Source organism: Endoryza foliicola (assembly GCF_050589245.1).
GTDB lineage: Bacteria > Bacteroidota > Bacteroidia > Chitinophagales > Chitinophagaceae > Endoryza > Endoryza foliicola.
The window spans coordinates 230,686-346,028 of the sequence record NZ_JBOBEW010000003.1 but is presented as its reverse complement, the minus strand read 5'-3'; the positions used below and the strand labels follow the sequence as shown (position 1 = coordinate 346,028).

The window sequence follows — 115,343 nt, the reverse complement described above, 5'->3', positions numbered from 1 at the left end:
TTGATATTCAATACACCTATGTAAAGCGTACCCCAGGTCTTTTTAGGCCTATGAAACTTGAAAACAAAATTTTGATTTAAACCCTTTATTGAATATGAAAATATTCTGTGTTGGCCGTAATTATGTGGCTCACGCTTTAGAACTAGGAAATGAAGTGCCGGACGAACCGGTAATCTTTATGAAACCGAAAAGTGCTTTACTTCAGGCTCATACTCCTTTCTATTATCCCGAATTTACGAATGAACTTCACTACGAAGCTGAATTGGTATTGCGTATTTCTAAGAATGGAAAATACATTCAAGAGCGATTTGCGTCTAAATACTACGATGCAGTAAGCGTAGGTATCGACTTTACAGCTCGCGATGTACAAAATGACCTAAAGGCAAAAGGGTTGCCTTGGGAAAAAGCAAAAGCATGGGACAATTCGGCCGTTGTAGGCAAGTGGATCCCTTTGCAAAACATTAAAAACAAAAAAGACATCAATTTCAGTTTGAAGAAAAACGGGGAATTGGTGCAAGAAGGAAATTCAGGATTGATGATCAATAATTTTGATAAGGTTGTTGCTCATATTTCTAACTATTTTTCCGTTAATATTGGAGACTTGATTTTTACCGGTACACCGGCAGGTGTAGGTGAATGTGTGGTGGGTGATGAGTTGGAAGGGTTCATCGATCAAGAATCTATGTTTCAAATCGAGATCAAATAACAGTTATAGATCACTACAAGGGAAAGCCATTTACCATTTGTTTGGTAGATGGCTTTATTTTTTTCGCAAAGGAAACGAAGCAAGCGAAGGTTCACAAAGGATAATCCCACCATTATATTCCAAAGTACCTAACCCCTAAAACCTAAAGCCTAAGGCCTAACGCCTAACACCTAAAGCCTAACGCCTAACACCTAATTAATTCCCCCAACCTAACACTTATTAGTTATTTTTGCGTTATTGTAGTTGAACTTGCTTGTTATATTATGGTTACCAACGAATTATTGATACGCGCCTATCGGAACATGTGTTATGCTCAAGTGATGGCGCATACTTACGAACAAAACCGATCGGTTTGTAAATATGTACACTCCACGTCCCGAGGTCATGAGGCAATTCAATTGGCCGCTGCTTTTCAATTGTTGCCTTGCGATTATGTGAGTCCTTACTATAGAGACGAAAGCATGTTGTTGGGTATGGGATTCACACCCTACCAATTGCAACTTCAATTGTTGGCTAAGGGAGCCGATATTTTCTCCGGAGGGCGGTCTTACTATTCTCATCCCAGTTACAAAGGACCCGATCATCCGCAAATCATCCATCAAAGCAGTGCTACCGGAATGCAATTAATTCCAACTACCGGTATTGCACAAGGAATTCGATACCTAGAACGCCATTTACAAGAGCGACTGGTAAAAGGTCCTAATGGGGAACTACCCATTGTGCTCTGTTCGCTCGGAGATGCCAGCATTACGGAAGGGGAAGTGAGTGAAGCATTGCAATTTTCAGTTTTGAAACATTTGCCTATTATTTATTTGGTTCAAGACAATGAATGGGGCATCAGTGTTAGTGCATCCGAGGCCCGCGCGATGGATGCTTATGAGTATGCGAGTGGCTTTAAAGGCATGGGGCGTTTTAGAATTGACGGCAGCAATTTTATTGAGGCTTATGAAGCGATGAAAGCCGTGGTTGATTATGTGCGCGAAAACAGAACACCTTTTTTAGTACAAGCAAAAGTGCCGTTATTGGGGCATCATACCAGTGGGGTTCGCAAAGAGTTTTATAGACCGGAAGATGATTTGGAAGAGGACCGCAAAGACGATCCGTTTCCAAAACTTCGCAATTATATGAGAGCAGCGGGCATCTCCGATGAAGTGGTGCACGGCATTGAAGAAGAGGCGGTGAGACGGGTGGAATCTGATTTTGCGGCAGCAATGGCGGCTCCTGATCCTGAACCGGATTCGGTTACAAAGTATGTGTTTAAGGAGGAAGCGAGGAAAATGGGAAACGAGGAGACGAGGAAGCGAGGAGACGAGGAGCGAGGAGGGAAGAACGAGGAAGAGAGGAAAATAGGAAACGAGGAAGCGAAGAAGCCGATTGTAATGGTAGATGCAGCTTTGTATGCCATTCGAGAAATTATGGAAGATTTTCCGGAAGCCGTTTTATATGGACAGGACGTGGGATATCGGTTAGGCGGTGTGTTTAGAGAAGCTGCAACATTGGCTGATCAATTTGGGAAACATCGGGTATTCAACACTGCTATACAGGAAGCATATATTATTGGCTCAACGGTGGGAATGAGTGCGGTTGGATTGAAGCCGATTGTTGAAGTGCAATTCGCCGATTATATCTATCCCGGTTTCAATCAATTGGTGACCGAGATCTCAAAGAGTTGTTATTTGAGTAACGGAAAGTATCCCGTTCAAACCTTGATACGAGTGCCTATTGGAGCTTATGGTGGTGGCGGCCCCTATCATAGCGGATCGGTTGAGAGTACCTTGCTTTCGGTGAAAGGAATTAAAGTAGTGTATCCGTCGAATGCAGCTGATATGAAGGGTTTAATGAAAGCTGCTTTTTTGGATCCGAATCCGGTGGTAATGCTCGAGCACAAGGGATTATATTGGAGCAAGGTTCCCGGTACGGAAGGAGCCAAACGAATAGAACCAGATAAAGACTATATTGTTCCGCTGGGCAAAGCTGCTGTTGTGTTGCAAGCCGACGAACACGCTGTTACCAATGGAAATTCATGTTGCATTATTACTTATGGAATGGGCGTGTATTGGGCATTGGGCGCTGCGGAATCTTTTCCGGGGCAAATTGAAATTGTGGATCTGCGAACTTTGTATCCACTTGACGAGGCTTGTGTATACGAAACAGTGCAAAAGCATGGAAGATGTTTGTTGCTAACAGAAGAACAACAGTCGCATTCCTTTATGGAGAGTTTAGCGGGTCGTATTTCGCATGCCTGTTTCCGTTATTTGGATGCGCCGGTAGAGGTGTTGGGAGCGCTTGATTTACCTGCCGTTCCTTTGAATGTAGGATTGGAGAAAGAAATGCTTCCGAATAAGGAGAGGGTGGAAGCGGCGGTGAGGAAGCTAATTATTAATTAATAATTAAGAATTAATAATTAAACAGCCGGCAGTCAGGTTGATTGAATATTAAAAGCTATTCTGGTTAAACTGTTCTAATCTGTGCCGTCGGTGGTCAAGAAAAGACTAACACCTAAAGCCTAAGGCCCAATGCCTAATATCCTTAACTCAAAACTTACAATTTTCCTTATCACGCCAGAATTAATTGTTGCTCATTAATTATTAATTATTCCGTATATTCATTTCGGATTCTCTCGTATTGGAAACCAAATGAATTTTCTATGGGAGCGGCCTCACTGATTGTCTTGCTGATAGCAGCCATTGCTTTTTCTGTAATAGCAATGCTGGTATCGAAAATATTAACCAAAGCTACGCGCAACCCACAAAAGGGCGAGCCGTATGAGTGCGGTATTCCCAGTACCGGCAGGGCTTGGACACAAATGCAAGTGGGTTATTATCTTTTCGCTTTATTGTTTTTACTTTTTGATGTTGAACTGGTATTTCTATATCCTTGGGCCGTTGTGGTGAAGTCTGCAGGCTGGTTAGGAATGATTGAAATGCTCGTCTTCTTTTTCATATTATTTATTGGATTTCTTTACGCCCATAGAAAAGGCGCATTGAAATGGGTGTAACCAAAAATTATTGAATAGGTGGCAGGAACGAATTTACAAGATAGTTTTCCGGGCTCTGTGCATCCAACAGCAGATGGTGGCATCATGCTGAGTAAATTGGATGATATCATTAATTGGGCTCGCTCCAATTCATTGTGGCCGCTTACGTTTGCCACGTCTTGCTGTGGCATTGAAATGATGGCCACAGCGTCTGCGAAATATGATTTCTCCAGATTTGGATTTGAAGTGGCCAGGGCTACTCCTCGTCAGGCCGATGTAATAATCATCGCCGGAACCATCGTCAATAAAATGGCTCCTGTACTCAAACGTCTTTACGACCAAATGGCCGATCCAAAATATGTTATTGCGATGGGCGCCTGTGCCATTAGTGGAGGCCCTTTCTTCTACAATACCTATTCTGTAGTGAAAGGAGCCGATCATATCATTCCGGTGGATGTGTATGTAGCGGGTTGTCCACCACGACCAGAAGCCTTGCTCCATGCACTGTTGAGCTTGCAGGAGAAAATTAAGAGAGGGGAGACGAGGGAGCAGGGTTAATTAATAATTAAGAATTAATAATTAAAAATGGAACAGCCGGGAGTAGTTAATAATTAATAGGTAATAATTAATAATGGAACAGCCGGGAGTAATTAATAATTAAGAATTAATAATTAATAATGAAACAGCCGGAGAACAGGAACGAGGATGAGAGGAGACGAAGAGCGAGGAAATACAGCGTAGAAGATATTTATGAATAGAAGGGATGATTGTAGCTGAGGTCCGCCGTCGATTTATCGCGTTGAATGATGAGAGGAGAAAACACAAAAACGACGAGGAAGAAGAACAGGAGGAAACAGGAGCGAAATTGGGAAGAAAGGGGAAATACCGAGAGCCTGCCAGCGCTGCGAAAACGCTGCGATCTCTGCGCCACCGCGGTTAAGGAAAAGAAAAAACAGGGGGAGTTAATTAATAATTAATAAGTAATAATTAATAATGAAACAGCCGGAGAACAGGAACGAGGACTAGAGGAAACGAGGAGCGAGGAAATACAGAGAGAGAACAGGGGGAGTAACAAGTATATAACCTATTAGATACTAAATGACAGAGGAAGTAATTGCATACTTGAAAGAGCAGTTGAAAGAAGCAACTTGGGAGGAAGGGACAGCCTGGCCTACGGTGGCGCTGCAACCACTGCTTTTCAAAGAGCAGATGCAATTGCTTCGTTCTGATGAAAACTTGCAGTTTGATTATCTATTCAATGAAACCTGTATCGATTGGAAAACACACCTAACGATGGTGTATCATCTTCGTTCGATGCAGTACAAACATCAATTGGTAATTAAATTGGTCGTTGATAGAAATCAACCTGAAGTGCCTACATTGAGTGATGTTTGGCAATCGGCTAATTTCTTGGAAAGAGAAGTGTATGAAATGTTTGGCGTGAATTTTATCGGTCACCCCGATTTGCGACTCTTGATTCTTCCCGATGGTTGGGAAGGAAAGAACCCACTTCGAAAAGATTTTGAAGACCCTATTAATATGATTCGCTTGTAAGATGCAAGAAACGATTGGACATAGCACTACCGGTGATCTCGTGATCAATGTAGGACCTCAACATCCTGCTACCCATGGGGTATTGCATTTGGTGATTCATTTACAAGGCGAAACCATCACGAAAGTAGAACCACACTTAGGTTATATCCATCGTTCCATTGAAAAGATGTGCGAGAGTTTGACTTATCGCCAATTCATTTATGTAACGAGTAGGATGGATTATCTTTCTGCTCATATTAATAATCTAGCTTGCGCACTTTGTGTAGAGAAGGGGTTAGGTGTTGAAATACCGGAAAGAGCTCAAGTGATTCGAGTGTTGATGAGTGAACTTACGCGCATCGCTTCTCATGAGTTGTGGTGGGGAGCAATGGCAATGGACTTAGGAGCATTCACTCCTTTCTTTCATGCTTTCAGAGAGCGTGAAAGTATCAACGATATTATGGAAGAAACCTGTGGCGCCCGTTTGACCATGAACTATATGGTGCCCGGTGGTGTGATGATGGACCTTCATCCTAATTTTCAAAAAAGAGTAAAAGATTTTTTGCAACTGTATAAATCTAAAATAGATGAATACGATGAAATGGTGACAGGCAATATCATCTTTCAAAATCGTATGAAGGGCGTGGGGTATTTATCAAAAGAAGATGCCATCAGTTTTGGTTGCAGCGGTCCTACCGCTCGTGCCAGTGGGGTGAGTTGTGATGTGCGAAAATGGTATCCTTATGAAATCTATTCAAAATTAGATTTTGAGGAAGTGATTGAAACAGGAGGCGATTCCTTGGCCCGTTACATGGTACGTATTCGGGAAATGAAGGAATCAATAAGAATTGTAGAACAATTGATTGATGCCATTCCGGAAGGGCCGTTTCAAGCGAAGACAAAAGCAGTTTTGAAACTTCCGAAGGGAGAGTTTTATCAACAAGTAGAAACAGCACGTGGCGAATTGGGTGTATATATTGTTAGTGAAGGAGGCACCACACCTTATCGAATTAAATTTAGGTCACCGGGTTTTTCAAATCTCTCTGCTTTGGAAACCATGGTAAAAGGCTCGAAGATTGGCGATTTGGTAGCTGCTATGGGAACATTGGATTTGGTAATACCGGATATAGATCGTTAGATTATTATGAGTTTATCATCACTTGCACAACAAATTCATCTATGGTTGCTCGGACATATGTCGGAGCAATGGACATTGGTGCTAGAGATGATAATTGCAGGCATTTTGGTGATCAGCTTTTTTGCAGTGCTCGGATTGGTGCTAGTATATATGGAACGTAAAGTATCTGCTTGGATGCAAATTCGATTGGGGCCTAACCGAGTTGGACCAAAGGGATTGTTGCAATCCTTCGCAGATACACTGAAGCTATTGATCAAAGAAGGACTCACGCCGGATGGTGCCGACAAGTTTTTGTTCAATATTGCACCCATTGGAGCCATTATGGTTTCAATGTTGTTGATGGCCCCCATTCCTTTTGCAAAGGACTTTCAATTGTGGGACATTAATATAGGAGTACTGTATGTATCTGCTGTTTCCTCTCTATCTGTGATCAGTATTTTAGTGGCAGGTTGGAGTAGTAATAACAAGTATTCTTTGTTGGGTGCCATGCGCAGCGGCGCACAAATAGTGAGTTATGAATTAAGTGCGGGTATGGCAATTATGACAATTGTAATTCTATCAGGGAGTTTGAGCTTAACAGAAATCATTCAATCGCAACAGAATGGCTGGTGGTTGTTTAAAGGGCATGTTCCCGTAATCATTGCATTTGTAATATATATCATTGCTGTTACGGCAGAAACCAATAGAGCACCTTTTGATATGGCCGAAGCAGAGTCGGAATTAACCGCAGGATTTCACACCGAATATTCAGGGATGAAATTTGCCTTATTCTTTTTGGCGGAATACGTGAATGTGTTTATTGTGTGTGCAATTGGTGCGATTTTGTTTTTAGGCGGTTGGATGCCCTTGCATATTGGTGAGTGGACGGCCTTCAATCATATTATGGATTATATTCCATCCAGTATTTGGTTTATGGGAAAGACTTTTGGATTGATTTTTTTGATCATGTGGTTTCGGTGGACGTTTCCAAGATTGCGTGTGGATCAACTGTTGAAATTGGAGTGGAATTATTTATTACCCATTAGTATGGTAAATGTGGTGTTGGTAACAGCACTCGCTATTTTAGGATGGTATTTTAAGTAAGATGTTTTTGATCAACTATATAAAAGAAGTAGCTGCGGCCATCGGATCTCTCTTAAAAGGGATGCGGAGAACGGGTTATTATTTTACGCATCACAAAGAGATCATTACGCAACAATATCCCGATAACCGAGATCACTTGAATTTACCGGAGCGGTTCAAAGGAGAAGTGGTAATGCCGCATAATGAAGCCAATGAACATCGTTGCACAGGGTGTACGGCTTGCGAATTGGCCTGTCCGAATGGAACGATCAAAGTGATCACGAAATTCGATATTACACCCGAAGGAAAGAAGAAAAAGGCCATCGATAAATTAGTGTATCATTTGGAACTCTGTACGCTTTGCAATTTGTGCATTGAAGCTTGTCCCAGTGATGCCATTAAAATGGCTCAAACTTTTGAACACAGCGTTTTTGATCGTTCGCAGTTGACAAAAATTTTAAACAATCCGGATTCTAAAATAATGGACGGCGTAGAATAATGGGGATTGAATTCAGCGATATTATTTTTTACTTGTTGGCCTTTATGATGATAGGCTTTGCAGTGTTGAGTGTTACAACCAGACAGTTGTTTCGTGCAGCCATCTACTTATTGTTTTCGCTGGTATCGGTGGCTGGAATCTATTTTTGGATGGAAGCCAATTTTGTGGCGGCTGTTCAAATTATTGTGTATGTTGGGGGTATTGTAGTGTTGATCATCTTCTCTATTTTATTAACTCAGCAAGCAGGAGCCGAGATGCCCAAACCTTCTCTCTCAAAAAAGTTATGGTCTTTTTTGGCTGCAGGGTCGGGACTGGGAATCCTTCTTCTTCAAATCCTAAAATTACAATTAGGAACGGTGAATGCCAAGGGGGCTTTGTTTGATGTAAAAGCGATTGGCAGGGAATTGATCGATATTGATACCCATGGTTGGGCCTTGCCTTTTGAAGTGGTAAGTATGTTGTTATTGGCGTCAATGATCGGATGTATTGTTATTGCATTGAAGCCCGGAGCTATTATTAAACACGAAATGAAAGAATCCTGATGCAAATAGGATTGACACATATTTTGGTGCTAAGTGCAACCCTCTTCTTTATAGGGGTCTATGGCTTTTTGACCAGAAAGAATTTGATCTCGATGCTCATGAGCATTGAGTTGATGTTGAACAGTGCCAATTTGAATTTCATCGCCTTCAATAAATATGTGTGGCCAAACAAATTAGAGGGTTTGTTTTTTACTTTATTCATCATCGCTATTGCAGCAGCAGAAGCAGCTGTTGCTATGGCCATTATTATACAGGTGTATCGACAATTTAAATCGGTAGATGTAGATGAACCTACCATCATGAAAGAATAATGAACATACCGGTTGCCATATTGATCCTTTGTTTGCCGCTCCTAAGTTTTGTGCTAGGAGGATTAGGAGGTGCATTCTTCAAAAGAATGCAACCTTGGGTAGGCAGCTTACTGGTATTGGCGGCGGCAGTGATGAGTTATCAAACTGCTTATTATTATTTCTTTGAACACAGTTCCCCGTATGAAAATGAAGTGATATGGTCGTATAGCTGGCTCGATTTAGGAAAGCTCGGTATTATTACGATCGGTTTTGAATTGACTCCGCTTTCAACCATGATGTTGGTAGTGGTTACTACCGTTTCAAGTTTGGTGCATTGCTACAGTATCGGCTATATGAAAGGAGATGAGCGTGTTCACAAGTATTACGCCTTTTTGGGATTGTTTACTTTTTCAATGTTGGGATTAGTGGTGGCCGATTCTATTTTCCAAGTCTATATTTTTTGGGAATTAGTGGGTGTGTCTTCTTTTTTACTCATCGGTTATTTCACGCAAAGAGTGCAGGCAAGGGCTGCTGCTTTAAAAGCTTTTGTAGTAACTCGCTTCGCTGATTTCTTCTTCTTGATCGGGATTTTGATTTTATCGAGCACCGCAGGCTCTTTTAATATTGATCAAATTGTTGCGAGTTTGAGTTCACGCTCTTCTTCTTCGGATTTGATGTTCCTTGGATTCAGCACGGTGAGCATTGGTTTGGCATTGGTGTTCATTGGTGGGGCAGGTAAGAGTGCTTTGTTTCCATTGCACATTTGGTTGCCCGATGCCATGGAAGGCCCTACACCTGTATCTGCATTGATTCATGCTGCTACCATGGTGGTAGCCGGAGTATTCTTGGTAGCCCGTTTCTTTCCAATTTATCAAACAAGTCCGGAACTACTGGAAGGCATCGGCTATATCGGCGCTATCACTTCTTTGATTGCAGCGCTGATTGCTTGCACACAAACGGATATTAAACGGATATTGGCGTACTCCACCATGTCGCAAATTGGTTATATGATCGCCGCATTAGGTGTGGCCGGTACTTCTCTAGAAGCCAATCATGGTTATACCGCTTCTTTGTTTCATTTGTTTACACATGCCTTTTTTAAAGCCCTGCTGTTCCTTTGTGCAGGAACGGTTATTCATGCGGTTCATAGCAATGAGGTGAAAGATATGGGGGGATTGCGTAAAGAACTACCCCTTACCCATTTGAGTTTCTTGATCGGGTGTTTAGCTATTTCAGGAGTCCCCTTCTTGTCGGGATTCTTCAGCAAGGAAATGATCTTGTCTGCTGCTTATGAACACTTGATTCCCGTGTACTATATTGAATTGGCCGTTTCAGGATTGACCGCCTTTTATATGTTCCGCCTGTATTTCTTGATTTTTTGGAATCAACCTTTCAAAGGTCATGCGCATGATGAAGGTAGTTGGGCCATGAAACTCCCCTTGGTATTACTGAGTATTGCGGCTATTGGTTCCGGCTATATAGTTTTTAGCAACTATGTAACGGCAGATGGAAAGCCTTTTGAAGAACATTTGTCGCTACTGATGAGTGTACCTCCGGTCCTTATCGGGTTAGGAGGTATTGTAATGGCTTGGTATCTCTATAAGAACGTCAATGGAGTAGCAGATTTGTTGGCTCAACGTTGGGGCTTTTTGTATCGATGGGCCTATCACAAGTTTTATATCGACGAATGTTATCGATTCTTTACGAGAGTCTTGATATTTACCGGTGCTGCTAAATTGTTGAATTGGATTGATACCAATTTTATTGACGGATTGGTACTACAAGCCGGGGAGAGTACTGAACAGACTGCAGAGCGGATCAAAAAGTTCCAGAGTGGAAGATTGCAACAGTATGCTTTCTGGTTGGTAGGAGGTGTGGTGATCTTGTTAGCAGTTTTATTTTTTCTTTAATCATTGATTGAAAGTTAAGGAATGACGATACAATTGATTTTATTGATTCCGGTGTTGGTAATGGTGTTATTGCTGTTCGTAAAGAACGGCAAGGGAGTCAATTGGGTGTCGTTCATCGGATCTTTAATTCAATTAGGCTGGATCATTCATGTTGGAGTAGAAGTGATGATAGCGCAAGCTCAGGGTAAAACAGGGTTTATATATGAAGAGCGGTATCAATTCTTACAGTCTCTTCAAAGTTCTTTTCATTTTGGAATTGATGGACTTAGTTATGTGCTATTGTTGCTTACTGCTGCTGTTGTGGTGGCGGGGGTATTGATGAGTTGGAATGAAAACAGACTCAGCAAAGAATTTCATTTTCTATTATGGCTCCTAAGTTTTGGGGCTTATGGTTTCTTCTTGTCGCAAGATAGTTTTGTGATGTTCTTGTTTTTAGAAGTTGCCGTATTGCCGAAATACTTGTTGATCAGTAATTGGGGATCTGGCAATAGAGCCAAAGCCGCCAACAAATTAGCGTTGATGTTGATGTTGGGTTCCGGGTTTATTTTGGTTGGATTGTTAGGACTCTATTTTTCGACTCCGGGTCCGCAGCGCAGTTTCGATTTGGCGATATTGGCGCAGCAAGCTTTTTCTCCTGAATTACAAGGATTGTATTTTCCTTTTCTCTTTATTGGATTTGGCATCTTTACCGCTCTGTTTCCCTTTCACACTTGGGTGCCTGATGGTCACTCGTCAGCACCTACAGCGGGATCGATGTTCTTAGCGGGTATTTCTATGAAAATGGGTGGATATGGGTGCTTTAAAGTAGCTATTTATTTGCTTCCTGAGGGTGCGAAACATTATGCACCTTGGATTGTAGGCATTTCGGCTATTGGTATCCTTTATGGTGCATTGGTCACCCTTCGACAAAAAGACCTGAAGTACATGAATGCATATTCTTCTATTAGTCATTGTGGGTTTGTATTATTGGGATTGGGCAGTTTGAATGCAACTGCTTCCACAGGAGCGGTATTGCAATTGATCTCGCATGGATTGATGACAGCTTTGTTTTTCGGTGTGATAGGAATGGTGTATTCCAGAACACATACACGTGAAATTGCCGCCATGAGTGGTCTTCAGAAAAAGATTCCGTTTATCATTACATTATTATACATCGCAGGTTTGTGTTCTTTGGGATTACCCGGACTGAGTGGCTTTGCTGCAGAGATGACCATCTTTAATGGAACTTGGGCTGCGGGATATAAATGGGCTACCATTGTAGCAGCTTCTTCAATTGTAGTAACAGCGGTGTATATTCTCAGAGCAGTAACAAAAATTGCGATGGGTCCGGCAAGTACGGATGAGCATTTTACAGATGCGAGTTGGCAAGAAAAACTGGGAGCCTTGGTATTGATCTTTTTTATTTTGGCATTGGGCATTTCTCCCAATTTATGGGTGAAGCTGGTGCAAGTAGATATTGTGAATTTATTAGGTAGAATGAATTAATATGAATGTAGCAAGTTTCTTTTCATTGATGCGATTTGAGTTGGTGATCACACTGCTCATTTTTGTGTTACTGATCGCGAAGATTGGAAAGGGATGGTCGTCGGCTACTGTATTGAATGTAGCTACTATTGGAGTGGCAGTGGCATTGGGGTGTATGGCATTGGGAACCATGAAAGGAAATTTATTTGCTTCGATGTTTCAGATGAGTGCAATGGTGATGGTTGAAAAAGTGATTTTATTGCTTGCGATGCTGGTGTTTTTAGTATTGAACAGAAGTTTTATTGGTTCGCAAGATAACGTGGTTGAATGCATTGTGTTGTTATTGTCGTCATTATTGGGAATGTTGTTTTTAGTAAGCAGCGGACATTTCTTGTTCTTTTATTTGAGTTTGGAATTAGCTACGATTCCGTTGGTGGCTTTGTCGAGTTTTCAATTGCAATCGCCCCGCAGTGCTGAAAGCGGCATCAAGTTTTCGTTGAATGCGGCATTTTCATCTGCGATCTTGCTGATGGGCATTTCCTTTTTATATGGCGCCACAGGCACTTTGGTGTTCAGTGAATTTGCATCGGTATTAACCGTTAATGCGTTTACCATTATGGGCTTTGTGGTGTTTTTCTCGGGGTTGGCATTTAAGATGAGTGCCGTTCCATTTCATTTATGGACAGCAGATGTATACGAGGGTGCACCGGTACCAGTCACTTCTTTTTTAGCGGCGCATTCCAAAGCAGCGTTTGGTTTTGTGTTGATTCCGGTATTGTTTACTTTATTTGGGGCGATGCAAGTGCAAGTGCTCTTGGTATTGAAGATCGTAACCTTGGCTACTATAATTGTAGGGAACTTGTTTGCATTGCGACAAAAAGATGTGAGTCGCTTTTTGGCTTTCTCCTCCGTTTCACAAGCGGGGTATATTCTTTTAGGGTATATGGCGGGTTCTGATCTGGGTAATACCGCGGTTGTGTATTTTCTGTTTGTATATGTGCTGGCCACTATATTAATCTTCGGAATTGTTGGACTAGTGCGTTTGCAAACCGGCTATTTGGATTTGGAAGAATACAAGGGTTTCTATCATAAGAATAAGACACTAAGTGTTGGCTTAATTGTTGGCTTGGCTGTATTGGCGGGGATCCCACCCACAGCCGGTTTTTTCGGGAAATTGTATTTGATAATGGCCGGTGCTACATCGGTGAGTGTGGGCTATATTTTAGTAGTAGTCATGAATTTGGTAATTGCACTGTATTACTATTTAAGATGGGTGCGTTTGATGTTTGTGTCGGATCATGAAACAATTGAAGTAAAGGTGCCGGGAACAGTGCGTTGGGTGATTGTTGTTTTGAGTGTGGTATTAACGGTAATGGGTTTCTTTGGAGGATTGTTTGATCATTTCTTAAAACTCTGATATGGCGATCAATAAGAATCATGAATTTGAAGAATTGAATGGAGTGAAATGCGGCATCGTGGAACGTGGCGTATCGGAACAGCGCATGCAGTACTTAAGAGACCTATTAGAATTCAATAAGTACGAAGTGATTGTTGTATCGAAAGGCGAAGGCGATGTTCCCATAACCTATACTGTAGGAGTAACCGATTATACTTTTAATCCGATGAATGCAGTATTTGGAAGGGTGTTGAAGAATAGGAGGGGTGAGGTTGTGGGGATTGAGGAATGGAGAAGTAATTAATAATTAATAAGTAATAATTAATAATGAAACAGCCGGAGCACAGGAACGAGGATAAGAGGAGACGAGGAACGAGGAAATACAAAAATAAAAGGTAAGAAGAAGGAAATACAAAGAGACTGCCAGCGCTGCGATAACGCTGCGATCGCTGCGCCGCTGCGGTGAAAAGAAAACGCTAATTAATAATTATAACGCCGGCAGTCAGGTTGATTGAATTACGGAGGCTAATCTGTGTGAATCTGTTTTAATTTGAGTTATCTGTGGTCAAAAAGGAAGTTTGCTACAGCCTCTCTTTGTGTAACTTTTCTCCCTTCTCTACCCTTTGTGAATCCCAAGCAGCGCAGCTGCGTAAAACCTGCAATTCACTACTTAAAGTAATTTCCCTTTTTCCCCGTCTTCTCTATAAATCATACTTTTACGCATGCTATCAGTATTTGGGAAGTTGCCTCAGGGCGCTGATTTAGAACGCATTCAACAATCGCCGAACTATAAAAATGGAAGTTTTCAGAACTTGAACGATACGCCGATGATGGCGCCGGACGCGAGTTATTGGAAGCTAACCAAAATGTATTTTAAGAAGCAGTTAGATCCGGTTCCTTTGGAAGCGGTACCCTCGGTGCAAACCAATTTGCGTCAATTGAGTGAAGAAGCGCAGCTGGTGTGGTTTGGACATTCTTCTTACTTATTAAAAGTACAGGGTCTTACATTCTTATTAGATCCTGTATTCAGTGGATCGGCTTCTCCTTTTTCTTTCCTGGTAAAAAATTTCAAAGGCGCCAATGTATACAGCGTTGATGAAATGCCCGATATCGATTATTTGGTGTTGAGTCACGATCACTACGATCATTTGGATTATAAAACGGTAAAGGCGCTCAAGAGCAAGGTGAAGAAAGTGATCTGTGCGTTAGGAGTGGGTGCGCATTTGAAGCATTGGGGATATGAGGCTTCGAAGATTACGGAGCTCGACTGGTGGGATGAATACCAAGATGAGAATGGAGTGAAGTTAACGGCCACGCCGGCACGCCATTTTTCGGGTCGTTTGTTCAAGCGCGGTCAAAGTTTTTGGAATTCGTATGTATTGCAATTGGGAGTTTCTCAAATTTATATTGGAGGTGATTCAGGCTACGATGAGCATTTCAAGATGATTGGAGAGCGTTTTGGATATTTTGACGTTGCGATATTGGAATGCGGTCAGTACAACAAAATGTGGCAGTACATTCACATGATGCCGGAGGAAGTGGCCCAAGCAGGGATGGATCTAAAGGCTGCTTTTGTGATTCCGGTGCATTGGGGGAAATTTAAGCTGGCCTTGCACCCTTGGCAGGAACCAATTACGAGATTAAAGGCAGCTGCGGAGCAGCATAGTGTGAGAATTGAGGAGCCGGTGATTGGGAGGCCGATTGTGATAGAAAGCAAGAGGTAATTAATAATTAATAAGTAATAATTAATAATGAAACAGCCGGAGCACAGGAACGAGGATAAGAGGAGACGAGGAACGAGGAAATACAAAGAAACTGGCAGCGCTGCGAAAACGCTGCGATCGCTGCGCCGCTGCGGTAATGAAGCACTCCAAATATTCAGTCTTTTCCCTCTACCGCAAAGAAACAAAGTACGCAACGGTTCGCAACGAAAAGCTTTGTGAAGTTTCTGCGCACTTTCGGTGAATCCGCTTTGAATACCAGAGGCTAACAATGGGAATCTTTGGTAAAAAATAGTGCTTCTCTAATTAATTAGGAGTAGTTTAACCCGCTGATCAACAATAATTTACCAGAAAATTGCAAACAATTTCATCAATTCATTAAGATGCCTTATTTTTGCCGCCCATTGGCGGGGTAGCTCAGGTGGTTAGAGCGTTGGATTCATAACCCAAAGGTCTCGGGTTCAACTCCCGATCCCGCTACCAAGAAAAGGAACTTTCGAAAGAGGGTTCCTTTTTTGATTTTAGCTCTGTATAAAGAATTGAAAACAAGAGCATTATAGGATAGTTTACAAGTGGCCACTCGAAATAGCTTGATAGATCAGGCCAAGCAGGTTTCAAAGCCTCCACTAATTTAATTTTCCAACCGAGGCTAATTCACTTCTCTAAACGCGGACTTTTTTTGGATTTGTTAAAGTGGACAAACATGTACACAATTGTTTACTTTTTATCAGAGAATCGAGCAAATACTGCAATTGACACCTAAAACAGGATCATTATTGTCTCATTTTAGAGTCAATAGCAATTGTAAAAATGACAATTATATACAGACATTATGAATAGGTTTATTGAATAATGTTATTCAATGAGCTGTAATATAATACAGTAAAGCGTTTTGCTGAATTGAGTGTTGTGTAATAAGCTAAGCGAAATGCCTAATTGTTTTTTAGAAAATTTAGTATGTAGGGTTAGTGGACTGATTTTGTAGGTTAAAATTTGCGCGAAAAAGGTGAAATTTTTCCTCAAATGGGGTTTACGAAATCCTTTTCGTAAATAAAGTAGTTCATCTTTAAAAAAATGTGAAAAAATAAATCCATTTTGCTTTTAATAAACTCGATTGCTATGGGTCAAGCCAACCAACCATTCACTGAAAAAGAGAAGAATCCTCTTGCGAGCTTGGATCATTGGGAAGACGACTTACTGGAACGTTATCCGGATCCCGAAGCCATTGCTACCTCAAAATCTACTGAAGAATACCGCAATTACGAAACTCCCGGCAGAGATACCGTAAAGGAATTCTACCGCCTCAATCATACTTATCAGACTTACGATTTTGTTCAAGAGAAGAGAAACGAGTTTCTCCAATTCAACCGTAAAGAAATGACGGTTTGGGATGCGTTTCAGTTCCTTAATCAGTTGGTAGATGATTCCGACCCCGATACCGACCTCGACCAATTGCAACACTTGTTGCAAACTTCAGAAGCCATTCGTAAAGATGGTCACCCCGATTGGATGGTACTCACCGGCTTGATGCACGACATGGGTAAAGTTCTCTGTTTGTTCGGCGAACCACAATGGGCCGTAGTGGGAGATACCTTCCCTGTAGGTTGTGGTTATTCCGATAAAGTAGTGTATCCTGAATTCTTCAAAAACAACCCCGATTTCAACAATCCTGAATACAATACTGAATTAGGTGTATACAAAAAAGGCTGCGGTTTACGTAATGTAGACATGAGCTGGGGCCACGACGAGTATGTGTATCAAATGATGAAAAATTACATACCCGAACCCGGATTGTATATGCTTCGCTATCACTCATTTTACGCCTGGCATAGAGAAGGTGCGTACGACTATTTATTAGACGACCACGATCGCGAGATGCTGAAATGGGTAAAACTCTTTAATCCGTATGATCTTTATTCCAAATCTCCCGAGCCACCCGATTGGAATAAGCTGAAGCCCTATTACGAAGATCTGGTTATTAAGTATTTGCCAACAACATTGAAGTTTTAAAAAGATTTTCCTAACACAAAGGATCAATAGGCAAACTCTGCTGAAAAGCGGGGCTAGGGATCTTTTGTGCCATAAAAGAGCGTAAACGATCATTTATTAACAACCTAAATTTTAAAACGACTGCTATGCAAGAGATGTATCTTCTCGTGAAAAAAAGGGTAGTCAACGCTATTTTCCTCCTTTTACTATTTCCTGGAATGCTGATGGCGCAGGAATTAAAGACTGTAACCGGGAAAGTTACAGACGGTAGTGGCAATCCGATTCAAGCGGCTTCCGTGAAAGTGAAAGGTGCGAAGGGCGGCACTACCACCAACGCATCCGGTGTCTTTACCATTAAAGCCAAGGATGGTGATGTAATTGAAATTTCTGCTGTTTCATTCGGAACCAAAGAAATTACAGTTGGATCACAAACAAATTACAATGTAAGCCTGGAAGCTTCCAGTACTAACCTGAACGATGTGGTGGTAGTAGGTTACGGTAAAGGTTCTAAGAAAACCTTGTCGAGCTCTATCACCAGCGTAAAAGCAGAGGAACTGAACCGCGGTGCCATTTCAGACGTAGGTCAGTTGCTGCAAGGTAAAGTGCCGGGTTTGAACATCACTGCCAGTGGTGACCCTAACAAAACAGCGGCTGTTATTCTACGTGGTGCTTCTACATTGAATGCTGGTGCCGGTGTTTTCTATGTAATTGATGGAGTTCCAGGTGCAGACATTGCAACGGTAGCACCGGATGACATCGCTACCATCGATGTACTGAAAGATGCGGCGGCTTCTGCGATCTACGGTAACCGTGCGTCTAACGGTGTTATCATTATCACTACCAAAAAAGGTAAAAAAGGACAAGCTACTGTTTCTTATAGCGGTTATGTTGGTATGGAAACTGTTTCAAATAGACTCGATGTAATGAATGCTACCGAGCTTCGCAACTTCGTAAGCAAAAACGGTTTGGCTTTTACACCGGCTGATGATAAAGGTGCAAATACCGATTGGCAGAAAGAAATTCAACGCAGCGGCGCCCTTTCTCACAACCACAATATTGCTGTGAGTGGTGGCGGTGAACACAGTACGTATTTTGCTAGTTTGAACTATTTCAAAAAAGAAGGTATCATTCAAAAAACTCAACTAGAGCGCGTAATTGCGAAATTGGGAATTGAACAGTCTGCCTTGAACGATAAACTGAAGTTTGGTTTCAATGTTACCAACTCTATCAGTACAAACGATGATGTTCCTTATTTGAATACCATCATTCTCCAGTCTGCCTTGTATTTACCGGTAAACCCTGTGAAGAATGCTGATGGCAGCTATTTCGAGAATTTTGTGAAATCGAATTATTACAATCCGGTTTCTATGTTGAATCATGCTACCATGCAAACCAAGTCGAACTTGTTGATTGGAAGCGCTACCGCACAAGTGAAATTACCTTTCGGTATCACGTATGATTTGATTGTTTCTTATCAAAAAACAAGTCGCCTGTTTGGTTCTTATTTGGATAAATATTTTACAACCAATTACAATGCAATGTACGACAACCCTGATCCCGGCTATGGAGGTCATGGTTTGCAAACATTCGGTAAGAACGGACAAGCAACTAGAAGTTCTTATGAAGACACCAGAAAGGTGTTGGAAACCTTCTTCACTTGGGACAAGCGTTTCGGCGACCATTCTGTGAATGCCGTAGTTGGTTATTCTTGGCAGGACAATATTCTTGGTAATGGCTTCTCTGCTACTACCAGCAATTTCCCTGTAGACAATATTTTGTACAATAACCTTGCTTTGAGTAATCCTACAACCTACGGTTCAGGTTTATTTTTCAGTGGCGATGGTGTTTACCAACGCACTCGCTTGATCTCAGATTTCGCTCGTGTGAAGTATAATTACAAAGAGAAATACTTGCTACAAGCTTCTCTTCGTCACGATGGTGGTTCCATGTTCGGATCTGCGAACAGATGGGGTTATTTCCCTTCAGTAGGTGCTGCATGGAGAATTGGTGAAGAGAATTTCTTAGCCAAACAAAATGCGATCACTGATTTGAAATTAAGAGTGAGTTATGGGGTAACAGGTAATGCTGCCGGTTTCAACCCATACACTGCGCAGTTCTTATTGGCCGGTAGAGGAAACTACTACTATAATGGTTCTACTGTTAGCGCCATTGGTGCTGCTCAAACAGCGAACCCTTACTTGAAATGGGAAAAAACAGCGATGAGCAATATTGGAGTTGACTTCTCGATCTTCAAAAAGAAAATCAATGTTGCAATTGATTTGTATGAGAAGAAAACAACAGATATGATCATTGGTTATGCTGCAGACCCAATGTTGTTACCAAACGGTGGTATCACCGCTAACGGTGGTGCAATGACCAATAGAGGTATTGAATTGAACATCAGCGGTACAATTGTAGATAAGAAAGACTTCTCTTGGACTACCAATCTTGGTTTGGCCAGTAACAAGAACACGATTGATAAGTTAACCAACCCGATCTTCATTGGTGGTGACTCTGTAAGAGTTGGTTTCCCTGAAGGTGGTGGCCAGTCAGGTCGTTCTATTCAGTTGTTGAAAGAAGGCTATCCTTTAGGTCAGTTCTTTACTTTCAAGTATGCTGGTAAGAATGCTCAAGGCATTTCTCAGTGGTATAAGAGAGATGGAACACTCACAACTTCTCCTCAGAACGGAACAGATTATTTCTACTTGGGAAATGCACAACCTAAGCTAATTGTGGGTTTTGCTAACACCCTTAGATATAAGAAGTTTGATTTGAATGTAATGATTCGTGGTGTGTTTGGTAACAAGATTATGAATGCAACAAAAGCAGACTTGTTCCGTCCATCAACTGCCATGAGTACGAATATCTTAAGCTCTGCTGCAAATGAAACTGCTACAGATGTGATTGCGTATACTTATTCAGATCGTTTCATTGAAAGTGGTAACTATGTTCGTTTTGATAACGCAACATTGGCTTACAATTTTGGTAAAATGGGCAACTATATTAAATCATTACGTGTATACTTAACCGGAAACAACTTGTTTGTTATCACTAAGTTCACAGGTGTGGATCCAGAAGTTAACCAAGGAGGAATTGCTCCAGGTATCGATTATAACAACTTCTATCCAAAAACTAGAACTGTGATGTTAGGTGTAAACGTTAGTTTTTAATCTAGAATAAAATAACTTATAATGAAAAAGATATTTAATAGACTAGCAGTACTTTTTATTACAGCAAATGTGTTCATTGGCTGTCATAAATTGGATGTGCCCATCACAACGCAGGTGACTCCATCTGTATTCCCATCCGATTCTTTGGGATTCATCCAAACGGAGTTAACGCCTTATGTTGCGTTGAATGGATACATGGTTCAAGAATATGCGTTTCAACAACGCTTTAGTACCGATGAGGGCATCATGACCGCTCACGGTGGTAACTGGTTCGATGGTGCGCAGAACATGCAAATGCACTATCATACATGGACCAAAGACAATGGTTATGTAAACGGTAACTGGGGATGGATGTCGGTAATTGTGAGCTCTGCTAACCAAGCGATCTCCATCTTACAAACTACCATGCCTGAAGGTGCCAACAAAAGAATGAAAATTGCTGAATTGAAATTGGTTCGCGACTATTCCTTCTTTATGTTGATGGACAACTATGGAAATGTTCCTTTGGATACTGTATATGGTGATTTCAGAACGCGCCCGAATGTTCCAAGAGCTCAGATCTTTGCTTTCATTGAGCGTGATGTGAAGAGTGTATTACCTGACTTAAGTACGGACGTAAATACGGCTACTTACGGAAGATTTACTCAATGGGGTGCCTATGCATTATTAGCTAAAATGTACTTGAATGCGGAAGTGTATACCGGTACAGCCAGAACCAATGATTGTATTGCTGCTTGTGATGCGATCATCAATTCAGGTAAATTCAAAGTAGCCAATCGCTCAGAATACTTGCAAGCGTTCTATCCTACCAATGGACCTACAGCAGTAGGAAGTAAAGATGAATTTATTTTTGCTGTTCCCTATGATGCAACAGGAGTGGGTTGGTATGGTCGTTCAGCCTCTTATCCGGCTCGCTACGATGTGCCACGTTCAATGGGTAGAGTGGCTACCGGCGCAGGTTTCAACTTCTTTAATCTTCCGTATACACCAGGTGGACCTGCCAGTACCTTACCAGAATTCTATGCTATTTTTGATGATCCCAATGATATCAGAAACAAGCAATGGTTAACAGGTTTGCAATTCAGACCAGATGGCGTTACTCCCATTACCATTACTACAACCAATAAAGGATACGATCAATACTACAGTGGTCCAACACCCGGTGGTGCGTATACCTTCCAATTGGATTTGAAACCAAACATTGTTTTGAGACAAGACATTGCAAACGGTCAAGATCCTTACAACGGAGTTACCAATGGTTTCGACGTGGGTAATGATGAAATTGCATGGACTATGGGATACCGCAATATTAAGTTCTATCCCGATGCAACTTCTGCAAGTAGAAACCAAAACAATGACTATCCTATCTTCCGTTATTCTGATATCGTTCTTACAAAAGCAGAAGCTATTTTAAGAGGCGGAACTGCTACCGGTGGTGCAACAGCGTTGAGCTTGGTAAACAGTGTTCGTGCAAACCGTTCTACCAGCGCTCCTTGGGCTTCTGTTACCTTGGAAGATTTGTACAAAGAGCGTGGTCGTGAGTTGGCTTGGGAAGCATGGCGCAGAAACGACATGATCCGTTTCGGTAAATTCGAAGGTTCTTGGGGTTACAAAACCAATAAAGATACGTATCGTAGAATTTTCCCAATTCCGCAAAGTGCACTTTCTGTGAATCCTGCATTGGTGCAGAATCCTGGATATTAATTGATGAATACTTATCAGGCATAATGGATTGATTAGTTACGCAAGGCCCTCTCGTAGGGCCTTGCTCTTTAAACTTAGATTGAATGAATGGCCGTTTTTTATTGCTGTTAATGGCGCTTTTGTTTACCCAAATTCTTGGAGCGCAAACTGTTTTGTTTGGAAAGAATCAACAGGCACCTGCTGATACGGTTCCAAAGCGTATTGATAAAGCCTTGAATTTTCTTGCGTTTGGAGATTGGGGACGAAACGGCGCTGATCATCAGATACCTGTAGCTCAAACCATGAGCAAAGTAGCTGAACAACTGCGTCCTTCTTTCTATGTTGTTACAGGAGATAATTTTTACCCAAGTGGTGTTGTAAGTGAGAAAGATCCTTTATGGACATATTCACTGGAAAACATTTATAGTGATTTTGTATTTCAATGGGACTGGTATCCTGTTCTGGGTAATCATGATTACAAAAGCAATCCGGGTGCTCAAGTAGCCTATTCAAAAATTAGTAGAAGATGGAAAATGGAGAGTCGCTACTATTCTAAATTATTCCCCATCAACGACGATACCACGCAGCAAGTACTGATGGTATTTATTGATACCAATCCATTGATCGCGGAGTTTTATAAGAATAAAGAGTACGGTCCAAATGTAAGAACGCAAGACAGTACAGCGCAATTGAAATGGATCAAAAAGCAACTCAGCATTTCCAATACAAATATTAAATGGAAGATCTTGGTGGGGCATCACCCGATGTACTCGGCAGGAGGAAGAGAGAATGGATACGATACCAAATCAATTCGGGGAACGTTGAAGCCCTTGTTCGATAAGTACGGCGTTGATCTCTATATCGCAGGACATGAACACAGTTTGCAATATCTGCACGATTCACAAGCGGTAACGCATCATTTTATTAGCGGTGCCGCTTCTGAGTCTACACCAGTTCATAACACCGATATGGTTCAAATGGCAGCTTCTGCCTATGGTTTTATGTTTTTCTCTATTCAATCGGGAGTGGTTACTATTCAAACTATTTCTGATTCAGGAAAGCTGATTTCATTCAATCAAATTCTTAAAAAATAAGTGACTCAAATAATTCCAACTTCACAGCCAAGTATAAAAGCGCCGCGATTGCAATCTTTGGATGCATTGCGTGGCTTTGATATGTTTTGGATCATTAGTGGAGAAGGAATCTTTCACGGCTTTGCCGATGCCATCAAAGAAACCTATTCGCTCACTCGAAATACAGAAAATTGGCAAATTGCTATTGACGGACGCTTGAGTTTTTGGGAGCGCTTGTTGGTTCAAATTAGCAATCAGTTGCACCATTCTCCTTGGAATGGCTTTACTTTTTACGACCTTATTTTCCCCTTGTTTATATTCATTGCGGGCGTAAGCATGCCTTTTTCTTTTGGATCGAAGCTGAAGGAAGGCGGTACTTGGGATAAATCGGCTGTTTACAAGGCACTCATTAGAAGAACCCTTCTGTTGATTTTATTGGGTACCGTAGTAAATGGCGCGCTACAGTTCAATGGATATCATGCCACGCGCTTTGCCAGTGTGTTAGGCAGAATTGGACTGAGCTGTTTTTTTGCTACTTTAATTTATTTAAACTCCGGATTTCGCGCTCGTTTGATTTGGGTGCTGGGCATCTTAATTGGATATTGGCTTTTTATGATCTATGTTCCTGTGCCCGGTGCACCTAATGCGGCTCTTAGCCCGGAATGGAACTGGGTCGCTTTCTTAGATCGATTGTTTTTACCCGGTAAATTACACCGCATGGTATATGATCCGGAAGGACTGTTGTCAACTCTTCCTGCCATTGTAAGTTGCCTATTAGGGGTATTTACGGGAGAATGGCTCAGAAAGTCTGATCAAGAATACGGTGGAATGAAGAAAGCAGGCATTTTGTTAGGTGCAGGATTGCTCTTATTGGCTATCGGTGAAATATGGTCCTTTGCATTTCCGGTTAATAAAATACTCTGGAGTTCCTCTTTTGTTTGTGTGGCCGGAGGGTGGAGTGTTGTTTTATTGGCTATCTTTTACTTTGTTATTGACGTGAAGAAAATTCAAGTATGGAGTGTTCCTTTTGTTTGGATAGGAATGAACTCGATACTCATTTATATCGCGGCTCATGGATTGGTGAATTTCTATTCCAGTTCTGAATTTCTATTCGGTGGCTTGGTGAAGAAACTGCCGGAGATCTGGCAAACTGCTTTTCTATGGATCGGCGTATTGATTGTTCAACTAGGATTGCTGTATTTTCTTTGGAAGAAGAAAATATTTTTGAAACTCTAACGACTTAAACTATTTGTTGTATGAAGAAGCTTAGCTGGGAAGACTATGTTGTCTTTCTGATTTATTTTATAGCCATTACTGCCTATGGCTACTATATTTATAAGAAGAAAAAGACAAAAGGAGATTCAGCTAAAGAGTTTTTCTTAGCCGAAGGATCTTTGACATGGTGGGCGATTGGAGCTTCTTTGATTGCATCCAATATTTCGGCTGAACATTTTATTGGAATGAGTGGCTCGGGTTTTGCCATTGGTTTGGCAATCTCTACCTATGAGTGGGCGTCGGCCGCTACTCTAATTATAGTGGCTGTTTTCATCATTCCAATTTATCTTAAAAACAGGGTATATACCATGCCCCAGTTTTTGGCACAGCGGTATAGTGATAAAGTAAGCTCTGTTATGGCGGTGTTTTGGCTGTTAGTGTATGTGCTGGTGAATTTAACTTCCATTGTTTATTTAGGGGCATTGGCTATTTCTTCTATTTCAACCATCTCATTTGAAGCAGCCATTATTGGTTTGAGTTTATTCTCGGTTTTGGTGACACTGGGAGGGATGAAAGTAATAGGTTATACGGATGTGATACAAGTAATTGTTTTGATCATTGGTGGTTTGATCACAACCTATCTAGCGTTAACATTGTTAGCTGATAAATTTGGATACAACGGCGATATCTGGAAAGCTTTGGGCATTCTGAGAAAAGAAGCACCGGAGCATTTTCACATGATCTTAGACAAATCGAGTCCACATTATCCTGAGCTTCCTGGCTTGTCGGTATTAATTGGTGGAATGTTGATCAACAACCTCGCTTATTGGGGTTGCAACCAATACATTGTGCAACGTGCTTTAGGCGCGGATATGAAAACGGCTCGAAATGGGATCATGTTTGCAGCTTATTTGAAGTTACTCATACCTGTTATTGCCGTATTGCCGGGAATTACGATGTATGTATTGCATCAGAATGGCATGTTTGCCGCTGAAATGAGTGTAGACGGTACTATTAAGCCCGATCATGCCTATCCTACTTTGATGAACTTGTTACCTCCCGGTTTGAAAGGGGTAGCTTTTGCGGCTCTAACGGCGGCAATTGTAGCTTCTTTGGCAGGTAAGGCGAATAGTATTTCAACTATTTTTTCGCTTGATATCTATAAAAAGTATTTCAATAAAGATGCTAGTAATGATAAAGTAGTGAAAGTGGGAAGATGGACCGTGATCATTTCAATGTTGATCGCTGCTATAATTGCTCCTGCGTTGAAGTCATTGGATCAGGCCTATCAATTCATTCAAGAATATGTAGGGTTTTTCTCACCGGGTGTATTGGCAATATTCTTATTAGGAATGTTTTGGAAACGCACCACCGCTCAAGCAGCGTTATTAGGCGCTGTACTTACCATTCCAATTTCAACGGTATTGAAATTCTTGCCGAAATGGACAGGCGGAGCCTTCCCTGATTATCCATTTCTTGATCGAATGACCATCACGTTTTTTGCTGTGGCCTTATTGATGATTGTTTCCAGTTTAGTGAAGCCGGCTCAGAAGGGGGAGAATAATCAGATTGTAGTAGAGACCTCCTATTTTAAAGTAAATACAGCTTTTGTAATTAGTTCAATAATTATTTGCGGCATTCTGGCTGCTTTGTACACTATATTCTGGTAATGCGATGAAAAGACTATTAACCTTTACTGCTTTTTTGTTTTCTGTGAATGTATTATCGGCGCAGTCTGTTGTTGATGAATCAACCGCGTTGTTGAAAAGGGTCGTGCCTGCACATGCCGCCCAATTTATAATTGAACTATCGGCGGGTATTGATGGCGATGGATTTGAAATTGGTAGTTCAAAGGGGAAGATTCTGCTCAAAGGCAACAATGGTGTATCTATTGCATCTGCGCTTTATTATTATTTGAACGAGTACTGTCATGCACAGATAACTTGGAATGGAGTGAATTTAAAACTTCCCAAGCTATTGCCAAGGCCAACAGGGCAAGTTGTTAAAAAGTCTCCGTACAAATATCGATACGATTTCAACTATTGTACGTTCAACTACAGTATGGCTTGGTGGGATTGGAATCGTTGGGAGCAAGAAATTGACTGGATGGCCTTGCACGGCATCAATATGCCACTTGCAATTACCGGTGAAGAATACACATGGTATTTGGTTTACAAGGAGCTTGGTTTCTCAGATGAAGACTTGAAAGGGTTTTTCTGTGGTCCTTCTTATTTCTCTTGGTTTTGGATGGGGAATATTGATGCTTGGGGAGGTCCATTGCCCATGACCTGGATGAAGTCGCATTTTGAATTGCAGAAGAAAATTGTGAACCGCCAACGTGCGTTGGGTATGAAGCCTGTGTTACCTGCATTTACAGGTCACGTGCCATTGGCCTTCAAAAAGAAGTTTCCTCATGCCAATTTGAAGTCAAGTAATTGGACCAATGGTTTTGCTGATACTTATATTTTGGATGCAAACGATTCATTGTTTGCTATTATAGGGGAGAAGTTTTTAAGAAAGCAGACCGAGTTATTAGGAACCGATCATTTGTATTCGGCTGATACTTTTAATGAGAACGAGCCCGCTTCTGATGCGCCGGAGTTTTTGAGTCAGTTGAGTGCGAAAGTGTACGAGGGCATGCACAATGCAGATCCGGAGGCCGTTTGGGTGATGCAGGGATGGTTGTTTTTTACCGATCGTAAGTTTTGGAAAGATCCGCAAACCGAAGCTTTGTTGAAAGCTGTGCCTAATGATAAGATGATCATTCTTGATTTAGCGACAGAAATAGAACCGGTTTGGAAGAGATCCAATGCGTTTTATGGTAAGCCTTGGATTTGGAATATGTTGAACAATTTTGGAGGCAATACCAATTTGTTTGGAAGGATGGAAACTGTGGCAGCGGAGCCTGCAAATGCTTGGAACAGTCCAAACAAAGGTAATATGGCCGGAATTGGTTTAACAATGGAGGCTATTGAAACCAACCCTGTGATCTATGAATTGATGATGCACCATAGTTGGAATGATCAACCAATAGATTTAAAGGATTGGTTGCCCAAATACGTGCGAAATAGGTATGGAGTGGAGAATAAGGACGCTCAGAAAGCATGGCAGATCCTTAAAGAAACCATTTATACGGTACCGAAGGATAAATATATTAGAGATGGCGCAGAGTCTATACTGCAAGCAAGACCCACACTCGATTCTTTAACACGTTGGACCAAGACCAAATTGAACTACATTGAATCCGATTTATGGCCGGCTTGGGATGCGCTGATCAAAGCATCAACGGCTTGTAAGTCGAGCGATGGATTTCGATATGACTTAGTAGATGTTACCCGTCAGGTATTGGCCAATCATGCCCTTACGCTACAACAAAAATTTGCAGTTGCCTATAAGAAAGGCGATCGCTTCTCCTTTAATGAATATAGCAGAAGATTTTTGGAATTGATCGATGATATGGACAAGCTTCTGGGAACACGCAAAGAATTTTTATTGGGCTCTTGGGTGAAGAACGCGCGTGCTTGGGGATTAGATGAATCTGAAAAAGCCTTGTATGAGTTCAATGCGAAGGATTTGATCACCTTATGGGGCGATAAGAATTGTCCTTTGAATGAATATGCTTGTCGCCAGTGGAATGGATTGCTAAAAGATTTTTACAAACCTCGTTGGGAACAATACATTGCTCAGTTAAATTCGAATCTTAGTACGGGTGCTGTTTTAGACCAAGCTGCTTTTGTGGCGAAGATCAAAGATTGGGAATGGAATTGGGTGAACACAAGAAGAGATTACGTAACAGAAGTAAGTGGCGATGCAGTGCTTGTTTCAAAGATGTTGTACAATAAGTATAGGGTAGGATTGGGTAAGTAATTGTGGATAGGTTTTGTAAGATGCTTGGTTTTTTTTGATTGAATTGATTTATACAATTTCAACTCTCGTGTATTTCATACATCAAAGCTGTTAAAACACAAAAACTTATAACTCACAACTTAAAAACTCAATAACTATTTTTTACAGTTCATTCTCAAAATAGATCTTATAGTATTTACGTCCATCGGCTTCAATGCCTCGTTCGATGAGGGTTTTGTCGCCATGAATATAAATGTGAAAATTGCGATCGAGCTTTAAAACGCTTTTAAAAACGCGGGCTTGTTTTTTTACGGCGATCGGGGAGATGTCGAACTGATCCCCAATTTCAACTTCGTTTTCTGTTCGGTATTGTTGATCGAAATTTCGAAAGGAACTGATCATTTCAGGGAAGTGGAATACTTCTTCTTCAAATTCATTTTTATCGAAACTTTGATGTGTTTTGAAGTATTCGATGGAACGGTTCAGTAAGTCAATTTTGTCGGTCTTGGATACATCAAATTCATCGGCCAGTTGTTTGGTGATATAGTTTTTAGTGATGGAAAGAATTTCGTTTGTTTGGGTAAACTCGGTACTGATCAAAACAACGGTCAGAAATTCGTCCATCCAATATTTGGTTTCTTCTCCTTTGCTTTGTTTGTCGATTACCACAAGTTCATACCCATTTTCTTTTCCATAATTGAAGATCAGGCAGCCCTTATCGAATTTATTGATGTCGATCCCTTCTTTGTAATTTAATCCGAATGATTTTGATTTCTCTAGTACTTCTAAATAGCCTGATTTGTCTTCTGTTTTATATAATCCAATGGCATCGATAATTTGATTGTTGTATTCAATGTTTTCAAATCGAACTACATGAAACTCGCCTGCTTTGATGTTAGGGTGTATTGATTTTTCATAAAGATGAGTGGCGATGTTTTTCGATTCTTCAACAAAATTTTCCGGATTCTCAAAAATAGCACTCACATAGTTATACACTTCATTGTATTGAAGAGAGGTAACGTGTGAGAATTTGTAACGATCGGGGATGGTGAAAAACTTATTCAAATAGAAAGGGGTCAGTTTTTCTTTCAGGTCATCCGATAGGTCTGTCAGTTCTTTTGAGGGAGCAAATCTTCCTTCAATTGATTTATTGCCAATTTGATGCAGGGTATGTTGAGCAATGGTTGCGTTATTGAGTATCATAGAAGCGATTGAGGCGCAAAACTAAGGGAGAAAGAATAAAGAATTAATAATTAATAATTAATAATGAAACAGCCGGGAAGCGAGGAAATAAAGGAAGATGGCCAGCGCTGCGTAGTCGTTGCGATCGCTGCGCCGCTGCGGTAAAAGATGGTTTAGTAAGCAACTTGAGATTTAGTAGTTATGTTGGAGTACTTTATATTGAAATTTATGCTAACTATCAGTCTGAAAATCAGTACTATTGTATCTTCTCTAAACACCTTCATTCCGAAATACTAAGCAAATGAAACAGCTCCTAATTGCTTTTTTGATTTTCAATATTGGCTCTTTAATGGCGCAGTCGGGAAAAAGCGACCGTGTGTATTGGTTGCAACAAATGGACAAAATGGCAAGACCGGTGATGGAGCAGTTGGCGGCCGATCGGCTAAAAGAATCGATGGCTGTAGAATTGGCTCCTAATATAGATAACAAAGAACACCGATTGAAAGTAGCCTATCTGGAAGCTTTTGGAAGAACATTTTCCGGTATTGCACCTTGGGTAAATGGAGAAGGTGGAAGCACCGAAGAGCAATTGCTCCGAAACAAGTATTTTGAATGGAGCACGAAGGCTGTTGCCAATGCTGTTGACCCCAATGCGAAGGATTATATGTATTGGGGTCAGGGACAACCTTTAGTAGATGCGGCATTTTTAGCCTTGGGATTCATTCGGGCACCCAAAATTTGGATGGCATTGGATTCCTCAGTGAAAACCAAGGTTGTCAATTGTTTTCGCTCCACGAGAGCCATTACTCCTTCTTATAGCAATTGGTTGTTGTTCTCTGCCATGATCGAAACCTTTTTTCTGAAATATGGATATGAATACGATTTAACGCGCATCGATTTTGCTGTGAAGGAATTCTCCAATCATTGGTATGTAGGTGATGGGTTGTACAGTGATGGCATGTTATTTCATATGGATTATTATAATAGTATCGTGATTCATCCTTTCCTAATTACTATTGTAAAGGAAGTTATGAATTTGAGTAAGCGATATGAATCTTTTCTTCCTAAGATGGAAAAGGCGGCGGCGCGGTATGCAGAATTGCAAGAACGTTCTATTAATGCCGATGGAACCTATCCAATTATTGGAAGATCGATTACCTATCGAACGGGTGTTTTTCATCATTTGGCCTTTATGAGTGTAATGAAGCAACTGCCTGCCTCGCTTCATCCGGCGCAAGTTCGTTGTGCACTAACGGCTACAATTGGGAAGACATTGGGTGTTGCTGGTTCTTATGATGCTAAGGGATGGTTGCGAATTGGGGTAAGTGGTTTTCAGCCGGGGTTGGCTGATTTCTATATAACAACAGGCAGTCTGTATATATGTAGCGAAGTTTTTCTTCCATTAGGGTTACCTGAAACGGATTTGTTTTGGAGCGCACCGGCACAGGCATGGACTTCAAAGAAACTGTGGGCGGGTGAAGATGGAAATGCGGATCATGCAGTGGATCTGTAATTTGTTTGTTAGGGTTGCTGTGGTTTATTGGTGCTACCAATATGCGACCCCTCCGGGGTCGGGTTGCTCTTTCATTGCTTTTTCTGCTACGAATATGCGACCCTTCCAGGGTCGGTTGTTTCAACGCGCGAATGGTGTTTTTGTCAATGTGCGACCCTTACAGGGTCGAATGCACTGAAAATTGATTGTTGGTGCTACTGATGTACGACCCCTACAGGGTCGAATGCACTGAACATCGATTGTTGGTGCTACTGATGTACGACCCCTACAGGGTCGAATGCACTGAACATCGATTGTTAGTGCAACTGATGTACGACCCCTAAAGGGTCGTTTGCATTGTTCGCGTTCATCGCTGTTACCAAAATGCGAGCCTTTGTGGTATCGATACGATGATTTTTGCGAAAGATTTTTTGGTGTCGGAGCGAGCGTGAGCTCGCGGGTTTCTTTTCAAGCGTAAGCTTGAAATACCAAGACAACATTAGTTGGCGCAAGCTGCCTGTCCCGAGAGCGCAGCGATTCGGGATAAGCTTGTGCCCAAATATTTCCGTGGCACTAGCTTAGCGATTCTGGAAAAGCTTGTGCCCAACATTAATTCGATTAGGAGAGAGGTTTGAAATTTAATCAGACAGATACTGCAACCAAATTATTCTGTCTAGAAAAACCACATACGACCCCTCTGGGGTCGGGTTGCTCTTTCCTTGATTTTTCTGCTACGAATATGCGACCCTTCCAGGGTCGTGTTGTTTCATCGCACGAATTATGGATTTATAAATGTACGACCCCTACAGGGTCGAATGCACTGAACATCGATTGTTGGTGCTACTGATGTACGACCCCTACAGGGTCGTTTGCATTGTTCATCTTCATTGCTACTACTGATGTGCGACCCCTCCGGGGTCGGGTTGCTCATACTTTGATTTTTTCTGCTACGAACATGCGACTCTTCCAGGGTCGGTTGTACGATTGTATGAATGATTGATTTATTAAGGTGCGAATCCTGCAGGTTCGATTGCCGGTAGGAAAATCGTTACGTAAACAACACAATAAATCCTTAATCAGATAACGCGATAAATCGCTATTGAAACAACGCGATGAATCGCGTTGCTACATGAGAACAAATTAAAGATGCCGCCGCGATAAATCGACGGCGGCGCACAGGTGTAACACACTAATAATCTACAAACATTTGCTCCTTTTCATATTTAATTCCATCGGTTACGTACCCCACCAATTCCCAAATCCACTAATTTCCCAATTAGCTCCCGGCTGTTTAATTCTTAATTCTTAACTCCTAATTGCTTTTTAAGCTTATCTTAAGTTATATCTTGATAATCAATGTTTACAATCTGTTAAACATCGTTAATGGTTTGCAATTCGCTTGAATTGTTCAATGTTTTGAATCACATTTGCGTTAGGAAATTTGTTGACATACGTTAACAAGCTATATATAACCATGAAGAAGCTACTGGCATTCATACTACTCTTGTCTCACCTAAACACTTCGATGTTTATTCCGCAAACGGAAGAGCAAGACATTAGCTTTAAGAACGGTTTTCAAAAAGATGATATCAATAGTGTTGTTGAATACATTGAAGTGGCCTTGGGAAAAGATAAAACCTCCGACGACGAAGACGACGATCAAGGCCAAGTGTTTCACATCGTTAAACTAACCCATAGTATATACGAACCTGTTTTTAATGAAATAGAAACAGAAGTTCCAAGCCCTGAGAAAGTACAGCAGTACCCCCCTTACAAGGTACCTGCTTTTACTTCTTTAGTGACCGATATCCAAACGCCTCCTCCCGATTTGATTGCAGCCTAGTGAAACGCGCATGTTAGGTTCTAATTAGGCAGAACCCCTCATTTCCTATTTCTAAATATTATTTTATGTGGTCTTCATTGAAGAAGCCTTACAGCCTTATTGCTGTACTGGGCTTGCTGTGTCCCTTTTTTGGATCGGCACAAGACAGTTTACGAATTAGTTTACCCGAAGCAGAAGCACGATTTCTGAAATCAAACTTAACAGTGTTGACTGCTAAGTACGATATCCCTATCGCAAGCGCTTTGGTAATGCAGGCGAAATTGTATCCCAATCCCAATCTTCAAGTAACGGGTGGTTTGTACAATCCCGATCTGAAGAAATTCCCTGATGTATCGAATCAAACCGGTCAGTACACTTTCGATGTACAACAGCTCATTATCCTGGCCGGTAAAAGAGCCAAGCAAGTGAAGATGGCAACGCTGAATATGGACATGGCTCAAAACCGTTTTTATGACCTACTTCGCAATTTGAAGTATGCCTTGCATTCTGATTTTTATCAGATTTATACCGGGCTGGAAGCCATTAAAGCCTACGATGCACAAATTGCAACGCTTCAGTCGCTTGTAGAGCAATACAAAGCCTTGGAGCAGAAAGGGGTGGTAACCGGAAAAGATAGAATACGGATCCAGTCACTCTTGTATGGCTTGCAATCGTCTCGCCAACAAGTTCAACAAGACATCACCGACGCTCAAAGTGATCTGCAATTGCTTCTTCATGGTAATGGAACTTTTTTTGTTCCGGTTCCGGAACTAGACAAATGGAAAGCAATTTCAGTTTCAAGTTTGCCATTGCAGAGTTTGGTTGATAGTGCCTACAACAATCGATTTGACTTAAAACTAGCACAAACCAATGTTCGCTATAGCGAGCAAAATCTTGCGCTGCAGAAAGCTATGGCCGTTCCCGATTTAACGCTCGGAGCACAATTTGATAAAAGAGGCAGTTATGTGAACAACGCTAATTTCTTAACCCTTGCTATTGACTTGCCTTTCTTCAATAGAAATCAAGGAAATATCAAAGCTGCGAAATTGGGTGTTGAGCAAGACAAAATGCGTGCAGATATTCAAAAAGAATCAGTAGAGAATGATGTGATGAAGGCCTATGCTCAAGCCTTGAATGCAGAGAAAACACTTCAACAGATTGATGGAAGTTATTTAGCGAATTATCAAGAGATCACCGCTAAGATGTTAGAGAATTTTCAAAAGAAAAACATCTCCCTTCTCGAGTTGACCGATTTTCTGGATTCATATAAGGAAAGTATTCTACAAATGAATCAGTTAACCACCAATCGTTTTCTGGCAGTTGAAACACTCAGCTATGCCGTTGGTACCCCATTATTCAATTTATAACCTAGTATATGAAATCATTATTTTTTAGTCTAGCATTGATATCTGTTTTTGGAGTGGCTTGCAATCATCAAGAAGCTGCTGCTCCTCTTGATGCCGGTGTAATTCCCGACAGTGTTCTCAAGAATCTCTCCATTGTACCGGTAACAAGTGAGGCCATTACCGATGTCATTCGTTTGAATGGTAAAGTACAAGCCAATGAGTCTAAGCAAGCGAAAATCTATGCACTGGCTAGTGGTAGAGTGGGAGATGTGAAAGTAGAATTGGGCGATTATGTGAACCAAGGGACATTACTCGCCGAAATTAGAAGTGCAGAAGTGGCCGGTATTACAGGTGACCTGAGTGCTGCAGAAGCAAATCTGAATTTGGCAAAGAAAAGTTTAGAAACTACACAAGATCTTTATGCTAGCAAATTAGCAACTGAGCGCGACTTGGCTGGCGCACAAGCCGATTATAATAAAGCAAAAGCAGATTTAAACAAACAACAACAACTGTTGCAGATATCAGGTGGTAACAACAGTAACTATTATTTCAGAGCGCCGATTAGCGGCTACGTGATCACTAAGAACATTTTTAGTCACTCGGAAGTGCGCCAAGATAACAACAATGAAATATTTACTATCGCCGATTTATCCAATGTATGGATCATGGCGAATGTTTACGAGGCTGATATCAATCACGTTCATTTAGGTGATACAGTAACAGTGGCTACTCTTACCGATCCTCAGAAAACATATGTCGGAAGAATCGACAAAATATACAATGTACTCGATCCTGTGAACAGAACCATGCAGGTGCGTATCAGTATGAATAATCCAAACAATGAGTTAAAGCCTGAAATGTTTGCTACTGTTGAAGTAAAAACAAGATCAGCTAGACCTGTTGAGTCCATTCCTGCGCAAGCGATCATCTTTGATAATAGTAAGAACTATGTGGTTGTGAAAAAAGGGAAAGACCTAGTAATTAAGCCGGTTGAAGTTATTAAAAGAGTGGATACTAAGGCTTATGTGAGTGGGTTGAACGAGGGTGATGAAGTAGTCGCTAGCTCACAAGTATTTATTTATCAGGCATTGATTGCTCGTTAGTCGCATTGTTCACACTAATATTATTTGTATGAGTAAGTTTTTAAAACGCGTGATCGCGTTCTCCATAAAGAACAAGTTTTTTATCATGCTTTCGACCCTGATTTTAATTATCTGGGGTTCGTTGGCATTCAAAAACATCCCGATTGAAGCCTTTCCGGATGTAACCAATACACAAATCACTATCATCACTCAATGGCCGGGTAGAAGCGCAGAGGAAGTTGAAAAATATGTAACCGTTCCATTGGAAGTAGCCATGAATCCGGTGCAGAAGAAAACATCGGTTCGTTCAACTACCGTTTTTGGTTTGAGTGTGGTAAAAGTAATTTTTGATGATAATGTAGACGACGCATTTGCCCGTCAACAGGTTAATAACCTCATTCGTGATGTGAATTTGCCGGATGGAGCTGATCCCGATATTCAACCACCTACTGGTCCCACTGGTGAAATTTTTCGCTATTCCTTGCAAAGCATGTCGCGCTCCGTACGCGATTTGAAAACCTTGCAAGATTGGGTTATTGAACGTCAAATATTGGGAGTTCCGGGTGTGGGAGATGTAGTGAGTTTTGGTGGTGAAGTAAAAACTTTTGAGATCAAAGTAAATCCGGTTAAACTCGCTTCTTACAATATCACTCCCTTAGACGTAAGTACTGCTATTTCAAAAAGCAATATCAATGTTGGTGGAGATGTAATTGTTGACAATTCACAAGCCTATGTAGTGCGAGGTATCGGCTTGATCAACAATGTTGAGGAAATTAAGAATATCATTGTTGACGATATCAATAATACCCCCATTCTAGTAAAAGATGTAGCAACAGTAGAAGTTTCGAATTTGCCAAGACTCGGTCAGGTTGGTCGCGATAAAGAAAATGATGTGGTGGAAGGGATTATTGTGATGCGCAAGGGTGAGAATCCAAGTGAAGTAATCAAAAAAGTACAAGCGAAAATCGATTACCTAAATGAAAAAGTGTTGCCGGGGTATGTAAAAATTAAAACCTTTTACAATCGTAACGACCTAATCAACTATGCTACCCACACCGTATTGCACAACATGCTTGAGGGTATCTTATTTGTAACCGTGATCGTGTTTTTGTTCATGGCCGATTGGCGCACTACGGTTATTGTTGCCATCGTAATTCCGTTGGCCCTTCTTTTTGCCTTCATCTGTTTAACCCTGAAAGGGATGAGTGCAAACTTGCTTTCAATGGGTGCCATCGACTTTGGTATCATCATCGATGGGGCCGTGGTAATGGTGGAGGGTATCTTCGTACTGTTGGATGCGAAGGCCAAGCAACTAGGAATGGAGCGATTCAATAAGCTATCTAAATTAGGACTCATTAAGAATACCGGTGGAGAATTGGGCAAAGCGATCTTCTTCTCTAAATTGATCATTATCGCCGGCTTGCTTCCCATTTTTGCTTTCCAAAAAGTAGAGGGAAAAATGTTCTCGCCACTCGCTTGGACGCTTGGATTCGCATTGTTGGGTGCGTTGATTTTAACGCTCACGTTGATTCCTTTGTTAAGTAGTTTATTGTTACGAAAGAATGTACGCGAACGTCACAATCCTGCAATTGAATGGTTGATCCACAAGGTGATGGGCATGTTCAAATTTACCTACTTACACAAAAGAATCACCTTAATAGTAAGTGCGGTACTGGTGGTTGTTGGATTGTTCAGTTTTAAGTTCTTAGGTTCTGAGTTTTTGCCGGAATTAGATGAAGGTGCGATCTACATTCGTGCTACTTGTCCGCTCAGTATTTCACTCGATGAATCAAGAGACTTGGCAAATAAAATGCGTAAGATCATCTTGACCTATCCGGAAGTGCGTCAGGTGATGTCGCAAACAGGCCGCCCTAACGATGGCACGGATGCTACGGGCTTCTACAATATCGAATTTCACGTTGATATCTATCCGAAAGCTGAATGGAAAAGTGGACTTACCAAAGATGAATTGATCGATAAAATGCAGCGCAGTCTCTCCGCATTTCCGGGAGTGGACTTGAACTTCTCTCAGCCCATTATGGACAATGTGGAAGAGGCCGTTTCAGGTGTAAAAGGTTCTTTGTGTGTGAAGATCTATGGAGATACTCTTGCTTATACCGAGAAGAAAGCCTACGAGGTGTACGAAGTAATGAAAGGAATTAAAGGGGTAGAAGATTTGGGTGTTATTAGAAATATTGGTCAACCTGAGTTGAGAATCGATTTGGATCAAGCAAAAATGGCCATGTATGGTGTAACCACGGCCGATGCGAATGCAATTATTGAAATGGCCATTGGCGGTAAAGCAATCTCTCAGATCTATGAAGGCGAACGTAAGTTTCAATTGCGACTTCGTTATGAAGAGAATTATCGCAATAATGCTGAGGCTATTAGTAACCTTTTGGTTCCGACATTAAGAGGCACAAAAGTTCCCATTAAAAACATCGCCTCTATTTCAAAAATCACCGGTGCTAGTATTGTATTCAGAGATGACAATAGAAGATACAGTGCTGTGAAATTCTCTGTGCGTGGTAGAGATATGGGAAGCACTATCGAAGAGGCGCAGGCGAAAGTGAACGAAAAAGTGCATTTAGACAAAGGAAATGAAATGCAATGGGCAGGTGATTTTGAAAACCAGCAGAGAGCTTCCAAGCGCTTGGCGCAAGTGGTTCCGGTGAGCTTGGTAATCATCTTCCTCATTTTATTCATCATGTTTGGAAATATCAAGGATTCAGGGATGGTGTTATTGAATGTTCCGTTTGCCATCATTGGTGGTATTGCAGCTTTGTTGATAACAGGAGTCAATTTCAGTATCTCTGCCGGTATCGGGTTCATCGCCTTGTTTGGTATATGTATTCAGAATGGGGTGATTCTAATCTCCGTTTTTAAAACCAATATTCAGAAGATCAAAAAAAGTGAATTCAATCATCATTCTTTAGAGGTTGCAATTCGAGAAGGAGTGCAGTCAAGGGTTCGTCCTGTTTTAATGACGGCGCTCATGGCCGCCATTGGATTGATGCCTGCTGCTTTATCACACGGCATCGGTTCTGAAACCTCTCGTCCACTCGCTATTGTAGTAATTGGTGGATTGATCACCGCTACGGTTCTTACCCTATTGGTATTCCCGCTGTTCTTTTACTTGGGGTATCGGAAGTTGGGGAGGAAGATGGAGTAAGAGGGGTAATGAGAAAGAAGAGGAGGAGGAACAGGGGGTGAAGAGAAAGAAGAGGGGGAGGAACAGGGGGAGAGGGAAGAGGGAGGAAGGAGGATGGAGGAGGGAGGATGGACGCAATGGTGCTTTCCTCTTATCCTCGTTTCCTCCTCATCAATCAAGTAGTTCTAGGTTATATATATATTCCCCCGTGGGTTTCTACTCGCGGGGCATTTTTATGAAAGGGAGTTTAGAGGCGAAATTGGTAACTTTCCGGACCGATTCTATCGGAAACTAATGGTAGTTAGCGAAAAAACGAGTTTTTCTTTAAAAATAAACGGGTTTTATTAAAGAAACTTCGGATGGATCGCTCGCTATTTGATGAAAAATCAAGATTTTTGCAGTTCTATTTAAAATTCTAAAAAATGAGTACTAGTCCTCGCACATTGTTCGATAAGGTATGGGACGCACACGTGGTTCAGCACATCGAAGATGGTCCAGATGTTTTCTTTATCGATCGTCATTTCATTCACGAAGTAACCAGCCCCGTGGCATTTTTAGGCTTGGAGCAACGCGGCTTGTCGGTTTTATATCCCGAGCGCACATTTGCAACAGCTGATCACAATACCCCTACCATCAATCAACACTTGCCGGTGCAAGATCCGCTTAGTGCGAATCAACTGGCAGCGTTGGAACGCAACTCAGCGAAATACGGAATTTCTCACTGGGGTTTAGGCGATCCAAAGAACGGGATTGTACACGTTGTGGGTCCGGAAAACGGCATTACCCTTCCCGGTATGACCATTGTGTGTGGCGACTCACACACTAGTACGCACGGTGCATTCGGGGCCATTGCATTTGGTATCGGTACTTCCGAGGTTGAAATGGTGTTGAGTTCTCAATGTATCATGCAACCGAAACCCAAGAAGATGTTGATCAATGTGAACGGTGAATTGAGCAAAGGCGTTACTCCAAAAGACGTAGTTCTCTATATCATCGCTCAAATTTCTGCGAGTGGTGCAACAGGATACTTTGTAGAATACGCCGGCTCTGTATTTGAGAACATGAGCATGGAAGGAAGAATGACCGTATGTAACATGAGTATTGAAATGGGTGCTCGTGGTGGTATGGTTGCTCCCGATGAAACAACTTTCAATTATATCAAAGGTCGCGATAAAGCCCCTAAAGGAGCTGATTGGGATCGTTTGTTAGAATATTGGAAAACACTCAAAACAGATGAAGGTGCTTCATTTGATGTCATTCTGAATTACAATGCAGCCGATATTGAACCGATGATCACTTACGGTACTAACCCGGGTATGGGAATCGGTATCAGTAAGAAAATTCCAACGGCTGCTGAAGTAGGAGGTGCGAAAGCTTCTTACGAAAAATCGCTCAACTATATGGGCTTCCACGAAGCCGATCCCATGATTGGAAAGCAGGTTGATTATGTATTCATTGGTAGCTGTACCAATGGTCGTATTGAAGACTTCCGCGCTTTTGCTTCCATTGTTAAAGGAAGAAAGAAAGCCGATCATGTCACAGCTTGGATTGTTCCGGGTTCTCACATTGTTGAACAGCAAATTAAAGAAGAAGGTATCTACGATATTTTGAAAGAAGCAGGATTCGAACTGCGTCAACCGGGCTGCTCTGCTTGTTTGGCTATGAATGATGATAAAATTCCTGCCGGTAAATATGCAGTAAGTACCAGTAACAGAAACTTCGAAGGTCGTCAAGGTCCGGGTGCCCGCACATTGCTCGCCAGCCCCTTAGTTGCAGCAGCAGCAGCGGTAACCGGTAAAGTAACCGACCCTCGCGAATTACTTTAATTAATTTCTTCTTTCAAACTTAACTATTATGGCTTACGATAAATTTACGGTGCTTCGCTCTTCAGCAGTACCTATGCCCATTGAAAACGTAGACACCGATCAAATCATTCCTGCGCGTTTTTTGAAAGCAACCGAACGCAAAGGCTTTGGTGATAATTTGTTCCGCGACTGGCGTTACAATAGTGACGATTCTCCTAAGCAAGATTTCGTTCTTAATAACCCCATCTATACCGGAAAAATTTTAGTGGGTGGTAAGAACTTCGGAAGTGGTAGTAGCCGTGAGCACGCAGCTTGGGCGATCTATGATTACGGCTTCCGTTGTGTAGTATCAAGCTTTTTCGCCGATATCTTTAAGAACAATTCCTTGAACGTAGGGATTCTTCCTGTAACAGTAAGTCCTGAGTTCTTAGATCAAATATTCAAAGCCATCGAAGCCGATCCAAAGGCTGAACTCGAAGTAGACCTTCCTGCTCAAACCATTACCATTGTTGGTACAGGTGCAAAAGAAAGCTTCGATATCAATGGGTACAAAAAGAACAACCTATTGAATGGTTACGACGATATCGATTTCTTACAATCAATCAAGCAAAAGATCGGAACCTTCGCTGAACAATCTCATTATTAATAGCGATTCCGAATAAGCAAGCAACATGGCTCCAGCAAAACGTACGGTTGAGATCATGGATACGACCCTCCGCGATGGCGAACAAACCAGCGGGGTTTCTTTCTCAGCCTCAGAAAAGTTAACGATCGCCCAACTTCTGCTTACAGAAGTAAAAGCCGATCGAATTGAAATTGCCTCTGCAAGGGTAAGTGAAGGCGAATTTGAAGCGGTAAAGAAAATTACCAAATGGGCGAAAGCCAATGGTATGATCAACCGCGTAGAAGTGCTCACATTTGTAGATGGAGATGTTTCTATTAACTGGATGATCAAAGCCGGAGCCAAAGTGATGAATCTCCTTACCAAAGGATCGATGAATCACCTCACCCATCAGTTGAAGAAAACCCCGGAGCAACATTTCAAAGAAATTGCTGAGGTCATTAAATTGGCAAAGAAGAAAGGAATTGACTGCAACGTGTATTTGGAAGACTGGAGCAATGGTATGCGCCATTCTCCTGAATATGTATATCAGTACCTCGACTTCATTACAAAGCAACCTGTAAAGCGTGTGATGCTTCCCGATACCTTGGGAGTACTTACACCCAGTGAAGTGTATCAGTATATTTCTGCAATCGTAAAAAAATATCCCAACACGCATTTCGATTTTCACGCTCATAACGATTACGATTTGGGCACAGCGAATGTGTTGGAAGGCGTTCGCGCCGGTGCACATGGATTGCATTTAACCATCAATGGTATGGGCGAAAGAGCAGGCAATGCTCCTTTGGCTAGTGCTATCGCTGTATTGAACGATTTCATGCCAGAAGTGCGCACCAATATTCCCGAGAAGAGTTTGTATTCGGTGAGTAAACTGGTAGAAACTTTCACGGGTTTCCGAATCCCCGCCAACAAACCGGTTGTAGGCGAAAACGTATTTACACAAACTGCCGGTATTCACGCCGATGGTGATAAAAAGAACCGATTGTATTTTAGCGACTTGATGCCCGAACGCTTCGGTCGTCAACGTAAATACGCATTAGGTAAAACAAGTGGTAAAGCGAATATTGAGAACAACTTGATGCAACTAGGGATTCAATTGTCTGATACCGATTTGAAAAAGGTAACACAACGCATCATTGAATTGGGTGATAAGAAAGAAGTAGTGACGCAAGCAGATCTTCCGTACATCATTTCCGATGTTCTTGATAGCAAGACCATTGTTGAAAAAGTACAGATCTCAAATTATGTACTTACACATACCAAAAACCTCCATCCATCGGTAACGGTTCAAGTTTCGATCAACGGAGAAAAGTTGGAAGAGCATGCGCAAGGTGACGGACAGTATGATGCCTTTATGAACGCCATCAAAAAGATCTACGCTAAGAAAAAAATAGCGATGCCAAGTTTGGCTGATTATGCGGTGCGCATTCCACCCGGTGGTAAAACCGATGCCTTGTGCGAAACGGTGATTACCTGGAGTCATCATGGTAAAGAGTTTAAAACCCGAGGCCTCGATAGCGATCAAACCGTATCGGCCATTAAGGCAACGCAGAAAATGCTCAATCTAATAACTGAATAAAGAACTTTCAAAAATAGAGTAATGGCAAAAAAGCACATTTTAGTGGTACCCGGCGATGGTATCGGACAAGAAGTAACTGCAGTTGGAAAAATCATTCTAGATAAAATAGCCGCCAAATACGGTCAAGAGTTTACTTATGATGAAGCATTGATTGGGCATGTGGCCATTGAAGCAACCGGTAGTCCGCTTCCAGACGAGAGCCTGGAAAAAATGCGCGCTTCTGATGCCGTTTTGTTTGGTGCGGTTGGTCATCCTAAATACGACAATGATCCGAGTGCAAAAGTTCGTCCGGAACAAGGGTTGTTGAAAATGAGAAAAGAATTGAGATTGTATGCCAATCTTCGTCCCATCAAATTATTTGATGAATTGTTGGAAGCTTCTAGCATCAAACCTGAAATTTTACGTGGTGCCGATATTCTTTTCTTCCGTGAATTAACCGGTGATATTTATTTTGGTGAGAAGGGAAGAAAGAACAATGGCGACACTGCTTATGATATTGCAGAATACAGCAAATACGAGGTAGAACGCATTGCTCGCAAGGCGTTTGAAGCTGCGCGTACTCGTCGCAAGAAATTGTGCTCTGTTGATAAAGCCAATGTAATTGAAACCTCTCGTTTGTGGAGAGAAGTGATTCAGCAAGTGGCGAAAGAGTATCCGGATGTAGAAGTAGAACATCAATTTGTGGATGCTACTGCGATGTTGTTGATCAAAGATCCGCGTCGTTTCGATGTAGTAGTAACGGCAAACTTGTTTGGCGATATTTTGACCGATGAGGCTTCTCAAATTGCCGGTTCAATGGGAATGTTAGCATCGGCCTCTATTGGTGATGGAACAGGTGTTTACGAACCCATTCACGGTTCTGCTCACGATATTACCGGTAAGGGTGTAGCCAATCCATTAGCTTCTATTTTGAGTGCTGCTTTGCTATTGGATATCTCTTTTGGAATGAAGGCAGAATCGAATGATATCATCAATGCGGTAGATGCGGTTTTGAAACAAGGATTTAGAACCCGTGATATTGCAGACGCTAGTACGCCTGCCGATAAAATTCTCGGTACTGCTGCCATGGGAGAAAAAGTGGCGGCTGCTTTGTAAACCATTTGCAGAAATACTTGTAATTATATTTGATGGCTGTGTTACATTTACACAGCCATTTTTTATTGATTTTTCCAAAAACTTGAGAATTATGTCGAATACGTTTGCTTATGCGGCTATGAGCCCCACCACGCCTCTAGTGCCTTACCAATTTGATAGAAGAGAAGTACGTCCTTCCGATGTTCAAATCGAAATTTTATACTGCGGTGTTTGTCACAGCGATATTCACCAAGCCCGCGACGAGTGGGGCGGTTCCATTTACCCAATGGTTCCCGGCCATGAAATTGTAGGAAAGGTTACAGCCGTTGGTTCCGCTGTAAAAGGGTTCAAAGTAGGCGATTTAGCCGCAGTTGGGGTAATGGTAGATAGCTGTCGAACTTGTAAGAACTGCCAAAAAGAAATGGAACAGTATTGTGTAGAAGGGATGACAGGAACCTACAATACCTACGAGCGTGATGGAAAAACCATTGCTCAAGGAGGCTATGCTTCTCAAATTGTAACCGATGAACGTTATGTATTTCATCTTTCAGAAAAATTAGACCTCGCCGGTGCTGCACCCTTGTTGTGTGCAGGTATCACTACCTATTCCCCTTTGCGTTTTGCGGGAGTGAAGAAAGGAACCAAAGTAGGAGTGATTGGATTGGGCGGATTGGGTCATATGGGTGTGAAATTCGCTGTTTCTTTTGGCGCAGAAGTGACTTTGATCAGTACCAGTCCTTCTAAAGCAAAAGATGCTGATCGTTTAGGCGCTCATAAGTTTTTGTTGTCAACTGATCCTGAGCAGATGAAGGCCCACGATAGTTATTTCGATGTATTGTTGAATACGGTTTCGGCTCCACATAACTACGAAAAGTACTTGAGTTTGTTGGATATGGAAGGTAGGATGATGATTGTTGGGTTACCGGCAGAAGATCCCAAAGTAAGTCCATTTGCATTACTGAAGAATCGCAGAAGCATTACCGGATCAATGATTGGCGGCACTAAAGAAACCCAGGAAATGCTGGACTACTGTGCAGAGCACAATATCGTTGCCGATGTAGAAGTGATTGCAATGAAGGATATCAACGAAGCCTACGAACGCATGATTAAAAATGATGTGAGGTATCGGTTTGTGATAGACCTGAAGAAGAATTAATAGTTAAGAATTAATAATTAATAATTGAGATCGCGTGGAAATACAGGTTAACGCACTGCAATAATCTTCCACATATGTTTGTTGTGAAGAGTTTGACTGGTTCATTTTTCACTTCTGTACAAATATGGATGATTGACTTTTAAAACGTTTATCTCTTTATAGTTGATCAAAAATAAAAGCGCGCAATCACTCACCTGTAGTTGATTGCGCGCTTTTGACTTTACAGACTATTTATCTTACATGGAGCAAAAGTAAATGCAGGATAGCAAATGCTTGAAAATTAGTATCTAATATGCCCTCTTTGGGGGCTGCTCCATTATTAATTCTTAACTCTTAATTCTTAATTAATTGCCCGGATCAGCAAAGTCTTTATTATTCAAAAACGTAGAATCTGTAAGGGTTGCTAAGAACGCTTTTAAGCGCGTACGATCGGCATTGGTTACTTCCAGACCGGCATTTTTGGTATAGTGTGTAAATACTTCGTCAAGGGTATTGAAACGTCCATCGTGCATATAAGGTGCGGTATAGAGGATGTTTCGTAAGCTAGGTGTTTTGAATAAATACAGATCGTTGATATTGCGAGTGATTACAAATCTACCACTGTCTTTTGCATCAGTTGGAGGCAATCCATTGATGTGAAACTTATTGTCGGTAAACAAATGTCCTTTGTGACAAGGGTCGCATTTCTTGATGAACACCACATAGCCTTCTTGCTCTGTAACAGTGAATTTTTCGCTGTTTTCATTGCGTTGTACGCGATCGAATTTAGAATTATAGCTATTGGCGAAGGCCATGAACATTCCTAATGATTTCAAGATTTTCACCGAGTCTACCACATCGGTGCCATATGCTTTATAGAACATAGATTTGTAGGTGGCATCGTCTTTGATCTTTTTCACCACATTGGCAATGCTCTCATTCATTTCAAGAGGATTGTGAATTGGTGAAATCGGTTGATCATTGAGATGAGTAGCACGGCCGTCCCAGAAGAAATCGGCATTCCAAGCCACGTTCATAATTGTGGTGGAGTTACGGATTCCTACTTGCTTGCGTACACCCGGACTCAGTGCAACACCGGGATCAGCAAAAGCGGCGCTGGCTTTATGACAAGATCCACAACTGATGGTATTATCGTCGGAAAGACGTTCATCGTAGAAGAGTTTTCTTCCCAATGCAAATCCTTCTTTTGTGGGTTGTTCGGTGGTGAAATTGTAAGTGGGCTCCGGTAGGTTGATGGGTTTTACAAATACCATCGGAGTAGGGTTAAAGCTTCCTTCGCCGGATGTTTCTTTTTTGTTGCAAGCCATACCCATTCCAAGTATGCCGGCAAAGATTAGGGCGGTTAGGGTCAATCGAGAATGTAACAGCATCATCAGTTTTTTACACAGGTTTCCCATGGGTTTTTCTTAAGATATTATAAATGAATGTTTTAGCCTCGAGAGCCTACAAACACATTTATAACAGTTGGATTGCTAAGGAAGTAACGCTGGAGAAGGGCAAAAAGTGTACCAAAGGGGAGGGGGTAATTAAGAATTAAGAAGTAAGAATTAATAATGGAACAGCCCGGAGTAATTAATAATTAATAAGTAATAATTAATAATGAAACAGCCGAAAACAGGAACGAGGATGAGAGGAGACGAGGAGGGAGGAAATACAGAGAAAGAACAGGGAGAGGAACAGGGGGAAGCAAACGAATGAGTAGGCTGGTTTTTCGAGGCCGTTGTGGGAAGGGAGAAGATATAGAGAAGGAAGAGGGGCACGAACAAGGGGAATATAGGAACGAGGATGAAGACTCTTTGCGACAACTTAGCGGGCTCCGCGCTCTTTGCGGTGAAGCCGCTTTGAATTTCAGAGGCTAATCTGTGAGAATCTGCATTAATTTGTGTTATCTGTGGTCAAAAAAAGCTAACACCTAAAACCTAATACACAGAACTCAACAACTCAAAACTTAATCGAAAGGTTTATAAACAAAACCCTCTGCAGTCATCAACTGTTACAGAGGGTTCTGATATAAATTAGATCCTATTGTTTCTTATTTCCCGTACACCTTCAATGCTTCCTCCAACACATCCATGGCTGCATTCAAATCAGTGGTGTTCAATACATAGGCCAATCTCACTTCATTCTTACCCAATCCGGGAGTTCCATAGAATCCGGAAGCAGGCGCCAACATCACGGTTTGATTGTTATAAGAGAAAGATTCCAATAACCATTGGCAGAATTTATCACAATCATCAATCGGCAGCTTTGCCATGGCATAAAATGCTCCGCCGGGGTTCGGACAAAACACACCCGGCATGGCATTCAAACGCTTCACCAACGTGTCTCTTCTTTTTTGATATTCGGCTTTGGGGGCTTCGAAATAAGAATCCGGTAAATCGATGGCCGCTTCACCCATAATTTGTGCAAGGCCGGGAGGACTCAAGCGAGCTTGAGCAAATTTCATCGCAGCATCGTACACCATCTTATTCTTTGTTACCAAAGCTCCCAATCTTGCTCCGCAAGCAGAATAGCGCTTAGAAATGGTATCCATTAATACTACATGGTTTTCCATTCCTTCCAAATGCATCGCGCTCACATATTCGCCGTCGTAGCAAAACTCACGGTATGCTTCGTCGCTGAACAAATACAAATCATGCTTTAGGCAAATGGTTTTCAAAGATTCCATTTCTGCTTTGCTGTACAAATAACCGGTAGGGTTATTAGGACTGCAAATGATGATGCCCTTTGTTTTGGGCGTAATTACTTTTTCAAAATCTTCAATGGGAGGAAGCGCGAAGCCTGTTTCAATGCTTGAAGTAATGGGAACAACTTTTACACCCGCAGCACATGCAAACCCATTGTAATTGGCATAGAAAGGCTCGGGTACAATTACTTCATCACCCGGATTGAAACAGGTAAAGAATCCAAATTGAATGGCTTCTGAACCACCGGTAGTAATGATGATCTGATCGTAATTAACGTCGATGCCTACCTTCTTATAGTATTGTGTCAATTTTCTTCTATACGATTCGTTGCCTGCACTGTGGCTATATTCCAACACTTTGATATCCGCGTTTCGAACGGCATCCATAATTGCAGGAGGCGTTTCAATATCGGGCTGTCCAATGTTTAAATGGTATACTTTGATTCCCTTTTTTTTAGCTGTTTCAGCATACGGAACCAATTTACGAATAGGCGAGGGCGGCATTTCGATCCCTCTGTTACTAATAGATAGCATAAGCAAGAATTGAATGTTCTATGAAGCGCAGTTTAAATAACCGCGCGGCGGATTTTTACTAATTGTTCTAATAAAGGTTCTAACAAGTCGAGTTGCAACATGTTGGCTCCATCACTCAAGGCCTTTGATGGATTCGGATGTGTTTCAATGAACAAACCATCTGCACCGGTAGCGATCGCTGCTTTGGCAATGGTGCCAATTAACTGCGGGTTGCCACCGGTAACACCTGTAGTTTGGTTGGGCTGTTGCAAGGAATGCGTTACATCCATGATAACCGGAGTTCCATGCTCCTTCATCCAAGGAATATTTCTGTAGTCTACTACTAGATCTTGGTAACCAAAGGTAGTCCCACGTTCTGTGAGCATTACTTTCGGATTGCCGGCTTTTTGAATTTTCTCAACGGCGAATTTCATTGAAGGTCCGCTTAAGAATTGCCCCTTCTTCACATTTACAATTTTGCCGGTAGCTGCTGCGGCTTGCAACAAATCGGTTTGGCGACACAAGAAAGCAGGGATTTGAAGAATGTCAATGTATTCAGCAGCAATCGCCGCTTCTTCATGAGCGTGGATATCGCTGGTAACGGGCAGATGGTACTTTTGACCAACTTTTTTCAATAATCCAAGTCCAGTATCATCGCCCAATCCGGTAAAAGAGCTCGCACTGGTTCTATTTGCCTTACGGTAAGAAGCTTTGAACACATAAGGAATACCCAAGTTTTTACAAGTAGTGGATACTTTATCAGCTACTTCCATTACCAATTCTTCACTTTCCACCACACAAGGGCCGGCAATTAGGAAGAAGTTTGAGGGGTCGTACGACTGACCTTTGAACAGGTCGGTAAGAAATGTATTCATGGTGCAAAGATAAGCAAGAAGATGCGTTCCTGCGAAATACGACCCGACCCCTCTGTTCACTGTTTTGGGAAGTAATTTTAAGGAGTGTAGGGCTGGATTCGGGATCGGCAAGCCTCTTGTAATCAATTTGATAGCAATAGTTTGGGCATTGAAGTAAAAACAAGTGGTGGATTTAGCAATTGCCCCTTAATTCCTTATGTTTGCGTTTCAGAATCGCTTGTTATGACCAAAGAGAAAATCCTTGTTATTGGCGCCAGTGGCCAAATTGGTGTAGAGTTAACGCTTGCACTTCGTAAAATATATGGAAACGCCAATGTGGTGGCTTCCGACCTTCGTGAGCAGAATCCTTTGTTGGAAGGCACCGGTCCCTATGTGAGTTTGGATGTGATGAACAAGGAAATGCTTCATGTGCAGGTGATTCGTCAGAATATCACACAGATTTATTTATTAGCAGCCATTCTTTCCGCTACCGGCGAAAAAAATCCCAATTTGGCCTGGAACCTCAATATGACCGGATTGTTGAATGTGCTTGATATTGCGCGCGAGGAAAAGATCCACAAAGTGTATTGGCCAAGTTCAATTGCCGTGTTTGGTCCTACTTCTCCCAAGCAGAACTGTCCGCAACAAACCGTAATTGAACCAACCACTGTGTATGGTATCAGTAAATATGCCGGTGAGTTTTGGTGCAATTATTATTTCCAACGTTATGGGGTAGATGTGCGGAGTTTGCGTTATCCGGGATTGATCAGTTACAAATCGGCTCCGGGCGGCGGTACTACTGATTATGCAGTGGAAATCTATCATGAAGCATTGGAAGAAAAGAAATACCAGTGTTTTTTAAAAGAAGACACCTATTTGCCGATGATGTACATGCCGGATGCCATTAAAGCTACGATTGAATTGATGGAGGCGCCGGCTAGCAAAATTTCCATTCGTACTTCTTATAATGTGGCGAGCATGAGTTTCTCGCCAAAAGAGATCACTCAGTCTATTCAAAAGATCATTCCCGATTTCAGTATCAGTTACAAGCCCGATTACCGTCAAAACATTGCGGATAGCTGGCCTCAAAGCATTGATGACAGCGTTGCACGCTATGATTGGAGCTGGAAACATGAATACGATTTAGATGCGATGAGCAAGGATATGATTGCGAATTTGAAAGGATAATACAGGATAAACAAAACTCCGCCTTTTAAGAATAACCCATTGTGCGACCCCTCCGGGGTCGTGCTGTTGGCGCATTGCTTATGCTGCTACGCACATGCGACCCTTCCGGGGTCAGTTCATTTATTGCACTGTTGTTGGATTTATAGATGTGCGACCCCTTCAGGGTCGATGGCACTGAACATCGGTTTTTGGTGCTACTGATGTACGACCCCTACAGGGTCGTTTGCGTTGAACGGTGATTTTGCGTGATACCGAATGGTGACCGTTACGGGGTCTAAAGCGCTGATATTATTTATTTTCTGCTGATGTGCGACCCCTCTGGGGTCGATGGACCTATCATATTTGCCTCCATTGTGTCTTATTATTTTTTCAAGCGTATTAATTCTTAATTCTTAACTCTTAACTCTTACTTCTTAATTCATTCTTCCTCATTCCTTTCCTGCTTTCAGTATCTTTGGTAAAACATTTTCTCACATGCGCGCATCCTTGTTTGTTTTATTGTTATTAGCGTCCGGAGTTTTGAATGCACAAAAAAGTTTGGTAAATGGAAACTGGAAAGGGTATTTGGTTAGAGAGGATAAGAAGGAAGTAGTGTTTACTTTCGATATTACAGGTAAGTTTCCCAAACAACAACTGATCATAAAGAACGGTACAGAACGAATTAAAATATCCAAGTTAACCTTCATAGGCGACTCTATTTATTTTGATATGCCGGTGTTTGAATCTTCGTTTAGGGTGAAAGCCACCAAGGGGAGCAAACTAGAAGGATGGTGGATCAAGGGAACCAGTGCAGCTCCACAAAAGTGGGCCTTTCATGCAGAACAAACCAATGCACCACGCTTCGAAGGAAGTGCAACACCCATTGCTAATATCAGTGGACGTTGGGCCATGTTCATTACCCGTCCGAATAAAACAGAACGCCCCGCCGTTGCAGAATTCAAACAAGTAGGCGACTACTTAACTGGTTCAGTGATTACACCATCGGGCGATTATCGCTTTTTGGAGGGAAAAGTTATTGGAGATAGTATGGTGTTGAGTGTTTTTGATGGTTCGCATGTGTATCATTTCAATGCAAAGATCGCCGATTCAGGGGCTATTAGAAAAGGAGTGTTTTACTCGGGATACAATACTACCGAAACATGGATTGCTTATAAAGATCCCAAAGCTGAGTTGCCCGATGTAGGCAATACCCCAATGGTAAGGCAACCGGAACGCCCGCTTGATTTTAAATTCCCTGATTTAGATAGCAACTTAGTTTCGATTACTGATGATCGTTACAAGGGCAAAGTTGTGGTAATTCAATTGATGGGTAGCTGGTGTCCGAATTGCATGGATGAAACGGCCTTTTTAAGTGATTTCTACAATAAGCAAGGAAGGGATAAAAAAGTGGAGATCATAGCGCTGGCTTATGAATACAGCACCGATTTTAAAAGAAGTGTTGCTAGTCTTACGAAATTTAAGAATCGGTACAATGTAAAGTACCCAATGTTGATTACACCTACCACGGTAATAGATACCCTAAGAACGGAGAAAACATTGCCACAAATAACAACCATACGGGTGTATCCTACCACTATTATTGTTGGTAAAGATGGCCGCATTCGTAAAATAGACACGGGCTTTGTTGGACCCGGAACAGGTGTTCACTACGAAGCTTATGTGAAGAATTTTATGGAGCTATTGGCGAGGTTGAATGAGGAAGAAAATTGATAATTAAGAATGAATAATTAATAAGCAATAATTAATAATGGAACAGCCGGTGAGATCAAGAAAGAACAGGAAGAAGAACAGGGGGCGCTGCGAATCCGCTGCGAGCTTGTCCTGAGCGGGCCGAAGGCACAGTCGAAGGACGCTGCGCCGCCGCGGTAAAAAAACTACAATAAAGAAGCGAGTAACCAGCTATCAAATTGATTGAATGCCGGAGGTTAATCTGTGTAAATCGGTTCTAATCTTTGTTATCCGTGGTCAAAAAAGCCTAACACCTAAAGCCTAATACACAGAACTCAATAACTCAATACTCAATACACCGCTCCCACACTTGCAATTCCCACATATTTACTGCTGTATTTTTTTCGCTGTTCTTCATTCCAGATTAATGGGTTCGTATGATTGAAATGAATCAGCACAATTTTGGTTTTGAGTGACGGCTCTTGTTGAAGCAAGCCAATAGTTTCGGGCACCAATGGATGTGGAATTTCATTGATATTTCTGTTCGGCAATTCAGTTGATGAAAGAAATGTGGCATCCAAGAAAGCGATATTCACCTGCTTTAAATAGCTTACCAACGGGGTTTTCCATAAACTCCATTTATCGGTATCAGGCACGAATAAATATTTTTTATTGGAATTGCCGATAATGAAAGCGGCTGTTTCTGAATACTCATCGCGGTGCGGAACAGTAAACGCAGTTGCTGTTAAGTTTGATTTAATTTGGGTACTACTGTCAGCAGTTAATGTTTGAATTTTGATGTTGTTCAGTTGTACGAGTTGCGACCAAGGTCCATTGTTTCTCAGGAATTGTGCCATTTTGGGAAGGCAATACACGGGGATGTCTTTCGTGTTTGCAGCTTCTCTCCCCAATTGCATTAAGCCGGTATAATGTCCCATATGCGCATGGGTAAGAAAAATTCCATCAGGATAATAGTTGAAAAAATTGCCGGTGGCTTTTTGGAAGTAGTCGAGTTGCTCTTTAATATTTGGACTCGCCTCTATCAAATACCATTGATGAGTGGCGCTGTCCATTACAGCCCAGGAAACTGGGAATGCTGCAGCCTGTTTTCCCTCTTTTACTTGTGCACAACAAATTTTTGAGCATCCAATTTGAGGATATCCTGCGTCTTGTGCAATTCCGAGTACCATAACGGAAATGGATTGCTGTGCCGTAGAAAAAAGGCAATTATGCAAGACTAGTATAATGAAAATAAGTTGTTTCATTAAGGTCGAATGTAGCAAAGTTCTTGGAGTTGTGGTGTAGATTGTTTTCTCGTGACATACAGCCCTATTGTGTATTAGGCATTGGGCCTTAGGCTTTTTTTGACCTCAGAATACACGAATTAGTACAGATTTGCGCAGATCATCATCCGATATTCGGAGTAGCTTCACCGCAAAGAGCGCGGAGCCCGCTAAGTTGTCGCAAAGAGCCTTTATCCTCGTTCCTATATTCCCCCTGTTCCTCCTCCTGTTCTTTCTCTGTATTTCATTCCCACATTTACAAACTCCCAAACTCACCAATTATTTCCCCGGCTGTTTAATTCTTAATTCTTAATTATTACCTTATTAATTACCCCCTCCTTTCATCCAATTCCCCTTTCTGGTTTCCACAAATCGCTTATCTTGACCTATAAACTAACTTAGCATGAGAAAAATATACCTCTCGCTGCTGGCAGTATGTGCGGTTCTTACAATTCAGGCACAAGACTACTCCAATGCCGCAGCACAGGCTACTAGACTTCAGGCGCTTACGAAAGCCTATCCCCAATTGACAAATTTGCGCTCCCTTACCAAAACCATTGGAGGAAAAGACATTTGGTTGTTGACCATTGGTTCCGGCAAAACCGAGTCGAAGCCTGCCATTGCTGTAATTGGCGGGGTGGAAGGAAATCACTTAATGGGCACCGAATTGGCCATTGGTTTTGCCGAACAATTACTCAAGGCTTCCGGTACCGATTCTATTAAAGCACTCTTGAACAAAACTACCTATTACGTATTTCCTAATATGAGTCCTGATGCCATGGAGCAGTATTTTGCAAAGTTGAAATATGAACGCACCGGCAACGCAAAAGAAACCGATGATGACCGTGATGGTAAACTCAATGAGGATGAAGTAGACGACCTCGATAACAATGGCAAGATCACTTGGATGCGTGTAGAATCTCCCATTGGCGATTATAAGCTGCACCCTGATGATCCGCGTGTGTTGGTAAAGGCTGATATTACCAAAGGCGAAAAAGGAAAATACCTTTTGTTGCAAGAAGGCATGGACAATGATAAAGACGGCAAACTGAATGAAGACGGAGCAGGGGGCATTGCGCTCAATAAAAACCTGACCTTCAATCAACGCATTTTTACGGCCGGAGCAGGTGATTTTCCGGTTTCTGAAAACGAAAGTCGGGCCTTGCTCGATTTTCTATACGATGCATTTAACGTTTATGCAGTGGTGAGTTTTGGTTCGAATAATAACTTGAGCTATGCCGTTAGTTATAATCCACAGGCTGCCAATCAACGCATTCCTGCGGGTTGGTTGGAGCAAGACGTGAAGGCAAATAGCGTAGTAAGCGATTTGTATAATAAGGCTACCAACTTAAAAGAGGCTCCCCGCACTGCACCTGCAGGAGGCGACGTGTTGAGCTGGGGTTACTTTCATTATGGTCGCTTGAGTTTTAGCACCCCGGGTTGGTGGGTACCAAAAGCAAAACCAGATACCACTAAGAAGGAAAAGGCTTTTAGTGTTGAAGACGCCACCGCTAACTATTTGCGCTGGGCTTCTCAACAAGGCATTAATAGCTTTACTGATTGGAAAGCTCTTCAACATCCCGATTATCCCGGACAAACGGTAGAAGTTGGCGGGGTAGATCCTTTTGCCATGCTGAACCCGCCTTATAAGTTTACAGTAGAAGCAGTAAAGAAACATACCGATTTCTTGGTGAAATTGGCTGCTTTGCAACCGGAAATAGATTTGATGAATGTGCAAGTTGAAAAACTTGGCAATGGGTTAACGCGTGTAACGGTTGAGGTGGTGAATAAGGGTGTGCTGAACACTCACAGTAAAATTGGCGAACGCAGTTATTTTGTGAAGAAATTGAAAGTTGGATTGAACTTGACCGGTAAACAAGAAGTGGTGGGCGGAAAGAAAATTCAACTCTTCAACAGTTTGGAAGGTGGTACCTCACAAAAGATTAGCTGGTTAGTAAAAGGCACCGGAAAAGCCAGTATTGAAGCAGGCTGCCCTACCGGAGGAACTAAGATCATTGATTTGAACTTCTAAAAAACGAAAAATGAAAAAGATTTTATCTATACTTACGATATCCTGCGGACTTGCATTTTCTACGCAAGCACAGCAGCCTGGTCAAATTTTCAAAGCTGCTGGAACGCCTGCCAATCCAAAAGTTGCAGCCAGTTGGAATCGTTATTACGATCATGCAGGAATTGGCGAGATCTGCAAGAAAATTGCGGCAGCCTACCCCGACTTGGCAAAGTTAGAATCCATCGGAAAATCCTTTGAAGGCAGAGATCTGTGGTGCTTAACCATTACCAATTTTAAAAAAGGGGATGAAAAGAAAAAGCCTGCGATGTACATTGATGGAAACATTCACTCCAATGAAATTCAAGGTGCAGAATTTGTATTGTACACAGCATGGTATTTAACAGAAAGCCACGCCGACAATGCATTTATTCAGGAACTTTTGGAAGACAAGGTTTTTTATTTAGTTCCTACTATCAATCCGGATGCGCGTGACAGTTATATGCACAAGGCCAACAGCGCCAGTACGCCTCGTTCCGGAGTTATTCCCGTTGATAATGATGGGGATGGTAGTGTGAACGAAGACGGTTTTGATGATTTGGATGGCGATGGAAATATCACATTGATGAGAAGAAAGAATCCAAATGGCCGTTGGAAGCTAGATCCAAGAGATTCGAGAAATATGATTCAAGTAGGGCCCGATGAAAAAGGCGATTATGAATTATTAGGGCAAGAAGGCATCGACAATGATGGCGATGGTAGAGTAAACGAAGATGGCTATACATTTGAATACGATCCTAACAGAGACTGGGGCTGGGGATGGCAACCAAACTATATTCAAAATGGCGCTTATAAATATCCCTTCTCATTACCTGAGAATAGAGCCATCATGGAATTTGTAGTGAAACACCCAAATATTGCTGCCGCGCAGAGCTATCACAATGCAGGTGGCATGATTTTACGCGGTCCGGGTGGACAAGAAGATGTTGGTACTTACAATGCACAAGATGTTGCAGTATACGATGCCATCGCTAAAAAAGGCGAAGAAATGATCCCCGGCTACAAATACTTGGTAGTATACAAGGATCTGTATTCAGCTTATGGTGGTGAATTAGACTGGTTCTATGCCGGTCGCGGTATCTATACTTATTCCAACGAATTGTGGACTCCATTCCTAATGTATATGAAAGAAGGGACAAGAGATCCTTTCGATAATAAGACCTATGAATTTGATCGCTATTTGTTGTTCAAGGACGCGTTTGTTGATTGGAAAGAATACAATCATCCTCAATATGGAAAAATTGAAATAGGTGGATTCAAGAAGAATTTCACCAGAGCACATCCAGGTTTCTTGTTAGAATCTGATGCGCACCGAAACATGGCCTTTACTATTTATCATTGTTATCATACGCCGAAGCTCTTAGTCAGCGAAGTAAAGGAGAAAGACTTGGGTGATGGTTTAAAAGAAATAACAGCTACTGTTTATAACGATCGTTTGATGCCCACTCATAGCAGTCAAGATGTAAAGAACAAAATTGAAGTACCTGATTACATTTCGATTTCTACTTCTGCTAAAGTGTTGGCAGGAATGATTGTTGACAATGAAGACCTGAATTTGTCGAGCGAACAAACGCAATCGCCTCAAACAATTGCTGTTCCTAATATTCCGGGTCTTGGCACTGTAACAGTGCGCTGGATTGTTCAAGGAAACGCAAAATATACTGTAAGTGTGGAGAGTAAGAAGGGAGGGGTAGCGGCGAAGAATTAATTAAGAATTAGAATTTAAGAATTAAGAATGGAGCCCTCGTTAGGGCTCTTTTCTTTGTAGTAAAGGTTAGTAGGGTGTTTGAACGTTTATATCTTCTGCTTTGCGAGATCTTTGTGCTGCGTTCGTAGGGGTGAATAAGAACGATCTTTACTCTTTCCTCTCCCCAATTTTTGCTAGCAATTCATTCATTAATTCAATTTGAATTTTTTGAATTTCGATGAGTTCCTGTTGCTCGTGGAGAATGAGATGATCGATCTTTTCATGAAGGTTCCGAATCTCCAGCTCTGATTTCAAGTTGATCATGTAGTCTTTCTTGGCTCTTTCCCGATCTTTTTCTTCCTGGCGGTTTTGGCTCATCATAATAATGGGGGCCTGCAGCGCTGCTATACAGGAGAGAATCAAATTTAGTAAGATAAAAGGGTAGGGGTCGTATCCTTTGTTGTTTAGCCAGAATGCATTTAAAATGATCCATGCAAAAAGAAAGCCCATGAACGATAATATAAAGGTCCAGCTACCACCAAAGTCAGCGACTTTATCTGCCAATTTCTGCCCAAAGCTAAGTGGAACGGCATCGTCGGTGCCGAGGGTATCGGTTAAAGTGGTATCCTTGTTCATTGACTCAATTACAGTGGCTTTCAGTTGATCTAGATTAGCGGCACTTTTGTCCATGAACCTACTGATATATTGTTCCCTGAAATAGTTCCATTCACCCACAGCACAGGAACTTTCTTTGCCGAAGTTGGGGTGTTCTTCCTGAATCATTTCCAGGATGGGTTTTCGGATGAATTTCCCCACAATTCGTTCGTTTAGAGGGAATTCGCGTTTGGAAATATCGCTGATAAAACTATCCATGGTGCATATTTGGCTTGAAGTTACGTGAAAAGCAAAACAATCGTGTGTTTGGGGAAATTGCAACTTCTTTGCGAAAAGATGCATCAAAATAGCCGGAATTTCGGTCTTTGAATTATATTGTCAGTTCATTTAATAGCCAGCCATATGAATCGTATTGTTTTTGTGCTTTTCCTGCTCGGAACAGGCATTATTTCGTGTAAAAAAGGAGATTCAAAAGAATCGGGAACCATATCGATTTACAACCTCTCCCAAGACCGCCAGAAAACCTCCTCTACTTTCAAATTTCAAGTATTGCTCGACAAGGCAGTGAATGCCGAAGTGAGTTTTGACTATACAACTGTAGAAGGAAACGCGAAGGCAAACACGGATTTTATTCCAAAATCGGGGACGGTTACCATTCCTGCGAACAGCACCGAAGCGTTTATTGAGATCACTGTTACAGGAGATAGTTTGCGTAGAGAAAGTCAGCTTTTTTATGTTCAGTTGAGTAAAGCCGTGAACGGAAGCTTTGTAAAAGATAAGGCTACCGGTACTATCGTGAATGAAAACTTATTGTATTATCCGGTTAGCAATACGGGTTATTCAACACCTACTACTTACCCCGGGTATACGCTGGTTTGGCAAGACGAATTCGATGGTACCGCTGTAAATTCAAATTTTTGGACTTTCGAACAAGGCAATAATAACGGTTGGGGTAACAATGAATTGCAGAATTATACCAATAGAACTGAAAATGCCTTTGTATCGAACGGTAATTTGATCATTGAAGCTCGATCAGAGCGTTACGGAAATTCAAACTACACTTCTGCACGCATGATCACGAAAGATAAAAAGACATTTACTTTTGGTCGTGTTGACATTCGCGCAAGAATGCCAAAAGGTCAAGGTATTTGGCCGGCTTTGTGGATGTTGGGCAATAATATTGATGTGGTAAGTTGGCCTGCCTGTGGCGAAATTGATATTATGGAATATTTAGGGCATGAAACAAATAAAGTACATGCTACTTGCCATTGGGGAAATTCATTCGCTACTCGTGCCTCTAAAACAACCAGTAGAATATTGACTACAGGTGGATTCAATGATGAGTTTCATGTTTACAGCATGATTTGGACGCAAGACTCAATTAAAATATATGTAGACGACGTGTTGTCTTTGTCGCTCGCAAAAACAGAAGTGAATCAAAACTATCCATTCAATTCTCCGTTCTTCTTCATATTCAATATTGCGGTTGGCGGTAATTGGCCCGGTGTGCCGGATTCTTCTACAACTTTCCCGCAGCGGATGATTGTGGACTATATAAGAGTATTTCAGTAATAGGAAATTTTTTCTTGACCACAGATAGCACAAATTTTAAACAGCCAATTTCACAGATTGGCTGTTGTTTTTTTTAAAACTATAAGAGAGCGGAGGCCAATCTGTGTTTATCTGTTGTAATTTGTGGGCATCTGTGGTCAAAAAATCATAAAACCAGTCTTTTGATGCCTTTTTTCAGATCTTTTTCTCCGAAATTCAAGATTAACCCCAATTTGTAGCCACCCAATTGCAAATAGGTGAGTGTTTGCGCAACGTGATTACGATGAATTGCTTCCACACTTTTTACTTCAATTACAACCTTGTTATTTACGAGTAAATCAATTCTAAAACCACAATCAAGTTTTACTTCCTCGGTAATTAATGGTATCGCGATTTCTTTTGAAACTGTCATCCCTGTTTTTTGTAAATGGTGATATAGAAGTTCTTTATAGACCGACTCTAGCAGCCCACTTCCAAATGTTGAGTGGATCTTAAATGCGACTCCAATGATTTTATAAGAAATATCGTTTTCAATCATGAATGCAAAACTACTTCTAAGGACATTTGGATGAATACTGAAATCGCTAGCAAGTTGTAAAATACAAGTACAACTTTGAGTAACTTCTTTACCTTCTTCCCCTTTGCGACAAAAAAAAAGTCAACACATTGTGTTGACTCCGTTTTAGCGTGTTGAAAATTATTTAAAGCTTCCGAATCCAAATATTTCTAAAGCTCACAGGATTGCCATGATCTTGCAAAATAATGGGTTCTTCTGGGCCATGTGCTTCGTAATTACCCACACCAATGTATTGAGTACCGCCTAATAAATGTGAATTGAATTGCACCAATACACCATTGTGAATCACGGTTATTTGAGCCTGTGATTTCACCGATCCATCAGGATAAAAACGAGGAGCCGTAAAAATAATATCATAAGTCTGCCATTCGCCCGGTCCACGACTAGCGTTTACCAATGGTGGAATTTGCTTGTAAATACTTGCAGCTTGCCCATTTGAATACGTACGGTTATTGTAAGAATCCAGAACTTGAAGTTCATATTTACCCATTAAAAAGATACCACTGTTACCTCTTCCCTGACCATCACCTTTAACTTCAGCAGGTGTTCTCCACTCAATGTGAAGTTGACAATCACCGAAACCTTGTTTGGTATGAATTTCTCCGGTACCTCCTACAACGGTCATTGCACCATTTTCAATTTTCCATTTGATAGGGCCACCGTCTTTTGCTGCGAATGCTGAAGCATCAGTACCATTAAACAAAACGATTGCATCGGCAGGTGCGTCTGCGGCAGTTTTACCTGGGGCCACCACACGTGGTTCAGGTGTCCATTGTTCCGTGAGTTTGGGGTCGCCGTTTCGAACAACTTGTTGTGCCGAAACAGTGAGGGTAGCTACAAAGGCTACCAAAAAGAGGGCTTGCTTCTTCATATTAACATGTTTAAGATTGGAAGGAACAAGTTAATACAAAGCGTGCTTTTTCAATAACTTTTTTTGTTAAATGGACTAACGTAAAATTTCGAAACGCTCAAAATCTCTAATAGGCGCATGAAATACGGCGCATTCTTCTACTTGGGCGGTAGGTGGCCCAAATTTGCACCACTCAATTAATTCAGACAAAACAGGCTCTTTGCCGGTTGCTGTAATTAATACAGAACCATCGGATTGGTTTTGAACCGTTCCGGTAATACCTAAAGCTTCAGCTTTTTCTCTGCAACTTTGTCGAAAAAAAACTCCTTGAACTTTACCTGCAACCTTAATAACTAGTGTTTGACGCATAATAATAAATTCTTCGACATTACTCATGTCAAGCAATCAAAAAATTAACTACGATAGGAAAGGTGAAATAGGAGGTTTGAGGGATAAGGTGCAAAGATACGACAGATATAAAATTCTAAGTCAGAAAAGAGTAAAAAAAAGGGAATGATTGCTCATTCCCCTAACTATACTTGCTACTAATGTTACACCTCTAAAATAAAAAACTGATAAGGAGGAATAATCAAGTATTCATGGTCTGGTCCTACTTGAACATCAATGTCGCGCCAATGATCATATAATTTACTAGGTGCAGCTCCGTGCTCTTTAAATGCAAACCATGTGAGATATGCATCACTATCGCTGAAATTAAAAACGCAGTACACTTTCTTGTCATCCTTACTTCTCAAATAGCCGGCTACATGGTTGTTGTGCGGGCTTAACCAAGTTAGGTTTTTGTAATCGCCAATTGCATCCAATTTTCTACGAATCGATATCAGTTTTTTGGTAGACTGAAACACCTGGTATTCAACACTGCCTTCTTCGCTTTTCTTGTTGTTTTTATTCCAATCAATGATTGGGCGATGCATCCAACGGTTGTCATAACTTTTGCCACTGTCTTGTAAATAACTATAGTCATTGGTATAACCAATTTCATCTCCGTAGAAGATCATTGGCAATCCACCCAAGAAGAAGCTATGCGCTTGCATCAAAAGTATCTTATTGATAGAACTGCGAATAGCTGCCGAGTCATTGCTATTAACGGCTTTTTCCAATCCACATAGAGAGGCTAGTGAGCCACTGATTCGAGCATCATTGGTTTTCGGATTTACAGAAAATAACGCTCCAACTGCCGGTGAATAGGAATGATTTCCTGAGTAGTATTCTTTCAAATATTTTCGATGTTCGAAAGCATTATAGCCTGATTGCTCGATCATGTAGTCATCATATCCAAGACCAATATCATCATGGCAGCGTGTATAGTTAATCCAAGTAGTTCCAAAAGGCTTTTGTAGAATTTCATGTTGTGCCGCCATCATCACTTTTGTTTCGCCTGTAGCGAGTGCATCCCATTGCAGGGCCATATGCGTTGCGTTATAGGCTACATCACATTCGCGGGCTGTGTACAAGCCGGTACCAAAGTATTTCATGATCTCTTTTGGCGCCACAATTGCTTCTCCAAGCAAAGCCATTCCCGGTGCCGCAACTTGAACGCACTGTTTGATGAGGCGCAAGAGACTGTGAGCTTGTGGAAGATTTTGGCAAGTGGTACCCAATTGCTTCCAAATAAATGCAGGAGCATCGATACGAAGAATATCAACTCCCAAATTTGCATAGAAGAAAACAGTATCCATCATTGCCACAAAAACAGCCGGGTTGGTGTAATTCAAGTCCCATTGATAGTTATGGAAGACCGTCATTACCCATTTACCCATTTCGGGATTAAACGTAAAGCTGCCCGGAGCTGATTCGGGAAAGATTTCAGGCATGGCAGCGTCGTATTGGTCGGGAAGTACTCTATCAGGGAATATATAGAAAAAGTCTTGATACTTGTGATCGCCTTGTTTGGCTTTCACCGCCCACTCATGCCGATGAGAAGTATGGTTCAACACAATGTCGATCATCAAATACATACCCTCTTTGTGCATGGCTTTTCGAGCTGTAGTTAAATCAGAGAGGTTACCAAAACGTTCGTCAACTTTTCTGAAATTGGAAACAGCATAGCCACCGTCGCTTTCACCGGCCGGGCTCTCAAAAATGGGCATGAGGTGAAGAAAGTTCACACCCAGGTCGTTGAAATACGGAAGCTTTGAAGGAAGTTGATCCAGTTTTCCGCAGAAACGATCAACATACAAACTCATTCCTGTAATATCATTGCTCAAAAACCAATTGCCCTTATCGAGTTTCGCTTCGTCACGTTCTTTTAAGATTTGCTCTCTGTTTTGATGGGCTGCGGCAATGGTTTCCAAAAGCTTTGGAAAATATTCGGCACCACGTGGATGGTTACCATACAGTTCATTGTACAGGCTTTGGATTGCCGTAGCATTTGCAATGAATCGAGTGAAGAACAATTGATCGGCACCGGCCAAGTCAAAGCTTTTTTCTTCAACTACTTGATTAATCAATTGGTGTAAGGAATGATTGTACACAAGTTTCGTTTTTAAAGAAAGATATCGTTGCTTAAATGTTTGAATGCTTCCATGGCGCCCATGTATTCACAAGTACGAGCACCTGCTTTATTACTGTTTTGAATCAATTTCACCCATTGCGCTGTGGGCATAGCGGCTCTTTCTGTTGCCGTAAGACCACTTAATTGATACAACAAGGCGCCTACAAAAGCATCGCCCGCTCCGGTAGTATCAACGGGTTTAATAGGGATGCTGGATATAATTTGAGTTGTTCCATTCATACCCAACAAGGTTCCTTCTTTTCCCAAGGTAATTGCAAAAACAGCGGTCGTTTTTTGAAGTAGTGCAGCTGCGGCATCCGTTACATTGTCTGTAGCTGTTAGCAACATCGCTTCTTCATCGCTCACTTTGAAGAAATCACATTGATTCAGGAAATGCCAGCTTTGCGCTATAAATGCTGGCTGAATATCTTTATACAAAAGATGTCTGTAATTTGGGTCGAAACTTACAAATACGCCGGCTTGCTTTGCTTTTTGCAGTAAAAGTTTGTAAGCCGATTGCAAGGGGCCCGGCAGAAAGGCGGTGGCCGAACCGAAATGAATGATCGAAAAATCGGTAACCGGAATTTGATTGATTTCTTCTTCCGATAAAAAACTATCGGCACCTCGGTTGAAATAAAAATCACGCTCACCGTTTTCCATCAAACTCACAAAGGCAAATGTGGTGAAGTGGTCTTTGTCTTGATGAACAAAATCGGTATTCACTTGAAACGACTGCATTACATCCATCAAATGTTTTCCGAAGGGGTCAATACCCACTTTTGCACTGAGCGATGCTTGCCCGCCCAAAGCGGCTATGGCGGCTGCCACATTGGTAGGGGCTCCACCCGCTTTTTTGAGAAAGTTGTTTCCTTCCGAAAGCGGCTTGCCCTTATCAGTGCAAATCATATCAATCAATGCTTCTCCTATACAAAGTATTTTCATAATGCTTTTCTTATTGTTAATGCCCACCCATACTCACCTTTGCATCGGCGCTTGCTTTTTGGTTTTTAATAAGCAAGGTACAAGCAGCTGCGAGCAAGATAAACACTCCTGCGAAAGTAACAGCCTGTCTGGGATCGTTGTGTAAATATTCTCTCAGAATATATCCAAAGCTCAAGTTTTGTAATATCATGGGAATCACAATCATCATGTTTATAACGCCCATGTATACCCCGTATCTTTCTTTAGGGATTTCATTTACAACCATTAAATAAGGGATACCCATCATACTTGCCCAAGCTACCCCAAATCCGGTCATCGGAGCAAAAAGCAGGTATTTGTCGTGGATATTTGGGAAAATTAAAAGTCCAACACCTGCCAACACAAGACATACCGTATGCACCCATTTCGCACCAAATTTTTTTGCCAGCCCTACAAGCCCGAATGCGCTTAAGAAGGTTACAATATTGTACCATCCATTAACAAGGCCCGTCCAACCTACCGCTTTCTCGAACAGCTCTTTATTTGAATCGGGGCTCGCATTCCAAACCGAAAGCCCGATACTTTTAGCGGCATTTTGCCAGTAGCAGAACAAAGCATACCATTGGAAAAGGTAAACAAGGGCCAGTTGCCACATTACCTTGGGCATGGTTGTAATGGCATCGATGATTTCAATATTTTGAGCGAAGAGTACTTTTGTTGAAGGGTGGCTCTCTAGGAAGTGCAAAAATTTTCTAATCAAACCTTTCACAAAAAGATTTGGAATCAGGAGTACAATAATAATAGCGTATGCTACAAGCGTAGAAAGTACAGAGAGCAAAAATTGGAACGCAGGATGGGGTAGACCTTCGTTTTTCTTTTCCAACTCTTTTAATTCAGCCTCGGTGGGAGGAATTTCAGGCGTGGTTTTTAAACTCCACCAAACAGATGTTATTGAGCAAACTGTTCCTAAAAAGAAGGAAGCATATACCCAATAAGGAAGAGATCCCCAATTTCCATGAATGTATGATTGAAATACAAAAAGCGAAACGTTGGCAAGGGTAATTCCCAATCCGGTGAAAAAGCTTTGCGATAAAAATCCGGTGGCAAATTGGTCTTCAGGCAGTTTATCGGCGATAAAAGCTCGATAGGGCTCCATAGCGGTATTATTGGCAGCATCCAATACCCACAATAGTCCGGCTGCCATCCACAAACTGCTGCTGAATGGATAAATAAACAAGCAAATGGAACAAAGCAAAGCGCCAATAAAGAAGAATGGCTTTCTTCGACCGTATTTTGGACTCCAGGTTTTGTCTGATAAAGCACCAATAATGGGCTGAATTAACAAACCCGTCATAGGGCCGGCTAAATTCAGAAGGGGAATTTCGTCGGGGTGTGCGCCCAAAAGGTCGTAAATAGGGTTTACCGCACTTTGTTGCAAACCAAAAGAATATTGAATACCGAAGAACCCGACATTCATATTGATGATTTGCATGAAGCTCATTCTGGGCTTGGGGATAGACATAGCAATCAGTTATTTGTGTAAAAGCAGCGTTTAGACTGGAAATTTACCGCGGAAATTCCACGATTTCTTCATTTTTCGTTGCTTTTTAGCTGCAAACGTTTGCAGCTAAAATACCCTAAATAAGCTTGTGTTCGTAGGCATATTTAATAAGCCCAATGACCCCACTGGTTTGGGTTTTGCGGAAGATATTCTTGCGGTGAGTTTCCACAGTTCGTTCGCTAATAAAGAGGGTCTCCGCAATGTCTTTATTGCTGAGCTCTTTTTCAATTAGTTTAATGATCTCTATTTCTCGATCGGTTAAATGAGCGGCCTCGTTTTCCTTTTTTCGAGTGCTGGCTTTGGTCATTTCGTGGAGCACCTCTTCGCTGAAATAGATTCCACCCGAGGCTATCTTTTCAATGGCCAGTTGCAACTCTTTCTTCCCTATATTTTTTAGTACATAGCCTGAGATGTCGGCTTCTTCGATCATCGTATTTACCAGATCGCCCTCTCCGTTCATTGATAGGGTCATAATTTTGATCTCCGGCCTTAGTTGTTTTACTTTTTTGGCCAGTTCAACCCCGTTCAGTTCCGGCATCATCACATCAGTGAGTAAAAGCTGAATATCGAGCGATGGAAGCTTCTGCAATAGTTCTTTCGGGGAAGTGGTGGTGAAACATACCTGCAAACCGGAATGCCCCTCTAATAGGGACAATAGACCATCTATTACAATTTGATGATCGTCTACAATTGCTAGGTTTAGTTTGGTGCTCATGGAGTAGAAGAAAGATAAGGATTAATTAATAATTAATGATTAATAATTAATAATTCGCCTTCGGCGGTGATTTAAAATCTTGGGTACTGAAAATGTGCTTCATGCCTATAAAAAGTGTTGTTCTTTTATGAATCTGAATTATCATTATCTAGAATTGTAAAAGGGGCTAAATGGGCTAATCATTAAAAATTCACATTCTCGAGCTGCCCCAATTCTTAATTCTTAATTACCCGGGATATGAATCGCCACCAAAGTACCTTTCCCAGGCTCCGAATTAAAGTCCACTTCACCTTTCAAAAACTCTACTCGGGTACGAATGTTCTTCAATCCAATTCCTTCGAATACATCCGTTTTTGAAGTATCGAACCCTTTGCCATTGTCTTCGATGGTAGCACTTATGCCATCACGGTCTTTAATTAACGAAATGTCTAAGTGATTCGCTTGTGCGTGTTTAATTACATTGTTGACACACTCTTGAATTACGCGGTACAATACAGTTTCCGTATTGATATCCAGTCGTTCATTCAATCCTTCACTATAAAGATCTACTTTAATAATACGGTCGTCTATTTTATCAATGAATTCACGAATGGCCGAAGCTAATCCCGATTTCAACAGTGCATTGGGCATCATGTTATGAGAAACGGTTCTTACTTCTTTGCAACTTTCATCTACCAATTGAATGATCTTATCGAATCGGTTTTTTTGATCCGTTCCCCTGAAAGCTATTTCCGGTTCAATGGAAGATAAATTCATTTTTGCAGCACTCATCATTTGACCTACCCCGTCGTGTAAGTCTTTCGCAATACGTTGGCGTTCTCTTTCTTCCGCTTCTAAAACTGCTCTGGTAGCCAGTTCTTGCTGTACGATCCGTTCTTGCTGCAATAACGTAGCTTGCTTTAATTGATAGCGTTTGTATCCTGAGTAAACTAACAAAAATGCCAATACCGATAACACAATAACCGCAACCAGCGTAATGTTCTTTCTTACAATTTCACTTTGCTGTAAACTGAGTTGAGAGTTTTGCAGCATAATTTGCTGTTCTTTCTTTTCTGTTTCATACTTCGTGTTCAATTCAACAATTTGTTTGTTTTTGTCGAGGTTGAACAATGAATCTTTTATCGAAGTGTATTGTTGATAGTATTTCAATGCAGATTTATCGTCGCCCATTGACGCGGCAATGGAAGACAATTCTCGATAATTGGCCGATTGCAATTCAGCATACTTAAGGGTAGCAGCAGTTTTATTACTGAGCTCAAATGCTTTGATGGCTTTTTGGTAGTCGCCACTGGCATTGTACAAAACTCCAAGATCGGTTTGAGTTAATGCCACTGCAAAACTGTCTTTTAAATTCTCACGGATTTTCAATGCTTCTAATAAGTTGACTTCTGCAGGCTTGAAATTTTTTTGAATCACTTGTACACCTGCAATAAAGCTTTTAGCATAACCCACGCCCACTAAGTCTTTTCGGGCTTCCGCTATTTTCAAAGATTCAGTATACCTGCGAATGGCTTCAGGAAAGTCTTCTTTGTATTCAAATACCACCCCCGATTCATTCCAGATCATTTGCATTCCTTCCGAATCGTTCATAGATTTGAACACGTCCATGGCTCGGTCGTAGTAACGAAGTGATTGATCTAGGTCCCGGGTTTTGCGGTATAGCTTTGCAATATCATTGAGCGTATTGCCCAGCTCTTTTTTATTCGAGCCTTCTTCAAACAAGTGAAGGGCTTTGAAATAATAGTCTGCGGCCTTATCGTAGTTTCCCTTGAAATAATGTCCTATGCCTACATGATGCAATACTACGGCATAGGCCGCCGAGTCTTCTTTTGATTTTACCAGTTTAGCCGCTTCTTCTCCAAGGGCGATGGTTTTGTCAAAGTCCTTTAAACTATAATAGGCAGCCAACCCCCCATAGGCTTTAAGCTTTTCAGATGTAGATGACCTATTGTTATTGATAATGGAATTGAGGCTGTCTGTTTGAGCAGCAAGCCTCCCCATCAATACAATACAAAAGAGAAGGGTTAAGGAACTTAATTTCATGTTCAATGATTATAGTCCAAGAACATCTCTCATATTGAAGATGCCTTTTTTGCCGGCAATAAACTCTGCCGCCAAAACCGCACCCGCCGCAAATCCTTTTCGATTGTGAGCGGTATGAGTGATTTCAATGTCGTCTATCTCGCTGGTGTAACGGATAATATGTGTGCCCGGGGCTGGGTCAATACGTTTGCTTACAATGCCGAGTTCGTCGGGATTGTTTGTTTCTTCATTTACCCATTTGTTTTTCGAAGGATAAGATGCCAATACGCCTTCAGCAAGGGTGATGGCTGTACCACTAGGAGCATCTTTTTTGGCAGTGTGATGCACTTCTTCCAAACTCACTTTGTATTCTGAATGAGGCGCCATTAGTGCTGCCAATTTTTTATTCAACTCAAAGAAGATATTCACGCCAACGCTGAAATTACTCGCCACTAAAAGAGATGTATTGTACTTTTTTGCAGCTGCTTCTGCTTCGGGTAGATGTTGCAACCAACCCGTAGAGCCTACTACCAAGGAGGTTCCTGTTTCAAGGGTTTTCATCACATTTTCAAAAGCACTTTCGGGCCCGGTAAACTCAATGGCCACATCTGCCGATTTTAGGTTTTCAGCATTCAGGTCGTTTTGGTTGTTCAGATCAATTTTCAAAACAATTTCATGTCCTCTCTCTAGAGCGATGGCTTCAATGGCTTTACCCATTTTGCCATATCCAATTAAAGCAATTTTCATGTACTTAAATCAATAAAAAATAATAGAAACAGGGCTTGCCCTTTTAACGCAGTGAAGTTATGGTTTTTGAGGGATTCTTGCCGAAAGTAAATACCACACTCAGTCCCAGAGAAGAACTGTTTTGTAAAATTGTTGGTTTTAATTTCATGGAGAGGTCATCGGAGATATCAAATCCTTTTAAATGACCGTCTACGGTAGCATCTACCACATTAAGTCCCCACATTAATAAGACGAAGAGAACCGAATAATCCATATTTTTTCGATACTCATTGCGGTAGTTTAACAAAGAGTTGGCGCCACCGTTCATCGTGAAGAATGGCCACAGTTTAGGGTCAACTCTTTGGCGGTAGTTGAGGGTATCGATGGGGTCACTGGCCAACATTTTTGCTGCATCTCGGGTCCGTTGATACCATTTTCTGTTATCGAAGAACAAGTAGGCAGGTACGCCAATGGCAGCGTACACAATAGGAATTTTCCAGTATTTTTTGTTGTAAGCTTGGCCCCATCCGGGAATAATGGCGGAACGAATGGTGGCCATTCTTGGGCTGTGCTTTTTGATTCTATTGGTATCAAGCATGCTAGTTGTAGCTCGAACTGCCACAATACTGTCTTTTACGGGTTCATTTTGAGCCCATAACATGCCAGGTAGAATGATCAATAAAATAAAAAGAATCCGCTTCATAATGGATTAACTACCCGATACTCCAACACGGTCGAGGAACCTGTTTAAGTCATCGAGTGAGAAGTATTCAATGGTGATACTGCCATAGCCTTTTTTGTTGTGCTGCAGTTTCACTTTGGTACTAAAATGTGACGCTAAATTATCTTCTATTTTCTTGTAAGCGGGCGGCAGTGTGGGTTTTACCGTATTTTTAACAGGGTTTACCACTTTGTACAGTTTGCGCACCAATTCTTCAGTTTGACGAACCGATAATTTGCGTTCTACTGTTTCATGGAAGATATAGAGCTGTTTGTCGATGGTATCTACATTGATCAAAGCACGTGCATGACCCATACTGATATCTCCTTTGCGAACGGCCACTTGAATGTCTGGTGGAAGTCGAAGCAACCGAATATAGTTGGCAACGGTACTTCTTTCTTTTCCCATACGCTCTGCCACTTGCTCTTGGGTATAGTTTAATTCATCCATCATGCGTTTGTAACTCAGGGCAACTTCCATTGCGTTGAGGTCTTCACGTTGCAAGTTTTCCAACAAAGCCAGTTCGAGGAGTTGTTGGTCGTTTGCCTGACGGATATAAGCGGGTACATCAACGAGGCCGGCAATTTTGGAGGCGCGCCAACGACGTTCACCCGATATTAAACGGAATTTACCATTTGGTAATTGAGAAACGGTGATTGGCTGAACAAGGTCGTGTAATTTGATAGAGGCGGCTAGTTCTTGGAGCGCTTGTTCATCAAAATCGCGACGAGGTTGTTTTGGATTGGTTTCGATAGAAGTTACCGGAATGCGTTGCATGGTGGTAACTGCTTCTACAACCGTATTTTTTAAATTTCCGGTATTGGTTTTAAGATCGGAATCGATGCTCTGTAAAAGAGAGCGAATCCCTTTCCCTAGTAAGTCTTTATTCTGTTTTGGTGTTGACATGTCTCGTTGATTGTTGCGCTGTACAAAAAAAATACCAGAATCGGCTACAGATCTATGTTATTCAAGAATTCGGTCTTCTTGTTTTATTTTAGTCATATCATTTTTCTGCAAAATCTCTTTCGCCAAATTCAGGTAGTTCATTGAACCCTTGCTTTGTGCATCGTAGAGAATTACCGGTTTACCCACTGAAGGCGCCTCACTGATACGTGTATTACGATGTATAATAGTACTGAACACCATTTCATCGAAATGCTTTCTCACTTCACTCACCACCTGATTGCATAAACGAAGGCGGCCATCGTACATGGTCATCAAAATACCTTCGATTTCCAATTCAGGATTCAATCGACTTTGAACGATTTTGATGGTGTTCAGCAATTTACCTAGACCTTCCAAGGCGAAGAATTCTGTTTGTACCGGCACAATTACAGAATCGGCGGCAACCAATGCATTCACTGTAATTAAACCGAGTGAAGGAGAGCAATCGATGATGATGAACTGGTATTCATCAGCAATAGGAGCGAGGATGTTTTTCAACACCGATTCTCGATTGGGATGATTGATCATTTCAATTTCTGCACCTACTAGATCGATGTGCGAAGGAATAACATCCAGATTAGGGATCTCTGTTTTCAGCACCACGTCGCGTGCTGCTACATCGTTCACCATGCAATCGTACAAACTCTGTTGAATATTATGCAAATCGAAGCCCACACCGGTGGTGCTATTGGCCTGTGGATCGGCATCTACCAACAAGGTTCTGAATTCCAATACCGCCAAGCTGGCAGCTAGGTTGATTGCGGATGTTGTTTTTCCTACCCCGCCTTTCTGATTTGCTACTCCAATTACTCTTGCCATATGTTGTTGTCCGCCCGAAGCGGAGTTTTTTTGGTAATATACCTATTATAGTTCAATTGTGCCACCAATGGGAACTAAATGTAAAGTGGCCCCTGAAGCGGCAAAATCGGCTTTTGCCTTTTCTGCATCAATTTTAATGTATCCGAACGTGTCGTAATGTACCCCAACCACCTGTTTTACTTTCACAAATTCAGCTGCGGCAACGGCATCTTCTACATTCATTGTGAAATTGTCGCCAATTGGAAACACTGCAAAATTCAGCGAAGCCCAACGTGGAACCAATTGCATATCAAGGGTTAAGGCGGTGTCGCCACTGTAATAAAAATTTCCTTCTTGGCTGGTAACGATAAAGCCCATCGGGTTTCCTCCATACGATCCGTCAGGTAAGCCGGAAGAATGGATGGCTGAAACACATTTCACTTTAAAATCACCAAAATCCCAAGCACCACCCGTATTCATTGGGTGTACATTGGTTAACCCCTGTTTTTGAGCCCATTCTACAATTTCCCAGTTACTCACTACTTTGGCTCCGGTTCTTTGCGCAATGGCAACCATATCAGCAATATGATCGGCATGTCCATGGGATACCAGAATGTAATCGGCCTCAACAGTATCGGCACTCACAATTCCTTTTGCCAACTCGTTGTAGGTAATAAAGGGATCGAATAAGATTTTTTTGTTGTTAATGGTCACTACAAAGCAAGAATGCCCTAAAAAACTCAGTTTCATACACTTTTTTGTTGGTTAAAAATGGTTGAATTTTCGCTGTTGATGGGTTTTGCGGGTGAATGCTTGCTCATTTTTGATGACAAGGTGGCAAATTTAAGGTTTCGGCATAAATTGTGGCAACCAAAAGCTACAAGCTTTGTTAGATTATTTTAAATGAACCCTGAATACCTCATCATTTCCGGTACCAACCGGCTCGACAGTGCTAGTATTAAAGTTGCAACCGAGTATTTCAACCGACTCACAAAGGCCGGCAAATCCTGCGAATTGTACTCATTAGAAGGCTTTAAATGGTTTCAACGAACTCCCGATTTCTTGGAACTTCAAGAGCGTCTCTTTATACCTGCTCAAAAATTTATTTTTGTGATGCCCGAATACAATGGAAGCGTTCCGGGCGTTCTGAAGTTAATGATCGATCTGCTCGATTATAAAAGAACTTGGCACCTAAAAAAAGTATTATTGGTGGGTGTTTCGTCTGGTAGAGCAGGAAACCTCAGAGGCATGGAACACATGACCGGAATTCTACACTATTTAAAAGCCGTTGTTCACCCCAACAAGTTGCCCATTTCGCGGGTCGATCTATTGGTTATCAACGGTGTATTAAATTTAGATCAAGAAACCAGTCGTGCCGTCGATTTGCAAATCGAGGAATTCATAGCTTTCTAAATGAATATTAAAACAACTCAATATGCGTAATTCGGGATTTTTGTGGATCGTATTGGCGATCATGGTGGTGTTAGATGTGTATGTTTTCCAAGGTATTAAATGGGTAAGTGCTTCAGCGTCAAATCGATGGAGAACAGTTATCTTTTGGTCGTATTGGACTTTATCTATTGGAGCTGTTTTGTCCTTATTGTTAATGCCCTATATGGACTTTCTCCCCTTTCGCAAAAACAATGTTTACGCTATCATTATAGGGTTATTTATTGCGAAGTTGATCATTGCGATTTTCTTAAGTGTAGACGACATAAGACGAATAATCATTTGGTTGACTGAAAAAGTGCGTCCGGCTACGGCTCGAGCTGTAGGAGAGCCCATTTCCCGTTCTACTTTTATCAGTTGGTTGGGAATTGCTGTGGGTGGTGGAATCTTCGGATCCCTGCTTTACGGGTTCAATAACAAATACAATTATCAGGTAAAAAAGGTCAGCCTGAAATACCCCAATTTACCCGCACCATTCAAAGGTCTCAAACTCGTACATATTTCAGATGTTCACTCGGGCAGTTTTACTGATAAGAAGGCTGTTTCAAAAGGAATCGAGAAAATCCTTTCAGAAAAGCCTGATTTGATCCTATTTACAGGGGATTTAGTGAACGATAAGGCCACCGAAATGGAGCATTATCAAGACCTATTCTCTCAGCTGCAGGCGCCTATGGGTGTTTATTCTACTTTAGGAAATCATGATTATGGCGATTATGTTCAATGGCCTAGTCCGGACGCTAAAAAAGCTAATTTGGAGCGCTTAAAGCAAGTTCATGCCGATATGGGCTGGCGTTTGCTCATGAATGAACACGTTGTTTTTGAAAAAGATGGCCACTCCATAGCCCTTTTGGGAATCGAAAACTGGGGTGCAAAGGGGCGTTTCCCGAAATATGGTAAAATGAAAGAAGCTTACGAAGGGGCCGGTCACCACCCTTTCAAAATATTGATGAGCCACGACCCAAGCCATTGGGATGCAGAGGTTCGAAAAGAATACAAAGACATAGACCTAATGCTGGCAGGCCATACCCATGGAATGCAATTCGGGGTAGAATTACCCGGTTTCAGATGGAGCCCGGTGCAGTATATGTACGAGCAGTGGGCGGGCTTATATGAGCAAGAAAATCAAAAACTTTACGTAAATAGAGGCTTTGGATTTATTGGATATCCGGGTAGGGTAGGGATTTTGCCGGAAATAACCGTTATAGAATTAACATAACGTATTAAACTTTCGGCAATTTGACGGTTCTAAAAGACGTTATATTTGTCAAATTACCCTAAGCTGGCTCCATGAAGAAACCATTGTGGGCATTCTTGTGCCTTCTGTGCTTATTGACTGCCCGACCGGCATCCGGTCAGGTAACCACCAAGTTGGATTCCCTTTTTAAAACAGGGGACACCACGGCTATTCTCGACTCTTTACTAGAAGGGTTCGACAGTTTCCTTGATTCTATCAGTAAACCCAAAAGTCAGTTCTATATCGGACTCGGTTTCGGTACCGGATTTTATACTTCGCAATCGAACAGTTCAGTATACCTCAATACGCAGAAAAAATTAATGTTTTCTCCTAGTATTGGATACTTACATAAATCGGGCTTAGGATTAAGTGTGCAAGCCTATTCAACCACCGATAATAATAAATTTAGTTTTTATCAGGGGTCCATTAGCCCCTCGTACGACCTCATTCGATCCGGATTTTCTTCGGGTTTGGCTTATTCGAGGTTTTTCTCCAAGGACTCAGTAAGTTTTTATACTACTCCCATTCAAAATGAATTGTATGCTTACTTCTCTTATAAGAAATGGTGGGTGAGGCCTACCATTAGTGTGAGTTACGGTTGGGGAAGCAAAACCTCCTATGAGCAACAAAAGCAGATATTGTACTTGCGTCGTTTGCAAACAACCCGAAGCTATTATGTGAATGTAAAGAATACGGAGAATATTCAAGATTTTAGTGTGTTGCTTTCTGTTAGAAAGAATTTTGATTTTGAGAAGATATTTGGAAAGAATGATTTGTTTACGCTTACTCCGGTTCTCATGTTGAGCATGGGCACACAGATGTACGGATTCAATACGTCTTATTCTTCTTCTAATAATATTATTCGCGCCAATGCGCTTCCGTCTAATTCAGATATTAGCGATCAGTCGAATTTTGCCCTGCAAAGTGCGAGTGCAATCATACGAGGAAGTTACATGACAGGTAAGCTCCTCATTCAGCCACAAGTATTGTTTGATTATTACTTGGTACAAGGTGCAAGCGAACCTTTTACAGTAGTGTATTCATTAAACTGTAGCATAGCATTTTAAACTGAAAATTCGATTGTTTAGGTTTTAATTTAAATTAACAACTCAAAACTTCCATTGGCATAATACTTGAAAATTTATACTCTGAAACAAATAATCAATAACATGAAACAAAAATTCCTGACCGTATTAGCCGTTGCATTAGTAATGACTACAGCCAGTTTTGCTCAAGGCTTCCATGTGGGTATCAAAGGTGGCGCGAACTTGATGAAAATTGACGACAAATCATTTAAAGATGAGTTCAAATTCGGCTATAACTTAGGTGCATTTGCAACAGTGAACTTCAGTAAGAAAGTAGGTATTCAACCCGAATTGTTGTGGAGCCAAAGTAATTATCAAACAGCTACTGATATTGATCAAGTAATTCCTAACTCTCAGAACAGTAAAGATGTTAAGTTGAATTACTTGCAAATTCCGGTGCTGTTGAACTTGAGCCCATCTAAACTACTTACCTTCCAAGTGGGCCCTCAATTTGGTATCTTGATCAACGACAGCAAAACTTTGTTGAACAATGGTCAAGAAGCATTTGCTAAAGGCGACTTCTCTATGTTGGGTGGTGCACAGTTGAATTTAGGTGGAATTAAAGCCGGTGCACGTTATGCCATTGGTTTGAATGATATCGGTGATATCTCTCAACAAACTTCTTGGAAAAGCCGTGGTTGGCAATTGTATGTTGGATTGAACTTGTTCTAAATAGCAACTCAACTTTTGGTAATAGGGCCCTGCAGTTTTTGCGGGGCCTTTTTGTTCACCGCAAAGTCCGCAAAGCCCGCGAAGTAGTCGCGAAGGTTTTCTGACCGCGGCGGCGCAGCGTATCCTCCCACCTGTTCTTGTTCTTTCCCCATTCTCCAACTATCCAATTCACGAATTATCTTCTCCCTGTTCCTCCTCCTGTTCTTTCTCCTTGTCTTCTATCCCCATTCTCTCACTCCCACATTCTTTCATTCACCAATTATCCTGCTCATCCTTTAATCCTTAAATCCTGATACTGATCCTGCCAATTTGCACCTCTCCTTGAAATGGCATTAATCTTGACTATCTTAGGGTACAGCGGTTTAGACGCCTAACAGAGGCGTTGCTGCTAATTTGTCATTTTAAAGAATACTATGAGATTTAATTTGAGTCCGGAGGATGAAATGGATTTTATTCCCATGATTCCTTTGAATGAACAGGATGGAGAAGATACGGCTGATGCGGTGATTCCTGAAGTATTGCCCTTGCTGCCCTTGCGCAATACGGTTTTGTTTCCGGGAGTAGTACTGCCAATTACCGTTGGAAGAGATAAAAGCATTAAAGCGATTAATGAAGCATACAAGACGGATAAATTAGTAGCGGTAACCGCGCAAAAAGATCCGAATGTTGAAGATCCCGGTCCGGCCGATTTAGAAGAAATAGGAACGGTAGCGAGGATTGTGAAGTTGATCAAAATGCCGGACGGTGGCACTACCGTTATTATTCAAGGTAAGAAGCGCTTTCAGTTAATAGCGATCACAGAAGAAGATCCTTACTTTAAAGCTAAGATCCAAGTATTGCACGAAGATGCAGTACCTGGCGGAACTGATTTTGAAGCTTATGTTTCGAATATTAAAGACCTCGCTACACAGATCATTCAGTTGAGTCCGAATTTGCCAACTGAAGCTTCAATCATTCTTAAGAATATTGAAAGTCCGTCGTTTCTGATCAATTTCGTTTCAGGTAACATGAATACTGACCTGAAAGAGAAACAAGAATTGTTACGTACCAATGGATTGCAAGCTCGTGCCGATTTATTGATGCAACTGTTGCAACGAGAATTACAGTTTGCAGAGCTGAAGAATAAGGTTACCAATAAAACAAAAACGGAACTAGATAAGCAACAGCGAGAGTACTTCTTGCAGCAGCAATTGAAAAGTATTAAAGAGGAGTTGGGGGGCGATACCAATGAGCGTGAATTGAAAGAAATGCAGAAAAAAGCAGAGGCAAAAAAATGGCCACAAGCTGCAAAAGATGCATTTAAAAAAGGGGTTGAAAAGTTAGAGCGCATGCACCCCAGTACACCCGACTATTCAGTTGTATACAATCACCTCGATTTGATGCTGGATCTTCCATGGGAAGACTATACCGAAGATTCTTATGATCTTAAGAAAGCGAAAAAAGTGTTAGACAAAGATCATTATGGAATGGAAAAAGTAAAGGAACGCATACTTGAATACTTAGCTGTATTGAAGTTGAAGGGAGATATGAAAAGTCCGATACTTTGTTTTGTGGGTCCTCCGGGAATTGGTAAAACATCGCTCGGCAGAAGCATTGCGGCCGCGATAGGTAGAAAGTATGTTCGATTGAGTTTGGGCGGCTTACACGATGAAAGCGAAATTCGCGGGCATCGTAAAACCTATATTGGTGCTATGCCCGGTAGAGTATTGCAATCGATACGAAAGATTAAATCGTCCAACCCGGTAATGATCCTCGACGAGATCGATAAAATTGGAAATGACTTTCGTGGCGATCCCTCTTCTGCCTTATTGGAAGTGTTGGATCCCGAACAAAATCACAGTTTTTACGATAACTATCTTGAGTTAGAGTACGACTTAAGTAAAGTATTATTTATCGCTACAGCAAATAACTTGCAGCAAATTCAGCCGGCATTGCGTGATCGTTTAGAGATCATTGATTTAAATGGATATGCTGTCGAAGAAAAAGTAGAGATCGCCAAACGTCATTTGCTTCCCAAACAATTGGAGGCTCACGGTTTGAAAAATGTGAACTTGAAATTCAATGATAAGGTGTTGGAGAAAATTGTTCAAGATTATACAAGAGAAAGTGGGGTACGGGAATTGGATCGTCAATTGGCATCGATCATGCGATTTGAAGCAAAAGAATTGGCCTTAAAGGACAAGGTGAAATCAAATGTAACAGCAGCCGATGTTGAGAAAATTTTGGGCAAGCCGAGGTACAGCAATGATATTTATAAAGTAGCCAATATGCCCGGAGTGGCAGTTGGGCTGGCTTGGACCTATGTAGGCGGAGATATATTATTCATTGAATCAACGATGAGTGAAGGCAAAGGCGAATTGAAACTCACCGGTAATTTAGGCAATGTAATGAAGGAGAGTGCAGCTACTGCTCTTAGTTACATTCAGGCCAATACTAAAAAGATCGGAGTCGATCCGGCATTGTTTTCAACGAAAACCATTCATATACACGTTCCTGAAGGAGCTGTTCCGAAGGATGGTCCTAGTGCCGGTGTTACCATGCTTACAGCCATTACTTCTTTGCTCACCGGTAGAAGGGTGAAACCTTTTTTAGCGATGACAGGAGAGATCACCTTGAGAGGGCAGGTGTTACCGGTAGGAGGTATAAAAGAAAAAGTATTAGCAGCCAAGCGAGCCGGCTTGAAAGAAATTGTGCTTTGTTGGCAGAATGAAAAAGACATCCAAGAAATTGATGCTCGGTTTATCAAAGGTTTGGAGTTTCATTATGTGAAAACGATGCAGCAGGTGTTGGAGGTGGCGTTGGCGGGATCAGGATCAGGATTTAAGGATTAAAGGATAGGTGAAGATGAGTGGCCTCGCGACTTTTTCGCGGGCTTCGTGAGTTTTAAGTTAGTAATGCAAGAAGCATGAGGATACGCTGCGTTGCCGCTGCGACCGCTGTGGCGCCGCGGTGAAAAAAGCATCAGGATTTAAGGATTAAAGGATACGTGAAGATGAGAGGCTTTGCGACCTCTTCGCGAGCTTTGCGGACTCTGCGGTGAACGAACAAAAAATTTAAAATAATTCCGAACAATACAGCTAGTGCCGTGTTATTAATGTATTGAATTTTCATGTTGGTTGTTTTAAGGGTTAAGAAAGATCCTCTGTCAGAGCAGGCAGGGGATCTTGTTTTTATTGCAGTTCGGTGGATTGGCTTATTTTTGAAAGGTGAGATTGGTTGTTACCTTCATATTAACCTGTTGTGTTCAGGTAAGTATATCCCAAACATTGGGAGGTAATTCTAATTTTTCATTTGCAAAAACCCCTGCATCTCCTCGAATTACCGCTTTGGGTGGCTACTCGGTAGTAGGCGACTCAAAAGATGTGGACGGCCTGTTTCAGAATCCGGCCTTGTTACATCCTTCTCAACATCAATGGATCAACAGCTCCTTTCAAGTTTTTCCTGCAAGCATCAACACCTATCAACTAAGTTCAGCCCTCTACAGTCCCAAATTGGAAACGGTGTTTGGTATTGGCATTCATTATTTTAGGTACGGAACGATTACATCTACTGATGCAGCGGGTACTATATATGGAGAAATACATCCGAATGATTATGTGGTACAGTTGTCTGCTTCCCGATCGTACGCGAATAAATGGCGTTATGGATTGAGTATGAAGATACTACATTCATCATATGGCTTTTACCGTGCAGCGGGTTTAGGGATGGACGCCGGGTTGACTTACACTGATACTGCACAAGGTTGGCAAGTTGGATTTGCTTTGCAGAATATGGGGGCAGTATTGAAGCCGTATCAAGGTACCAGTGCCACTGAATTGCCCTTTGACATGAAAATGGGAGTATCTAAAAAATTGTTGAATGCTCCGATTAAATTCTTCCTAAACGCTCAACAAATGCAGCGGTTTAGGCTCGACAGTTCGGATATTGCACCCAGTAGTGTAAATGGAATCATGGATAATTTCATGCGACATTTAAGTTTAGGAACACAAATATTTTTGGGAGATAAAGTTGAAATTAGTGCGGGTTATAACTATCTTCGTCGTAAGGAATTGAATATTGGCAGAGGGGGAAATGGTTTAAATGGATTTTCTTTGGGTATAGGCCTGATATTAAAGAAGTTAAACATACAGTACTCCCGAACCAATTACCAAAGTAATGTAGCAATCAACCACTTTGGCGTCCTTTTTACTTACACTGATTTCACAATTAAGAAGACAAAAAGGTAAGAGACCGAAAATTTGCCTAGACATTGATGCAACGCAACACCTCTGACAACCATCTGTTTATAGAGATATAGCAACCTTGTAATTGAACGCAAATGATACGATTGGTTATTGTAGATGATCATCGGCTCGTTCGCGAGGCTTGGAAATTATTACTAAGCCGAGATGAGCGTATAGAAGTAATCGCTGTATGTGAGAGTGGTGAACAAGCCGTATCCACCGCAGCTGAATCTAAGCCCGATGTAATGATGATGGACATCACGATGGAACCTATGAATGGAGTGGAAGCAACCCGTGCCATTCGTGAGTTTAATACTACTATTAAGATTATTGGAGTTTCAGTGCATTCCGACCTGGCCCATGTAAACGCAATCATGAGCGCAGGAGCCAATGCATATGTTACCAAAAACTCTTCCAGTGAGGAAATGATACACGCTATCAACCAAGTAATGGAAGGAAAAACATATATCTGCCGTGAAATTCCCGGCTATGATGTGGCTTCTTAGGAAACCAACGAAGCCATTTCTTTTTCTGATTTGAAAGCCTCACGAGGGGTTAATCCCAACAATTGGAACATCGCTTGGTCTTCTTCAAAACTAGGGTTAGGTGTAGTTAATAATTTCTCACCGGCAAATATTGAATTCGCTCCAGCCATAAAACACAAAGCCTGCTCAGCTAGGTTCATCGCCGTTCTTCCTGCACTCAAACGCACCATTGCTTTAGGCATTAATATGCGAGCTGTGGCAATCATTCTTACCATATCCCAAACGTCTACTCGTTGATTATTCGCCAAAGGTGTTCCATCAACAGGAACCAAGGCATTTACCGGTACACTTTCAGGATGTTCGGGCAGTGTAGCTAATGTATGAAGCATTTTAATTCTGTCTTCGTGTGTTTCACCCAAACCAATAATACCCCCGCAGCATACTGATACCCCGGCTTTTCTCACATTGTCGAGTGTTTTCAATCGATCATCATAGGTTCTTGTTGTGATGATCTCACCGTAATATTCGTTGGATGTATCAAGATTGTGATTGTAAGCATACAAGCCGGCATCGGCTAATTTTTGCGCTTGCGATTCTGTGAGCATGCCTAAAGTGCAACATACTTCCATTCCCAATTCATTCACCCCTTTTACCATGTCTAACACACGATCAAAATCGCGGTTATCTCTCACTTCTCTCCATGCTGCTCCCATACAAAAACGTGTAGAACCGGCTTCTTTAGCTTTTTTCGCATATTCAAGAACGGTATCTTTCTGCATTAAAGGTTGTACAGTTACATCTGTATGATAGCGAGCGGCTTGAGGGCAATAGGCGCAGTCCTCACTACAACCACCTGTTTTAATAGACAACAACGTACATACTTGTACTTCTGCTGTTTGTTGATTGTTTCTATGAACAGTAGCGGCTTCGTATACAAGTTCTAATAAAGGCTTATTATAAATATCTTTAATTTCTTCGATGGTCCAATTGTTTCTCATGCCGCAAAGATAAGAGAGCGGGTGGAAATTTATAATTAACAATTAATAATTAATAATGAAACGGCCGGGGTAATTAATAATTAATAAGTAATAATTAATAATTGAACAGCCGGCAGTCAGGTTGATTGAATATCAAGGGCTAAATTGTCTAAATCCGTATTGATTTGTGTATCCTTTGGTCAAAAAAATGCGAATTCTCAGGTTAATTTTCGGTCGTAAAAATTTTCAATCAGTTTACTCTACCGCAAAGTAACTAAGTGCGCAAAGGTTCGCAACGAAAATCGCTGCGAGCTTGTCCTTAGCGGGCCGAAGGCCCAGTCGAAGGACGCTGCGCCGCTGCGTTAAAAAAAATAATCAGAGTGATTAAAAACGGGGGTTAATCTGGTATTCCGTAGTCAAAAAAGAACTTCAGAAGGACAAACCCTTTGTGCCCCGGCTGTTTCAATTCTTAATTCTTAATTCCCATCTCCCTTCTTATCCACCAAAAAATAACTACTATCCTTCAATAACGGGTAATTCGCGTTGAACATTTTATTGAACACTAAGCGGAATTGATTAACACCCGTTATGGAGTCATAAAACATACTTGTTTGATGATCAGGAAAATAAACTGCATTCAAATTGCGGAAAAATGCTTTCTTGTTTTGCAATTCACGGTTTCTATAACCATGATCACTCATCAGAATCACTACGGCTTTCGGATCGTTTTTTCGAATCGATGCAAGCAACGATTTTATCTTCGTGTTCGTGTATATTAAGTATTCAAGATAGGCAGGAGCCGGGTTCGATTTATACTCCGTCATTACCAATTCCTGCGATTTTAATTCCCCTTTTTTATTGTAGAAATAAGGAGAGTGTGGCATATAAAAATGACCGTAAACAAAGAATGGCTTTTTCGGATGCGATTCTGAGAGAGCAGTGATTTTTTCGTGAAACTCAATATTGTTGTCACGATGGCGGAAGTAGTAATTTTTGTCGAACCATTTGAATGGGATCTTCGTCATCAATAACCATCCAATGTCCTTGTTCATTTGTGCAAACAAAGTTCTGTCGGAAATCAATTTTGTTTTTAATGGAAGAAAGCTTTGTTCCACCATCGAGGGATTTCCGGCTAAATCAAACACAGAATAATTAATGATCTCATATCCCTGCATGTCTAAATACTTGATCACTTCATTGTCTCTTATCAACAGAGTAGTATTCGAATAGTCTTCTGCAGAAATACGGTTGATGTTTTTAATGCCATCAATATAACTCATGTTGAGGATCGACGACATCGAGAACGGAGTGAAATTATAATTAGAATTGCTGTGGCGTTGTATCTGGAATTCTTGTTGAATTAGGAAGCTGTCTAAGTCGTTATCGAAATTGTATTCTTCTTTTAACGAAGTTGAACCGGCGTATTCGTCGAATAATAAAAAGTAGATATTGGGTTTGGCGCAGGTGTCGCAGGGTTTTTGTTTATTCTCTTGTGTGAATGTATAAACGGAGAGTCCTTCGTCTTTTTGAGTGATTGATTTGTAAATGCCTATTCCGGTGTCGGTTAAAATGTAGATCAAGAACAAGGCATTCAAATAAACACTAAACTTATTGAAAGGCTTAGAGGTTCTTTTTAAAAAGATGAACAGGAGGATCAACAAAACCAGGGCAGTGCCAAGCAGAATGCTATACCTGCTTAAGAAAGCAAGCGCCGGAGTGGTTTTCAAGAATTCATGAATGGCTCCAAAAAAGAAAAAGAAAGACATCCAGAAAGTGGTAACCAACGATGCTTTGGTCCAACTCTTAAAAAAGATATAGGAGAACAAGGTAATTACAAGAGCCATTCCCAAATAAGAACCCAGCAATAGTAAGGCCTCGTAAGGATCAATGAAGCCCCAGTTCTCTACAAATCCATGCAGCACAAAGAATACAGGTAATAAAAAAAGATACAGCGGATATTTTTTGATGAAGCCGAGCATGTGCTATTTTCTTTTCAAAGAGTATAAAATACGATCCGTTCCGGGAACGATGGCTGATTTTTCGAAGGTGTAGTAGTTGGCAAACTGCAGTTCAAATTGGTCTTGCGTATATAGATCGAAGATGTCTTCACGATTGGAGAGCAATTGTTTTACTTTTTCATCGCTTTTGGGTACCCATTCAATTATTAGATCTCCTTCGAAAGAATGAAAAAAACTTGCAATGGATGCCAAGGGAATATTTTTTGCAATGGCAAGATGATGCACCAAGGCCAACGCAAAACTCAATTGGGGTTTTACTCGATCTGAAAGTTTTGAACGTTCTTCGTTGTTGAACCCAATGGCTGGACTAGGGTTTGTGAGATCCAAAACAATTGGGTAAATATTGGGTTGGTGTTGAAGATAGGCCCTATTGATGCAACTGGCATCGAAATCGGCCGCAATTACTTCTTCACAATAGGAAGCTGCCAATTGAGAAAAATAGCCATCATTTGCACCAAAGTCTACGATGGTTTTACCTGAAAACGAACTCAGCCAGTTTTTCATAATGGCTGCTTTTGCATGCAGGTAGTCTTTTCCTAAAATGGTTTCTTCGTAATAATTATTCCAAGTGGTTTGTTCGGGATATCCGGCTTTAAGCGAGCGCACTACCGATTCTAAATGCGAAAGCAATTGAAGCATCTTTTGCTTTGAGAATTGAATGGTGCGACCCTTTCCATTGGCACTTACCGATTGCTGCAACAATAGATGCAAGCGTACTCCCAAATTCCATTTTGCTTTCCATGGCATCAATGGTGCCGCAAAAGCCGCAGTGATTCCTTCTAAGTGTACACTCAATAATTGAATGGCCGGTATTTTACAATAATGCTCTAGAAATAAAGGGTAAAGAAAATGCTGACAAAACTGACGATAAGCGATCCAAGGAAGTTCAGGATTATAAGTTTCGAAACTTAAGGTATCAATGAAAATTGGTCGACCTTTTTTGAATGACACATTGTATGCAGTGGCATCTTTCAAAATCATGCCGTGTTCAATGGCTGTTTTGTTAATTGAAAGAGTTAACAAAGCCGCATCTTTCAATTGATCAAAACTCCATTCATAGGGATAGCTGATAAATGGAACAAGTTCAGGGCGTAGTGTTTTGTAGTGCATGTCGGCATCGGCAATAGGAGTCGATACTTCTTCGTGCGCTACCAATACTTTTTCTTCTATAAGTTTTTCGTACAAGCCTGATTGTAGCAACAGTTCATAATGAGACTTGTAATTGTTATTGACTTGCCGATACAGTGTTCCATTTTCAGCGAAAACAAAACCGCTGTTGTCGCGAAAAGAAGCAGGATGCGCAGGGAGCTTAGTCATTGGGGGCATCGTTCTTCACCGGTGGCTCATTTTTCTTCGGTCTGAAGAAAAACACTTTGATCTGCAACCAGAGGTTTTTAAAATAGAAAAGCGCTCCTAAAACGGCAGCAATAATTACTTGAACCAGGTAGCTTCCGCTACCCGGATCAACGTATAATAAGATGGGATTTAAATTCACAGGTAGCTGAGGTTTGTTTTAGGACTTAAAGTTAACAAAGTTTCGTACATCAACTTAATGGTATTGTCAATATCATCTTTGTGAATCATTTCAACCGTAGTGTGCATGTAACGAAGTGGAATGGAAATCAATACCGAAGGGCAGCCGTCGTTCGCATAGGCGAATGAATCGGTGTCTGTACCGGTACTTCTGCTTAGGGCTCTCCACTGAACAGGGATTTCATGCTTCTTCGCTACTTCTTCTACCAATCCTAATAGTTTATTGTGAACAGCAGGAGCGTAGGCCAAAGAAGGTCCTTGTCCGGTTTTTACATCACCTTCAATATTTTTATTGATCAATGGGGTAGAAGTATCGTGAGTTACGTCTGTTACAATAGCAATATTGGGTTTAATACGACGCGCAATCATTTCAGCACCTCTCAATCCAATTTCTTCTTGCACGGCATTTACCACATACAATCCAAAGGGAAGTTTCTTTTTATTTTCTTTGATCAAACGCGCTACTTCAGCGATCATGAATCCACCAACACGGTTGTCGAACGCACGACCCACATAGTTTCCATTGGCAAGTTCATCAAATCCATCTTGATAGGTAACTACTGCGCCTACATGTACACCAAGTTCTTCTACTTCTTTTTTAGAACGAGCACCACAATCTAACCACAAGTTATCGGTTCTTGGCTGTGCTTCTTTTGCATCGGGTGTTCCAATGCGGGTATGAATAGCGGGCCATCCAAACACTGCTTTTACAGCGCCTTTCTTACCATGAATGAATACGCGGCTAGCCGGTGCTGTTTGATGGTCTACGCCACCATTTCTTTTCAAATAGATCAAACCGTCGGCTGTGATGTAGTTTACAAACCAACTGATTTCATCGGCATGTGCTTCTATTACAATCTTGAAAGGATGATCGGGGTTGATTACTCCTACTGCTGTTCCGTAAGGATCAACATAGTGAGTGTCTACAAAAGGTTTTAGGTAATTGATCCAGAGTTTTTGTCCCCAAGTTTCAAAACCAACGGGAGACGCATTATTGATGTAATTTTTTAGGAATTCGAGGGATTTAGGTGTCACCACACCTTTCTTAGAAACTTGTTTTGCCATAGTTATTAAATTGACTACAAATGTACTAAAAACCAAGGACTATCAGCAACCATGCGGGGGCTGCCATCAATCCATCCAGCAATCCATAGTAGAGGTAGTCGTGATTGCTTTTGCGAGCAGTTTTATAGAGTGCGATGAGCGCTCCAACGGGAATCAACAGCGCTAGTCTGGCCAAAGCCGCGCAAGGAAACAAGAAACTGGTGGCAAGTGTTAAAAAAAGCGCAGAATAGAAAAGGTTTTCAACTCCTTTCTCGGGTAAATAGGTGATCAAACTTTTGATGCCAATGCTTTTGTCGTATTCGCGATCGCGCAGGTCAAAGAGGATACAGATGGCATAGATATAGAAAAAGCGATTGAAGAAGAAGATCAAATCGTTTTTCTGAATAGTAGCTTCTGCAATGTGAAGGGGAAGCCAAGCGGTAACATAGGTCCATACTGCTGCAAGGTAGATGGTTTTGCCGATGGCAAATTTCTCCAGAAAACGAAAAGCCGGGATTTTAGGAGCGGTATACAGAAATGTAAGGATAGCAGCGGGTGTTAAGGCAATCCAATGAGAACGTAGTTGCCAAGCGAAATACACACTGGCCAAAGCACCAATGCTTGTTAAGGTCAAATGCAAGTACCCGTAACGGTGGGTGAACTTTGAACGACGAATTTCAGCGGGGGCATTGGGGCTTAAAAACCAATGAAGGTTATAAGATGCCAATGTTGAACAGGCCACTAAAGACCAATACGATTGTTCTAACTCATTCGGTAGAATCAAGTACTGCTGCGTTTGCCATACCATTAAAACAGCGGTAAAGCTGAGCCAAACACCGGTAAATAAAGGGAAATCGAGCCAGTTTAAAAATCGAGTCAAACGGCTTTGTTTAATTTCTGTTCACAACAATGGTTGGAGTAGTAACGGTATCACTTACGTTGCCGGCCAAATCTCTTAAGGCAAAACGAATCACCAATGTATCATTTTCATACAAAGGAGGATTGTCGCTAACTTTAGGAGGGTTGATCGCTGAAACGAGGTAATTGCCGTATTCTAAATTTAATGCGAGCACACCACGTGGATTTTTCGGATAGTCGCCAATGGTAAGCGAAAAAGTATCGCGAATGGTTGGAACAGTACGCTTATTCTTGCGGATCTTTTCTACATAAATAGTGTTGCTGATATCGCCTTCTTTGTCTGTGAAATCCAGACTTACAACCAAGGTTCCTCCACTGAATACTTCAGTTGAACTAACGCTCTTCAATTTGAGAGTGGGAGTGCTTTGAAGCTTATCTTTGCTACAAGAAACCAATCCGAACATCAATACCGCGATATATAGATACTTTTGCTTCATAATCTGTAATTCATTACAAATTTAACAGTACAGAAGGTAAGATACGAATATGAATTGTGAATTGGAACATAAAATTTTCTCCGCAAATCCCTCAAATTTCGATGAGTTGGCTTTGGAAGTCTTTGAGTTTCAATACCAAAACAATTTGCTGTACCGTACCTATGTTGACACTCTATATACGCATAAGCCGAGCCTAAAGTTGGCCAAAGACATCCCTTTTTTACCCATTCAATTCTTCAAGTCCCATTCCATTGTTTCCGGTTCCTTCGAACCCGAGCTCTGTTTTGAGAGCAGTGGAACCACGGGGGCCAATACCAGCCGTCATTTTGTGAAGAAAGCGGCGCTGTATGAAACAAGTTTTTTTACCTGTTTTGAGCAGTTCTATGGATCGGTAGAAAATTGGTGTGTCATCGGGCTACTTCCTTCTTATTTGGAAAGAAAGGCCTCTTCATTGGTGTATATGGTAGAAGCGATGATCAAGAAGTCAAAACACCCAAAAAGCGGATTTTATTTGTACGAACATGAAAAGCTTGCGCAGGTGTTGAGTGATTTGGAAGCGAAGGGGCAGCCGGTCTTGTTATTTGGGGTCACTTTTGGATTGTTGGATTTTGCAGAGAAATATCAGCTTCCATTAAAACATACCGTGATCATGGAAACGGGTGGAATGAAGGGAAGAAGAACTGAAATGACCAGAACGCAGGTTCACGAAGAATTGGTGGCGGCTTTTCAAACCAATGCCATTCATTCGGAGTATGGGATGACGGAATTGTTGAGTCAGGGGTATTCCAAAGGCGACGGAGTTTTTCATGCGGCGCCTTGGATGCGAATAGCCGTTCGGGAAGAAGAAGATCCGTTGAGTGTGAAGATGAATGAAAAGGCTTCGGGAGTTATTAATGTGATTGATCTGGCGAATTTATATTCTTGTTCTTTTATTGCAACGGATGATGCGGGGAGAATTCATCCCGATGGAAGTTTTGAAGTGTTAGGAAGAATTGATCATAGTGATGTGAGGGGGTGTTCGTTGATGATAGCAGAATAAGTTTTTAAGTTGTTGAGTTATTAAGTTTTGCGCAGCTTCGCTGCTTGGGGGAGTTCACCGCAGAGAGCGCCAAGATCGCAGAGAAGTCGCTAAGCCCTCTTCTGCACCTATCCTTTAATCTTTTAATCCTGATCCTTTTTTACCGCAGCGGCGCAGCGTCCTTCGACAGTGCCTTCGGCCCGCTCAGGACAAGCCCGCAGCGGCAACGCAGCGAATCCCTGTGCCTCTGTGACTCCGTGGTTCTGTATTTCCTCCGTCCTCTATCTTCCCTCCTCCCTCTTTCTTTTTGTATTTCCTCGTTCCTCGTCTCCTCTCATCCTCGTTCCTGTACTCCGCTGTTCCATTATTAATTATTAATTATTAATTGTTAATTAACTACTCTTTTGTCAATTCACAATCTTGCTAAAAAACTCCCACAACAAATCATTGGCGTTGATAAAGGTTGAGGGATCATCACCAATGGCGGAACCTTTCAATCCGCCGGGCCAAGCATGGCCTCCGTCGGTGGTAAGATAGTAATCGATGGTATTGTTCTTATTGCAATTACTCCATTTGGTGAATTTGAATTTTGAATCGTTAGTTATTACAATTGGGCCGATGGCGCAAGTGTTTTTAGATGCCCATACATTCAATACCGAATCTACCGGTGCTAACCAGAGTCCGGTTGTTCCGGTTCCATTACCATAACCGCCTTTGTACGGTACGTTTTGATCGTTTACAGAATGCATGTGCAATACAGGAACCGGCTTACTTGGATTGCAACTAGAAACTACCATGGTACAAGCATTGGGGGCAATGCCGGCAATTTTATCTGAGAGTTCACAAGCCAATCGATAGCTCATCATTCCTCCATTCGAATGTCCGGTGGCGAAAACTTTCTTAGAGTTGATCTTATATTTAGAGAGAAGGGTGTCAATTAAAACGCTGATGAATTTCACATCGTTGATGTTTTGTCGAACCGCATAATCACAGCAACTACCTGCATTCCAAGTTCTCGCTTTTAGCAGTCCATCGCCCTCTACTCCATTCGGATATACCACTGCAAAATGCGCTGTATTGGCTTTATCGGTCAATTTATTGGTGGCTTCAAATTGAGTGGCACTTCCGCCTCCGCCGTGCATGGCGATAACTAATGCAAAATTACTGCTATCATAATAGTTGGGAGGGAGATTGAGCATGTAAGTGCGCTGCAAACCATCAACCGTGAGTGTTCCACTGAACCTGTAAATACCATCGGCTGGGGGCACGGTTTTCTTGCACGACGACAATAAAATAAAGGCCGCCAATACAACGGCAATGGTTGGTTTCATGGTAGGTGTTTGAATTTTGACTGTAAGAATAGAAAAAAGTTTAAAGAATTCATAGCTTTGAGCGGTCATTCAAATCAAAATCACTCGGTAGCACAATCCCTAGGCTTTATGCGTAAGCTCAAACTAATTGCACATATCTCGCTCGACGGTTTCATTGCCAATGCAACAGGCTCTTTGGAAGGCTTTCAAGCCGGAGAAGAAAACTTGAATTTCGTTTGTGATATTGTATCGAGTTGTGATACGGCCATTATGGGAAAGAACACATTCTTGCTACTCGATCCATTTTGGTTGAAAGCAAAAGATCATTCGAATGCCAGCGAGGCAACTGTTCGTTTCTCCAAATGGTATTGCGAATCAAAAAGACTTGCGGTGAGTAAGGCTAGCCGAAAATCGATCCATGGAGAAGAGTGGGTGAATGGTAATCTAGTGTACCATTTCGCGGCAGCAAAAAAGCAAGCAGGGAAAGACATGGTGCTCTTTGCCAGTCCCGGCATTTTTCATGAACTTCAATCCGCCGGCCTCATCGATGAATATTGGATATTCACTAATCCGGTTTTGTTCGGCACCGGCATTCCACTTTTCGACAAAGGCATTAAGCCTGGATCATTGACCTTGAAAAAAGTTCAGCAGTTTCCGAATGGGGAGTTGGCACAATGCTATGGGGGTAATTAAGAATTAATAATTAATAATGGAACAGCCGAGGTAATTAATAATTAACAATTAATAATTAATAATGGAACAGCCGGCGAGATCAAGAAAGAGCAGGGGGAGGAACAGGGGGAAAGTAGGAACGAGGATGAGAAGAAACGAGGAACGAGGAAAGGCAGAGTGACCGCCAGCGCTGCGTTCTCGCTGCGATCGCTGCGACGCCGCGGTTCAAAAATGAGCAATCGAATTGATCAAATATCGGGTTCTAATCTGAGAAAATCTGTATTAATTTGTGCTATCCGTGGTCAAAAAAAACAAAAACTACTCTGCGAAACCTTCGCGGTCTTGGCGCTCTCTGCGGTGAACCCCATGCAGCTACGCAAACCTCAATAACTTAAAACTCACAGCTCCCACTCTATCAATTTACTCTTTCGTAGCAATGATTTTTACAACAGAATCGATGAATAGACTCTTACTTGGACAGTTCCCTGACTGATTAACAATGTAGCGAAAACTACTAAAATCGATGTGCTCGGCTCCCGAGACCTTTTGAATGCTCACTTGAGAGTTGGCTAACTTTTCTTTAAAGTTATAAACCGAATCATAGTGCGCACTAGTATCCACTGCCGATTGCTCGAACCTAAAGTAAGGAACTTTTATTTTCAAATCTTTGAAAGCACTGAAAGATCTGAGGCTATCGAAATCTTTATCTTCAGCGCTGCCTCCGCTATAATGATGAAACTCTGATCCATCCAGCGAAATGATTCTCTTTAAATGAGTAATATGAGGACTCAATAACGCCGCTGCCAATCCACCCCAACTATACCCAATCAGTGTAATATTAGTGGTATCAACTCCCGGAATCGATTTACAGTAACTATATACTTTAATAGCATCATTCACTTGTTCCATGAGGTCTTCTTTTTTTGTGGTCATATCACCCGGATACCGGCCAATAGAATTTACACTTGCTACAACGAATCCTTTCTTTACCAATGATTCCATCAGAGGAACATTTTCATATCCCATTCCATTGTAGGATGCCAAATAAATCACCAATGGAAAAGTTCCTTTTGACTGATTTCGATTTAAATAGGACGCGGTCTTATAATGTAAAAATCTACTGGTATCACTACACTTTAATTGTCCAACAATATCATTCGCCATCTGTGCTGTAAACCCTTTATACGCTGGGTTGTCCAAGTATTTCAATGCTCTAGATTCTAATAACCCCAAAAAATAACCATACTCAATTGTTTCACTTGGAATACTAACTGAATCAGTTGGATACCACACATCAATATCTATCGGCCGAAAATGCATGAGTTTAGTTGCTTCAAGTTCTGGATTGAAAATTCTCGAACTATCGGACAAGAAAACCGAACGATACCCAACATCGAAGCGAGGTGTAGGATGGCTGCACGAAGCCAATACTATGAAAACGAGGAAAATTAAAGAACGCATAAGCAGTCGTTATAAGTGCTGAAAGTACAAAAGGATACTGTGAAATTTTGTTAAAACAGCCGGGGTAATTAATAATTAATAATTATTAATTAATAATTAATAATGGAACAGCCGAGGTAATTAATACTTAACAATTAATAATTAATAATGAAACAGCCAACGAGATCAAGAAAGAGCAGGGGGAGGAACAGGGGGCGCTGCGAACTTGTCCTGAGCGGGCCGAAGGCCCAGTCGAAGGACCGCCGCGGTCAAAAAAATTGCGAATTCTTAAATTAATTTCCGATCCCAAAAATTTTATATCAGTTTACTCTACCGCAAAGTAACTAAGTACGCAAAGGTCCGCAACGAAAGTCGCTGCGAAAACGCTGCGCTCGCTGCGCCGCCGCGGTAAAAAAGGATCAGGATTAAAAGATTAAAGGATAGGTGCAGATGAGGGCTTCGCGACTTCTCTGCGAACTTGGCGCTCTCTGCGGTGAACCCCAAGCAGCGCAGCTGCGCAAAACTCAATAACTCAAAACTTATAACTCACCTCTCAACTCGCCCCGCTTTTTGTACATTCGCTTATGCAACCCATTAAAACAGCCCTGGTTGGATATGGATTGGGTGGACGTTGTTTCCACGCCCCCTTCATCGCCAATTTGCCCCAATACTACGATTTTCGGATGATTTTTGAACGATCGAAAGATACCGCCAAAGAGCGTTATCCCTCCGTTCAAATTGTTCGTTCCATAGAGGCGATTTTAGAAAATCCGGAGATTGAACTGGTGGTGGTGACTACGCCAAACGATACCCATTATACTTATGCATTGGCAGCATTAGAGGCAGGTAAACATGTGGTGGTAGACAAACCCATGACCATTACCGCGCAACAAGCGCACCACCTCATTCAAGTAGCGAAAGAGAAGAACCTGATTTGCAGTGTGTACCAAAACCGCCGCTACGCCAGCGATGCCAGAACCCTTCAAAAAGTAATCAAGAGCGGCGCACTCGGCGATGTTTGGTATTTCGAAGCACAGTACCACCGCTTTCGCCCCGAATTAAAAAATAGTTGGAAAGAAACGGCCGTGCCCGGAAGTGGAATATTGTACGATTTAGGTGCGCACCTAATTGACCAAGCCCTGCACTTGTTTGGCATACCCCAAACCCTGGTGGCACATACCGAAATGCAAAGACCCGGCACGGAAGCCATCGATTATTTCGATATCATACTTCAGTTTGCTGCTACAAGGGTTCGATTAACAGCGGGTATGCTGGTGCGTGAGCAAGGGCCTCGCTTGCAATTGCACGGCACTAAAGGTTCTTTCATTAAAAATGGCGATGATCCGCAAGATATGGCCGCCCGTGAAGGTATACTACCGTCGGATCCGAACTGGGGATTGGAAGATCCATCTATCTACGGACTGCTTCACAACGATGAAGGCAAACAAATCATCCCTTCCGAAAAAGGAGATTTTGGATTGTACTACGAAATTTTTTACAAGCATGTTCGAGAGGGAGCGGTGTTGAGAGAAAAGCCCGAACATGGCTACAATGTTGTTACCTTAATAGAACAGGCCTTGCTGAGCAGCGAACAGCAACAAGTGATGCCTGTATCTCATTTACTATTACCTGTTGAATACATCATTTAAACGAATTGCTATATGGCGAAAGAATTAAGAAGTCGAGGCTGGTTTGGAAAAAAAGGGAAAGACGGATTCATTTACCGCGCTTGGATGAAAAACCAAGGCATTCCCGATTTTGAATTTCAAGGCCGACCCGTGATCGGTATCTGTAATACATGGAGTGAACTAACTCCCTGCAATGCCCATTTTAGAGAGCTCGCAGAAAGCGTAAAGCGAGGCATTTTGCAAGCAGGAGGCTTTCCGGTTGAATTCCCCGTGATGAGTTTGGGAGAGACCTTGATAAAGCCCACCGCCATGCTGTACCGCAATTTGGCGAGTATGGATGTAGAAGAATCCATTCGTGCAAATCCGGTTGACGGAGTAGTGCTGCTCTGCGGTTGCGATAAAACAACGCCCGCCTTGGTAATGGGCGCTTGCAGTGTTGACATCCCCGCCATTGTAGTATCGGGAGGTCCGATGCTAACGGGTAGCTATAAAGGAACTCCTATTGGCACCAGCGACGTGTGGCGCTTCAACGATGCCCTGCGTTCCGGAGCCATGAGCGAAGAACAATTGGCCGAAGCCGAAGCCAGTATGTGTAGAAGCAGAGGGCATTGTGCCGTAATGGGTACCGCCTCTTCAATGGCTTGTATGGTAGAAGCATTAGGACTCACCTTAAGTGGCAATGCAGCCATTCCTGCTGCCGATTCCAGAAGAAAGGTACTGGCGCAGTTTTCGGGTATGCGTATCGTTGAAATGGTGAAGGAAGATTTAAAGCCTTCCGATATTCTTACTAGAAAAGCATTTGAAAACGCGATCAAAATAAATGCTGCCGTAGGAGGCTCTACCAATTTTGTGATCCATTTATTGGCCATTGCAGGTAGAGTAGGGGTGGACCTGAGCTTGGAAGATTTTGACACGCATTCTCAAGGCGTTCCTTTGTTGGCCAATATTCAGCCATCGGGCACCGGTTTCATGGAAGATCTGTTTTATGCAGGTGGATTGCCGGCGGTTATTAAAGAACTCTTGCCTAAGATTCATAAAGATGCCATTACAGTAACAGGGAAATCGATGGAAGAAAACGTGTCCATTGCGGAAAACTATAATACGGAAGTAATCGCTTCTTTAGAAAAGCCGGTGAATTCGGTTTCCGGAATCATTGTATTGAAAGGGAATTTATGCGAAGCGGGATGTATTATCAAGCCTTCTGCGGCGAGTCCTCACTTAATGAAACACAAAGGCAAAGCGGTGGTGTTTGAAACTATTGAAGATTACAAAGCACGCATTGATGATCCCAATTTACAAGTAGATGAGAACAGTGTGTTGGTGTTGAAGCATGTTGGTCCGAAAGGATATCCAGGTATGCCGGAAGTGGGCAATATGGCGCTACCGAAGAAATTATTAGCGCAAGGTGTGAAAGATATGGTGCGGATTTCGGATGGAAGAATGAGTGGAACAGGATTTGGGACGGTGATTTTGCATGCATCTCCTGAAGCTGCCGAGGGCGGTAATTTCGCAGTGGTGCAAGATGGAGATTTGATAGAGTTAGATGTAGACGCACGTTCGTTGATACTGCATGTAAGCGATGAAATTTTAGCCGAGCGTAAAAAGACCTGGCAATCTAAAGCCGTAAACCCCGGTAGAGGATATGTGGGATTGTATGTAAGAACGGTGGAGCAGGCGCATTTGGGATGTGATTTGGATTTTTTGAAGGGGAAGTCGGGGAGTGAGGTGACGAGGGATTCGCATTGATTGATTGAGTATTGAGTTGTGAGTTTTAAGTTTGGGAGACCATACAAAGCGTAAATTAATTTCTAGTCATCAAAATATTCGATCAGTTTACTTTACCGCAAAGTAAGGAAGAACGCAAAGGTCCGCAACGAAATCCTTAGCGACTACTTCGCGTACTTTGCGCTCTCCGCGGTGAACTCATTAAGCAGCGAAGCTGCGCAAAACTCAATCTAGTATCTAAATAAAAAAGGCTCCCATCGGGAGCCTTTAATTCTTAATTCTTAACTCTTAATTCTTAATTACTGCTGCATTCCATCCGTAGCACCCTGCATTCCTTCTCCCATACTCTTCAAGTTCTTACGTTTGAACAAGTTCATATCTACTTTACCGAAACGGTATGCGAAGGTTAAACGAACCATTTGTGGGTCGCGCAAGCGATCATAGGTTTGTTGGAAATAATCGTTGTACGAATATTGAATGGCTCTTCTGGTTCTGAACACATCACTGAAGCTCAAAGTGGCAGAAGCCGCATTGTTTTTCAGGAAGCTCTTTTTGAAGGCAATGTCAACACCATAAGTTGGTTTGTTGTACCCTTGAGCAGCTGACTGAGCCTGACCCATTGGTGGTCCCATCATTCCTTGACTTTGGTTTACAGGCAAATTGGTTTTTGACTGATAAGTTCCGGATAATTGAATGCTGAATTCTTTCGGCAACTTAAAGTTACTGTTGATCTTACCAAACCAGCTCCACAATGCATCAGTAGAAGAAGTACCGGAGTTGATTTTACCATTATAGATATTAACGTTGGTTGTTAAATCCCACCATTTTTTAAGGGTATTGGTAGAAGTCAATTCAAATCCCGTTGTATAACTTGAATTTGCATTGATATAAGAACTGATCAAAACATCTGCATTTTGTACCGCATCGTATTCTTTGGTTTGATAGCGAGTGATCAAATCAGTGGTTCTCTTATAATAAGCACTTGCCAAGAACACATTGTTTCCTTTGAAGGTTTTAGAATAAGAGAATTCAAATGAATTGGTGAATTCAGGTACCAAGGCTGAGTTACCTTTTGTGATATTCAATGGATCAGTATAATCTGCAAAAGGCAATAATTGGAAGAAATTGGGACGGTTGATTCTTCTGGTTGCACTGAACTGCAATTCTTGTTTGTTCTTCAATTTCTGAGATAAGAAAATGGAAGGGAACAAACTGATCGGATAACTATTGCTGAATTTCTGACCGGTATTGGTAAGCGTACCTTCATAGTTAGAGCTTTCAGCGCGCAAACCAATTTTATACCCAAAATCTTTAATGCTATTGCTTACGGAAACGTAGGCAGCATAAACATTGTCGTTGTTTTTGTAATTGCTGGTAGCATTGCTTACTAAATCGTAAGCATTGGTGCTTTTATTCCAGAAATAGTTATAGTTGTTATTGGTAACATTTCTGATTTGAGCACGCAAACCGGTTTCTAATTTGAAGGTTTTGGTCAATAGGTTTACGTAGTCTGTTTGAACAGTCAAGAAACTATTCTTACCATCGTTCAATACTTTTTGAATGACATTGTTTTGAACAGTGTTCGTGTTGTAATAATAGTTGGTAGTGTACAAACTATTTCCTTCGTTTTTACCACCGAAATAGTTGGCATCAAGTGTCCATTCTTCTCCTTCTTTGGGGAACAATTGTTTGATACCAAATTGAAAACCTTTTGCATTGAACTCACGGGTTCCGGTTGAAATACGCTCGCTAAAACTTTTTACTGTTCCTGCACTGTACAAACTGTCGGTATTGATTCCAATATTTTCGTTTGGTTTGAATTGGCCTCGAACGCGAACGGCACCCAATGATACAGTAGTTCTATTGGTAAGGAATAAATCGATTCCTACTCTTCCAAACATGAATCCACCGGTTGTTTTACTGAAATTGTTTTGGAGGATCGAAGTATTGGGAGTTTCAAAAAAGTTCAAGCGGTCGGTAGTACCCGAGTTTTTGCTAATCATTTGGTTGCCCATAGCAGCCACACTGATATTGTATTTTTGTTGACGAAGGTTTAAATCGCCACCACCATTGAAGGCACCGTATTTATCAACACCCAAGCGGAGGTTACCATTGTAACCCGATTTTTTATTCTTTTTCAATACAATGTTCAAGATACCGGAGTTACCACCTGAGGCATCAAATTTTGCAGAAGGATTGGTGATCACTTCTACGCTTTCGATGGCATCTGCGGGAATTTGATCAAGGGTTAATGTGGTGGGGCGACCATCAATATAAATTTGAGGAGAAGCGTTCCTAAGGGTAACGTTTCCGTCGATATCTACTTGAACAGATGGAACGTTTTTCATGATATCCACTGCGGTACCACCGGCACTTACCATATTTCGCTCTACATTGAAGGTTTTTTTGTCGATGTCCATTTTCATCATCGGCTTGCTGGCGGTAACGGTAACGGTTTGTAATTGTTTGGCATCGTAGTTCAATTTGATGTTGCCGAGATCTTTATCGAAAGAATTCAGAAGGGCGCTCATGTCTTGAGTTCCGGCTTGACCGCCGCCTTGAGCGGGCATTTTAATTTGGAACACCACCGTTTGTTGGAGGTTTTGGTAACCAATTGCGGATACTTTCAGGGTTAGGGGTCCCATTATGGGGAGATCTGCGAAGCTGAACTCACCATTGGCCTTGGTAGAAAGTCCTTTCAATAAAACTTCTTTACGCTTTTTAGTTGCGGTATCGAATTTAGATTGGAGTAGAAGAACGGAAGCTTCGCCGATGGGGCGACCGGCAGTGTCGGTGATTTTACCGTACACATGTCCGATGTTGGGAACTGCAGCGCCACCTTTGCCGGGAGCACCTGCCCCTGGGAACTGGGCAAATCCTGTGATCACACTAAGGATGGCAACGAGAAGAGTAACTATCTTTTTCATGTAATTTAATTGTGGGTCAAAAATAGCAGGAGAAAATGGGGGGAGAGGGGCAAATGAGACGAAAAGCGGAAAACATGCGACGAAATGCGGTAGCCTGAATTTTCCGAATTTTCAGAGGTTTTGGCATAAAAAAAGCCACCCCTGGACAGGGGCGGCGTCAACCTATAATCAAAATTAAAACCATTATGAAAAAACTGCGTTCAATTTCGTTTTCGACTGAACGGAATTAGTTTTTAGCAATTTTCTTGAAAGTAACCCACTCACTGCCTTCGCTCTTCAGGATCAAGGTTTCATTACCATTTTCGAGGGTGATGTAGTAGGTTTGATCGTACTGATCGGCCAATTCAAAAAGATCGGTAATCCAGTAATTGCTATAGTTTTTCTTCACGTCGAACTGCAACAAGAGTGGCAATTGAGAAGAAAGAATGTTTTTGCTTACGCCAAGGAAGGCGCCGTCTTCTCCAAAATAAGCGGTCAAGTATTGACCAAACTGTTGGAATTCTGCTTTGTAAAATTTGTTGGTTTCTTCCCATTTTACATCGGCAGCTTGTTTGTAATTGCTTTGAAAGTTGGCGATTACATAATCAGGAATAATTGGTTTTCCGGTAGCGCTGAAACCGGCAGTGCTAATCATAGCAGCGGCGATAAAGGCGATTAATTTTTTCATTTTTTTTATTTTAATGTTTTTGTCGTTGTTGTTCTATTGACAGTGTAAAACTACAACGGTTTAAACACCCATACCTGGCTTTGAGATGAAACCCGAAAATCTTGCGACGAAACCCAAAATTAGTAAATAAACGTAATTTTGACACTTATTTTAAGGTTGATTTTATTCTGTTTTTTTTATTTCTGTAAACCAATATGGGTAAGCGTTTCAGAGCTATTGTACGTGTTTGTATAAAGGGAAAGTGGTATATGTTAAAGAAAATAAAAAGGGGAGTGAATTGCGCAGTGGTTGGTTGAAGAAGTGTTGGATTTTGATGATGTGGTGTTGCTTATTTTGACCACAGATAGCGCAAATTATTATGGATTTACACAGATTAGAATTTTAAATTCTATCAGTCTTTTAAGCTAATTATCACCGCAGCGGCGCAGCGTCCGCAGCGATTTCGCAGCGCTGGCAGTCTCTCTGTATTTCCTCCATCTTCCCTTTTCATTCCTCCCTCCTTTTGTCACCACAGAAAGCGCAAATTATTACGGATAACAGATTAATCTCCGGCATTCAATCTATTTGATAGCTAGTTAGTAGCTTCTTAATTAAAGTTTTTTTACCACAGCGGCGCAGCGTCCGCAGCGGTTTCGCAGCGCTAGCAGTCTCTCTGTATTTCCTCCATCTTCCCTCTTCATTCCTCCCTCCTTTTTTTGACCACAGAAAGCACAAATTAATACGGATTTACACAGATTTGCCTCCGATATTCAATCAACCTGACTGCCGGCTGTTCAATTATTAATTATTACTTATTAATTATTAATTACCCAGGCTGTTTCATTATTAATTATTACTTATTAATTATTAATTACTCCTCCTATTTCCCCACAATCGCATTCACCACCTCCTTATACATATCACTAATGGGAATTTCGTGGGGGCCAATGAAGACCGAGTTTTTGCGAATGGCGGTGATGTGCTGTTTCGATACAATGAAGCTTTTATGAACCCGAACAAATTGTTGAATGGGCAATTCGTCTTCAATCGATTTCATGCTCATGCGGGTGACAATGGGCTTGTTGGGAGCTGAATGCAAATGGATCTTGATATAATCTTTCAACCCTTCTATCCATTCTATATCGCTGTGATTCACTTTTACCAAGCTGTAATCCACGTTCACAAATAAATAGTCCGGTGCACTGCTGCCCGAATCGGTTGCAGAGGCAGGACGATTCTTCAGATCAAACAATTCTTTTGCTTTATTACAGGCTTTGATGAATCTATCCAAGGCAACAGGTTTTACTAGATAGTCTACCACATCTAAATTGAATCCTTCCAACGCGTATTTTTCATAGGCGGTGATCAAAATGAACATGGGCTTTTTCGACAGGCTCTGTATGAATTGTAAGCCGGTTAGTCCCGGCATCTGGATGTCTAAGAAGATGAGGTCCACCTCTTTTGTTTCGAGGAATTTCATGGCCTCAATGGGATTGCTGCAAGATCCTAACAAATTCAAGAATGGAACTTTGCTAATATTGTCTTCTAACAACTCTAGTGCTAGAGGTTCGTCATCAATGGCGAGGCAACGTATCATGCAGTAAGTTTTAATTGTAAGGATGTTTTGAACCATCCGTCTTTTTTGTCAATAGTTAATTGATGGTTCTTGCCATATAATAGTTCCAAGCGGCGTTTCACATTCGCCAAACCAATACCGGAAGTAGCATCTTTGATCTCTTCAATTTGGTCTTGGTATTTGTTCATTACCTCAAAATAGAGGTAACCATTGCCCGCAGAGAGGTCTATCTTAATGATAGGGTCTTCGATAAAACCGGTCCCGTGTTTAAAGGCATTTTCAACAAATGGAATTAATAGCATAGGGTCTATATCATAGCTTCTGTCCATATTGTTCAAATTCACTTCCAGTTTCAGTTTTTTTCCATAGCGCTGCTGCTGCAAGTCGATATAACTTTGCAAGTATTCGATTTCTTTTTCAAGAGATACTTTATCTCCTTCTGTTTCATACAACATATACCGCATCAGGCTGGAGAGCTTGATGAGTGAGGGTTCTAGCTGATCGCTCTGTTTTCTTGCCAAAGCCACCATATTGTTCAATACGTTGAACATGAAATGCGGACTTACCTGTGAACGCAGCAACGATAGCTCGGTTTTTAGATTTTCGTTTTCCTTTTCTTTTTGTTTTTCTTCGGCAGCCATACGGTCTTTGATCAGTTGATAAGCCGTGCTCGCAAAGAAAAAGAAGGTGTATATCAATGAAGTGAAGAAGATATGAGGCCCCCAAAGGAAATTCCAAGATGGTCGCAGGTACAAATGATTCGCCCACATCAATAACAAATAGATGGTAAACAATACCAAATGTGAAAGCGTGAACCACCATCCCTTGCGTGGGTAAAGTATTCTGGGTACCAAAAGGAAAGCATTCAAATAGAAGAGAATGACCCAGAGTATATCGTTAATAATATAAGATGCTAAGTCGTATTCTTCTTTGCCTGCCGATCTGGCTTTGTCTTGCGGACGCAGTAAGAAAGGAAGTGAAAACAAAAGGATCCAAACCAAGCTGTGTAACAGAATGGTGACCCAAGTTTTCTTATACCATGCAATTTTCATAATGGAAAGTTAACAGGCTTTTCCCGATTTTCGAGGGCTCGGGCCGAACTAAGAGACCAAAGCCGAAAATGTTGCGACCAATGGACAGCTACCCGTTCATAAATCCTATCATCCACCCCAGGCATTCTTCAAAAATCGCAGCCAGTTCCCGTGCATGAAGCCTTCAATATCAGCTTCCGAATAGCCTCTTTTGGCCAGGATGGTGGTGAATTTCTGGAGATCAGCAATGGTATCTACATCATAAGGACCTTGTTCTTTTCCGAAACCCCCATCTAAATCGGAGCCAATGCCAATATGTTCGGCATTGCCTGCCAATTGACAAATATGATCGATATGATTGGCTGCTGCTTCTAAATTACAGTTCGTAGATTCAGGAGTACTTTCTCCTCTTACCCAATTCGGAACAATCATCCAAGCATCCATGGGAGCGCCAATAACCGCTCCGCGTTGGATCAATTCTTTTAATTGCTCGTCGTCGAATTGGCGGTTGTGATTCACCAAAGCGCGACAATTGTGATGACTGGCCCATACCGGTCCATTGTAATGCTCCATTGCTTGCCAGAAAGCATCATCGCACAAATGGGTAGCATCGAGAATGATTCCCAATTTTTCCATTTTGTGAAGTAGGTCAATACCCATTGGAGGCATTTTTCCCGTGGCGTTAGTACCATTGGCATACCGGCCGGGGCCGTAATGTGCCGGGCCGAGTGCTCTGAGTCCATAATTATAGGCAATGTCGAGATAGTCCAAGGAGACAATAGAATCGGCGCCTTCCAAACTTAAAATATAACCGATTGCTTTATTTTCATCCGTACTGCTGTTCCAATACTCCAAGTGTTCTTGAAGTTCTTGCCAATTGGTGAGTTGTTTTAGTTCACCTTTACGCTCCATGGCTTTGTAATAGGCAAGCTGACCCTGTGTTTGAGCCCAAGCTTGTTCGGGAGAGTTCCAGCCCGGTAAATTATTATCCGGAGCTACGTAACGCGCAATTTGCGTGGCTACCACAATGCCGAAATTGCCATCCCTTAATGCCGGAAAAGAAACGGTATTTTTTCCACGATCGGGTTTATCGGTCAATCCCTCTTCTCTCTTTCGAATACTCGGTACCGGTAGGGTGAGGTCTCTGTTCCATTCCATTGCATTCATGGAAAGATCGAGGTGCGCATCTATGGCGAATAATGGATTCATTTCGTGTCGTTCAAATTCTAGGCAACTTTGCCTACTTAAAAAGTAATGTAACGATCCCTTGCGGTGTTTCTCCAAGTGCCGGTGACTTCACCGTCTTCAATGGTGAAGACTGATTCGTAGAGTGCTACGGTTGGACAAATATGATAGGGTAGTCCATACAGTACATCTCCTACTTTGTAAGAATGCCCGATCGGTGCTTCAAGAACCAAATGTTCTTCGCTTTGACCGGTGGCTACCAAATCGGGTGCATTCAAGAATGCAATGCGTTTGGTGATTTCATTTTCGGCGGCTACAGATTTATGTCCTAAATCGGTACAAACTTTATTCGGAGCAGGTAAACTCAATACGCGTGTTACTAAAACAGCCGCGGGTAGAAAGGGTTGCTCTTTACACAAGTTCGAGTAGCCATGATCCCAATAAATAAAGGTGCCCGGACTGCATTGCACTTCGGGGCGCGCAGCATGAATGGGGAAAGAAGGGGATCCTCCTGCTATTACCACAGGCACTTTGAGTCCGGCAACTTCTGCCTTTTCTTTCAAGGCAACAACTTTAGCATAGGCCGCATCACATTCTTTCGAGCGTTCTAAAATATCCGGATTTCTCAAATGACCGTCGTAAGCATGAAATCCACCTACAATGATTCCCGGTAACTGATGCATCAATTGATAGAGCTCCAAGGCTTTTTCATCGGGGATGATGCCCGTTCTATTCATTCCTACATTCAAGTCGATGTAAACGGGAACTTTTATGCCTGCTGCTATAAATGCGTCGGATTGCTCTTGAGCGATCGCTGGATTGTCGGTTAAACAAGCATATTGAGTATGCGGAAATTCATGAATCAATTTGATGAAGCGTTGCAGTTTTGGTCCTTGTGGTTGATAGGCCAGCACTACATCTTTCGCGCCCACCGATCCCAGCAATTCTGCTTCCGCAATGGTGGCGCATTTGAATTGGTACACACCTACTGCCAACAAATGCTGAATAGCTTCTGCGCTTTTATTGGTTTTTACGTGCGGACGAAAACGGCTCAGATCGCCTACCAAGTTTACCGCTGCTTGCGCATTGTGCTTTACCCGTTCGGGGAATACTACCAATGCGGGCGTATCGGGCAGACTTTCCTTTTTTATTTCATACCAGTTGGACATACTAATTAGCTTTCGATTTCAAAAATTCCTTCTACTTCTACTGAAACATTGTTGGGGAGAGATCCCATTCCCACGGCACTTCTCACGCCTTTACCATGGGTGTCGCCCCAAATTTTTACAAATAGTTCGCTGCATCCATTGATGATCAACGCGTGTTTGGTGTATTCGGGAGTGGCGTTTACCATGCCCAATAATTTTACGACACGTTTTACTTTGTCGAGGTCGCCGATGCTTTTCTTTACGGAGGCGAGAATGGCGAGTCCGCATTGTTCAGCGGCATGAAAGCCTTGTTCATCGCTTGCAGCGTCTCCTAATTTACCGGTGATGAAGGTTCCATCGGTTTCAATGGATACATGACCGGAGAAGTACAAGAGGTTGCCTACTTGTAAGCAAGAATGATACACGCCTTTAGAGGGTGGTATGTTGGGGAGGCTGAGGCCGAGTTCTGAAAGTTTTTGTTCTACTTTGGACATCTTTTATTTAAATTTTTAAGTTTAATAATCGTTTAAGTAGCTTGAATGAACGTTGCGAATCGTTGCGTTCGTTGTTACTTTGCGGTAGGGTCGAAGTTTTTACGCTACCGCAACGACTCAAAGAACGCAAAGGTGCGCAACGTTTTGCCTTGTATCTACGAAATGATTTTCTCTAAAATCAATACACCCGCCAAGCCGGCCACTCCCACAATCGTTTCCATCACCGTCCAACTACGAATGGTTTGGGAAAGGTTTAAGTTAAATCATTCTTTATAGAACCATATTGTTTAAATCTTTTGAACTTTCGTTGCGAATCGTTGAGTTCGTTGTTACTTTGCGGTAAGGTCGAAGTTTTTACGCTACCGCAACGACTCAAAGAACGCAAAGGTGCGCAACGTTTTGCGTTGTATCTACGAAATGATTTTCTCTAAAATCAATACACCCGCCAAGCCGGCCACTCCCACAATCGTTTCCATCACCGTCCAACTACGAATGGTTTGGGAAAGGCTCAAGTTAAAATATTCTTTGTACATCCAGAAACCGGCGTCGTTAACATGGGAGAGCATGAGGCTTCCCGCACCAATGGAAAGTACCATTAAATTCGGATCAGTGCCTGTGCCCGCCATTATGGGTGCCATGATACCCGCAGCTGTTAATCCCGCTACAGTAGCCGAACCCAAGCAAACGCGGATCACCGCAGCAATCAGCCAGCCAACAATTAGCAAGTTTAACGACAAGGTTTTAAGACCTTCTCCAATCTCTTTGCTCACACCACTCGCTACAAATATTTCCTTCAAAGCACCCGCACCAGCCACAATTAAAAGGATCAGCGCCACATCTTTTACAGCTTCACTGTAATTGGTCATGATTTCTTTTAACTTTTTTGATTGGGTAATTCCTAGTGTAATGGTTGCTGTTAGTACGGATACCAACATAACAATCACCGGATCACCAATGAATTTTAATACTTTCTCCGTTTCTGCAGATATTGTCCAGATCAATGGAATAGAAGTAGTGATCAATAACAACACAACCGGCAATAGGGCTGATATAAAACTATTCGATACTCCGGGGAGTTTTGCTTCGTCAATTTTTTCCGGTTGGAAGGTGTCAAGTGGAACAGCTTTGATGTTTTTCAGTGTTTTTGCAAACAGCGGTCCTGCAATAATGATGGTAGGAATGGCGATGGCAAAACCATAAAGTAAGGTTTTACCCATGTCACCATGAAATTGGCTAACCAATGCAGTAGGAGAAGGGTGGGGTGGAAGGAATCCATGCGTTACCGACAATGCTGCCAACATCGGCATGCCCACATACACAGCAGGTAATTTGGTTTGATATACCACGGAGAATATTAGGGGAACCATTAATACAAAACCCACATTGTAAAATAGAGGGATGCCTACCACAAAGCCCGTTACCATCATGGCCCAACTGAAATACTTTTCGCCGGCCAGTTTCATCAAAGTGTTGGAGATTCGTTGAGCGGCACCCGATTGCGCTACCAGTTTTCCCAACATCGCGCCCAAGCAAATGATGCTGATGAGATCACCCATCATATCACCAATGCCTTTTTTTACAGAGGCGGTAAGCTTTTCGATTGGTATTCCTAAACAAGCTCCTGTAATTAAGGATACCACTAGGAAGGCAAGGAAAGGATGAAATTTCGCCCAAGTAATGAGCAAAATGAGGGTTGCAATGGCGGCAGCAATGATGAGCAAAGTCATGACGGAAGATAAGCAGAAATTTTAAAAACTAGGCAAGCGTTTCAATTGAACGAATTTGCCATGAGAAGTCGAGTTTTTTAGTTTTTAAGTTATTATGTTTTTTAGTAGGACGTTCCATGGAATGAGAGGGGAATCCAGTTAAAATGAAAGTATCGAGTTGTTTAGTTTTTTAGTTATTTAGTTGTTTAGTGATGCGTTCCATGAAATGAGCGGGAACCCACTTAAAATGAAAGCATCGAGTTATTTAGTTTTTTAGTTATTTAGTTGTTTAGTGATGCGTTCAATGGAGTGAGCGGGAAAACACACAAAATGAGAGAATCGAGTTATTTAGTTTTTGAGTTATTATGTTTTTTAGTAGGACATTACTTGAAATGAGCGGGAACCCACTTAATAACAAAAAAACTTAAAAACTTAAAACTTATTGCTGCTGCTGCTGCGCCGCAAATGTCGCATTCAAATAATCTGCTTCTTTTTGTTCGGGAGTTTTTTCGAGTTTCTCCATTTGAACTTGTGTGGTTTCTTCAAAAATTTGACCGTCTTCGTAGCCTACAGAAACGAATACGAATAGATCTTGACGCGATGGTCCTTTGAAGGTTCCTTTTACAGGAGAACAGTCTCTGAAATTGCGACCTACGGCCAATTTGATGTGATTGTTGGTGGTCCATACATTGTTGGTAGGGTCAATGCCGGCCCATCCATAGGAAGGAATCCAAGCTTCTACCCATGCATGGGTGGCGCCTTCTCCGCGCATGCCGTTTTTGTTGGGACAAATATAGCCGCTTACATATCTGCTAGGGATGCCCATAGAACGAAGCAATTGCAACAATACGTGAGCGAAATCTTGACAAACACCACGTTTGTCTTCCAAAATTTCATCAACCGTAGTTTCAATGGTGGTGATACCCTTGGTATACTTGAAGTATTTATAAATGTATTCGCTCGATTGCTCTACAATTTGTGCTACGCTTTTGGTTGCATTGTAGATGGTATCGATGATGGTTTGCAATTCTTCTTGTTTCTCAATATCATCGGGTTTCATCAATTCCAACAGCGTGAGATCATAGTCTACATCGTTTTGAAGTTGATCCAAACCTGAATGAAAGTTCACCGATAATTGGGTGGTTTGAGTGGTTCTCACAATCAACTTGCTCTCGATGATCAATTGGGTATGCGGGTCTATTAAAGTAAAGGTTCCGGTTTTGTTTCCCCAATAATCATTGAAATAATGAATATCGGGTTGATGCGAAATAATCAGGTCGTGTTGCAACACTTCCTGCTCCTTACATTGGTACGGGAAAATCTTCACCTCATTGATGCTTTCTGAAACAGGTTGTTCGTAAGCATACTTCGTAATATGATGTATTTTGAATACTGGCATTGTGCAAACTTAAGAATAAGAGAAAAATGATTGACTCAAAGCGCGACTAAATTGCAATAAATTTCCGCGGGTTTCTTCCAAATACTCGGGCATGCCGCTTCTTTTGATCCATTCAAAATCGGCAAACTCTACATTGCTGTACAATCTTCCGAATTGTTTCAGCAAAGCGTATTTCTCTGTTGGATTGTTTTCTTTCACCACATCGTCTAAATATTTCTTTACACGAGAAAGCGAATACATGATGGAATGCGGAAACAAGGGGTTGAAAATAACCTGATGCGCCACATTGTAATTGTAATCGTTGCTGCGGTAATTCTTCAAGTGAAACTCATAGCCCGATAAGGAGAAAAGCAATCCTCTCCAATACAAAATATCTTTTGTGTTGGTAAAATCGTAATCAATGGTTTTGTATTGCTTGTCTACCAATTCAATGGTTAGCAAACAACGCTCAATGTATTTTCCCAAACTCATGAAACTCCAGCTCATGCCTCTCGGCATAGTACTATCGGTGATCCCGGTATAAAGCAAACAATTCTTGAGCATGCTTTCAATAGCTGCAATGCTATCACCGTCTGTTAATTGAGTGGCAATTTTGGGATTGTTGATCAAATGATACAAATGATTCACTTGTTCCCACACTTCTTTGGTGATGTGGTCTTGCATGCCTCGTGCGTTTTCACGAGCTCTGTTCAAGATCACTTTTAGAGAGTTCTGATTTTTCGAATCTAATAGCAAGTGCTGTACCGCTCCATTTGGATTTTTCATCAATTCCACTACACCCTCTTTTCCGAGTCCGGTGAATATTTCTATCAAAGGCTGCCAGTTGTTGTTTCCTGTTGGGCCTTTATCGAGCGACAATACATAACTTGTTTGCAACATGCGTAACATTCCCTCTGAACGTTCAAGGTATCTATTTAACCAGAACATGGAATCTGCAATTCGGCTAAGCATACTAGTTGGTTGTTTTACGTTGTTCATTGATTGGTTATAGGTCTACTACCCATGTGTCTTTACTTCCTCCTCCTTGCGATGAGTTCACCACCAGTGAGCCTTCTCTGAGTGCTACACGGGTCAATCCACCCGGAACAATTTCAATTCCCGAAGGTCCACAGAGCGCGTAGGGGCGCAAGTCAACGTGACGGGGTTGCAATTTTCCATCAATGAAACAGGGAACAGTTGATAATTTTATGATCGGTTGTGCGATGAATTCTCTTGGGTTCTCTTCCACTTTTTCTTTGAACTCAGCAATTTCACTGTCTTTCGCACTATTGCCCATCAACATTCCATATCCGCCACTTTGATTGGTTCTCTTAATTACCATGTTATGGATATTTTCGAACACATGCTTTCTGGCATCGGGATCTTTGAGTTGATAAGTAGGAACGTTGGGAAGAATGGGCTCCTCGTTCAAATAGTATTTGATCATATCGGGCACATAAGCGTACACCGCTTTATCGTCGGCTACTCCATTGCCCACAGCATTTACGATGGCCACATTTCCTCTTCTATAGGCGCTTATAAGTCCGGGAATTCCCAAAGCTGAATCAGGTCTAAACGTCAAGGGGTCTAAATACTCGTCGTCCACTCTTCTATAGATCACATCTACTTGCTCCAACCCGCGAGTGGTTTTCATGTACACTTTGTGGTTGTTCACTACTAAGTCTCTTCCTTCTACCAAGGGAATACCCATTTGACGGGCTAAAAACGTATGCTCGTAGTAGGCAGAATTGTAAACACCCGGAGTAAGAATAACAGCAACGGGATTGCTTACCGGACGGGGCGAAAGGGACAACAAAATATTGTGCAATACCAAGGGGTAATTGTTCACCATGCGCACATGATTGGCGGCCAACTGATCGCTGAACAAGCGCTTGGTTACTTCTCTGTTTTCTAACATATAAGAAACACCGGAAGGAGTTCTCAAGTTATCTTCAAGAATATAGAACTTGCCGTCTTCTCCTCTAATCAAGTCAATACCTGAGATGTGAACATAGATATCGTAAGGCACGTTGATGCCAAACACTTCTCTAGTATAGTGCGGACAAGAAACCACGAGCGATCCGGGAATCACTTTGTCTTTAATGATTTGTTGATCGTGGTACACATCTCTCAGAAACATATTCAAGGCTTTCAAGCGTTGCTTGATTCCTTTTTCAATATGATCCCATTCAGTACCGGTGATGATACGGGGAAGAATGTCGAAAGGAAAGATACGTTCAATGCCGGCATCGTCGCTGTACACCGTGAAGGTGATACCTTGGTTCATGAAGAGTTCACCCGCCTGCAGGTCTTTCTGTTTTAGCTGTTCGATGGACAAATGACCGATCGATTGCAGCAAACTTTTGTAAGGGTCTCGGATCCCATCCGGCCCCATCATTTCGTCCCAGGTTTGGGAGGCAATATACCTGGCTAATAATTGTTCACCCGTCATAGCAGTCGGTTTTATAGTAAAAATGGTTACTGATCCGTGATATTCGCGGACAAGCAACCATTGTCCTCAATATAAGAAAAAACGTGATATTAGAAAAAATAAAAGGAATTGGATAGAATGATAACCAAATTGAAAAACAAACTGAATTTTTGTTGCTAAAAGCCCAATTTCAGGGTGTTTTTCTGTTCAGATTTCAAATTTTGGCTATGTTCTTCAAAAATGGCTTTCGCAAGGTTTTGGGGACTGATCCATTTGCCGGTATCGGCGTTTGGCATAGCGGCTCGGTTTTGAGGGGTATCGATGGTTCCGGGAACCACCACTACCACTCTTGCCTCTGAATGCTTTTTGGCGGCTAAGGCATTGAGTATTTCCGCTAGGTCCACAATCAAGGCTTTCGATAATCCGTAAGCAACCACACCCGTTGCTGCGGAGGGGTCGGTTCCGGCGCCGGAAGAAATTAAAAACAGTGTGCCGCTGCCTTTTTCTAGGAAATGAAGAAATAAGGGTTTGGCAAGTAGGTAGGCTGTTTTGAAGTTGAGGGTGATTTGCTTTTCGATGGAGGCATAATCGGTTTCTTCCAAACTTCCCATGGCAAATCCTCCGATGGTGAGAACGGCGGCGTTAATTTGAGTGCTTTCTTGGATGGTGGCTGCTATGGTGGTGTTGCATTGTGCTTCATCGGTGGCATCGAGCACCAGTTCTTTGAAAGTAGGGCCTTCGCTTGTTTTGCTTACCGTGCCGTAGACGATGTATCCTTGTGAACTAAAGTAGGCGGCAACGGCGCTTCCTAAATTGCCGGCGGCTCCTGAAACAAATAGCGTTGAACCCATGCTCGTGTTTTATATGAATATAGGGTTTTTTTGTTAAGAAATAGGTTCACGATAGGTTCACCGCGAAGAGCGCCAAGAGCGCGAAGGTTTCGCAGAGTAGTTTTTGTTTTTTTTGACCACGGATACCACAGATTAATACAGATTTTCACAGATTAGCCTCCGATATTCGATCAGTTCGATTGCTCATTTTTGAACCGCGGCGTCGCAGCGATCGCAACGTTAACGCAGCGACTTTCGTTGCGAACCTTTGCGCACTTTGTTACTTTGTGGTAGAGTAAACTGATTTAAAATTTTTAGGATCGGAGATTAATTCGAGAATTCGCATTTTTTTTGACCACTGATAGCACAAATTAATACAGATTTTCACAGATTAGCCTCCGATATTCGATCAGTTCGATTGCTCATTTTTGAACCGCGGCGTCGCAGCGATCGCAACGTTAACGCAGCGCTGGCGGTCACTCTGTATTTCCTCCATCCTCTATCTTCCCTCCTCCCTTTTCTTTTCTGCCTTTCCTCGTTCCTCGTCTCCTCCCTCCTCCCTCCTGTATTCCGGCTGTTTCATTATTAATTATTACTTATTAATTATTAATTAATCTCGGTTCCAAATCCGGCTTCGCATACGCATACCTCGCCACCAACTGTGCTCTATAGTACGCATCAAGGCCGAGAGAGGCGATGGTTTCGGCTTCTTCTAGGCTTAAGAAACCGTCGGGGTTTAAGAGACTTTTCTCAAACAGCACTTCTTTGATGGCGCCAATTACAAAAAAGGTATTGTTGTATTTTATGGGGATGATTTCCATTAATTCAGCGCTGTACTTCACCTTGCTTTCTTTCACAAATGGTGCTTTGCAGGTTTCTGTGAATTGTGGAGTAAAACCGGTGGCATCAAACTCACTTATTCCTTCCGCATATTTAGCAGAAGTTTGGTGGGCCTTGCTGATCATTTCCTCAGATATTAAATTAATGGTGAATACACCCGTTTTTTCAATGTTGCTGATGGTATGCGGTGCGGCAGCCAAGGGTCGGTTGATGAATCCAACCATCGCAGGGTCGGCACCCAAATGCACGATATTGCTGAAGATGGCCAAATTGGTATTTCCTGCTTCGTTAATGGTACCAATTAAACTGGCGCTTTTGAAGCCTGATAAGGAATTGATGAAATTAGCCCGGTAGAAACGTTCCCAAGTTTTAATTTCTTCTAATGTGTAATGTTGTTCCATGCGGTTTGTATAAGTGGTAGAAAAGATTCAACACTTATTCGGTACATTTAGTTCACGAACTTGTTAAATGAAATACACCATTAAGAGCGGTATGGAGATCGAATTGCGCCCCCTGCGCCATTCCGATAGCGAGTCGCTGGCGGTCTATTTCCAACAATTGTCTGAAAAGACCCGTTCTCGTTTCGCTCCACATCCGTTCGACGAGGCTACGGCACAGTTCATCTGCGAACATTTGTCTTTACCTCAAATCATCATTATTGCTGCCTATCCTCCTGGTACCATTGTGGGCTATACTATTCTACAAGAAGGTTGGATGCCCGGTGATAAAGAACGCTATTATCAATACGGCGTACCCGTAAATGGTTCAGGTATTTGGTCGATGGCTCCTTCTGTTGCCGATTCATGGCAAGGAAAGGGCATTGGTCCGGCGATGTTTCAATATGCTTTGAAATACTTGCAATGGTTTGAGGCGGAAAAATTGGTATTGTGGGGAGGCGTTCAATCCGACAATATTCCTGCCGTTAAATTCTATCAACACCTGGGTTTTGAACCCAAAGGAAGCTTTTATTACAATGGAAAGGAGAATATGGACATGATTCTTTCCCTGAAATACAATCATTACTTATAATAATACTATGATCAAGCGTTCTTTACTCCTCTCAATGCTTATGGCGGTTGCATTGTTTTCAATTGCGCAGCGTTTCAACCCTCGATGGATGCAAGATGTGTGGGAGGCAAACTGGATCGCTCCGGCAGGTGCCCCGGCTCATGAGTATGGAATACATTATTTGAGAAAAGATATCGACCTCCCCTCTAAACCGGCATCGTTAAAGGTTTTGGTGAGTGGCGACAATCATTACTCACTTTATGTGAACGATGCTTGGGTAGCCATTGGTCCCACGCGTAGCGATTTGAATTATTGGCGTTTTGAAGTCATTGATCTGGCTCCTTATTTAAAGCAAGGAAAAAATGTAATTGCTGCTACGGTTTGGAATGAAGGAGAGCATCGTCCCGAAGGACAAATTTCTTATAGAACCGGATTCATTCTGCAAGCCGATGATACGGCCTACCGCGTTTTTAATACCAATGGTTCTTGGAAGGGGATGAGTTCAAAAGCTTATTCGCCGATACCGGGCATTGCTTATCCTGCCTATTATGTGGCGGGTCCGGGTGAACGTTTTATGGTGAATGAGAATGATGCTCGTTGGAAGTCGACCGAATTTTCAGTGAACAATTGGCCTGCCGCTGTATCGGTGCAATGGCGCGGCGGCACACCCAAAGGCATAGCCGATATCAATCCGTGGATGTTGGTACCCGATCCACTTCCCCCAATTGCAAGAGAAGCGCCGAGTTTTCCAAAGATTCGAAAAATAACAGGGGTGAATGCTTCTCCTAACTGGCCGGGTGATGGGTCTAGCATTCAAATTCCTGCCAATAAGAAAGTAGACATTATTTTAGATGAAACACATCTCACCAATGCCTATGTGAATTTGAAGGCAATGAATGGGAAGGGTTCGGTTATTGCCATACGTTATGCAGAGGCTTTGTACGATACCACAAAGGGAAGTACTTGGTCGATGTACAAAGGCAATAGAGATGATATCAATGGCAAAGTATTATTGGGAAGAAAGGACAGCCTGTTTTTAACGAACGGCGGCGAACTCGATTATCAAACCCTAAGCTTCCGAACCTTCCGATACATCTGGATATCAGTGACAACGGGAGAGGAAGCCTTGGAATTGAAAAGTATTTCTTCACGATTTACGGGCTATCCGTTTGAGCTCAAAGCATCGTTTAATGCAGATAATGAGTATGCACTCCCTATTTTCAATGTGGGTTGGAGAACCGCTCGGTTATGCGCAGTGGATACTTATATGGATTGTCCGTATTACGAGCAACTGCAATATATAGGCGATACGCGCATTCAAGCCTTGGTGTCTTTGTACAATTCAGGTGACGATCGATTGGTAAGAAATGCCATTGAGCAAATGGATCAATCGCGCATGGCGGAAGGATTGACCCTGAGCAGGCACCCTTCTTTTTCGCCGCAACAGATCCCAACCTTTTCATTGTGGTATATCGGCATGTTATACGATTATTACAAGTACAGAGGCGATGCAAAATTCATTAAAGACAAGTTGCAAGGCATGCGAAACGTGCTTTGGTATTTTAATAAGTTTCAACAAGCGGATGGGCGACTCAAGGGCGTGCCGTATTGGATGTTTACCGATTGGGTAGAAGAAAGAAAAGGCTGGGGAGGAGGAACGGGTCCCTATAGTAAGAACGGCAGTTCGGCTATACTGGACATGCAGTTGTTATGGGCTTATCAGTTAGCGGCTTATTTAGAAACTCAGTTGGGGATGCAGGCTTATGCGGTGCAATATGGGCAGGAAGCGAATCGATTGAAAGCGGCCATTCAAAATAAGTACTGGGTAGCATCGAAGCAATTGTATGCCGATACCGAAGAGAAGGATCTGTTCTCGCAGCACACCAATACGCTGGCTATACTAACGGGGATGACCAATGCAGCAATCATGCCTAAGATAGCGGATCGTTTGGAACGCAACGACACCCTTTTGGCGCCGGCCTCTATTTATTTCAGATACTATGTGCATCAAGCATTGGTAAAAGCGGGTCGGGGCGATCATTATTTCAGTTGGCTCGACAAATGGAAGGAAAACATTCAAAAGGGGTTGACCACCTGGGCGGAGATGTCGGAAGTGGATTATTCGCGATCTGATTGTCATGCCTGGGGTGCCAGTCCAAACATAGAATTCTTCCGAACCATCCTAGGCATCGACTCCGACGCCCCCGGATTTTCAAAAGTAAAGATCACGCCCCATCTCGGAACCTTGACAGATGTGAAGGGCAGCATGCCCCATCCTTACGGCATGATACATGCGAAGTATAAGAAGACGGGTGAGAAATGGACAGCAACTATTGAATTGCCGAAAGGGTTGACGGGGGTATTGGTGTGGAGGGGGAGGGTTGCGGTGTTGCATGACGGGGAGAATGTAATTAAGAATTAAGAAGTAAGAATTAAGAATTGAACGGCAGGCGGGATCAAGAAAGAATAGGGGGGAGTAGGAACGAGGATGAGAGGAAACGAGGAAAGAGGGTGAGGAGGTAGACGATCCATCCTGTAAATTCTGATTGCAGTTAGGTTGATTAGATATCGAGGTCTAATCTGTGCGAATCTGTAATAATCGGTGCTATCTGTGGTCAAAAATTACTAAGTGGAACCACAGCAAATCTTCGCACTGAATTAAAACTGAAGTTCATTGCTTCTCAGCTTTATAGTGGGTTACAGATAAATAAATTAAGTTGTTAATGAAGATTACTTGAAACGGGAACCAGTTTTTTGATCAAGGGTGGATTGTGCTAAGGGACAATAGGTTGGGTATATCACTAACAGTATGGATACCATAGATTGAATTTAATGGAAAATTGGGGATTTTTTGTATATTTAGGAGTTGTAGGTTAACTTTTTGGTACAATATAATATTCGAAACAGACTGCAGAGGCTAAAAATGAAAGTATTTGACTTTATTAGACCGTTGAACTTAATTCTTAAAATTCTTGGATTCGCGAAAAAGCATACCGAGAAAAAATATTCAGTTTACAAATTATATAAAAACTTAGGTGTCGGTGCCAAGAAAGAGGATTTTGATTCTATTTACAATCAGGCTCTTTATGACTTTGAACATAAACGGATAAAGCACCCTCTATTAATTGAGCTTTTCAAACTGCCTAGCGCAAAGAAGGCTTTGCAAACCGAGTATTACAATAAAAAAGATGGTTTGTTTTATAGCGAATTAGATACAAACTTGAATGTAGTAACTAGTTTTAAAGAGATAAAAGACTCTAATATTAACCTTCAAAATGAGGTTGTT

Annotated in this window: 92 protein-coding genes, 1 tRNA gene and 1 pseudogene (1 of these 94 running past the window's edge); 52 read left to right on the top strand and 42 right to left on the bottom strand. The window is 41.8% G+C overall.

The annotated features are described in order from the left end of the window. Positions 1–94 precede the first annotated feature (94 nt). The 23 genes from ACQ2HE_RS08830 (at position 95) to ACQ2HE_RS08720 (ending at position 28,235) form a co-directional block, all read left to right on the top strand. Positions 95–706, top strand: coding sequence for a fumarylacetoacetate hydrolase family protein (locus tag ACQ2HE_RS08830; RefSeq protein WP_430898473.1), 612 nt, complete (start codon positions 95–97; stop codon positions 704–706). Between the two features lie 263 nt (positions 707–969). Continuing rightward, positions 970–3,093 carry an alpha-ketoacid dehydrogenase subunit alpha/beta gene (locus ACQ2HE_RS08825; RefSeq protein ID WP_430898475.1) on the top strand — a complete coding sequence of 708 codons (2,124 nt, stop codon included), beginning with the start codon at positions 970–972 and terminating at the stop codon, positions 3,091–3,093. A 260-nt stretch (positions 3,094–3,353) separates the two neighbouring features. Beyond that, positions 3,354–3,704: an NADH-quinone oxidoreductase subunit A gene (locus ACQ2HE_RS08820; protein WP_430898477.1), complete on the top strand. Its 351-nt coding sequence runs from the start codon at positions 3,354–3,356 to the stop codon at positions 3,702–3,704. 18 nt (positions 3,705–3,722) lie between these two features. After that, a complete protein-coding gene (locus ACQ2HE_RS08815) occupies positions 3,723–4,241 on the top strand; it encodes an NADH-quinone oxidoreductase subunit B (protein ID WP_430898479.1) in 519 nt (172 codons plus the stop codon). Between the two features lie 540 nt (positions 4,242–4,781). Next, complete coding sequence (locus ACQ2HE_RS08810; protein WP_430898481.1) at positions 4,782–5,237, top strand: NADH-quinone oxidoreductase subunit C; 456 nt, start codon at positions 4,782–4,784, stop codon at positions 5,235–5,237. A gap of 1 nt (position 5,238) precedes the next feature. Continuing rightward, entirely contained in the window at positions 5,239–6,354 is a 1,116-nt protein-coding gene (locus ACQ2HE_RS08805) for an NADH-quinone oxidoreductase subunit D (RefSeq protein ID WP_430898482.1), read from the top strand. A gap of 6 nt (positions 6,355–6,360) precedes the next feature. Continuing rightward, positions 6,361–7,437: an NADH-quinone oxidoreductase subunit NuoH gene (nuoH, locus tag ACQ2HE_RS08800; RefSeq protein WP_430898484.1), complete on the top strand. Its 1,077-nt coding sequence runs from the start codon at positions 6,361–6,363 to the stop codon at positions 7,435–7,437. Position 7,438: 1 nt separating this feature from the next. Beyond that, positions 7,439–7,915, top strand: a complete 477-nt coding sequence (locus tag ACQ2HE_RS08795) for a 4Fe-4S binding protein (RefSeq protein WP_430898486.1) — start codon at positions 7,439–7,441, stop codon at positions 7,913–7,915. Between the two features lie 44 nt (positions 7,916–7,959). Further along, positions 7,960–8,457 carry an NADH-quinone oxidoreductase subunit J family protein gene (locus ACQ2HE_RS08790; protein WP_430898488.1) on the top strand — a complete coding sequence of 166 codons (498 nt, stop codon included), beginning with the start codon at positions 7,960–7,962 and terminating at the stop codon, positions 8,455–8,457. Beyond that, positions 8,457–8,768: an NADH-quinone oxidoreductase subunit NuoK gene (gene nuoK / locus ACQ2HE_RS08785; protein ID WP_430898490.1), complete on the top strand. Its 312-nt coding sequence runs from the start codon at positions 8,457–8,459 to the stop codon at positions 8,766–8,768. Before ACQ2HE_RS08790 ends, nuoK begins: the two co-directional genes overlap by 1 nt. Further along, positions 8,768–10,657, top strand: a complete 1,890-nt coding sequence (gene nuoL / locus ACQ2HE_RS08780; protein ID WP_430898491.1) for an NADH-quinone oxidoreductase subunit L — start codon at positions 8,768–8,770, stop codon at positions 10,655–10,657. The genes nuoK and nuoL overlap by 1 nt, the downstream gene beginning before the upstream one ends. 21 nt (positions 10,658–10,678) lie before the next feature. Then, positions 10,679–12,142, top strand: a complete 1,464-nt coding sequence (locus tag ACQ2HE_RS08775; RefSeq protein WP_430898493.1) for a complex I subunit 4 family protein — start codon at positions 10,679–10,681, stop codon at positions 12,140–12,142. Position 12,143: 1 nt separating this feature from the next. Beyond that, positions 12,144–13,538, top strand: coding sequence for an NADH-quinone oxidoreductase subunit N (locus ACQ2HE_RS08770; protein WP_430898495.1), 1,395 nt, complete (start codon positions 12,144–12,146; stop codon positions 13,536–13,538). 1 nt (position 13,539) lies between these two features. Further along, a complete protein-coding gene (locus tag ACQ2HE_RS08765) occupies positions 13,540–13,821 on the top strand; it encodes a hypothetical protein (protein WP_430898497.1) in 282 nt (93 codons plus the stop codon). Between the two features lie 418 nt (positions 13,822–14,239). Continuing rightward, on the top strand, positions 14,240–15,241 hold the full coding sequence (locus tag ACQ2HE_RS08760) for an MBL fold metallo-hydrolase (RefSeq protein WP_430898499.1): 1,002 nt from the start codon (positions 14,240–14,242) through the stop codon (positions 15,239–15,241). Positions 15,242–15,644: 403 nt separating this feature from the next. Further along, positions 15,645–15,721, top strand: a tRNA-Met gene (locus ACQ2HE_RS08755). A 636-nt stretch (positions 15,722–16,357) separates the two neighbouring features. Continuing rightward, positions 16,358–17,248 (top strand): inositol oxygenase family protein, encoded by an 891-nt coding sequence (locus tag ACQ2HE_RS08750; RefSeq protein WP_430898501.1) that lies wholly within the window; start codon positions 16,358–16,360, stop codon positions 17,246–17,248. Positions 17,249–17,373: 125 nt separating this feature from the next. Next, complete coding sequence (locus ACQ2HE_RS08745) at positions 17,374–20,397, top strand: SusC/RagA family TonB-linked outer membrane protein (protein ID WP_430898503.1); 3,024 nt, start codon at positions 17,374–17,376, stop codon at positions 20,395–20,397. A 21-nt stretch (positions 20,398–20,418) separates the two neighbouring features. Continuing rightward, a complete protein-coding gene (locus ACQ2HE_RS08740; RefSeq protein WP_430898505.1) occupies positions 20,419–22,101 on the top strand; it encodes a RagB/SusD family nutrient uptake outer membrane protein in 1,683 nt (560 codons plus the stop codon). Positions 22,102–22,184: 83 nt separating this feature from the next. Then, positions 22,185–23,174, top strand: a complete 990-nt coding sequence (locus tag ACQ2HE_RS08735; protein ID WP_430898507.1) for a metallophosphoesterase — start codon at positions 22,185–22,187, stop codon at positions 23,172–23,174. Beyond that, positions 23,175–24,389 (top strand): acyltransferase family protein, encoded by a 1,215-nt coding sequence (locus ACQ2HE_RS08730; RefSeq protein WP_430898509.1) that lies wholly within the window; start codon positions 23,175–23,177, stop codon positions 24,387–24,389. Positions 24,390–24,409: 20 nt separating this feature from the next. Continuing rightward, complete coding sequence (locus ACQ2HE_RS08725) at positions 24,410–26,038, top strand: sodium:solute symporter family transporter (RefSeq protein ID WP_430898511.1); 1,629 nt, start codon at positions 24,410–24,412, stop codon at positions 26,036–26,038. 4 nt (positions 26,039–26,042) lie between these two features. Further along, positions 26,043–28,235 carry an alpha-N-acetylglucosaminidase gene (locus ACQ2HE_RS08720; protein ID WP_430898513.1) on the top strand — a complete coding sequence of 731 codons (2,193 nt, stop codon included), beginning with the start codon at positions 26,043–26,045 and terminating at the stop codon, positions 28,233–28,235. Positions 28,236–28,376: 141 nt separating this feature from the next. On the opposite strand, the gene ACQ2HE_RS08715 is transcribed toward ACQ2HE_RS08720, so the two are convergent. Further along, positions 28,377–29,417, bottom strand: coding sequence for a nucleoid-associated protein (locus tag ACQ2HE_RS08715; protein WP_430898515.1), 1,041 nt, complete (start codon positions 29,415–29,417; stop codon positions 28,377–28,379). Between the two features lie 280 nt (positions 29,418–29,697). On the opposite strand from ACQ2HE_RS08715, the gene ACQ2HE_RS08710 reads away from it, so the two are divergent. From ACQ2HE_RS08710 to ACQ2HE_RS08665, 10 genes are all read left to right on the top strand, one after another. After that, entirely contained in the window at positions 29,698–30,909 is a 1,212-nt protein-coding gene (locus ACQ2HE_RS08710; protein ID WP_430898517.1) for a DUF2264 domain-containing protein, read from the top strand. Positions 30,910–32,362: 1,453 nt separating this feature from the next. Next, entirely contained in the window at positions 32,363–32,731 is a 369-nt protein-coding gene (locus ACQ2HE_RS08705; protein ID WP_430898519.1) for a hypothetical protein, read from the top strand. Between the two features lie 65 nt (positions 32,732–32,796). Beyond that, on the top strand, positions 32,797–34,077 hold the full coding sequence (locus ACQ2HE_RS08700; protein WP_430898521.1) for a TolC family protein: 1,281 nt from the start codon (positions 32,797–32,799) through the stop codon (positions 34,075–34,077). A gap of 8 nt (positions 34,078–34,085) precedes the next feature. Beyond that, on the top strand, positions 34,086–35,159 hold the full coding sequence (locus ACQ2HE_RS08695; RefSeq protein WP_430898523.1) for an efflux RND transporter periplasmic adaptor subunit: 1,074 nt from the start codon (positions 34,086–34,088) through the stop codon (positions 35,157–35,159). Positions 35,160–35,187: 28 nt separating this feature from the next. After that, positions 35,188–38,310, top strand: a complete 3,123-nt coding sequence (locus ACQ2HE_RS08690; RefSeq protein ID WP_430898525.1) for an efflux RND transporter permease subunit — start codon at positions 35,188–35,190, stop codon at positions 38,308–38,310. A gap of 401 nt (positions 38,311–38,711) precedes the next feature. After that, a complete protein-coding gene (gene leuC / locus ACQ2HE_RS08685; protein ID WP_430898527.1) occupies positions 38,712–40,115 on the top strand; it encodes a 3-isopropylmalate dehydratase large subunit in 1,404 nt (467 codons plus the stop codon). Positions 40,116–40,143: 28 nt separating this feature from the next. Further along, on the top strand, positions 40,144–40,740 hold the full coding sequence (gene leuD / locus ACQ2HE_RS08680; RefSeq protein ID WP_430898529.1) for a 3-isopropylmalate dehydratase small subunit: 597 nt from the start codon (positions 40,144–40,146) through the stop codon (positions 40,738–40,740). Between the two features lie 25 nt (positions 40,741–40,765). Further along, positions 40,766–42,295, top strand: a complete 1,530-nt coding sequence (locus tag ACQ2HE_RS08675; RefSeq protein ID WP_430898531.1) for an alpha-isopropylmalate synthase regulatory domain-containing protein — start codon at positions 40,766–40,768, stop codon at positions 42,293–42,295. A 21-nt stretch (positions 42,296–42,316) separates the two neighbouring features. Then, on the top strand, positions 42,317–43,390 hold the full coding sequence (gene leuB / locus ACQ2HE_RS08670) for a 3-isopropylmalate dehydrogenase (protein WP_430898533.1): 1,074 nt from the start codon (positions 42,317–42,319) through the stop codon (positions 43,388–43,390). Positions 43,391–43,481: 91 nt separating this feature from the next. Beyond that, positions 43,482–44,525: an NAD(P)-dependent alcohol dehydrogenase gene (locus tag ACQ2HE_RS08665; protein WP_430898535.1), complete on the top strand. Its 1,044-nt coding sequence runs from the start codon at positions 43,482–43,484 to the stop codon at positions 44,523–44,525. A 344-nt stretch (positions 44,526–44,869) separates the two neighbouring features. Here ACQ2HE_RS08665 and ACQ2HE_RS08660 read toward each other — a convergent pair whose 3' ends face one another. The 3 genes from ACQ2HE_RS08660 to kdsA all read right to left on the bottom strand — a co-directional run bounded on the left by ACQ2HE_RS08660 (position 44,870) and on the right by kdsA (position 48,599). Then, positions 44,870–45,922, bottom strand: coding sequence for a cytochrome-c peroxidase (locus tag ACQ2HE_RS08660; protein WP_430898537.1), 1,053 nt, complete (start codon positions 45,920–45,922; stop codon positions 44,870–44,872). A 635-nt stretch (positions 45,923–46,557) separates the two neighbouring features. Next, a complete protein-coding gene (locus ACQ2HE_RS08655; protein WP_430898539.1) occupies positions 46,558–47,745 on the bottom strand; it encodes a pyridoxal phosphate-dependent aminotransferase in 1,188 nt (395 codons plus the stop codon). A 32-nt stretch (positions 47,746–47,777) separates the two neighbouring features. After that, positions 47,778–48,599: a 3-deoxy-8-phosphooctulonate synthase gene (gene kdsA, locus ACQ2HE_RS08650; RefSeq protein ID WP_430898541.1), complete on the bottom strand. Its 822-nt coding sequence runs from the start codon at positions 48,597–48,599 to the stop codon at positions 47,778–47,780. Between the two features lie 222 nt (positions 48,600–48,821). Between kdsA and ACQ2HE_RS08645 the strand changes: the two genes are divergently transcribed. Together ACQ2HE_RS08645 and ACQ2HE_RS08640 are read left to right on the top strand one after the other, a co-directional pair. Next, positions 48,822–49,766, top strand: a complete 945-nt coding sequence (locus tag ACQ2HE_RS08645) for an NAD-dependent epimerase/dehydratase family protein (RefSeq protein WP_430898543.1) — start codon at positions 48,822–48,824, stop codon at positions 49,764–49,766. A 474-nt stretch (positions 49,767–50,240) separates the two neighbouring features. Further along, on the top strand, positions 50,241–51,476 hold the full coding sequence (locus ACQ2HE_RS08640; RefSeq protein WP_430898544.1) for a peroxiredoxin family protein: 1,236 nt from the start codon (positions 50,241–50,243) through the stop codon (positions 51,474–51,476). 308 nt (positions 51,477–51,784) lie between these two features. Here the strand turns inward: ACQ2HE_RS08640 and ACQ2HE_RS08635 are convergent, their stop codons facing one another. After that, positions 51,785–52,624, bottom strand: a complete 840-nt coding sequence (locus tag ACQ2HE_RS08635) for an MBL fold metallo-hydrolase (RefSeq protein ID WP_430898545.1) — start codon at positions 52,622–52,624, stop codon at positions 51,785–51,787. A 496-nt stretch (positions 52,625–53,120) separates the two neighbouring features. On the opposite strand from ACQ2HE_RS08635, the gene ACQ2HE_RS08630 reads away from it, so the two are divergent. Both ACQ2HE_RS08630 and ACQ2HE_RS08625 read left to right on the top strand, forming a co-directional pair. Next, on the top strand, positions 53,121–54,749 hold the full coding sequence (locus ACQ2HE_RS08630; protein WP_430898547.1) for a M14 family metallopeptidase: 1,629 nt from the start codon (positions 53,121–53,123) through the stop codon (positions 54,747–54,749). Between the two features lie 10 nt (positions 54,750–54,759). After that, on the top strand, positions 54,760–56,493 hold the full coding sequence (locus ACQ2HE_RS08625; RefSeq protein WP_430898549.1) for a M14 family metallopeptidase: 1,734 nt from the start codon (positions 54,760–54,762) through the stop codon (positions 56,491–56,493). A gap of 147 nt (positions 56,494–56,640) precedes the next feature. Here ACQ2HE_RS08625 and ACQ2HE_RS08620 read toward each other — a convergent pair whose 3' ends face one another. Beyond that, positions 56,641–57,345, bottom strand: a complete 705-nt coding sequence (locus ACQ2HE_RS08620) for a DUF1003 domain-containing protein (protein WP_430898551.1) — start codon at positions 57,343–57,345, stop codon at positions 56,641–56,643. A gap of 144 nt (positions 57,346–57,489) precedes the next feature. Here ACQ2HE_RS08620 and ACQ2HE_RS08615 point away from each other — a divergent pair, with 144 nt between their 5' ends. Then, positions 57,490–58,659 carry a family 16 glycosylhydrolase gene (locus ACQ2HE_RS08615; protein WP_430898553.1) on the top strand — a complete coding sequence of 390 codons (1,170 nt, stop codon included), beginning with the start codon at positions 57,490–57,492 and terminating at the stop codon, positions 58,657–58,659. A 145-nt stretch (positions 58,660–58,804) separates the two neighbouring features. Here ACQ2HE_RS08615 and ACQ2HE_RS08610 read toward each other — a convergent pair whose 3' ends face one another. The 13 genes from ACQ2HE_RS08610 to ACQ2HE_RS08550 all read right to left on the bottom strand — a co-directional run bounded on the left by ACQ2HE_RS08610 (position 58,805) and on the right by ACQ2HE_RS08550 (position 71,739). Continuing rightward, positions 58,805–59,176, bottom strand: a complete 372-nt coding sequence (locus ACQ2HE_RS08610; protein WP_430898555.1) for a GxxExxY protein — start codon at positions 59,174–59,176, stop codon at positions 58,805–58,807. A gap of 163 nt (positions 59,177–59,339) precedes the next feature. Further along, entirely contained in the window at positions 59,340–60,086 is a 747-nt protein-coding gene (locus ACQ2HE_RS08605; protein ID WP_430898557.1) for a 3-keto-disaccharide hydrolase, read from the bottom strand. Between the two features lie 75 nt (positions 60,087–60,161). Beyond that, entirely contained in the window at positions 60,162–60,461 is a 300-nt protein-coding gene (locus tag ACQ2HE_RS08600) for an acylphosphatase (RefSeq protein WP_430898559.1), read from the bottom strand. Positions 60,462–60,616: 155 nt separating this feature from the next. Then, positions 60,617–62,560, bottom strand: a complete 1,944-nt coding sequence (locus ACQ2HE_RS08595; RefSeq protein WP_430898561.1) for an alpha-amylase family glycosyl hydrolase — start codon at positions 62,558–62,560, stop codon at positions 60,617–60,619. 11 nt (positions 62,561–62,571) lie between these two features. Then, positions 62,572–63,522, bottom strand: a complete 951-nt coding sequence (locus ACQ2HE_RS08590; RefSeq protein WP_430898563.1) for a carbohydrate kinase family protein — start codon at positions 63,520–63,522, stop codon at positions 62,572–62,574. 16 nt (positions 63,523–63,538) lie between these two features. Further along, entirely contained in the window at positions 63,539–65,023 is a 1,485-nt protein-coding gene (locus ACQ2HE_RS08585; RefSeq protein WP_430898565.1) for an MFS transporter, read from the bottom strand. 115 nt (positions 65,024–65,138) lie between these two features. Beyond that, entirely contained in the window at positions 65,139–65,777 is a 639-nt protein-coding gene (locus ACQ2HE_RS08580; protein WP_430898567.1) for a response regulator transcription factor, read from the bottom strand. Positions 65,778–65,999: 222 nt separating this feature from the next. Further along, positions 66,000–67,820, bottom strand: a complete 1,821-nt coding sequence (locus ACQ2HE_RS08575) for a tetratricopeptide repeat-containing sensor histidine kinase (protein WP_430898569.1) — start codon at positions 67,818–67,820, stop codon at positions 66,000–66,002. 9 nt (positions 67,821–67,829) lie between these two features. Continuing rightward, positions 67,830–68,546, bottom strand: coding sequence for a 4-hydroxy-tetrahydrodipicolinate reductase (gene dapB, locus ACQ2HE_RS08570; RefSeq protein ID WP_430898571.1), 717 nt, complete (start codon positions 68,544–68,546; stop codon positions 67,830–67,832). A 43-nt stretch (positions 68,547–68,589) separates the two neighbouring features. Next, a complete protein-coding gene (locus ACQ2HE_RS08565) occupies positions 68,590–69,228 on the bottom strand; it encodes a DUF5683 domain-containing protein (RefSeq protein WP_430898573.1) in 639 nt (212 codons plus the stop codon). A gap of 6 nt (positions 69,229–69,234) precedes the next feature. Then, positions 69,235–70,152: a ParB/RepB/Spo0J family partition protein gene (locus tag ACQ2HE_RS08560; protein WP_430898575.1), complete on the bottom strand. Its 918-nt coding sequence runs from the start codon at positions 70,150–70,152 to the stop codon at positions 69,235–69,237. A gap of 57 nt (positions 70,153–70,209) precedes the next feature. Further along, a complete protein-coding gene (locus tag ACQ2HE_RS08555; RefSeq protein WP_430898577.1) occupies positions 70,210–71,010 on the bottom strand; it encodes a ParA family protein in 801 nt (266 codons plus the stop codon). A 45-nt stretch (positions 71,011–71,055) separates the two neighbouring features. Then, a complete protein-coding gene (locus ACQ2HE_RS08550) occupies positions 71,056–71,739 on the bottom strand; it encodes a metal-dependent hydrolase (RefSeq protein ID WP_430898579.1) in 684 nt (227 codons plus the stop codon). A gap of 153 nt (positions 71,740–71,892) precedes the next feature. Between ACQ2HE_RS08550 and ACQ2HE_RS08545 the strand changes: the two genes are divergently transcribed. From ACQ2HE_RS08545 to ACQ2HE_RS08515, 7 genes are all read left to right on the top strand, one after another. After that, on the top strand, positions 71,893–72,402 hold the full coding sequence (locus tag ACQ2HE_RS08545) for an NADPH-dependent FMN reductase (protein WP_430898581.1): 510 nt from the start codon (positions 71,893–71,895) through the stop codon (positions 72,400–72,402). A gap of 22 nt (positions 72,403–72,424) precedes the next feature. Continuing rightward, a complete protein-coding gene (locus tag ACQ2HE_RS08540) occupies positions 72,425–73,654 on the top strand; it encodes a metallophosphoesterase (RefSeq protein WP_430898583.1) in 1,230 nt (409 codons plus the stop codon). 71 nt (positions 73,655–73,725) lie between these two features. Continuing rightward, positions 73,726–74,739, top strand: a complete 1,014-nt coding sequence (locus ACQ2HE_RS08535; protein WP_430898585.1) for a hypothetical protein — start codon at positions 73,726–73,728, stop codon at positions 74,737–74,739. Positions 74,740–74,841: 102 nt separating this feature from the next. Then, positions 74,842–75,429 carry a porin family protein gene (locus ACQ2HE_RS08530; protein WP_430898587.1) on the top strand — a complete coding sequence of 196 codons (588 nt, stop codon included), beginning with the start codon at positions 74,842–74,844 and terminating at the stop codon, positions 75,427–75,429. Positions 75,430–75,842: 413 nt separating this feature from the next. Continuing rightward, positions 75,843–78,260, top strand: coding sequence for an endopeptidase La (gene lon, locus ACQ2HE_RS08525; protein ID WP_430898589.1), 2,418 nt, complete (start codon positions 75,843–75,845; stop codon positions 78,258–78,260). A 375-nt stretch (positions 78,261–78,635) separates the two neighbouring features. Then, positions 78,636–79,655, top strand: a complete 1,020-nt coding sequence (porQ, locus tag ACQ2HE_RS08520; RefSeq protein ID WP_430898591.1) for a type IX secretion system protein PorQ — start codon at positions 78,636–78,638, stop codon at positions 79,653–79,655. A gap of 92 nt (positions 79,656–79,747) precedes the next feature. Beyond that, positions 79,748–80,158 (top strand): response regulator, encoded by a 411-nt coding sequence (locus ACQ2HE_RS08515; protein ID WP_430898593.1) that lies wholly within the window; start codon positions 79,748–79,750, stop codon positions 80,156–80,158. On the opposite strand, the gene bioB is transcribed toward ACQ2HE_RS08515, so the two are convergent. From bioB to ACQ2HE_RS08480, 7 genes are all read right to left on the bottom strand, one after another. After that, positions 80,155–81,135: a biotin synthase BioB gene (bioB, locus tag ACQ2HE_RS08510; RefSeq protein WP_430898595.1), complete on the bottom strand. Its 981-nt coding sequence runs from the start codon at positions 81,133–81,135 to the stop codon at positions 80,155–80,157. The two genes, ACQ2HE_RS08515 and bioB, sit on opposite strands and share 4 nt — an antisense overlap. Before the next feature lie 455 nt (positions 81,136–81,590). Then, a complete protein-coding gene (locus ACQ2HE_RS08505) occupies positions 81,591–83,093 on the bottom strand; it encodes a sulfatase-like hydrolase/transferase (protein WP_430898597.1) in 1,503 nt (500 codons plus the stop codon). A gap of 3 nt (positions 83,094–83,096) precedes the next feature. Continuing rightward, positions 83,097–84,449 carry a methyltransferase domain-containing protein gene (locus tag ACQ2HE_RS08500; RefSeq protein WP_430898599.1) on the bottom strand — a complete coding sequence of 451 codons (1,353 nt, stop codon included), beginning with the start codon at positions 84,447–84,449 and terminating at the stop codon, positions 83,097–83,099. Continuing rightward, complete coding sequence (locus tag ACQ2HE_RS08495) at positions 84,442–84,627, bottom strand: hypothetical protein (protein WP_430898601.1); 186 nt, start codon at positions 84,625–84,627, stop codon at positions 84,442–84,444. The genes ACQ2HE_RS08500 and ACQ2HE_RS08495 overlap by 8 nt, the downstream gene beginning before the upstream one ends. Further along, positions 84,624–85,730, bottom strand: a complete 1,107-nt coding sequence (locus ACQ2HE_RS08490; protein WP_430898603.1) for a M42 family metallopeptidase — start codon at positions 85,728–85,730, stop codon at positions 84,624–84,626. Before ACQ2HE_RS08490 ends, ACQ2HE_RS08495 begins: the two co-directional genes overlap by 4 nt. Before the next feature lie 25 nt (positions 85,731–85,755). Then, a complete protein-coding gene (locus ACQ2HE_RS08485; protein WP_430898605.1) occupies positions 85,756–86,589 on the bottom strand; it encodes a UbiA prenyltransferase family protein in 834 nt (277 codons plus the stop codon). Between the two features lie 10 nt (positions 86,590–86,599). Continuing rightward, positions 86,600–87,064, bottom strand: coding sequence for a hypothetical protein (locus tag ACQ2HE_RS08480; RefSeq protein WP_430898607.1), 465 nt, complete (start codon positions 87,062–87,064; stop codon positions 86,600–86,602). A 49-nt stretch (positions 87,065–87,113) separates the two neighbouring features. On the opposite strand from ACQ2HE_RS08480, the gene ACQ2HE_RS08475 reads away from it, so the two are divergent. Beyond that, positions 87,114–88,103 (top strand): LuxE/PaaK family acyltransferase, encoded by a 990-nt coding sequence (locus tag ACQ2HE_RS08475; RefSeq protein ID WP_430902435.1) that lies wholly within the window; start codon positions 87,114–87,116, stop codon positions 88,101–88,103. Between the two features lie 386 nt (positions 88,104–88,489). Here ACQ2HE_RS08475 and ACQ2HE_RS08470 read toward each other — a convergent pair whose 3' ends face one another. Continuing rightward, on the bottom strand, positions 88,490–89,413 hold the full coding sequence (locus tag ACQ2HE_RS08470; protein ID WP_430898611.1) for a CE1 family esterase: 924 nt from the start codon (positions 89,411–89,413) through the stop codon (positions 88,490–88,492). A gap of 108 nt (positions 89,414–89,521) precedes the next feature. Here ACQ2HE_RS08470 and ACQ2HE_RS08465 point away from each other — a divergent pair, with 108 nt between their 5' ends. Continuing rightward, entirely contained in the window at positions 89,522–90,085 is a 564-nt protein-coding gene (locus ACQ2HE_RS08465) for a dihydrofolate reductase family protein (RefSeq protein WP_430898613.1), read from the top strand. A gap of 399 nt (positions 90,086–90,484) precedes the next feature. Here the strand turns inward: ACQ2HE_RS08465 and ACQ2HE_RS08460 are convergent, their stop codons facing one another. Then, a complete protein-coding gene (locus ACQ2HE_RS08460; protein WP_430898615.1) occupies positions 90,485–91,525 on the bottom strand; it encodes an alpha/beta hydrolase family protein in 1,041 nt (346 codons plus the stop codon). A gap of 563 nt (positions 91,526–92,088) precedes the next feature. Here ACQ2HE_RS08460 and ACQ2HE_RS08455 point away from each other — a divergent pair. Together ACQ2HE_RS08455 and ACQ2HE_RS08450 are read left to right on the top strand one after the other, a co-directional pair. Next, the gene (locus tag ACQ2HE_RS08455; RefSeq protein ID WP_430898616.1) at positions 92,089–93,153 is read left to right on the top strand and encodes a Gfo/Idh/MocA family oxidoreductase; all 1,065 of its coding nucleotides are present in this window, start codon (positions 92,089–92,091) and stop codon (positions 93,151–93,153) included. Positions 93,154–93,165: 12 nt separating this feature from the next. Further along, positions 93,166–94,878 carry an IlvD/Edd family dehydratase gene (locus ACQ2HE_RS08450; protein WP_430898618.1) on the top strand — a complete coding sequence of 571 codons (1,713 nt, stop codon included), beginning with the start codon at positions 93,166–93,168 and terminating at the stop codon, positions 94,876–94,878. Between the two features lie 278 nt (positions 94,879–95,156). Here the strand turns inward: ACQ2HE_RS08450 and ACQ2HE_RS08445 are convergent, their stop codons facing one another. The 14 genes and pseudogenes from ACQ2HE_RS08445 to ACQ2HE_RS08380 form a co-directional block, all read right to left on the bottom strand. After that, positions 95,157–97,784 carry an outer membrane beta-barrel protein gene (locus ACQ2HE_RS08445; protein ID WP_430898620.1) on the bottom strand — a complete coding sequence of 876 codons (2,628 nt, stop codon included), beginning with the start codon at positions 97,782–97,784 and terminating at the stop codon, positions 95,157–95,159. A 226-nt stretch (positions 97,785–98,010) separates the two neighbouring features. Then, positions 98,011–98,451, bottom strand: a complete 441-nt coding sequence (locus ACQ2HE_RS08440) for a hypothetical protein (protein ID WP_430898622.1) — start codon at positions 98,449–98,451, stop codon at positions 98,011–98,013. Positions 98,452–99,310: 859 nt separating this feature from the next. Next, positions 99,311–100,027: a LytR/AlgR family response regulator transcription factor gene (locus ACQ2HE_RS08435; RefSeq protein WP_430898624.1), complete on the bottom strand. Its 717-nt coding sequence runs from the start codon at positions 100,025–100,027 to the stop codon at positions 99,311–99,313. Next, positions 100,024–101,058, bottom strand: a complete 1,035-nt coding sequence (locus ACQ2HE_RS08430) for a sensor histidine kinase (protein WP_430898626.1) — start codon at positions 101,056–101,058, stop codon at positions 100,024–100,026. The genes ACQ2HE_RS08435 and ACQ2HE_RS08430 overlap by 4 nt, the downstream gene beginning before the upstream one ends. Before the next feature lie 108 nt (positions 101,059–101,166). After that, complete coding sequence (locus ACQ2HE_RS08425) at positions 101,167–102,246, bottom strand: dipeptidase (RefSeq protein WP_430898628.1); 1,080 nt, start codon at positions 102,244–102,246, stop codon at positions 101,167–101,169. 35 nt (positions 102,247–102,281) lie between these two features. After that, positions 102,282–103,391 (bottom strand): D-TA family PLP-dependent enzyme, encoded by a 1,110-nt coding sequence (locus ACQ2HE_RS08420; protein WP_430898630.1) that lies wholly within the window; start codon positions 103,389–103,391, stop codon positions 102,282–102,284. 5 nt (positions 103,392–103,396) lie between these two features. Continuing rightward, complete coding sequence (locus tag ACQ2HE_RS08415; RefSeq protein WP_430898632.1) at positions 103,397–103,864, bottom strand: RidA family protein; 468 nt, start codon at positions 103,862–103,864, stop codon at positions 103,397–103,399. 155 nt (positions 103,865–104,019) lie between these two features. Further along, positions 104,020–104,115, bottom strand: a pseudogene (locus ACQ2HE_RS08410) (hypothetical protein); the annotation flags it as partial. Between the two features lie 159 nt (positions 104,116–104,274). Continuing rightward, a complete protein-coding gene (locus tag ACQ2HE_RS08405; protein ID WP_430898634.1) occupies positions 104,275–105,591 on the bottom strand; it encodes a GntT/GntP/DsdX family permease in 1,317 nt (438 codons plus the stop codon). Between the two features lie 418 nt (positions 105,592–106,009). Beyond that, positions 106,010–106,969, bottom strand: coding sequence for a transglutaminase family protein (locus ACQ2HE_RS08400; RefSeq protein WP_430898636.1), 960 nt, complete (start codon positions 106,967–106,969; stop codon positions 106,010–106,012). A 9-nt stretch (positions 106,970–106,978) separates the two neighbouring features. Then, positions 106,979–107,920, bottom strand: a complete 942-nt coding sequence (locus tag ACQ2HE_RS08395; RefSeq protein WP_430898638.1) for an alpha-E domain-containing protein — start codon at positions 107,918–107,920, stop codon at positions 106,979–106,981. Between the two features lie 34 nt (positions 107,921–107,954). Next, positions 107,955–109,400, bottom strand: coding sequence for a circularly permuted type 2 ATP-grasp protein (locus ACQ2HE_RS08390; protein ID WP_430898640.1), 1,446 nt, complete (start codon positions 109,398–109,400; stop codon positions 107,955–107,957). Positions 109,401–109,555: 155 nt separating this feature from the next. After that, positions 109,556–110,230 carry an SDR family NAD(P)-dependent oxidoreductase gene (locus tag ACQ2HE_RS08385; RefSeq protein ID WP_430898642.1) on the bottom strand — a complete coding sequence of 225 codons (675 nt, stop codon included), beginning with the start codon at positions 110,228–110,230 and terminating at the stop codon, positions 109,556–109,558. Positions 110,231–110,808: 578 nt separating this feature from the next. Further along, complete coding sequence (locus tag ACQ2HE_RS08380; RefSeq protein ID WP_430898644.1) at positions 110,809–111,450, bottom strand: flavin reductase family protein; 642 nt, start codon at positions 111,448–111,450, stop codon at positions 110,809–110,811. A gap of 67 nt (positions 111,451–111,517) precedes the next feature. Here ACQ2HE_RS08380 and ACQ2HE_RS08375 point away from each other — a divergent pair, with 67 nt between their 5' ends. The 3 genes from ACQ2HE_RS08375 to ACQ2HE_RS08365 all read left to right on the top strand — a co-directional run. Further along, entirely contained in the window at positions 111,518–112,078 is a 561-nt protein-coding gene (locus tag ACQ2HE_RS08375; RefSeq protein WP_430898646.1) for a GNAT family N-acetyltransferase, read from the top strand. Positions 112,079–112,085: 7 nt separating this feature from the next. Then, on the top strand, positions 112,086–114,479 hold the full coding sequence (locus tag ACQ2HE_RS08370) for an alpha-L-rhamnosidase-related protein (protein ID WP_430898648.1): 2,394 nt from the start codon (positions 112,086–112,088) through the stop codon (positions 114,477–114,479). Between the two features lie 501 nt (positions 114,480–114,980). Then, positions 114,981–115,343, top strand: partial view of a tetratricopeptide repeat protein gene (locus tag ACQ2HE_RS08365; protein ID WP_430898650.1) — the 5' portion only. Its footprint extends 3,354 nt past the window's final position; the window shows 363 of its 3,717 coding nt (coding positions 1–363); it begins with the start codon at positions 114,981–114,983; its stop codon lies beyond the right edge, outside the window.

What these genes read in the sequence shown, in the direction of transcription:
- ACQ2HE_RS08460 (WP_430898615.1), bottom strand. Translation starts at nt 91,525, where the DNA reads ATGCGTTCTTTAATTTTCCTCGTTTTCATAGTATTGGCTTCGTGCAGC.
- ACQ2HE_RS08565 (WP_430898573.1), bottom strand. Translation starts at nt 69,228, where the DNA reads ATGAAGCGGATTCTTTTTATTTTATTGATCATTCTACCTGGCATGTTA.
- ACQ2HE_RS08450 (WP_430898618.1), top strand. Translation starts at nt 93,166, where the DNA reads ATGGCGAAAGAATTAAGAAGTCGAGGCTGGTTTGGAAAAAAAGGGAAA.
- nuoH (WP_430898484.1), top strand. Translation starts at nt 6,361, where the DNA reads ATGAGTTTATCATCACTTGCACAACAAATTCATCTATGGTTGCTCGGA.
- ACQ2HE_RS08475 (WP_430902435.1), top strand. Translation starts at nt 87,114, where the DNA reads ATGAATTGTGAATTGGAACATAAAATTTTCTCCGCAAATCCCTCAAAT.
- ACQ2HE_RS08470 (WP_430898611.1), bottom strand. Translation starts at nt 89,413, where the DNA reads ATGAAACCAACCATTGCCGTTGTATTGGCGGCCTTTATTTTATTGTCG.
- ACQ2HE_RS08630 (WP_430898547.1), top strand. Translation starts at nt 53,121, where the DNA reads ATGAGAAAAATATACCTCTCGCTGCTGGCAGTATGTGCGGTTCTTACA.
- ACQ2HE_RS08725 (WP_430898511.1), top strand. Translation starts at nt 24,410, where the DNA reads ATGAAGAAGCTTAGCTGGGAAGACTATGTTGTCTTTCTGATTTATTTT.
- ACQ2HE_RS08695 (WP_430898523.1), top strand. Translation starts at nt 34,086, where the DNA reads ATGAAATCATTATTTTTTAGTCTAGCATTGATATCTGTTTTTGGAGTG.
- ACQ2HE_RS08445 (WP_430898620.1), bottom strand. Translation starts at nt 97,784, where the DNA reads ATGAAAAAGATAGTTACTCTTCTCGTTGCCATCCTTAGTGTGATCACA.
- ACQ2HE_RS08515 (WP_430898593.1), top strand. Translation starts at nt 79,748, where the DNA reads ATGATACGATTGGTTATTGTAGATGATCATCGGCTCGTTCGCGAGGCT.
- leuC (WP_430898527.1), top strand. Translation starts at nt 38,712, where the DNA reads ATGAGTACTAGTCCTCGCACATTGTTCGATAAGGTATGGGACGCACAC.
- ACQ2HE_RS08490 (WP_430898603.1), bottom strand. Translation starts at nt 85,730, where the DNA reads ATGGCAAAACAAGTTTCTAAGAAAGGTGTGGTGACACCTAAATCCCTC.
- ACQ2HE_RS08465 (WP_430898613.1), top strand. Translation starts at nt 89,522, where the DNA reads ATGCGTAAGCTCAAACTAATTGCACATATCTCGCTCGACGGTTTCATT.
- ACQ2HE_RS08705 (WP_430898519.1), top strand. Translation starts at nt 32,363, where the DNA reads ATGAAGAAGCTACTGGCATTCATACTACTCTTGTCTCACCTAAACACT.
- ACQ2HE_RS08655 (WP_430898539.1), bottom strand. Translation starts at nt 47,745, where the DNA reads ATGCTATCTATTAGTAACAGAGGGATCGAAATGCCGCCCTCGCCTATT.
- ACQ2HE_RS08575 (WP_430898569.1), bottom strand. Translation starts at nt 67,820, where the DNA reads ATGAAATTAAGTTCCTTAACCCTTCTCTTTTGTATTGTATTGATGGGG.
- ACQ2HE_RS08625 (WP_430898549.1), top strand. Translation starts at nt 54,760, where the DNA reads ATGAAAAAGATTTTATCTATACTTACGATATCCTGCGGACTTGCATTT.
- ACQ2HE_RS08420 (WP_430898630.1), bottom strand. Translation starts at nt 103,391, where the DNA reads ATGTCCAACTGGTATGAAATAAAAAAGGAAAGTCTGCCCGATACGCCC.
- ACQ2HE_RS08795 (WP_430898486.1), top strand. Translation starts at nt 7,439, where the DNA reads ATGTTTTTGATCAACTATATAAAAGAAGTAGCTGCGGCCATCGGATCT.
- ACQ2HE_RS08605 (WP_430898557.1), bottom strand. Translation starts at nt 60,086, where the DNA reads ATGAAGAAGCAAGCCCTCTTTTTGGTAGCCTTTGTAGCTACCCTCACT.
- nuoK (WP_430898490.1), top strand. Translation starts at nt 8,457, where the DNA reads ATGCAAATAGGATTGACACATATTTTGGTGCTAAGTGCAACCCTCTTC.
- ACQ2HE_RS08690 (WP_430898525.1), top strand. Translation starts at nt 35,188, where the DNA reads ATGAGTAAGTTTTTAAAACGCGTGATCGCGTTCTCCATAAAGAACAAG.
- ACQ2HE_RS08430 (WP_430898626.1), bottom strand. Translation starts at nt 101,058, where the DNA reads ATGAAAATTGCATGGTATAAGAAAACTTGGGTCACCATTCTGTTACAC.
- ACQ2HE_RS08805 (WP_430898482.1), top strand. Translation starts at nt 5,239, where the DNA reads ATGCAAGAAACGATTGGACATAGCACTACCGGTGATCTCGTGATCAAT.
- ACQ2HE_RS08615 (WP_430898553.1), top strand. Translation starts at nt 57,490, where the DNA reads ATGAATCGTATTGTTTTTGTGCTTTTCCTGCTCGGAACAGGCATTATT.
- ACQ2HE_RS08715 (WP_430898515.1), bottom strand. Translation starts at nt 29,417, where the DNA reads ATGATACTCAATAACGCAACCATTGCTCAACATACCCTGCATCAAATT.
- ACQ2HE_RS08645 (WP_430898543.1), top strand. Translation starts at nt 48,822, where the DNA reads ATGACCAAAGAGAAAATCCTTGTTATTGGCGCCAGTGGCCAAATTGGT.
- ACQ2HE_RS08405 (WP_430898634.1), bottom strand. Translation starts at nt 105,591, where the DNA reads ATGACTTTGCTCATCATTGCTGCCGCCATTGCAACCCTCATTTTGCTC.
- ACQ2HE_RS08540 (WP_430898583.1), top strand. Translation starts at nt 72,425, where the DNA reads ATGCGTAATTCGGGATTTTTGTGGATCGTATTGGCGATCATGGTGGTG.
- ACQ2HE_RS08610 (WP_430898555.1), bottom strand. Translation starts at nt 59,176, where the DNA reads ATGATTGAAAACGATATTTCTTATAAAATCATTGGAGTCGCATTTAAG.
- ACQ2HE_RS08765 (WP_430898497.1), top strand. Translation starts at nt 13,540, where the DNA reads ATGGCGATCAATAAGAATCATGAATTTGAAGAATTGAATGGAGTGAAA.
- ACQ2HE_RS08740 (WP_430898505.1), top strand. Translation starts at nt 20,419, where the DNA reads ATGAAAAAGATATTTAATAGACTAGCAGTACTTTTTATTACAGCAAAT.
- ACQ2HE_RS08675 (WP_430898531.1), top strand. Translation starts at nt 40,766, where the DNA reads ATGGCTCCAGCAAAACGTACGGTTGAGATCATGGATACGACCCTCCGC.
- ACQ2HE_RS08660 (WP_430898537.1), bottom strand. Translation starts at nt 45,922, where the DNA reads ATGGGAAACCTGTGTAAAAAACTGATGATGCTGTTACATTCTCGATTG.
- ACQ2HE_RS08590 (WP_430898563.1), bottom strand. Translation starts at nt 63,522, where the DNA reads ATGAAAATACTTTGTATAGGAGAAGCATTGATTGATATGATTTGCACT.
- ACQ2HE_RS08830 (WP_430898473.1), top strand. Translation starts at nt 95, where the DNA reads ATGAAAATATTCTGTGTTGGCCGTAATTATGTGGCTCACGCTTTAGAA.
- ACQ2HE_RS08560 (WP_430898575.1), bottom strand. Translation starts at nt 70,152, where the DNA reads ATGTCAACACCAAAACAGAATAAAGACTTACTAGGGAAAGGGATTCGC.
- ACQ2HE_RS08440 (WP_430898622.1), bottom strand. Translation starts at nt 98,451, where the DNA reads ATGAAAAAATTAATCGCCTTTATCGCCGCTGCTATGATTAGCACTGCC.
- ACQ2HE_RS08585 (WP_430898565.1), bottom strand. Translation starts at nt 65,023, where the DNA reads ATGTCTATCCCCAAGCCCAGAATGAGCTTCATGCAAATCATCAATATG.
- ACQ2HE_RS08770 (WP_430898495.1), top strand. Translation starts at nt 12,144, where the DNA reads ATGAATGTAGCAAGTTTCTTTTCATTGATGCGATTTGAGTTGGTGATC.
- leuD (WP_430898529.1), top strand. Translation starts at nt 40,144, where the DNA reads ATGGCTTACGATAAATTTACGGTGCTTCGCTCTTCAGCAGTACCTATG.
- ACQ2HE_RS08455 (WP_430898616.1), top strand. Translation starts at nt 92,089, where the DNA reads ATGCAACCCATTAAAACAGCCCTGGTTGGATATGGATTGGGTGGACGT.
- ACQ2HE_RS08505 (WP_430898597.1), bottom strand. Translation starts at nt 83,093, where the DNA reads ATGCTCGGCTTCATCAAAAAATATCCGCTGTATCTTTTTTTATTACCT.
- nuoL (WP_430898491.1), top strand. Translation starts at nt 8,768, where the DNA reads ATGAACATACCGGTTGCCATATTGATCCTTTGTTTGCCGCTCCTAAGT.
- ACQ2HE_RS08640 (WP_430898544.1), top strand. Translation starts at nt 50,241, where the DNA reads ATGCGCGCATCCTTGTTTGTTTTATTGTTATTAGCGTCCGGAGTTTTG.
- ACQ2HE_RS08760 (WP_430898499.1), top strand. Translation starts at nt 14,240, where the DNA reads ATGCTATCAGTATTTGGGAAGTTGCCTCAGGGCGCTGATTTAGAACGC.
- ACQ2HE_RS08580 (WP_430898567.1), bottom strand. Translation starts at nt 65,777, where the DNA reads ATGAGCACCAAACTAAACCTAGCAATTGTAGACGATCATCAAATTGTA.
- ACQ2HE_RS08635 (WP_430898545.1), bottom strand. Translation starts at nt 52,624, where the DNA reads ATGGTACTCGGAATTGCACAAGACGCAGGATATCCTCAAATTGGATGC.
- ACQ2HE_RS08620 (WP_430898551.1), bottom strand. Translation starts at nt 57,345, where the DNA reads ATGGATAGTTTTATCAGCGATATTTCCAAACGCGAATTCCCTCTAAAC.
- ACQ2HE_RS08745 (WP_430898503.1), top strand. Translation starts at nt 17,374, where the DNA reads ATGCAAGAGATGTATCTTCTCGTGAAAAAAAGGGTAGTCAACGCTATT.
- ACQ2HE_RS08375 (WP_430898646.1), top strand. Translation starts at nt 111,518, where the DNA reads ATGAAATACACCATTAAGAGCGGTATGGAGATCGAATTGCGCCCCCTG.
- ACQ2HE_RS08530 (WP_430898587.1), top strand. Translation starts at nt 74,842, where the DNA reads ATGAAACAAAAATTCCTGACCGTATTAGCCGTTGCATTAGTAATGACT.
- ACQ2HE_RS08480 (WP_430898607.1), bottom strand. Translation starts at nt 87,064, where the DNA reads ATGAAGCAAAAGTATCTATATATCGCGGTATTGATGTTCGGATTGGTT.
- ACQ2HE_RS08380 (WP_430898644.1), bottom strand. Translation starts at nt 111,450, where the DNA reads ATGGAACAACATTACACATTAGAAGAAATTAAAACTTGGGAACGTTTC.
- kdsA (WP_430898541.1), bottom strand. Translation starts at nt 48,599, where the DNA reads ATGAATACATTTCTTACCGACCTGTTCAAAGGTCAGTCGTACGACCCC.
- ACQ2HE_RS08700 (WP_430898521.1), top strand. Translation starts at nt 32,797, where the DNA reads ATGTGGTCTTCATTGAAGAAGCCTTACAGCCTTATTGCTGTACTGGGC.
- ACQ2HE_RS08825 (WP_430898475.1), top strand. Translation starts at nt 970, where the DNA reads ATGGTTACCAACGAATTATTGATACGCGCCTATCGGAACATGTGTTAT.
- ACQ2HE_RS08395 (WP_430898638.1), bottom strand. Translation starts at nt 107,920, where the DNA reads ATGCTTAGCCGAATTGCAGATTCCATGTTCTGGTTAAATAGATACCTT.
- ACQ2HE_RS08400 (WP_430898636.1), bottom strand. Translation starts at nt 106,969, where the DNA reads ATGCCAGTATTCAAAATACATCATATTACGAAGTATGCTTACGAACAA.
- ACQ2HE_RS08425 (WP_430898628.1), bottom strand. Translation starts at nt 102,246, where the DNA reads ATGAATCCATTATTCGCCATAGATGCGCACCTCGATCTTTCCATGAAT.
- ACQ2HE_RS08550 (WP_430898579.1), bottom strand. Translation starts at nt 71,739, where the DNA reads ATGAAACTGAGTTTTTTAGGGCATTCTTGCTTTGTAGTGACCATTAAC.
- ACQ2HE_RS08775 (WP_430898493.1), top strand. Translation starts at nt 10,679, where the DNA reads ATGACGATACAATTGATTTTATTGATTCCGGTGTTGGTAATGGTGTTA.
- ACQ2HE_RS08720 (WP_430898513.1), top strand. Translation starts at nt 26,043, where the DNA reads ATGAAAAGACTATTAACCTTTACTGCTTTTTTGTTTTCTGTGAATGTA.
- ACQ2HE_RS08810 (WP_430898481.1), top strand. Translation starts at nt 4,782, where the DNA reads ATGACAGAGGAAGTAATTGCATACTTGAAAGAGCAGTTGAAAGAAGCA.
- ACQ2HE_RS08545 (WP_430898581.1), top strand. Translation starts at nt 71,893, where the DNA reads ATGAACCCTGAATACCTCATCATTTCCGGTACCAACCGGCTCGACAGT.
- ACQ2HE_RS08735 (WP_430898507.1), top strand. Translation starts at nt 22,185, where the DNA reads ATGAATGGCCGTTTTTTATTGCTGTTAATGGCGCTTTTGTTTACCCAA.
- lon (WP_430898589.1), top strand. Translation starts at nt 75,843, where the DNA reads ATGAGATTTAATTTGAGTCCGGAGGATGAAATGGATTTTATTCCCATG.
- ACQ2HE_RS08435 (WP_430898624.1), bottom strand. Translation starts at nt 100,027, where the DNA reads ATGATACGTTGCCTCGCCATTGATGACGAACCTCTAGCACTAGAGTTG.
- ACQ2HE_RS08790 (WP_430898488.1), top strand. Translation starts at nt 7,960, where the DNA reads ATGATGATAGGCTTTGCAGTGTTGAGTGTTACAACCAGACAGTTGTTT.
- ACQ2HE_RS08600 (WP_430898559.1), bottom strand. Translation starts at nt 60,461, where the DNA reads ATGAGTAATGTCGAAGAATTTATTATTATGCGTCAAACACTAGTTATT.
- leuB (WP_430898533.1), top strand. Translation starts at nt 42,317, where the DNA reads ATGGCAAAAAAGCACATTTTAGTGGTACCCGGCGATGGTATCGGACAA.
- bioB (WP_430898595.1), bottom strand. Translation starts at nt 81,135, where the DNA reads ATGAGAAACAATTGGACCATCGAAGAAATTAAAGATATTTATAATAAG.
- ACQ2HE_RS08750 (WP_430898501.1), top strand. Translation starts at nt 16,358, where the DNA reads ATGGGTCAAGCCAACCAACCATTCACTGAAAAAGAGAAGAATCCTCTT.
- ACQ2HE_RS08415 (WP_430898632.1), bottom strand. Translation starts at nt 103,864, where the DNA reads ATGTCCAAAGTAGAACAAAAACTTTCAGAACTCGGCCTCAGCCTCCCC.
- ACQ2HE_RS08385 (WP_430898642.1), bottom strand. Translation starts at nt 110,230, where the DNA reads ATGGGTTCAACGCTATTTGTTTCAGGAGCCGCCGGCAATTTAGGAAGC.
- ACQ2HE_RS08500 (WP_430898599.1), bottom strand. Translation starts at nt 84,449, where the DNA reads ATGACTAAGCTCCCTGCGCATCCTGCTTCTTTTCGCGACAACAGCGGT.
- dapB (WP_430898571.1), bottom strand. Translation starts at nt 68,546, where the DNA reads ATGAAAATTGCTTTAATTGGATATGGCAAAATGGGTAAAGCCATTGAA.
- ACQ2HE_RS08665 (WP_430898535.1), top strand. Translation starts at nt 43,482, where the DNA reads ATGTCGAATACGTTTGCTTATGCGGCTATGAGCCCCACCACGCCTCTA.
- ACQ2HE_RS08710 (WP_430898517.1), top strand. Translation starts at nt 29,698, where the DNA reads ATGAAACAGCTCCTAATTGCTTTTTTGATTTTCAATATTGGCTCTTTA.
- ACQ2HE_RS08390 (WP_430898640.1), bottom strand. Translation starts at nt 109,400, where the DNA reads ATGACGGGTGAACAATTATTAGCCAGGTATATTGCCTCCCAAACCTGG.
- ACQ2HE_RS08555 (WP_430898577.1), bottom strand. Translation starts at nt 71,010, where the DNA reads ATGGCAAGAGTAATTGGAGTAGCAAATCAGAAAGGCGGGGTAGGAAAA.
- ACQ2HE_RS08535 (WP_430898585.1), top strand. Translation starts at nt 73,726, where the DNA reads ATGAAGAAACCATTGTGGGCATTCTTGTGCCTTCTGTGCTTATTGACT.
- ACQ2HE_RS08370 (WP_430898648.1), top strand. Translation starts at nt 112,086, where the DNA reads ATGATCAAGCGTTCTTTACTCCTCTCAATGCTTATGGCGGTTGCATTG.
- ACQ2HE_RS08820 (WP_430898477.1), top strand. Translation starts at nt 3,354, where the DNA reads ATGGGAGCGGCCTCACTGATTGTCTTGCTGATAGCAGCCATTGCTTTT.